The organism is Actinomycetota bacterium (genome assembly GCA_019347575.1).
In the GTDB taxonomy this organism is placed as follows: Bacteria; Actinomycetota; Nitriliruptoria; order Nitriliruptorales; family Nitriliruptoraceae; genus JAHWKY01.
Genome location: JAHWKY010000005.1, coordinates 1 through 115343 on the forward strand (window position 1 = coordinate 1; position 115343 = coordinate 115343).

At 70.8% G+C, this 115343-nt stretch carries 104 protein-coding genes (1 of these 104 running past the window's edge); 63 read left to right on the forward strand and 41 right to left on the reverse strand.

Features of this window, described 5'->3' with window-relative positions:
• Window positions 1–311, reverse strand: a 311-nt coding sequence (locus KY469_04195; GenBank protein MBW3662280.1) for a cytochrome P450, incomplete at its 3' end; no start/stop codon positions are given.
• 81 nt (window positions 312–392) lie between these two features.
• Here KY469_04195 and KY469_04200 point away from each other — a divergent pair.
• From KY469_04200 to KY469_04215, 4 genes are all read left to right on the forward strand, one after another.
• Window positions 393–1055 carry an HAD family phosphatase gene (locus KY469_04200; protein ID MBW3662281.1) on the forward strand — a complete coding sequence of 221 codons (663 nt, stop codon included), beginning with the start codon at window positions 393–395 and terminating at the stop codon, window positions 1053–1055.
• The gene (locus tag KY469_04205) at window positions 1052–2215 is read left to right on the forward strand and encodes a hypothetical protein (protein ID MBW3662282.1); all 1164 of its coding nucleotides are present in this window, start codon (window positions 1052–1054) and stop codon (window positions 2213–2215) included. The genes KY469_04200 and KY469_04205 overlap by 4 nt, the downstream gene beginning before the upstream one ends.
• Before the next feature lie 133 nt (window positions 2216–2348).
• On the forward strand, window positions 2349–2759 hold the full coding sequence (locus KY469_04210) for an OB-fold domain-containing protein (GenBank protein ID MBW3662283.1): 411 nt from the start codon (window positions 2349–2351) through the stop codon (window positions 2757–2759).
• Window positions 2756–3787: a hypothetical protein gene (locus KY469_04215; protein ID MBW3662284.1), complete on the forward strand. Its 1032-nt coding sequence runs from the start codon at window positions 2756–2758 to the stop codon at window positions 3785–3787. The genes KY469_04210 and KY469_04215 overlap by 4 nt, the downstream gene beginning before the upstream one ends.
• A gap of 190 nt (window positions 3788–3977) precedes the next feature.
• Here the strand turns inward: KY469_04215 and KY469_04220 are convergent, their stop codons facing one another.
• Window positions 3978–5168 (reverse strand): acyl-CoA dehydrogenase family protein, encoded by a 1191-nt coding sequence (locus tag KY469_04220; protein ID MBW3662285.1) that lies wholly within the window; start codon window positions 5166–5168, stop codon window positions 3978–3980.
• Window positions 5169–5268: 100 nt separating this feature from the next.
• On the opposite strand from KY469_04220, the gene KY469_04225 reads away from it, so the two are divergent.
• From KY469_04225 to KY469_04235, 3 genes are read left to right on the forward strand one after another with little or no spacing between them, the layout of a single operon-like run.
• Window positions 5269–6921, forward strand: coding sequence for an AMP-binding protein (locus KY469_04225; protein MBW3662286.1), 1653 nt, complete (start codon window positions 5269–5271; stop codon window positions 6919–6921).
• 9 nt (window positions 6922–6930) lie between these two features.
• The gene (locus KY469_04230; protein ID MBW3662287.1) at window positions 6931–8010 is read left to right on the forward strand and encodes an acyl-CoA/acyl-ACP dehydrogenase; all 1080 of its coding nucleotides are present in this window, start codon (window positions 6931–6933) and stop codon (window positions 8008–8010) included.
• A gap of 10 nt (window positions 8011–8020) precedes the next feature.
• Window positions 8021–9247 carry an acyl-CoA dehydrogenase family protein gene (locus tag KY469_04235; GenBank protein ID MBW3662288.1) on the forward strand — a complete coding sequence of 409 codons (1227 nt, stop codon included), beginning with the start codon at window positions 8021–8023 and terminating at the stop codon, window positions 9245–9247.
• Between the two features lie 61 nt (window positions 9248–9308).
• Here the strand turns inward: KY469_04235 and KY469_04240 are convergent, their stop codons facing one another.
• On the reverse strand, window positions 9309–10763 hold the full coding sequence (locus KY469_04240) for an acyl--CoA ligase (protein MBW3662289.1): 1455 nt from the start codon (window positions 10761–10763) through the stop codon (window positions 9309–9311).
• Window positions 10764–10873: 110 nt separating this feature from the next.
• Here KY469_04240 and KY469_04245 point away from each other — a divergent pair, with 110 nt between their 5' ends.
• From KY469_04245 to KY469_04255, 3 genes are read left to right on the forward strand one after another with little or no spacing between them, the layout of a single operon-like run.
• A complete protein-coding gene (locus KY469_04245) occupies window positions 10874–12028 on the forward strand; it encodes an acyl-CoA dehydrogenase family protein (protein MBW3662290.1) in 1155 nt (384 codons plus the stop codon).
• 13 nt (window positions 12029–12041) lie between these two features.
• On the forward strand, window positions 12042–12842 hold the full coding sequence (locus tag KY469_04250) for an SDR family oxidoreductase (GenBank protein ID MBW3662291.1): 801 nt from the start codon (window positions 12042–12044) through the stop codon (window positions 12840–12842).
• A gap of 23 nt (window positions 12843–12865) precedes the next feature.
• Entirely contained in the window at window positions 12866–13867 is a 1002-nt protein-coding gene (locus tag KY469_04255; GenBank protein ID MBW3662292.1) for a hypothetical protein, read from the forward strand.
• Between the two features lie 102 nt (window positions 13868–13969).
• Here the strand turns inward: KY469_04255 and KY469_04260 are convergent, their stop codons facing one another.
• Together KY469_04260 and KY469_04265 are read right to left on the reverse strand one after the other, a co-directional pair.
• Window positions 13970–15565: a pyruvate, phosphate dikinase gene (locus KY469_04260; protein ID MBW3662293.1), complete on the reverse strand. Its 1596-nt coding sequence runs from the start codon at window positions 15563–15565 to the stop codon at window positions 13970–13972.
• The gene (locus KY469_04265) at window positions 15558–16208 is read right to left on the reverse strand and encodes a transcriptional regulator (protein ID MBW3662294.1); all 651 of its coding nucleotides are present in this window, start codon (window positions 16206–16208) and stop codon (window positions 15558–15560) included. The genes KY469_04260 and KY469_04265 overlap by 8 nt, the downstream gene beginning before the upstream one ends.
• Before the next feature lie 109 nt (window positions 16209–16317).
• On the opposite strand from KY469_04265, the gene KY469_04270 reads away from it, so the two are divergent.
• From KY469_04270 to KY469_04290, 5 genes are all read left to right on the forward strand, one after another.
• Window positions 16318–17067 (forward strand): SDR family oxidoreductase, encoded by a 750-nt coding sequence (locus KY469_04270; protein MBW3662295.1) that lies wholly within the window; start codon window positions 16318–16320, stop codon window positions 17065–17067.
• A 1-nt stretch (window position 17068) separates the two neighbouring features.
• Window positions 17069–18349: a cytochrome P450 gene (locus tag KY469_04275; protein MBW3662296.1), complete on the forward strand. Its 1281-nt coding sequence runs from the start codon at window positions 17069–17071 to the stop codon at window positions 18347–18349.
• Window positions 18350–18429: 80 nt separating this feature from the next.
• Window positions 18430–18660, forward strand: a complete 231-nt coding sequence (locus KY469_04280; protein MBW3662297.1) for a ribbon-helix-helix protein, CopG family — start codon at window positions 18430–18432, stop codon at window positions 18658–18660.
• A complete protein-coding gene (locus tag KY469_04285) occupies window positions 18660–19091 on the forward strand; it encodes a PIN domain-containing protein (protein ID MBW3662298.1) in 432 nt (143 codons plus the stop codon). Before KY469_04280 ends, KY469_04285 begins: the two co-directional genes overlap by 1 nt.
• 71 nt (window positions 19092–19162) lie before the next feature.
• Entirely contained in the window at window positions 19163–19594 is a 432-nt protein-coding gene (locus KY469_04290; GenBank protein ID MBW3662299.1) for a type II toxin-antitoxin system VapC family toxin, read from the forward strand.
• Window positions 19595–19679: 85 nt separating this feature from the next.
• Here KY469_04290 and KY469_04295 read toward each other — a convergent pair whose 3' ends face one another.
• The 8 genes from KY469_04295 to KY469_04330 form a co-directional block, all read right to left on the reverse strand.
• On the reverse strand, window positions 19680–20846 hold the full coding sequence (locus KY469_04295; GenBank protein MBW3662300.1) for an amidohydrolase: 1167 nt from the start codon (window positions 20844–20846) through the stop codon (window positions 19680–19682).
• Between the two features lie 17 nt (window positions 20847–20863).
• A complete protein-coding gene (locus tag KY469_04300) occupies window positions 20864–22168 on the reverse strand; it encodes a MaoC family dehydratase N-terminal domain-containing protein (GenBank protein ID MBW3662301.1) in 1305 nt (434 codons plus the stop codon).
• A gap of 91 nt (window positions 22169–22259) precedes the next feature.
• Window positions 22260–23102, reverse strand: coding sequence for an SDR family oxidoreductase (locus KY469_04305; protein MBW3662302.1), 843 nt, complete (start codon window positions 23100–23102; stop codon window positions 22260–22262).
• A 58-nt stretch (window positions 23103–23160) separates the two neighbouring features.
• The gene (locus tag KY469_04310) at window positions 23161–23943 is read right to left on the reverse strand and encodes an enoyl-CoA hydratase/isomerase family protein (protein ID MBW3662303.1); all 783 of its coding nucleotides are present in this window, start codon (window positions 23941–23943) and stop codon (window positions 23161–23163) included.
• 5 nt (window positions 23944–23948) lie between these two features.
• Window positions 23949–25157, reverse strand: coding sequence for an acyl-CoA dehydrogenase family protein (locus KY469_04315; GenBank protein MBW3662304.1), 1209 nt, complete (start codon window positions 25155–25157; stop codon window positions 23949–23951).
• A complete protein-coding gene (locus KY469_04320; protein MBW3662305.1) occupies window positions 25157–26278 on the reverse strand; it encodes an ABC transporter substrate-binding protein in 1122 nt (373 codons plus the stop codon). Before KY469_04320 ends, KY469_04315 begins: the two co-directional genes overlap by 1 nt.
• Window positions 26279–26321: 43 nt before the next feature.
• The gene (locus KY469_04325) at window positions 26322–27092 is read right to left on the reverse strand and encodes an enoyl-CoA hydratase/isomerase family protein (GenBank protein ID MBW3662306.1); all 771 of its coding nucleotides are present in this window, start codon (window positions 27090–27092) and stop codon (window positions 26322–26324) included.
• 1 nt (window position 27093) lies between these two features.
• Window positions 27094–28581 carry an aldehyde dehydrogenase family protein gene (locus tag KY469_04330; GenBank protein MBW3662307.1) on the reverse strand — a complete coding sequence of 496 codons (1488 nt, stop codon included), beginning with the start codon at window positions 28579–28581 and terminating at the stop codon, window positions 27094–27096.
• 257 nt (window positions 28582–28838) lie between these two features.
• Between KY469_04330 and KY469_04335 the strand changes: the two genes are divergently transcribed.
• From KY469_04335 to KY469_04345, 3 genes are all read left to right on the forward strand, one after another.
• Entirely contained in the window at window positions 28839–29333 is a 495-nt protein-coding gene (locus tag KY469_04335; GenBank protein ID MBW3662308.1) for a hypothetical protein, read from the forward strand.
• 136 nt (window positions 29334–29469) lie between these two features.
• The gene (locus KY469_04340; protein ID MBW3662309.1) at window positions 29470–31092 is read left to right on the forward strand and encodes an AMP-binding protein; all 1623 of its coding nucleotides are present in this window, start codon (window positions 29470–29472) and stop codon (window positions 31090–31092) included.
• Window positions 31093–31108: 16 nt separating this feature from the next.
• Window positions 31109–32074, forward strand: a complete 966-nt coding sequence (locus KY469_04345; protein MBW3662310.1) for a hypothetical protein — start codon at window positions 31109–31111, stop codon at window positions 32072–32074.
• 119 nt (window positions 32075–32193) lie between these two features.
• Here KY469_04345 and KY469_04350 read toward each other — a convergent pair whose 3' ends face one another.
• Window positions 32194–32946, reverse strand: a complete 753-nt coding sequence (locus KY469_04350; protein MBW3662311.1) for an FCD domain-containing protein — start codon at window positions 32944–32946, stop codon at window positions 32194–32196.
• A gap of 14 nt (window positions 32947–32960) precedes the next feature.
• Complete coding sequence (locus KY469_04355; protein ID MBW3662312.1) at window positions 32961–34118, reverse strand: acyl-CoA/acyl-ACP dehydrogenase; 1158 nt, start codon at window positions 34116–34118, stop codon at window positions 32961–32963.
• A gap of 84 nt (window positions 34119–34202) precedes the next feature.
• On the opposite strand from KY469_04355, the gene KY469_04360 reads away from it, so the two are divergent.
• From KY469_04360 to KY469_04415, 12 genes are all read left to right on the forward strand, one after another.
• Window positions 34203–35237, forward strand: a complete 1035-nt coding sequence (locus KY469_04360) for a hypothetical protein (protein ID MBW3662313.1) — start codon at window positions 34203–34205, stop codon at window positions 35235–35237.
• Between the two features lie 79 nt (window positions 35238–35316).
• Window positions 35317–36789 (forward strand): ABC transporter substrate-binding protein, encoded by a 1473-nt coding sequence (locus KY469_04365; protein ID MBW3662314.1) that lies wholly within the window; start codon window positions 35317–35319, stop codon window positions 36787–36789.
• 16 nt (window positions 36790–36805) lie between these two features.
• Complete coding sequence (locus tag KY469_04370; protein MBW3662315.1) at window positions 36806–37225, forward strand: hypothetical protein; 420 nt, start codon at window positions 36806–36808, stop codon at window positions 37223–37225.
• A complete protein-coding gene (locus KY469_04375; protein MBW3662316.1) occupies window positions 37222–38553 on the forward strand; it encodes a hypothetical protein in 1332 nt (443 codons plus the stop codon). The genes KY469_04370 and KY469_04375 overlap by 4 nt, the downstream gene beginning before the upstream one ends.
• Window positions 38553–40415 carry an ABC transporter permease gene (locus tag KY469_04380; protein MBW3662317.1) on the forward strand — a complete coding sequence of 621 codons (1863 nt, stop codon included), beginning with the start codon at window positions 38553–38555 and terminating at the stop codon, window positions 40413–40415. The genes KY469_04375 and KY469_04380 overlap by 1 nt, the downstream gene beginning before the upstream one ends.
• Window positions 40412–41212 carry an ABC transporter ATP-binding protein gene (locus tag KY469_04385; GenBank protein MBW3662318.1) on the forward strand — a complete coding sequence of 267 codons (801 nt, stop codon included), beginning with the start codon at window positions 40412–40414 and terminating at the stop codon, window positions 41210–41212. Before KY469_04380 ends, KY469_04385 begins: the two co-directional genes overlap by 4 nt.
• 31 nt (window positions 41213–41243) lie before the next feature.
• Complete coding sequence (locus tag KY469_04390) at window positions 41244–41954, forward strand: ABC transporter ATP-binding protein (GenBank protein MBW3662319.1); 711 nt, start codon at window positions 41244–41246, stop codon at window positions 41952–41954.
• Window positions 41951–43363, forward strand: coding sequence for an OB-fold domain-containing protein (locus tag KY469_04395; protein MBW3662320.1), 1413 nt, complete (start codon window positions 41951–41953; stop codon window positions 43361–43363). The genes KY469_04390 and KY469_04395 overlap by 4 nt, the downstream gene beginning before the upstream one ends.
• Entirely contained in the window at window positions 43363–44553 is a 1191-nt protein-coding gene (locus KY469_04400) for an acetyl-CoA acetyltransferase (GenBank protein MBW3662321.1), read from the forward strand. Before KY469_04395 ends, KY469_04400 begins: the two co-directional genes overlap by 1 nt.
• A gap of 20 nt (window positions 44554–44573) precedes the next feature.
• Window positions 44574–45419 carry a MaoC family dehydratase N-terminal domain-containing protein gene (locus KY469_04405; GenBank protein MBW3662322.1) on the forward strand — a complete coding sequence of 282 codons (846 nt, stop codon included), beginning with the start codon at window positions 44574–44576 and terminating at the stop codon, window positions 45417–45419.
• Window positions 45420–45537: 118 nt separating this feature from the next.
• Complete coding sequence (locus KY469_04410; GenBank protein ID MBW3662323.1) at window positions 45538–45735, forward strand: hypothetical protein; 198 nt, start codon at window positions 45538–45540, stop codon at window positions 45733–45735.
• Complete coding sequence (locus KY469_04415) at window positions 45719–46057, forward strand: type II toxin-antitoxin system PemK/MazF family toxin (protein MBW3662324.1); 339 nt, start codon at window positions 45719–45721, stop codon at window positions 46055–46057. The genes KY469_04410 and KY469_04415 overlap by 17 nt, the downstream gene beginning before the upstream one ends.
• A 180-nt stretch (window positions 46058–46237) precedes the next feature.
• Here KY469_04415 and KY469_04420 read toward each other — a convergent pair whose 3' ends face one another.
• Window positions 46238–48277, reverse strand: coding sequence for a S8 family serine peptidase (locus KY469_04420; GenBank protein MBW3662325.1), 2040 nt, complete (start codon window positions 48275–48277; stop codon window positions 46238–46240).
• 481 nt (window positions 48278–48758) lie between these two features.
• On the opposite strand from KY469_04420, the gene KY469_04425 reads away from it, so the two are divergent.
• From KY469_04425 to KY469_04435, 3 genes are all read left to right on the forward strand, one after another.
• Complete coding sequence (locus KY469_04425) at window positions 48759–49991, forward strand: hypothetical protein (protein MBW3662326.1); 1233 nt, start codon at window positions 48759–48761, stop codon at window positions 49989–49991.
• Window positions 49988–50143, forward strand: coding sequence for a hypothetical protein (locus KY469_04430; GenBank protein MBW3662327.1), 156 nt, complete (start codon window positions 49988–49990; stop codon window positions 50141–50143). Before KY469_04425 ends, KY469_04430 begins: the two co-directional genes overlap by 4 nt.
• Window positions 50144–50240: 97 nt before the next feature.
• On the forward strand, window positions 50241–53054 hold the full coding sequence (locus tag KY469_04435; protein ID MBW3662328.1) for an AAA family ATPase: 2814 nt from the start codon (window positions 50241–50243) through the stop codon (window positions 53052–53054).
• Window positions 53055–53179: 125 nt separating this feature from the next.
• Here KY469_04435 and KY469_04440 read toward each other — a convergent pair whose 3' ends face one another.
• The gene (locus KY469_04440) at window positions 53180–53983 is read right to left on the reverse strand and encodes a hypothetical protein (protein MBW3662329.1); all 804 of its coding nucleotides are present in this window, start codon (window positions 53981–53983) and stop codon (window positions 53180–53182) included.
• Between the two features lie 72 nt (window positions 53984–54055).
• Here KY469_04440 and KY469_04445 point away from each other — a divergent pair, with 72 nt between their 5' ends.
• From KY469_04445 to KY469_04460, 4 genes are read left to right on the forward strand one after another with little or no spacing between them, the layout of a single operon-like run.
• Window positions 54056–54883, forward strand: coding sequence for an alpha/beta hydrolase (locus KY469_04445; protein ID MBW3662330.1), 828 nt, complete (start codon window positions 54056–54058; stop codon window positions 54881–54883).
• Between the two features lie 27 nt (window positions 54884–54910).
• Window positions 54911–56503, forward strand: a complete 1593-nt coding sequence (locus KY469_04450; GenBank protein MBW3662331.1) for an FAD-binding oxidoreductase — start codon at window positions 54911–54913, stop codon at window positions 56501–56503.
• A 49-nt stretch (window positions 56504–56552) separates the two neighbouring features.
• Window positions 56553–57299: an SDR family NAD(P)-dependent oxidoreductase gene (locus KY469_04455; protein ID MBW3662332.1), complete on the forward strand. Its 747-nt coding sequence runs from the start codon at window positions 56553–56555 to the stop codon at window positions 57297–57299.
• On the forward strand, window positions 57299–58438 hold the full coding sequence (locus tag KY469_04460) for a CoA transferase (GenBank protein MBW3662333.1): 1140 nt from the start codon (window positions 57299–57301) through the stop codon (window positions 58436–58438). The genes KY469_04455 and KY469_04460 overlap by 1 nt, the downstream gene beginning before the upstream one ends.
• Before the next feature lie 4 nt (window positions 58439–58442).
• Here KY469_04460 and KY469_04465 read toward each other — a convergent pair whose 3' ends face one another.
• Window positions 58443–60758, reverse strand: coding sequence for a penicillin-binding protein (locus KY469_04465; protein MBW3662334.1), 2316 nt, complete (start codon window positions 60756–60758; stop codon window positions 58443–58445).
• Window positions 60759–60978: 220 nt separating this feature from the next.
• Between KY469_04465 and KY469_04470 the strand changes: the two genes are divergently transcribed.
• The 5 genes from KY469_04470 to KY469_04490 are packed head-to-tail and all read left to right on the forward strand — an operon-like array spanning window position 60979 to window position 65674.
• Complete coding sequence (locus KY469_04470) at window positions 60979–61695, forward strand: hypothetical protein (GenBank protein ID MBW3662335.1); 717 nt, start codon at window positions 60979–60981, stop codon at window positions 61693–61695.
• Window positions 61696–61754: 59 nt separating this feature from the next.
• Window positions 61755–63071 carry a hemolysin family protein gene (locus tag KY469_04475; protein ID MBW3662336.1) on the forward strand — a complete coding sequence of 439 codons (1317 nt, stop codon included), beginning with the start codon at window positions 61755–61757 and terminating at the stop codon, window positions 63069–63071.
• On the forward strand, window positions 63068–64417 hold the full coding sequence (locus KY469_04480; GenBank protein MBW3662337.1) for a hemolysin family protein: 1350 nt from the start codon (window positions 63068–63070) through the stop codon (window positions 64415–64417). Before KY469_04475 ends, KY469_04480 begins: the two co-directional genes overlap by 4 nt.
• A 29-nt stretch (window positions 64418–64446) precedes the next feature.
• The gene (locus tag KY469_04485) at window positions 64447–65067 is read left to right on the forward strand and encodes a PaaI family thioesterase (GenBank protein ID MBW3662338.1); all 621 of its coding nucleotides are present in this window, start codon (window positions 64447–64449) and stop codon (window positions 65065–65067) included.
• Between the two features lie 37 nt (window positions 65068–65104).
• Window positions 65105–65674 (forward strand): mismatch-specific DNA-glycosylase, encoded by a 570-nt coding sequence (locus KY469_04490; GenBank protein MBW3662339.1) that lies wholly within the window; start codon window positions 65105–65107, stop codon window positions 65672–65674.
• Between the two features lie 43 nt (window positions 65675–65717).
• Here the strand turns inward: KY469_04490 and KY469_04495 are convergent, their stop codons facing one another.
• From KY469_04495 to KY469_04520, 6 genes are all read right to left on the reverse strand, one after another.
• Complete coding sequence (locus KY469_04495) at window positions 65718–66179, reverse strand: hypothetical protein (protein ID MBW3662340.1); 462 nt, start codon at window positions 66177–66179, stop codon at window positions 65718–65720.
• A complete protein-coding gene (ilvD, locus tag KY469_04500; protein MBW3662341.1) occupies window positions 66179–67864 on the reverse strand; it encodes a dihydroxy-acid dehydratase in 1686 nt (561 codons plus the stop codon). The genes KY469_04495 and ilvD overlap by 1 nt, the downstream gene beginning before the upstream one ends.
• A 70-nt stretch (window positions 67865–67934) precedes the next feature.
• Window positions 67935–69968, reverse strand: coding sequence for a S8 family serine peptidase (locus tag KY469_04505; protein MBW3662342.1), 2034 nt, complete (start codon window positions 69966–69968; stop codon window positions 67935–67937).
• 188 nt (window positions 69969–70156) lie between these two features.
• A complete protein-coding gene (locus tag KY469_04510) occupies window positions 70157–71389 on the reverse strand; it encodes an RNA polymerase sigma factor (GenBank protein ID MBW3662343.1) in 1233 nt (410 codons plus the stop codon).
• Window positions 71390–71394: 5 nt separating this feature from the next.
• Window positions 71395–71751 carry a hypothetical protein gene (locus tag KY469_04515; protein MBW3662344.1) on the reverse strand — a complete coding sequence of 119 codons (357 nt, stop codon included), beginning with the start codon at window positions 71749–71751 and terminating at the stop codon, window positions 71395–71397.
• Between the two features lie 162 nt (window positions 71752–71913).
• Window positions 71914–72378 (reverse strand): SRPBCC domain-containing protein, encoded by a 465-nt coding sequence (locus tag KY469_04520; GenBank protein ID MBW3662345.1) that lies wholly within the window; start codon window positions 72376–72378, stop codon window positions 71914–71916.
• A gap of 135 nt (window positions 72379–72513) precedes the next feature.
• On the opposite strand from KY469_04520, the gene KY469_04525 reads away from it, so the two are divergent.
• On the forward strand, window positions 72514–72861 hold the full coding sequence (locus tag KY469_04525; GenBank protein MBW3662346.1) for a hypothetical protein: 348 nt from the start codon (window positions 72514–72516) through the stop codon (window positions 72859–72861).
• Window positions 72862–72934: 73 nt separating this feature from the next.
• Here KY469_04525 and KY469_04530 read toward each other — a convergent pair whose 3' ends face one another.
• Together KY469_04530 and KY469_04535 are read right to left on the reverse strand one after the other, a co-directional pair.
• Entirely contained in the window at window positions 72935–73153 is a 219-nt protein-coding gene (locus KY469_04530) for a hypothetical protein (GenBank protein MBW3662347.1), read from the reverse strand.
• Window positions 73154–73246: 93 nt separating this feature from the next.
• Complete coding sequence (locus KY469_04535) at window positions 73247–73453, reverse strand: PLDc N-terminal domain-containing protein (protein ID MBW3662348.1); 207 nt, start codon at window positions 73451–73453, stop codon at window positions 73247–73249.
• Between the two features lie 52 nt (window positions 73454–73505).
• On the opposite strand from KY469_04535, the gene KY469_04540 reads away from it, so the two are divergent.
• The 3 genes from KY469_04540 to KY469_04550 all read left to right on the forward strand — a co-directional run bounded on the left by KY469_04540 (window position 73506) and on the right by KY469_04550 (window position 74497).
• Window positions 73506–73847 carry a hypothetical protein gene (locus KY469_04540; GenBank protein MBW3662349.1) on the forward strand — a complete coding sequence of 114 codons (342 nt, stop codon included), beginning with the start codon at window positions 73506–73508 and terminating at the stop codon, window positions 73845–73847.
• 93 nt (window positions 73848–73940) lie between these two features.
• Window positions 73941–74105, forward strand: coding sequence for a hypothetical protein (locus KY469_04545; GenBank protein ID MBW3662350.1), 165 nt, complete (start codon window positions 73941–73943; stop codon window positions 74103–74105).
• A complete protein-coding gene (locus tag KY469_04550) occupies window positions 74102–74497 on the forward strand; it encodes a hypothetical protein (GenBank protein MBW3662351.1) in 396 nt (131 codons plus the stop codon). Before KY469_04545 ends, KY469_04550 begins: the two co-directional genes overlap by 4 nt.
• A gap of 58 nt (window positions 74498–74555) precedes the next feature.
• Here KY469_04550 and KY469_04555 read toward each other — a convergent pair whose 3' ends face one another.
• A complete protein-coding gene (locus KY469_04555; protein ID MBW3662352.1) occupies window positions 74556–74732 on the reverse strand; it encodes a hypothetical protein in 177 nt (58 codons plus the stop codon).
• Window positions 74733–75043: 311 nt separating this feature from the next.
• Between KY469_04555 and KY469_04560 the strand changes: the two genes are divergently transcribed.
• Complete coding sequence (locus tag KY469_04560) at window positions 75044–75475, forward strand: PaaI family thioesterase (protein ID MBW3662353.1); 432 nt, start codon at window positions 75044–75046, stop codon at window positions 75473–75475.
• 19 nt (window positions 75476–75494) lie between these two features.
• On the opposite strand, the gene KY469_04565 is transcribed toward KY469_04560, so the two are convergent.
• A complete protein-coding gene (locus KY469_04565; GenBank protein MBW3662354.1) occupies window positions 75495–75710 on the reverse strand; it encodes an amphi-Trp domain-containing protein in 216 nt (71 codons plus the stop codon).
• A gap of 148 nt (window positions 75711–75858) precedes the next feature.
• Between KY469_04565 and KY469_04570 the strand changes: the two genes are divergently transcribed.
• Window positions 75859–76872, forward strand: coding sequence for an LLM class F420-dependent oxidoreductase (locus tag KY469_04570; GenBank protein MBW3662355.1), 1014 nt, complete (start codon window positions 75859–75861; stop codon window positions 76870–76872).
• A gap of 8 nt (window positions 76873–76880) precedes the next feature.
• Here KY469_04570 and KY469_04575 read toward each other — a convergent pair whose 3' ends face one another.
• Genes KY469_04575 through pruA form a run of 3 tightly spaced genes read right to left on the reverse strand, consistent with a single transcriptional unit; the run spans window position 76881 to window position 80000 of the window.
• A complete protein-coding gene (locus KY469_04575) occupies window positions 76881–77351 on the reverse strand; it encodes a hypothetical protein (protein MBW3662356.1) in 471 nt (156 codons plus the stop codon).
• Window positions 77314–78168, reverse strand: a complete 855-nt coding sequence (locus KY469_04580; protein ID MBW3662357.1) for a hypothetical protein — start codon at window positions 78166–78168, stop codon at window positions 77314–77316. Before KY469_04580 ends, KY469_04575 begins: the two co-directional genes overlap by 38 nt.
• A 5-nt stretch (window positions 78169–78173) precedes the next feature.
• Window positions 78174–80000, reverse strand: coding sequence for an L-glutamate gamma-semialdehyde dehydrogenase (gene pruA / locus KY469_04585; protein ID MBW3662358.1), 1827 nt, complete (start codon window positions 79998–80000; stop codon window positions 78174–78176).
• On the opposite strand from pruA, the gene KY469_04590 reads away from it, so the two are divergent.
• Together KY469_04590 and KY469_04595 are read left to right on the forward strand one after the other, a co-directional pair.
• Complete coding sequence (locus KY469_04590; protein ID MBW3662359.1) at window positions 79905–80888, forward strand: ROK family protein; 984 nt, start codon at window positions 79905–79907, stop codon at window positions 80886–80888. The two genes, pruA and KY469_04590, sit on opposite strands and share 96 nt — an antisense overlap.
• Before the next feature lie 83 nt (window positions 80889–80971).
• Window positions 80972–82570 (forward strand): acyl-CoA dehydrogenase family protein, encoded by a 1599-nt coding sequence (locus KY469_04595; protein MBW3662360.1) that lies wholly within the window; start codon window positions 80972–80974, stop codon window positions 82568–82570.
• Here the strand turns inward: KY469_04595 and KY469_04600 are convergent.
• Window positions 82567–85770 carry a hypothetical protein gene (locus KY469_04600; GenBank protein ID MBW3662361.1) on the reverse strand — a complete coding sequence of 1068 codons (3204 nt, stop codon included), beginning with the start codon at window positions 85768–85770 and terminating at the stop codon, window positions 82567–82569. The genes KY469_04595 and KY469_04600 overlap by 4 nt on opposite strands.
• A 219-nt stretch (window positions 85771–85989) precedes the next feature.
• Between KY469_04600 and KY469_04605 the strand changes: the two genes are divergently transcribed.
• Complete coding sequence (locus KY469_04605; protein MBW3662362.1) at window positions 85990–88221, forward strand: MMPL family transporter; 2232 nt, start codon at window positions 85990–85992, stop codon at window positions 88219–88221.
• Window positions 88218–88850, forward strand: coding sequence for a TetR/AcrR family transcriptional regulator (locus KY469_04610; protein ID MBW3662363.1), 633 nt, complete (start codon window positions 88218–88220; stop codon window positions 88848–88850). The genes KY469_04605 and KY469_04610 overlap by 4 nt, the downstream gene beginning before the upstream one ends.
• Before the next feature lie 12 nt (window positions 88851–88862).
• On the opposite strand, the gene KY469_04615 is transcribed toward KY469_04610, so the two are convergent.
• Window positions 88863–89645 carry an enoyl-CoA hydratase/isomerase family protein gene (locus KY469_04615; protein MBW3662364.1) on the reverse strand — a complete coding sequence of 261 codons (783 nt, stop codon included), beginning with the start codon at window positions 89643–89645 and terminating at the stop codon, window positions 88863–88865.
• Between the two features lie 159 nt (window positions 89646–89804).
• Between KY469_04615 and KY469_04620 the strand changes: the two genes are divergently transcribed.
• On the forward strand, window positions 89805–91508 hold the full coding sequence (locus tag KY469_04620) for a DUF2723 domain-containing protein (protein ID MBW3662365.1): 1704 nt from the start codon (window positions 89805–89807) through the stop codon (window positions 91506–91508).
• Here the strand turns inward: KY469_04620 and KY469_04625 are convergent.
• Together KY469_04625 and KY469_04630 are read right to left on the reverse strand one after the other, a co-directional pair.
• A complete protein-coding gene (locus tag KY469_04625; protein MBW3662366.1) occupies window positions 91438–92748 on the reverse strand; it encodes a DUF4185 domain-containing protein in 1311 nt (436 codons plus the stop codon). The two genes, KY469_04620 and KY469_04625, sit on opposite strands and share 71 nt — an antisense overlap.
• Before the next feature lie 99 nt (window positions 92749–92847).
• A complete protein-coding gene (locus KY469_04630) occupies window positions 92848–94632 on the reverse strand; it encodes a GMC family oxidoreductase (protein MBW3662367.1) in 1785 nt (594 codons plus the stop codon).
• A gap of 119 nt (window positions 94633–94751) precedes the next feature.
• Between KY469_04630 and KY469_04635 the strand changes: the two genes are divergently transcribed.
• Window positions 94752–99389, forward strand: coding sequence for a glutamate synthase subunit alpha (locus KY469_04635; GenBank protein MBW3662368.1), 4638 nt, complete (start codon window positions 94752–94754; stop codon window positions 99387–99389).
• A 66-nt stretch (window positions 99390–99455) separates the two neighbouring features.
• Here the strand turns inward: KY469_04635 and KY469_04640 are convergent, their stop codons facing one another.
• Entirely contained in the window at window positions 99456–99650 is a 195-nt protein-coding gene (locus KY469_04640; protein MBW3662369.1) for a hypothetical protein, read from the reverse strand.
• 333 nt (window positions 99651–99983) lie between these two features.
• Between KY469_04640 and KY469_04645 the strand changes: the two genes are divergently transcribed.
• Complete coding sequence (locus tag KY469_04645) at window positions 99984–101111, forward strand: exo-alpha-sialidase (protein MBW3662370.1); 1128 nt, start codon at window positions 99984–99986, stop codon at window positions 101109–101111.
• Between the two features lie 8 nt (window positions 101112–101119).
• Complete coding sequence (locus tag KY469_04650) at window positions 101120–101416, forward strand: MoaD/ThiS family protein (protein ID MBW3662371.1); 297 nt, start codon at window positions 101120–101122, stop codon at window positions 101414–101416.
• 25 nt (window positions 101417–101441) lie between these two features.
• Here KY469_04650 and KY469_04655 read toward each other — a convergent pair whose 3' ends face one another.
• The gene (locus tag KY469_04655) at window positions 101442–101828 is read right to left on the reverse strand and encodes a CBS domain-containing protein (protein ID MBW3662372.1); all 387 of its coding nucleotides are present in this window, start codon (window positions 101826–101828) and stop codon (window positions 101442–101444) included.
• Window positions 101829–101921: 93 nt separating this feature from the next.
• Here KY469_04655 and KY469_04660 point away from each other — a divergent pair, with 93 nt between their 5' ends.
• Window positions 101922–103022, forward strand: a complete 1101-nt coding sequence (locus KY469_04660) for a peptidoglycan DD-metalloendopeptidase family protein (protein ID MBW3662373.1) — start codon at window positions 101922–101924, stop codon at window positions 103020–103022.
• A gap of 6 nt (window positions 103023–103028) precedes the next feature.
• A complete protein-coding gene (locus KY469_04665; GenBank protein MBW3662374.1) occupies window positions 103029–103769 on the forward strand; it encodes a sirohydrochlorin chelatase in 741 nt (246 codons plus the stop codon).
• Between the two features lie 6 nt (window positions 103770–103775).
• Here the strand turns inward: KY469_04665 and KY469_04670 are convergent, their stop codons facing one another.
• A complete protein-coding gene (locus KY469_04670; protein ID MBW3662375.1) occupies window positions 103776–104723 on the reverse strand; it encodes a 3-phosphoglycerate dehydrogenase in 948 nt (315 codons plus the stop codon).
• A gap of 122 nt (window positions 104724–104845) precedes the next feature.
• Between KY469_04670 and KY469_04675 the strand changes: the two genes are divergently transcribed.
• The 4 genes from KY469_04675 to KY469_04690 all read left to right on the forward strand — a co-directional run bounded on the left by KY469_04675 (window position 104846) and on the right by KY469_04690 (window position 110002).
• Window positions 104846–106753, forward strand: coding sequence for a 2-oxoacid:acceptor oxidoreductase subunit alpha (locus KY469_04675; protein ID MBW3662376.1), 1908 nt, complete (start codon window positions 104846–104848; stop codon window positions 106751–106753).
• A gap of 90 nt (window positions 106754–106843) precedes the next feature.
• Entirely contained in the window at window positions 106844–107863 is a 1020-nt protein-coding gene (locus tag KY469_04680) for a 2-oxoacid:ferredoxin oxidoreductase subunit beta (protein MBW3662377.1), read from the forward strand.
• Window positions 107864–107880: 17 nt separating this feature from the next.
• On the forward strand, window positions 107881–109020 hold the full coding sequence (locus KY469_04685; protein MBW3662378.1) for a DUF1214 domain-containing protein: 1140 nt from the start codon (window positions 107881–107883) through the stop codon (window positions 109018–109020).
• Window position 109021: 1 nt separating this feature from the next.
• Complete coding sequence (locus KY469_04690; protein MBW3662379.1) at window positions 109022–110002, forward strand: sulfotransferase; 981 nt, start codon at window positions 109022–109024, stop codon at window positions 110000–110002.
• A 141-nt stretch (window positions 110003–110143) separates the two neighbouring features.
• Here the strand turns inward: KY469_04690 and KY469_04695 are convergent, their stop codons facing one another.
• From KY469_04695 to KY469_04705, 3 genes are all read right to left on the reverse strand, one after another.
• Window positions 110144–111514 (reverse strand): MFS transporter, encoded by a 1371-nt coding sequence (locus tag KY469_04695; GenBank protein ID MBW3662380.1) that lies wholly within the window; start codon window positions 111512–111514, stop codon window positions 110144–110146.
• A gap of 215 nt (window positions 111515–111729) precedes the next feature.
• Window positions 111730–112737: a biotin synthase BioB gene (gene bioB, locus KY469_04700; protein ID MBW3662381.1), complete on the reverse strand. Its 1008-nt coding sequence runs from the start codon at window positions 112735–112737 to the stop codon at window positions 111730–111732.
• Between the two features lie 119 nt (window positions 112738–112856).
• Complete coding sequence (locus KY469_04705; GenBank protein MBW3662382.1) at window positions 112857–114743, reverse strand: hypothetical protein; 1887 nt, start codon at window positions 114741–114743, stop codon at window positions 112857–112859.
• Between the two features lie 240 nt (window positions 114744–114983).
• Here KY469_04705 and KY469_04710 point away from each other — a divergent pair, with 240 nt between their 5' ends.
• Window positions 114984–115343: the beginning of a cell wall-binding repeat-containing protein gene (locus KY469_04710; GenBank protein ID MBW3662383.1), read on the forward strand. 4338 nt of this gene lie beyond the right edge of the window; only the first 360 of its 4698 coding nucleotides appear in the window; it begins with the start codon at window positions 114984–114986; the stop codon falls past the right edge of the window.

Here is a 115343-nt window from a genome sequence, read left to right on the forward strand (position 1 = left end):
ATCAACTCCTCGGCGATCGCACGGACGGTGCCTTGGGTGCCGTGCATCGCACGGGGGGCGAAGCCACGGCCGATGAGACGCCGGACGCGGCGGTGCTCGTCGCCGTCCATGTGCAGCAGCGAGTCCGAGGGCGCTCCGCTCATCGAGCGGCTGCTGAAACACGACGCCTCCGCGAAGCCCTGCTGCACCAAGGCGTGGGGGGCGACGAACCAGAAGCGATCGTCGACCTGCTCGACCCCGCCCCGCTCGCGCAGTGCATGCTGTGGGGGGAAGGGGTCCGGCGTCGGAGTGAAGAGGCCGACCCGGTCCATCGATCCATCTTCCACTAGGGTGCCCTAAGCTCTAACTTGGTTAACTGTTTCGGGTCTATCCTAACATCGAGACGGCGCAGCATGGCGGACGGCTTGGCCCACGACGCTCGGGACATCCGCGCGGTGGCGTTCGACCTGCACGGGGTGCTGACCACCGATCCGTTCGGTGGCATCCGCGACTTCGAGCGCGAGCTCGGGCTCGAGCCCGACTCGCTCGTCGCGTTCTTCCGTGGCAACGAGATCTCCGCGAAGATGGAGCGCGACGAGATCGACACGCGGGCGTTCTGGTACCACGTCCGCGATGAGGTGCGGTCGCGCAGCGGCGTCGAGATCGACCTGCGCGAGATGGTCCGTCGGATGGAGGGCGGCTACGGGCCGACCCCGGGGATGGCCGAGCTCATCGACGAGCTGTCGGGGCGTTACCGCACGGCCCTGGTCACCAACGTGGGACGTCGCTCCGGGCCGGGGAAGGGCATGGCGCCCCTGGAGCGGTTCGACGTGGTGATCGAGTCGGCGGTCGAGGGCATGCGCAAGCCCGAGCCGGCTATCTACCGGCTCGTGGCGGAGCGGCTGCAGGTCGCACCGGAGCACCTCGTGTTCGTCGACGACTTCGAGGAGAACTTGCCGCCCGCCGAGGTGCTCGGCATGGCGACGATCCTGTTCCGCTCCGAGGCCCAGTGCCGCGACGACCTGCGGGCGCTGGGGGTCGAGGTGTCGCCCTCGGCGATCGAGGCGACCGGGTGATCGCCGACCGTGTCGCGCTCGTCGGCTCCGCCTGGACCGAGATCTCCCGCGATGCGGGCCGGGGGGAGGGCGACCTGGCGCTCGATGCGTGCTTGGCCGCGATCCGCGACGCCGGCCTTGAGCCGAGCGACGTCGATGGCATCGCCACCTACCCCGGCGGCATGGTCGCCTCGGTGTCGTCGACGTACGTGCTGCAGGGTCTGGGGATGCAGAACGTGCGCTGGTACGTCGACGCGAACGGCAACGGCCCCGCGGCGATGACGGCCGTCATCGAGGCTGCGCTCGCGGTGGCTGCCGGGGCGTGCGAGACGGCGGTCGCGTTCCGCGCGTACGCCCGGCCACGCCACCACGTCGCCGGCGGCGCGCTGCCGGACGTGCGCATGCCACCCGACATCACCTTCAAGCTGCCCTACGGCAACGCGGCAGCGACCCAGTGGATCGCGATGTGGGCGACGCGGCACATGCACGACTTCGGCACGCGTCCCGAACACCTCGGCCGGATCGCGGTCTCGACCCGCGCGTGGGCGACGACCAACCCGCGTGCCATCGCTCGCGACCCCATCACCCTGGACGACTACCTCGCATCGCCCTACATCTCCGAGCCGTTCCGCAAGCTCGACTGCGACTTTCCGGTGGACGCCGCCGTGGCGGTCGTGCTGACCACGCCGGAACGCGCGCGCGACCTCCCGCACCGCCCCGTCCACCTCCGCAACGCCTCGGTCGCACCGGGCCCACGCCCCGACTGGGACCAGGCCCCCTCGTACCGCGAGATGTCGGCGGCCTACGCGGCCCGCGACCTGTGGTCGGGCGCCGGCGGGCTGACCCCTGACGACGTCGACGTGGCGCTGCTGTACGACGGCTTCACGTTCCTGACGCTGAGCTGGCTCGAGGCGCTGGGGTTCTGCGCGCTGGGGGAGGGCGGGGCGTTCATTGAGGACGTCGGCATCGGCCCCGGCGGCGACCTGCCGGTCAACACCCACGGCGGCAACCTCAGCGAGGGACGCACGCACGGAATGGGCCAGATCGCCGAGGCGGTCCGTCAGCTGCAGGGTCGGGGCGCGGACAACCAGGTGGCGGACGCGTCGGTCGCGGTGGTGTCCGCGGGAGGCGGCCCGCTCGCGGGGGCGCTGCTGCTGCACAACCAGGAGCCGGGGGCGTGAGTGGCGACGCTGATCGACCTCACCCCTCAGGCCGGCAACGCCGGCCCCTCCCCCCTCAAGGGGGAAGGATGAACCTGATCGACCTCACCCCTCAGGCCGGCAACGCCGGCCCCTCCCCCCTCAAGGGGGAAGGATGAACTTCCCGCGCCCGGTCGAGGACGAGTTCGCCGGCTCGTACTGGCAGGGCGCCCGCGATCATCGTCTGCTGATCGAGCGTTGCCGCGTGTGCGGCTTCTGGATCCACTACCCGCGACCGCGCTGCCCGGTGTGCCTCGACGACGACGTCGCCCCGAAGCCCGTCAGCGGCCGCGGCCGCATCGAGAGCTACACCCTCACCCACGCGCCGCCGCTCGGCGAGCGCACCAACGCCCCGACCGTGCACGTGCTCGTCGAACTCGACGAGCAGGCTGGCTTGCGCGTCGCCGCCACGCTCGAGGACGGCGATGGCCCGCCCCGCATCGGGGCGCGGGTCGAGGTGACCTACGACGACCGTGCTGGCTACACGCTGCCGCGTTTCCGCCTCGAGAAGGAGCACGACAAGTGAGCGATCCGACCGATCTCACCCCCCAGACCGACCACCCTCGCTTCGGCGACTTCGGCTTCCAGACCGTGGTCGACACGTTCCAGCCGCGCATGGCCGACATGCTCCCGTCGCAGACGCGGTTCGGGCTGCACCAGCAGGTGCAGTACCTCTACGGCGGGTTCCGGGATGCCGATGGCGTGTTCTACGCCATCGAGCGTAAGTTCGTGGGGCCGATGACGGGCGGGGCGTGGATCATGTCCGACGAGTCCGGCCACCTCGCGTTGCACCCGCGCGCGCTCAGCAGCGCGCGGGGCGAGTCGATCCGCGAGTTCACCCCCGACGGGCGGCGCTGGACCAACCACCTCATGCAGGAGATGGGGCAGAAGGTCGGGGCGGGCGGCGACGACCAGCCGCTCGAGCTGGTCATGACCGACGACGACATCACCTACTCCGAGGGCGAGCTGCTCGAGCTCACCGGGCCATGCCTCGGACCCGGCTTCCAGTACTACATGCCGATGCGCGACGAGCCGCTGTTCTACACCACCCACGCCTACTGGGTCCACGGCACGTTCCTGGGCAGGGAGGTCGACGGCTTCCTCGGCTTCGACCACGGCTACTGGGCGGCCGGGGCGGAGTGGAAGGAGTACCGCGTGTTCGAGGACCTCGAGCTGACCTGGGAGGTCTTCGGCAACCGCTTCGGCGAGACCATCGAGTGGGGCGTCATCGTCAAGGGCCGCCACGGCCTGGCCGCGGCGATCACGTTCGAGGACGGCGACGTCGTCGCCAAGGCCGACACGATGCCGACCAGCGTTGTGCTCGACGACGAGGACTACATCGCCAGCGTGACCTACGACATCGGGGGCGTCGGCTACGAGTTCACCGCCGAGGAGAAGGGCAAGATGCGCGAGTTCTCCGACGCAAGGTGGGGTGGGTACAAGTCGGTCTCGGGCATCACCCGCCGTGTCGGCGACGACCGTGAGCTCGACAACTGCTTCAGCTGGATCGAGTTCTTCCCCGACCGCATCCGTGAGGACGGCCTCGCCAAGTAGCCCAGCGTGTGCATCTGGACCCGGTAGCCGGGTCCATCTGCACCCACTGAAGTGGTGGCGATCCCAGCGTGTGCATCTGGACCCGGTAGCCGGGTCCACCTGCACCCACTGAAGTGGTGGCGATCCCAGCGTGTGCATCTGGACCCGGTAGCCGGGTCCACCTGCACCCACTGGGGTGGGTGGGGCGGGGTCAGCGGGAGCGAGGGAGGCCGAGGACGCGCTCGGCTAGCAGGTCGAGCAGGATCTCGTCGGTGCCGCCGGCGATGCGGGAGGCGGGGACACCGAGGAGGTAGGGGGCCCAGCCGAACGTGCCCCACGACCCGACGTCCGCCGCCAGCGCCGGCCCCGCAACACGTTGCGCGAGGTCCGCGACCGCGCGTTGGTTGCGTGCCAGCAGCAGCTTCGCCAGCGATAGCTCGGGGCCCGGGGCGTCACCGGCGGTGATCGCCTCCGACCCACGCGCCACGAGCAGTTCCATCGCCCGCACGCCCCGCGCCAGCGCCCCGAGCGACCTGAGGACGTGGTCGTCTCCTGCGTCGCCGAGTGCGGCCACCATCCGGGCGAGGTGCTCGACCGGAACCTGCCCGCTCGGTCCCGCCCCGAGCGTGGCCCGCTCGTTGGACAGCGTGGTGACCGCGACACGCCAGCCCTCGCCCGCCTCGCCCACGCGGTGGTCGTCGTCGACCGCCACCTCCTCGAGGAACACCTCGTTGAACGACGACCCGCCGGTCATCTGCCGCAGCGGCCGCACCTCGACGCCGGGCGCGCGCACGTCGATCAGCAACATCGTGAGCCCGGCGTGCTTGGGAGCATCGGGATCGCTGCGCGCCAGCACCAGCCCGATGTCCGCGAGGTGCGCCCCGGAGCTCCACACCTTCTGGCCGGTGAGCCGCCAGCTCGCCCCGTCGCGCGTCGCACGGGTGCGGACCGCCGCGAGGTCGGAGCCGGCGTCCGGTTCGGAGAACAGCTGGCACGCGATGACGTCACCCTGGTGCAGCGCGGTGAGGTAGCGGTCGCGGGCGAGGTCGGAGCCGTGGGCGAGGATGGTCGGGGCGATCATGCCCAACCCCACGACCAGCGGGCGCATGTCGGGCACCTCGAACCCCCGCTCGAGCTCCGCGAACGCGTGCTCGTACGCGAAGGGAAGCCCACGTCCGCCGTACTCCTCGGGGCCGCTGATCCACGCGTAGCCCGCCTCGAACCTGGTCCGCTGCCACGCTCGTGCCGCGGCGACGACGGTCTCCTCGTCATCCGGCTCGTACTCGTCGATGATGGTGACGCGGTCGTCGCCGATCCCCCACGCGTCCCGCCCATCCCGTCGCGGAGTCAGGTGCTCGGCGAGGAACCGGCGCGCCTCGGTGAGGAACGTGTCGAGGTCCAGGGATGGCTCCCAGGTCGCAAGTGATGGGCCGGACGCGAAGCAGGCGGCCCCGCGTCACAATCGTATAACTTATACAGCGGTTAGCGTGAGGGAGGGTCGAGTGGGGGAGTGGCGCCGCGCCGGCGACCGGCGGACCCTCGGCGACGTCGTCGTCGAGTCCGCGGAGCGCTGGGGCGACCGGCTCGCGTACGTCGTCGACGACGTCGGCATCACCTACGCCGATTCCGCGGTTCGGTCCGCCGCCGTCGCGAACGCGCTCCGCCAGCTCGGTGTCGGCCGGGGCGACCGCGTCGCCCTGCTGGTCGAGAACTGCGTCGAACTCGTCGACCTGTTCCTGGCGTGTGGTCGGCTCGGTGCCATCGAGGTCGCGATCAACACCGCCAACCGGGGCGAGTTCCTGCGCCACGTGCTGCAGAACTGCGACCCGACCGTCCTCGTCATCGACGACACCTACCGCGACCGGCTCCTGCCCGACCTCGTGCTGCCCAACCTGCGCGCCATCGTCGTCCACCCGACCGCTGGGCCCGCCACCGACGGTCCCGATCTGGGCTGCGAGGTGCACGCGACGCAGGCCCTGTACCACGGCCTCGGCGAGCCGTTCACCACCGACGACCCACCCGACTACCGCGATCCGCTGATGATCGTCTACACGTCCGGGACGACCGGGCCGTCCAAGGGTGTCGTCGCGCCTCACCGCTACGTCATCAACGCCGCGGGCGGCTCGTTCCTCCGCCGGGGCGGCGAGGAGGGCGACGTGGTCTACAGCCCCCTGCCGCTGTACCACCTCAACGCCCACGTCATCACGATCCTGGGCCCGTACCTGCACGGAGGCACTGGGGTGCTCGACCGCCACTTCAGCGTGTCGCGGTTCTGGGAGCGGGTCGACACCTACGGGGCGAACCACATCGCGATCCTCGGGGCGCAGCTGCAGCTGGTCTGGGACCTGCCTCCCGATCCACGCGATGGTCAGCGCGGTCTGAAGGTCCTCATCGGGGCGCCCATCACCGCCGAGATGGCGCCGCAGTGGCAGCAGCGCTACGGACTGAAGACCTCTCAGGGCTACGCCCTCACCGAAGCGGTACCAGTCACCAGCGCCCCGGCCGCCGAGGCACCTCCCGGGTCGTCGGGACGGCCGCTGGACGAGTTCGAGGTGCGCCTGTTCGACGACACCGACGAGGACGTCCCCAACGGTCACGTCGGGGAGATCTGCATCCGCCCACGCGAGCCGTTCATCATGTTCTCCGGCTACTGGCGCGATCCGCAGGCGACCGTCGACGTGTGGCGCAACAGCTGGTTCCACACCGGCGACCTCGGCCGCTTCGACACCGACGGCTACCTCTACTTCGTGGATCGCAAGAAGGACTACCTCCGGCGTGGTGGCGAGAACGTCTCCTCGTTCGAGGTCGAGCGCGCCCTGTCGGCACATCCGGACGTCTCGCAGGTCGCCGCCTTCGGCGTCCCCAGCGAGCTCGGCGAGGAGGACTGCATGGTCGTCGTCGTCCCGGCGTCCGGCCGCCACGCCGACCCCTGGAACCTCGTGAGCTTCTGCATCGACAACATGCCGTTCTACGCCGTGCCCCGGTACATCCGGATCGTCGACGAGCTGCCTCACACCCCGACCGGCAAGGTCGAGAAGTACCGCCTGCGGGAGCAGGCCGTCGTCACCGGCACCTTCGACCTGCACGCCGAGGGCTACCGCGTCAGCCGCAGGGGCCTGGTCCCGCTCGACGCGCCCCGCGCGAGCAGAGGCTGAGAGGCCACCGTGGAGTTCCAGCTGACCGAGGAGCAGCGCCAGATCGCGGCGACCGTCCGGTCCGCGGTCGAGGGCGGGGCGCGGTCGCGACCGGCGTTCGAGAGCGATGGCGCGGCATCGGGCGGCGACGTCGACGCGTGGAAGATGCTCGCCACCAGCGGCCTGTTGGGCCTGGGGATCGCCGAGGAGCTCGGCGGGTCCGGCGGCTCGCTGATCGACCAGACCCTTGTCGCGCACGAACTCGGGCGTGTCGTCAGCCCCGCCCCGTTCGTCTCCTCGGCGATGGTGGCCGGGGCAGTGGCGCAGCACCTGGGTGACGCGGCGCTCGGTACCGCCGTGACCAGCGGACGCGTCGTCGCGGTCGCGTTCGACCGTCCCGGCGACCGCCACCTCGACACGACCGGGGAGCGCGCGACCGTGTCGGGGCGCGCCCCCCTGGTGCTGGACGGTGCGGTCGCCGACGATCTGGTGCTGTCCGTGGGTGACGGCGACGCGGTCGCGCTCGTGCTCGTGGAAGCTGCCGTCGCGGAGGTGGCATCGCAGGCATCGCTGGACCGGGGCCGCGCCTTCGCGACCGTCGATCTCGATGCCACCCCGGTGCGCGTGCTCGCCTCCGGGGCGCCGGCACGGACAGCCATCGCCCGAGCGACCGACCTCGCCTGCGTCGGCTTCGCCTCCGAGGCTGCCGGCGTCGCCGAGCGCTGCCTCGAGCTGGCCACTCAGCACGCGAGCACACGGCGTCAGTTCGGGGAGGTCATCGGGATGTTCCAGGCGATCAAGCACAAGCTCGCCGATGGCCTCGTCCTGGTCGAGAACGCCAGGTCCGCGGTGCTGCTCGGGGCCTGGGCCGTAACCGACGACAGCCCCGATCGGGCGCTGGCGGTGGCTGCTGCCAAGGCCACGGCCACCGACAACGCGGTGCGCGTCGTCGCCGACGCGATGCAGGTCCACGGCGGCATCGCGATCACGTGGGAGCACGACCTGCACCTGTACCTGCGTCGCGCCAAGACGCTGCAGAGGGTCTGGGGCGAGCCCACCGACCACCGCGACCGCATCGCCGCCGCCCTGCTGGCCGGCGCCCGCGGCTGAGGAGACACCTGTGCAGGCAGTGCTGGACCAGCGCGCGGCGGAGTTGGCCGCCGAGCTGTCGAGGTGGCTGGCGCAACGCCTCCCGGAGGGGTGGCGTCTGCCGCGCGCCCCGTCGGAGCGCATCGCGTGGCTCCGCGACTGGCAACGGCAGATGGCTGAAGCGCGCTGGGTCGCGATCCACTGGCCCGAGGAGCACGGGGGTCGGGGCGCGACCCTCGAGGAACAGGTCGCCTACCACGCGACCCTCGCGCGCCACCGCGCCCCGGGCCTGATCGGCAACACCGGGTTGAGCCTGTGCGGACCGACCATCCTCGTCCACGGCTCCGACGAGCAGCGCGAGCGCTTCCTGCCCCCGATGCTGCGGGGTGACGAGATCTGGTGCGAGGGGTTCTCCGAACCCGATGCCGGCTCCGACCTCGCGGGCCTGCGCACGCGAGGTGTAGTGGATGGCGACGAGCTGGTTGTCACCGGGCAGAAGATCTGGACCTCGCAGGCGACCATCGCCGACTGGATGTTCGCCCTCGTCCGCACCGACCCGGCCACCGCCCCCGGCGCCCACCCGGCGCCAGGCGCCCGGAAGCGCGAGGGCATCTCGTTCGTGCTCATACCGATGGACGCGACTGGGCTCGACGTCCGACCCATCCTCCAGATCAGCGGAGACGCGGAGTTCTGCGAGGTGTTCCTCGACGAGGTCCGCATCCCGCTGACCCACGTCGTCGGCGCCCTGAACGAGGGCTGGCAGGTCGCGCGGACGACGCTGTCGCACGAGCGCTCGACCATCTTCGTCGCCGGGCAGATGCGCATGGCGCGTCAGATCGAGCGCATCGCCGCGCTGCTCGCCGCCTCGGTCGACCCGCTCACCGACGAGGCGCGTGCCGACCGCCACGAGCTACGGCAGCGCCTGGCCCAGGCCTGGATCGACGCGCAGCTCGCGATGGTCCACGGGGCGCGCACCTTCGGCCAGGTGGCGGCGGGGCGTGAGCCCGGGCCCGAGGCGGCGGTCCTCAAGCTCTTCGGGCAGGAGTCCGAGCAGCGGCTCTACGAGCTCGCGCTCGACATCCCCGGCGCCGCCGGGTTGCTCGACCATGGCGCCGACGACGCACCGGGCAACGGCCGCTGGGTCCTGGGCTACCTGCGAACACGCGCGTCCACGATCGGCGGCGGGACCAGCGAGATCCAGCGCAACATCCTCGCCGAGCGTGTCCTCGGCCTGCCACGCGACCCCTGGAACCCCTGACATCCCGTCCATGTACCGGTCTGCTCGGTCATGTGACCGACAGGACCGGGACACCGACGCGTCAGGCGGAGGTGGCGATCGCCAGCACGGAGGGGCGGTGGACCTTGCCGGTATCGGTGAGGGGCACCTCGTCGACCCGTATGAAGCGACGCGGGCACTCGTAGGGCTCGAGCCGATCGCGGCACCACGCCTCGAACTCGGCGTCGGCGACGTCCTCGTCGAGCTGGACGACCGCGACCGGGATCTCGCCCAGGCGTTCGTCGGGCACAGCGGTGACGGCGGCGCGAGCCACGGCGGCGTGGCTCTCGAGCGTCTCCTCGAGCAGCGCCGGCGCGATCTTGAAGCCGCCGCAGAGGATGAGGTCGTCGACCCGTCCCTCGATCCACACGAACCCGTCGGCGTCGATGCGGGCGAGGTCACCGGTGGCGAGCCAGCCGTCGCTGCCCTGCACGCCCCGCAGCCACAGCTCCCCCGGCTCGCCCGGAGGCAGCCCGCCGTCGTCGGGGTCGGCGCCTTCGCCGACGACCACCGCCTCGATCCCGGGGCGAGGCCGCCCCGCCGCCCCCGTCTTCGCGCTGAGGTGGTCACGCATGTCGGCGGGACTCCAGCCGATGACCTCGCCGCCGGCCTCGGTCTGGCCGTAGGACTGGATGACCGGCACGCGGTAGCGCTCCTGGAACTGCTGCGCGAGGCGGACCGGGAGCGGAGCCGTGCCCGAGCGCACGTACCGCAGGCCCGCGAGCTGATCGCGGGGCACATCGGCGTCCAGGAGCATCCGGATCGTCGTCGGGGTCAGGCCCAGGGACGAGATGTCGTACTGCGCGACGAGCTCGGCCACCCTCAGGGCATCGAACTTCTCGAGGAGCGCGATGCGGCGCCCCGTGGCCAGCGTGAGCAGCATCGGGAACAGTCCCGACAGGTGGTACAGCGGGAAACAGATCACGTTGACGTCGTCACGTCGTTGCGGTGGCCCGTCGGACGACCGCAGGGCTCGGATGCCACGGGCGAAGGTCGCGTGCAGGATGGGCACCGGCTTGGGGTCGCCCGACGTCCCCGACGTCATGAGCGTCGCCGCGAGCTCGGGGTGGGGTTCGAGCGCGGCGTCGCCCGAGAGCACCGTGAGCGGTCCGTTCCAGGTCGGGATCGACGCACCACCGGGTAGCGCCGCGGGGCGACCGCTGGCGATCACGCGGCCGTGGCGCAGCAGATCAGCCCCGGTCCGATCGAACAGGCGGGGGGAGATCGGGGTCGCGCAGCGGCCGCTGAGCAGCGCGGCCAGGATCGCGACGATCGTGGTGGGGTGGTTGGTGGCGCGGATGATGACGCGGTCGCCCGGCTGGCTCGTCTCGCTGAGCACGCGGGCGGTCGCGGTCAGCGCCCCGCGCAGCTCGGCACCGGTGGTCCAGGCGTCGTCGAAGAGCAGGAGCGGGTGCTCATCGGCCTGCTCGAGGACCGCATCGATGTGCCCGAGGTACGTCGGGCGAGGCGTCGCGCGGTCACGCGTGGTGGTGCCCAACCCGGCCTCCTGTCCAAACCGGCACCGCTGGATCCCCCGGCGCCAACCGTCTTAATCCATTATATGATATAGACGTTCGCGCTGTGACGGCAGGTGGAGGTTGAGAGACGGTGACGCGCCACCCGATCTTCACCGACGTGCACGACGCGCTCCGGCACACGGTCCGACGCTGGGTCGAGGACGAGCTCGCCCCGAACGTGGACGCGTGGGAGGACGCCAGCTACTTCCCCGACGAGGTTTTCCACCAGGCCGGCAAGCTCGGCTTGCTGGGCCTGCACTACGACGAGCGGTGGGGTGGCGGAGGCGGCGACCTGGCCTCCTCGGTGGTCTTCGTCGAGGAGGTCGCCAAGTGCGGGGCTGCCGCGCTGGCGATGGCGCTGTCGGTCCAGTCCGACATGGCGACACCCGCCCTAGCCGAGTACGGGACCGACGAGCAGCGCGACCGCTACCTGCGCCCGGCGATCGCTGGCGAGAAGATCGCCGCGATCGCGATCAGCGAGCCCGATGCCGGCTCCGACGTGGCGGGTATCCGCACGCGGGCGGTGCGTGACGGCGACGACTACGTCATCAACGGCACCAAGCTCTACATCACCAACGGTGCCCGGGCCGACTTCCTGACGCTGGTCGCCAAGACCGATCCGGACGCCGGGACCGGTGGCGTCAGCCTCTTCCTTGTGGACACCGACCTCCCGGGTCTGCGGGTCTCACGGCGACTCCGCAAGCTGGGCATGCACTCGAGCGACACCGCGGAGATCGCCCTCGAGGACGTGCGCGTCCCCGCCGACCGGCTCATCGGGCTCGAGCCGGGGCTCGGGTTCCGTCAACTGATGCGACAGCTGCAGTACGAACGCATCGCGGGAGCCGCCGCGTGCATCGGGCACGCGGAGTGGATCCTCGCCGAGACCATCGCGTTCGCACGCACGCGGACGACGTTCGGCCGTGCCCTCAACCAGCACCAGGTGATCGCGCACAAGCTGGCGGATGCCGCCACCGAGCTCGAGGCGGCTCGCGCCCTCACGTACGACACGGTGTGGCGACTGCAGGGCGGCGACTACCCGGTCGCGGGCATCTCGATGGCGAAGAAGTTCGCCGCCCAGGTCCAGAACCGGCTCGTGGACGCGTGCCTGCAGATCCACGGCGGGGCGGGCTACATGCACGAGTACCCGGTGAGTCGCGCCTTCCGCGACGCGCGTCTTCAGCGCATCGGTGGCGGCAGCGACGAGGTGATGAACGAGATCATCGTCGAGTGGGGCGGCATCCGCTGAGGGAGGCACGACGATGGATCTGAGGATGCACGACACGGTCGCGCTGGTCACCGGTGCGAGTGCCGGGATGGGACGTGCGTCGGTGCTCGCCCTCGCAGCCGAAGGTGCTCGCGTCGCCGTGGTGTCGCGGACCCCGGAGAAGCTCGCAGAGACCGCGCAGGAGGCGCGGTGGGCCGGGGCTCCGCAGGTGCACACGGTGGTCGCCGACCTCACCGACGCCGATGCGGCTGCCGCCGTCGTCGACGAGACGGTCGAGACGTTCGGCCGCATCGACGTGCTCGTGAACACGGTCGGGCTGTGCGAGGTCGAGCGGGGCGGGATCCTGGCTCAGGACGACGGCTACTGGCAACGGGCGTTCGAGTCCGTGCTCCTCGTCGACGTGCGACTGTGCCGCCTCGTCGTCCCTCACCTGCGCGAGCAGGGAGGCGGCGCGATCGTGAACATCTCCGCGATGTCAGCCCGTCACTACCTGCCGGTCATGGCGCACTACTCGGCCATGAAGGCTGCGCTCGCGCACTTCACCAAGAACCTCGCCCGCGAGTTCGCTGCCGACCACATCCGCGCCAACGCGGTCATGCCCGGCATGATCGAGTCGGAGTCGGTGGCCGCAGCTCACGAGCAGCGCAAGGAGGAGCGCGGCTGGACCGATGAGGAGGTCTTCCGTGACGCGATCGAGCGTTACCCCCTGGTGACGTTCGCGGACCGCTTCGGCCGACCCGACGAGGTGGGCGACCTCGTCGCGTTCCTCGCCTCGCCCCGCGCGAGCTACATCAACGGTGCCCTCGTCAACATCGACGGGGGCTCGATCTTCTGATGCGATGAGACGGAGGTACGACGGTGCACAAGGGACCCGGTGACTACGGCTTCACCCCGCTCCTCGACGAGTACCAGCCGCGGTTGTCCGAGCTGCGCCCTTGGGACGAGCGGCTGGGACTCAAGCAACAGGTCGTCTACCTCTACGGGGGCTTCCGCACGGCCGAGGGGGTCCAGTACGCCGTCGAGCGCAAGTTCATCGGACCCATGACGGCGGGGTTGTGGATCATGAACGACGCCGAGGGGGGCCAGCGGCTGCTGCCCGGCTCCGTGCGCAGCACCCGCGGGGAGGTCCGACGCCACTTCGACGACGACGGGGTGAGCTACGCGGATCAGCTCATGGCCCGCCTCGGCGAGGAGCTCGCCCCCGTCGGCGAGCAGAGTCTGGATCTTCGCATCGACGACGGCTCTCTCGACTGGAGCGAGGGCGAGCTGCTCGGCCTCACCGGCCCGCTCGTCGGTCCCGGCCTACAGATCCACACCCCGATGCAGGATGAGGCGTTCTTCTACGTCAGCCAGCTCTACCGCGTCGAGGGCACCGCGATGGGGGAGGAGGTCGTCGGGTTCGTGTGGCTCGATCACGGCTACTGGCCGCACGGGCGGGACTGGAAGGAGTTCCGCATCTTCAAGGACCTGCAGATCGGCTGGGAGGTGTTCGCCAACGAACACGACGGCACGATCGAGTGGGGCCACCTGTGCCACGGTCGTCAGGGGTTCACGTTCGGGGCGATCCTGACCAAGGATGGCCTCGTCAGCCACAGCACCGATGTGGACGTCGCCATGGACCTCGACGACGAGCACTTCGTCCCCCGCGCGACGTTCGTCTTCGGCGACGACACCTGGGAGTGGGAGGCCGATCCCAAGGGTCCGCTGCGCCAGTTCTCGACCGCGCGCTGGGGTGGCTACCGCGCCCAGGTGGGGCACACGCGACGGCGGGGCGACGACCGCGCCGTGGCCCACGACTTCACCTGGCTGGAGTGCTTCGCCGACCGCATCCGCGAGGACGAGGTCCCCCCGGTCGGCTGAGGGGAGCGCCGTGAACTTCGTCACCCGTTCCGATTGGATATCCGACCGGATCGGGGGATGAAGTCGCATGGGTTCCGCGGGGGCGCCCCATCGTGCTGAGGCTCAGTGGGGCTCGAGGGCCCGGTGCGCGGCGCGGAGGCGTTGGCGCGGGGTCCCGTCGGGCACCGCCTCGTCGCCGGCCACCTCGTCGGCCCACGCGAGCAGCGTCGTCAGGTGCTGACTGCGACCCGGGACGACGAGGCGGGGCGCGCCCTCGACGACCTCGCCGGTGCCGCCGTCGATCGTCAGCACGGTGCCTTCGGGGAACTCCTCGTCGGCGATGCGCACCACCCTCGCGGCCTCGTCCGGCACCACCTGCGTCGCCCCGACCACCGCCGGCTTGCCGAGGTCGCGGGCAACGACCGCCGCGTGGCTCACGAGTCCGCCCCGCGCCGTGAGGATCCCCGCGGCGGCCGCCATGCCATGCACGTCGCGCGGGGAGGTCTCGGGGCGGACCAGGATCACGTCCTCGACCTCGGACGCGACCCCATCAGAGCTGAGGCAGACCCGCCCCGTGGCGACGCCCGGTGACGCGGCCAGGCCGGTCGTCAGTACGCGGTAGCTGGCGGTCGGGTCGAGGTAGGGCCGGTCGAGCCTCTCGAGGTCGCGTGCGCGGATGCGCCGGACCGCTTCGGCACGGTCGATCAGGCCCTCCTCGACCATCTCGACCGCGATCCGCACCGCAGCCACGGCTGCGCGCTTGCCGCGCCGGATCTGCAGGAGGTACAGCCGCCCCGACTCGACCGTGAACTCGATGTCGCACAGGTCGCCGACACGCTGCTCGAGCCGCTGCATCACGTCGCGCAGCTCGGCCGCGACGGTGGGCAGCCGGTCGTCGAGCGCCGCGAGTGGCAGGGTCTCGAAGCGCCCCGAGACGACGTCCTCGCCCTGCGCCCCGAACAGCACGTCCCCGTAGGGGACGCGCTCGCCGGTGTTGGGGTCGCGCGTGAACGCGACGCCGGTCGCGCTGTCGTCGTCGTGGTTGCCGAACACCATCGCCTGCACGACCACGGCCGTGCCGAGATCGTCGTCGATGCCCTCGAGGCCGCGGTACGCCTTCGCGCGGGGGCTGTCCCAGGACGCGATGACCGCGCTGATGGCCTGGCGGAGCTGCTCGTGTGGGTCCTCTGGCACCGGCTCGCCCGCGAGTTCGGCGATCGCGGTTCGGAGCGCGATGGGGTCCGCGAGCGCCGGCAGGCGACCCTCGAGGCCGAGCACGATGCCGCCGTACGCCTCGAGGAAACGACGGTGGGCATCCCGTGCGAAGTCCGCTCCGGACGCGGTCGCGAGCGCGGCCTCGATGTCGTCGTTCATGCCGAGGTTCAGGACCGTGTCCATCATGCCCGGCATCGACTCGGGCGCACCGCTGCGCACCGCCACCAGCAGCGGCTGCTGTGGGTCGCCGAAGCGGCGACCGACGTGGTGCTCGATCGTGGTGAGCAGCGTCCGCACGTCGTCGAAGACCTCGGGCGGGAGCTCGCCGGTGCCGCGGACGTCGCGGCACACCGCGGTCGTGATGATGAGCCCCGGAGGAACCGGCAACCCCTCGGCGTGCATCTCGACCAAGCCGGCGCCCTTGCCCCCGAGGAGGTCGCGTGGCAGCGACCGTCCGGAGTCGAAGGTGACGACCCGGGGCGCCGCCGTGGCGAGGTCAGGCACCGGTGCCCGCCTCCTCCTCCCGCGAGATGCCGAGCGTCGCGAGCAGATCCTCGTGGAGCTGGAACCACACGGTGTGGTAGGAATCGCAACGAACGCTGGTCAGCCACTGCTGCTCGTCGTCACGGAGCTTCGCCAGCGCCGCCTCGAACCGTGAGGCGTAGGCGCCGAAGCGGGGGAGCGCGGCCTCGAGGTCGGCCAGGACCGGGCTGACCCCACGGTGCAGCGCCTCCAGCCGGTCCACGATCGCAGCGTCGTAGTCAGCGTCGGTGTGGTCGTTGGGGACCTGCTCGCCGTCCTCCTCGCGGACCTGCCACGCGGAGCAGATCGCCAGCAGCGGCTCGTTGAGGACGAGGAAGCGGCGGTAGGCGTCCGCGACCGCGTCGCGCCCACCGGCGGCGTCGAGCTGGTCCGCGAGGAGTGCCTCGTGGTGAGAGCGGCCCTCGGGCGTGAGCATCCACCCGGCGATCGCCCCCTCGCGCTCGACGACCGATCCGGCGGCAGCGAGCGCGCGGAGGCGCTCGCCGATGGCGGACTCGTCAGCCTCCGCGAACTCGGCGACGCGCTCGAGCGGAGCGAGGCCGGTGCAGCGCAGGGCGTGCAGGGACAGCAGATCGAGGTCGGGGCGTTCGGTGGTGTCGGTCACGAGCGGTCCTCCAGGCCCCTGAGCGTAGGCTGCGACGCGGTCTCCAGGATAAGCTAACTTAGTTGTACGATTCTAGCTGACGCGGTCGGACGAGAGCGGGGTCGAAGTCGTGGATCACAGCGGACACGTCGCGGTCGTCACCGGCGCCGCGCAGGGCATCGGCCGCGAGTACGCGCGGGCGCTCGCCGAGGACGGGGCGCAGGTCGTCGTCGCCGACATCAACCGCGACGGTGCGTCCGAGACGGCGGAGCTGATAGACAAGGACGGCGGGACCGCTCTGGCCATCGCGGTGGACGTCAGCGACCGCGACAGCACCCTCGCGCTCGCCGAGCAGGTCCGCGACGCGTTCGGGGCGACCCACATCGTCGTCAACAACGCCGCCATCTACCACTCGATGCGGCTCGACCCGGTGCTCGAGGTCGACATCGACTACTGGCGGCGGATCTTCTCGGTCAACCTCGACGGGGCGCTGCTGGTCACCCAGGCGTTCGCCCCCCTCCTCATCGACGCCGGCTGGGGCCGGGTCGTCAACCAGACCTCGGTCGCCGCGTACGGACCGGCGGGCGCCTACAGCGCCAGCAAGCTCGCGCTGATCAACCTGACCATCTCGCAGGCGGCGGAGCTCGGCCCGCGCGGGGTGACCGTCAACGCCATCGCGCCGGGACCCATCTTCACCGAGGCGACCGAGGTTACGGTCCCCTCGGAGCGGCTCGAGCGCATGCTCGCCTCCGCCCCGATCAACAAGCGCGCCGAACCGCGCGACCTGGTCGGGGCGCTACGGTTCCTGTGCAGCGACGACGCGGCCTGGATCACCGGTCAGACCATCCTGGTCGACGGCGGCATCACGCGGCGGATCTGACGTGCCCACCACCGAGGCGATCACCGGGCCGGTGCTACGCCAGTGGATCCGCGCCGCAGAGGACGAGCCACTCGACGACATCCTGCGCACCGCCGACCCACGGCTGCAGATCGAGGACCCCTACGGGCCCCTCGGCGAGGCCCGTCGCGCGGCGGCCGTGCACCCCGTGAGCCAGTACGAGATCGTCGGGTTGGGCGACCATCGCGAGATGTCGCAGTTCCGCGACCGCCCCATCTTCTCGGTGCTCCGGTTCGACACGGTCCACGAGATGCTGCGCGATCCCACGCGCTTCTCGAGCCGCATCCGCGAGGAGACCATCGGCCAGGTGTGGGGCCACACGATCCTGGGCATGGACGGCGACGAGCATCGTCGCCACCGGGGACTGGTGTCGCAGGCGTTCGGACGCAAGGCCATCGCGACGTGGAAGGAGGAGGTCGTCGAGCCCATCGTCCACGGGCTCATCGATCGGTTCGAGACGGACGGCGAGGCGGATCTGGTCGCCGCTTTCACCATGCCGTTCCCGATCCACGTCATCACCGCGCTGCTCGGTCTGCCCGCCGAGGACGTGGCGCGCTTCCACACATGGGCCAACGAGACCATCACCATCTTCTACAACCGCGAGCGCGGCCTGGCCGCGTCACGGGCGCTGTTCGACTACCTCGGTCCGATCGTGGAGGCACGCCGTGACGCGCCCCGCACCGACGACCTGGTCAGCCTGCTCGTGCACGCCGAGCTCGAGGGTGAGCAGTTGACGACCGAGGCGATCGTGTCCTTCCTGCGGTTGCTGCTTCCGGCCGGTGGCGAGACCACGTTCCGCTCCACGGGGAGCTTGCTGTTCAGCCTCCTCAACGCCCCGGAGCAGCTCGACGCCGTCCGCGCCGACCGCGACCTGCTGCCCGCGGCCATCGAGGAGGGGCTGCGCTGGAACCCCCCGCTGACCAACGCGGTGCGCATCGCCGAGGTCGACACCGAGCTGGCCGGCGTCCGCATCCCCGCCGACTCCGTGGTCGAAGGGGGGCTCGGGGCGGCCAACCGCGACGAGTCGCGGTGGGATCGGCCGGACGAGTACGACCTGTGGCGCGAGCCGCAAGCGCACCTCGCGTTCGCGTGGGGCCCACACGTGTGCCTCGGCGCTCACCTCGCGAGGCTCGAGACCCAGGTGGCGGTCGGGGCGCTGCTCGACCGGCTGCCCGACCTGCGCCTCGACCCCGATGCCGAACCGGGTGTCATCCGCGGCATCGGCTTCCGCTCGCCCGATCGCCTCCCCACCCGCTGGGGCTGACCGGCTCGACGGTGGGGCTATGGTCGTCGCGTCGGCACGGATATGTATCTAACGACGCATCAACGTGCTAGGATACCCTCATGCGTACGACCGTCGAGTTCGACGACGACACCGCCGCTGCGGTCGAGGCGCTCCGGCGAGACCAGGGCCTCGGCCTGAGCGAGGCGGTGAACGAGCTCATCCGCCGCAGCATGCTGCCGCGGCCGCCGGGGGAGCCTTTCCGTCAGCAGACGCGACGGCTCGGAGTGCGGATCGACGTGTCCAACGTCGCCGAGGCGCTCGAGACCCTCGAGGGTCCGCAGGCGCGTTGATGCTCGTCGACGCCAACATCCTGCTCTACGCGGTCGACGAGGCGAGCCCGTTCCACGACGGCGCACGCGCGTGGCTGGAGGGTGCGCTCAACGGACCGCGACGGGTCGGCATCGCGTGGCCGTCGCTCTGGGCGTTCGTGCGGATCGCGACGCACGCGCGCGCACTCGAACGGCCCCTCGATCCGCCCGACGCGTGGTCGCTCGTGGACAGGTGGCTCGACGCACCCACGGTCTGGGTGCCGGTGCCTGGAAGGGGGCACCGGACCATCCTGGGGCGTCTGATCCGTGATCTCGATCTGCGCGGCAACCTCGTGGCTGACGCCGCGCTGGCCGCACTGTGCATCGAACATGGCCTCGACATCGTGAGCGCGGACTCGGACTTCGCCCGGTTCCCCGAGGTCACGTGGATCAACCCGGTCGCGCCTGCCTGACGCTCGTGGCCGCGTCGTGATGCAGGTGATGCGTTAGCTCGGCGTCATGCGCACCACCGCGAACGTCTCCGGTGATGCTGCTGGACGTCAACGTCCTGCTCGCCGCCCACCGCGACGACCACCCACACCACGACATCGTGCGGCCGTGGTTCGATCGGATGCTCGCTGGACACGAGCCCTTCGCCGTCCCCGACATCGTGTGGTCGAGCTTCATCCGCATCGCCACCAACCGGCGCACCTTCGAGGTGCCGACACCGCTCGGCGACGCCTTCGGCTTCCTCCGTGCCACCCGGGCTCAGCCGCACCACGTGGCGGTCGAGCCGGGTGAGCGCCACCTCGCGATCTTCGAGGAGCTGTGCCGGACCGCCGACGCGACCGGTGACCTGTCGGTCGACGCCTACCTCGCGGCGATCGCCGTGGAGCAGGGCTGCACGCTGGTGTCGCTCGATCGCGACTTCGCCCGCTTCGACGCCCTCGACTGGCGACGGCCTGTCGCCCGATGAGTGCCGGTCTCAAGTAGCCCGGAGGGCGGTAGACCAGCCGAGCCGGTCTCAAGTAGCCCGGAGGGCGGTAGACCGACCGAGCCAGTCACGCATCGCTGCGAGGGAACGTGAACAGCTCGCGGGCGTTCCACTCGACCATCCGGTGCACCTCGTCGTCAGGCACGTCGGCGAGCACCTCGGCCGCGCGGGTGCGGCTGTCAGGGAAGTTGGAGTCGGAGTGGGGGTAGTCGCACTCCCAGGTGATGCGGTCGACGCCGATCTCGTGGCGGTGGCGGATGCCCGCCTCGTCGTCGATGAAGCAGCCCCAGATGTGACGCTTGAACAGCTCAGACGGGGGCGTGGTCTGCTCGATGTCCTGGTAGTGGCGGTGGCGGTTCCACACGTAGTCGGCACGCTCGAGCAGGTAGGGGATCCAGCCGATGCCGCCCTCCGACAACGCCACCTTGAGGTCGGGGTGGCGGTGGAAGACGGGGGAGAACAGCAGGTCCGTCGCGGCGTACATCGAGTTGCACCCGAACAGCGTGATGACCACCGCGAGCGGGGCGTCGTCGGCGGTGTGAGGTGCCTTGCCGGACGAGCCGAAGTGCATGCACAGCGGCATGCCGGCCTCCTCGGCCGCCGAGAACACCGGGTCCCAGTGGTCGGTGTGGAACGACGGCAACCCGTAGGGGACGGGGTTCTCGGGGAACGTGATCGTGCGGGCTCCCTTGGCGGCGGTGCGCTCGATCTCGGCGACGGACGCGTCGACGTCCCACAGCGGCAGCATCACGACGGGGATGTAGCGGTCCGGGGCGACCGCGACCCACTCGTCGAGCTGGAAGTCGTTCCAGGCCGCGACGCACTGGCGCGCGAGCTCGGGGTCGTCACCTTCGTTCAGCACACCGGAGATGAACACGCCACCGGCGATGCGGGGGAACGACGGGAAGCACAGCTGGGCCTGGACCCCGTCGCGGTCCATGTCGGCCAGGCGCGCCTTGGGGTCGTAGCAGCCGGCCAGCATCTGGTCGTAGCGCACCGGATCGGTGCCGAACTCCTCGGGGTCCTTGCCAGCGACCGCGTTGAGGCCGATCTGCGGGTACAGGCGGCCGTTGTAGGTCCACACCTGCGCTGGGGCACCAGCGTCGCCGGGCTGCTCGACGATGCGTGGGCCCTGGTCGACCAGGTCGGCCGGGAGGCGGTCGGTCCACAGCGTCGGGGGCTCGACGAGGTGGTCGTCGGTCGAGACGAGCTGCATGTGATCCTGGAGCGGCATCGTGGTTCCTCACGATCTCAGACGGAGACGGTCGGCGGCTCGGTGCCGTCGCGCTCCAGCTCGCCGTGATGCTGGAGCATGCGGTAGGCGCTGCGGCGCAGCTCGGCCGGCGGCGTCGGCAACAGGGCAGGTCCGTGGTCGCGGCTCGGCAGCGACACGGTCGCATCGCCGATCGTGGTGTCCTCGCCCCGCTGGTTCGTCAGGCGCACCTCGACGTCGACGAGCGTCAGCCCGTCCTCGTGACGCTTGCCCGTGACCTCGCCGGAGGCCGCGTGCCAGTCGCCGTGGTAGTTGAACTTGCGGATCTCGTCGTGCTGGCGGACGACCCAGCCGTCGTCGCCGATCCAGTCGGTGAGGTAGTGGTGGAACCAGCACTCGCGCAGCACGCCGTAGTCGTAGGGCCGCGGGATGCCGACGGCCCTCGCCCAGTTGGTGTCCCAGTGCACCCGCTGGGCCACGTCGGGGATGCCCTGCTCGTTGTCGACGTAGAAGACCGGGATGCGCTGACGGTTGTCGTGATCGAGGCGGCTGGTCCACAGCCCGAAGGGGCTGAAGCCGTAGCCGCCCGCGTGGAACACGATGATGTCGCGCGTGGTCAGCGGGCCCTTGGTCAACGCCGGGAGCGCCTCGCCGACCTCGACGTCCTCCCAGTACCGCGGCTCGGCGCCCCGCCGTCGCTCCGCGGCGTAGCGCGCGTCGATCTCGGCGATGTCGTCGTCGCTGTAGCTCGGCTCGGGGATGTCGTTGTATTTGCCCTTCTTCCGCGCGGTGCCGCGCTCGGCGAAGATCACCAGCTCGCGGTAGACGCCCACGACGTCGGCGTCCTGGTTGATCTTGACGACCTTGCGGGTGCGCAGCACCGACCGCCCCGCGAACCTCGACGGCTTGGTCTCGACCGAGTCGAGCCCCTCGAAGCTGTAGAGCGTGTCGCCGGGGCGGACGGGGCGGTACCACTCCCATGTCCCGCCCGACACGAACGAGTGGATGCCTCGGTAGCTGCCACCCCGCAGCTCCCTGGCGGGACGCTCGCCGAGCAGCGGGGCGTTGAGGATGGCGGAGGCGATGGGCGGGGCGATCTGCCCGCCCCACCGGGTCGCGCGGCCGTAGTCGGGGTCGCAGTAGAGGGGGTTGTCGTCGCCGTAGCTGTTGGCGAAGTTGCGGATGTTCTCGACCGTCGCGGTGCTGAAGTACTCACGGGTCCGGCTCGCGAACATGCGCCCCAGGGCACGCCGGTCGCGCTCGATGTCCTCGTCGCTGATGCGGGCGGCCGTCGCCTCGTCGTACTCGGCGTTCGTCGCCTCCGCCGTCGTCGCCCCGCTCACGCGCCCTCCTCACCAATCAGTTAGATGATATTACTCTATCGCGTCCGCTCAGAACTTGAATACTTGGATGCACTCACGTGTGCCCAGGTATTCAGGTTCGGTCGGGGCGCGGCGCCGGTGAGGGGTGGAGCTGGTCGCGCACCGGGGTGAACTCGGGCATCACGAGGCCACGGCGGAGCCAGTTGGCGCCGTCCAACACCAGCGTGTGGCCGGTGAGGTAGGCCGCGTAGGGCGAGCACAGGTAGGTGGCGGCCCAACCGAGCTCGTGCACGCGTCCCACCCGCCCCGCCGGGACGAGCTCGGCTTGGCGGTCCAGCTCTCCGGCGACGCGCAGCGTCTCGGGCAGGTCGTGGTGGGGGAACGGCCCGGGGGCGAGGCCGTTGACGCGGATCCCGTGAGGTGCCCACTCCACCGCCAGCGACTGGGTGAGGTTGACCACGCCGGCCTTGGCCGCGGCGGAGTGGGCGGTGCCGGGCCCGCCGGTCCACGCGGTGGTGGCCGCGATGTTGAGCACCGTCCCCGGCGCCCCGGCCGCGATGCGGCGCCGGGCGAACTCGGTGCAGCACAGGAACGTCCCGTCGAGCACGATCTGCACGACGGCGCGCCAGCCCCCCGGCGACAGGTCCTCGGCAGAGGAGGGGAAGTTCCCGGCGGCGTTGTTGATCAGGATCGACACCGGACCGAGCGACGACTCGACGGCGTCGAACGCCGCGGCGACCGCCTCCGCCTCGCGCACGTCGACCTCGACGCCGGTCGCTGCCCCGCCGACCTCTTCGATCGCGGCGACCCCCGCGGCACGGTGCTCCTCGGACCGGCTGGCGACCGCGACGGCCGCCCCGGCCCGGGCGAACTCGATCGCCATGGCGCGGCCGAGCCCGGTGCCGCCACCGGTCACGAGCACGACGTCGTCCGCGAACGTGTCGGGGGGCAGCATCGGCGCCCCGATGGGTGGCGGCTCCGGCAGACCACGCAGCTGCACGACGTGCGACCTCCTAGCGTCCGCGGAAGTGCGGGGCGCGGCCCTCGCTCAGCGCACGTTTGGCTTCCTGGTGGTCCTCGGAGGCGAACAGCGCAGTCTGCGCTGCGAGCTCGTCGCGCAGCGCCTCGGCCGCCGACCGCCCACGGCTGGCGTCGACGAGATGCTTGGCGAACCCGAGCGCCAGCGGCGGTCCGGCGGCCAACCCGCGCGCGAACGCCAGCGCCTCCGCATCGAGTTCCGCATGCGGAACCACACGGTCGACCAGTCCCCAGTCCAGCGCGGTACCGGCGTCGACCGGCTCGCCGGTCATGATCATCCGCTTCGCGCGCGACCGCCCGACGAGCGGAGGCAGCAGCCACGACGCACCGGTGTCCGGCAGCAGCCCGAACCCCACCTCCGGCAGCGCGAACGATGCGTCGTCGGCGACGATACGGAAGTCCGCCGCCAGCGCGATCTCGCACGCCCCGCCGATGCAGTGACCCTGCACGGCCGCAACGACCGGCTTGGGAGCCTCGATCAGCCGGAGCGTCGCCTCCTGCGCACGCCGAACGAAGGTGTGGTCGGACTCGCCCGCTGCGCGCATGCCGAAGTCGTCGCGGTCGCGCCCCGACGAGAACGAGGGACCCTCACCGCGCAGCAGGATGCAGCGCACGCCCTCGTCGTCCGCGGCCTCGGCGATCAGCGGCCACCACACCCCGATGAGCGCGTCGCTGAGGGCGTTGTGCCGGTCGGGGCGGTTGAACGAGATGACCGCGACGCCGTCCTCGTCGCGACGGAGCACCGGCCCCTCGGTCAGCTCGCTCACGTCGGCCTCGGTTCGCGGGGCAGGCCGAGCACGCGCTCGGCGATGATGTCGAGCTGGATCTCGTCGGTGCCGCCCGCGATGCGGGTGCCCGGTACGCCGAGCAGGTACCCGGCCCACGCGTATCCGCCGAGGGCGCCACCGTCCGCCGCCACGTCGGGCCCCACCAACGACGCTGCCAGCGCACCGGCTGCCTGGTGCGCCCGCGTGAGCAGCAGCTTGCCGGCCGACAGCTCGGGTCCGGGGCGGTCCCCGGCCACCAGCCCCTCGTTGGTCCGACGCACGATCAGGTCGTGGATCCTCGCCTGCCGCGCGACCCGGCCGAGGTCGATGCTCGCCCCGACCTCGTCCTGACGTCCGGCTGCGACCAGCGCCCGAGCGAGCAGCCCGACCGGCACGTCGGCACCACCGGCCGAGATGGTGGCGCGCTCGCTCGTCAGCGTCGTGATGGCTGCTCGCCAGCCGTCGCCGACCTCGCCGATGCGGTGGTCGTCGGGCACGGCGACACCGTCCAGGAACACCTCCGAGAAGCCCGCCCCGCCGGTCATCTGCCGTAGCGGGCGCACGTCGACGCCGATCGCGGTCATGTCGATCAGGAACATCGTCAGCCCGCGGTGGCGAGTCGCTTGCGGGTCGGAGCGGGCCAGTGTCAGTCCGACGTCGGCGCTGGCTGACCACGAGGTCCACACCTTCTGTCCGGTGAGGCGCCACGAGCCCGACGTGTCGTCCCGCTCGGCGCGGGTCGCCACGCCGGCGAGGTCCGAGCCGGCCTCGGGCTCCGAGAAGAGCTGGCACGCGAACACGTCACCACGGTGCAGGTCTCGGAGGTAGCGATCCTGAACGACCGGCGTCCCGTGCGCGAGCAGCGTGGGCGCGACCATCCCGAGGCTGACGAGCAGCGGCGTGCGGTCGGGGGCCGCGTACTCGCGTTCCAACGCGGTGAACACGACCTCGTGCGCCAGCGGCAACTCACGCCCCCCGTAGCGCGACGGACCGGTCAGCCAGCCGTACCCGGCATCGAACTTCGTGCGCTGCCAGGCACAGGCGCGGCCGACGTGGGCGCGTTCCTCCTGTGGCCCGAACTCCTCGACGATGGCGATGTGCTCTGGCGCCGGGGTGGTCGGATCGGTCGGGTCCGGCCGCCGCTCGAGGTGCGCCTCCAGGAACGCACGCGCCTCCGCCGCGAACCCCTCGAGCGGGACTCCCATCAGGTGTGCCGCCAGGGCACCACGGGGGCGGTGCCGACGAGCTCGGTGGTGCCGCCGGTGGCGCGGCGCAGCACCAGGAAGTCCGCGCCCTTGAAGCCGCGGTGGTCCTCGGGTCCGAAGGTGATGACGGTGCCGGGCCCACCCGTGCAAGCGGGGAGCCGCCGCACGGTCTCGAGGGCGTCACGCAGACCCGTCGGCGTCGCGAGGCGCATGCGCCCGAGCCCGACCGCGAAGGCGTGGCCGAGGTCGTAGCCGGTCGACGCGGCCGAGTTGGCGGGGCGGTAGCCGAAGCGCGTCTCGAAGCGGTCGAGCACCGCGGCGAACACCTCGTTGCCCTCGTGGTACTGCTCGACCCCGACCCAGCCCTCGAGCAGCTCGGCGCGCTCGCGGTTGTAGGCCGCCGACACGAACGCCGTCGTCTGGATGCGGGGCGGGTCCCAGCCGATCTCCTCGAGCGCCTTGCGGAACACCTGGTTGAGCCCGCCGAAGCCGAGGTACACCAGCGCGTCGGGGTCGGCCGCGCGGGCGCTCTCGAGCGCCGCGACCAGCCCCTCGTGGCTCATCACGGTGTAGGCAGGGACCTGGGCCGCGATCTCCAGACCGCTCTGCTGCACGGCGTGCAGGAAGTGGCTGAGGTACTCCTGGCCGATCTGGGTCGTCTCCGCCAGGACGGCGACGCGCTGGTGAGCCTGGCTCGCCAGCCACGCCGCGATCACGTACGGCTCGTCGCCGAGGCCGCCGTTGCTGAGGTTGAACGCGTAGGGGCCCACGAACAGCTGGCTGCCGCAGATCGTGCCGGTGGGCACCTGTGCTCGAGCGATCTCGGGCAGCAGTGGCAGGCAGTTGTCGGAGGTCATGGGGCCGATCACGCCCAGTACGCGGTCCTCGTCGACGAGTTGGCGGTACGCGTCGACGACGGGGCGCGCGTCCGTCCACGGCTGCGCGCGGACCTCGCGGTGGACCACCTCGACATCACGTTCGACGATGCCACGCTCGGTCGCTTCCTCGAACGCGAGGCGGATCGCGTCCGGGAACGCGTCCGACAGGCCGGGGTAGTCGGGGAGGTCGACGAGCACGCCGACGCGGTACGGCTCGAGGGTGCGACCGTGGTAGCGGCGCACGTCGCCGCTGCCCGCCCGTCGTTCCTCGCTCACTCGTCCCTCCTCACCGCAGGCGCCACTCGGGGCGCTCGAACGTGGTGCGATCGACCTCGGTTAGCGGGTTGCCGATCTGGGTGTAGCTCAAGCCGTGCCGCTGCGCCACGGTGCGTGCGAGGTCGAGCGATTCCCACACCGCCCGGACCGTGCCCTGCACGGCGGCGGGAGGCTTGGCCGCGATGGCGGCGGCGAGCGCGTGGGCTCGCGGCCATAGCTCCTCGCGCGTCGTCACCTCGGTCACCAGGCCGATCTGCAGCGCTCGGTCGGCTGACATCCGCTCGTCGAGTCCGAGCAGGGCAATCCGCAGCGCGTCGCCGAGGTTGATGCGCCGGGCCAGCCCGATCGGTTCCAACGCCGCGGTCAGCCCGTAGGACACGTGCGGGTCGAAGAAGGTGGCGTCGTCGGAGCCGAGGATGATGTCGGCCTCGTTGAGCCAGTAGAACGCCCCGCCCGCGACCATCCCGTGCGCCGCCACGACGACCGGCTTCCACACGTCGTTGGCGCGGGGGCCGAGCCACGCCCCCGGGTCCTGCTGGCTCCAGGGGTTGTCGGGGAGGAAGAACCCCTCCTCGACGTCGACGCCGGTGCAGAAGGCGCGGTCGCCGTTGGCACGCAGCACGACGGCGTGGATGGCGTCGTCGAGACGCACGCGTCGCCATACCTCGACGAACTCGTCGCACATCGTCTGGTTGAAGGCGTTGAGCCTGTCGGGTCGGTCGAGCGTCACGGTCGCGACGTGGTCGGCCACCTCCCACGCGATGGTGTCGAATTTGTCCACCTCAGCCCGCGTGGAACGAGATCGCCTTGACCTCGGTGTAGGCGTCGAGGCCCTCCTCACCGAACTCGCGCCCGATGCCGGAGCGCTTGTAGCCACCGAACGGCGCCGCCGGGTTGAAGCTGCCGGAGCCGCCGTTGATCGAGATGCGCCCGGCCCGGATGCCAAGCGCCATCTCGTACGCGGTGCCGGCGTCGGCAGACCACAGTCCGGCGGCGAGGCCGTAGCGGGAGTCGTTGGCGATGGACACCGCCTCGTCGTCGTTGTCGAAGGGGATCACGACGCCGACCGGACCGAAGATCTCGTCCTGCGCGATGCTCATCGGCGACTCGACGTCGTAGAGCAGCGTCGGCTCGTAGAAGAAGCCGCGCTCCAGGTGGGCGGGGCGCTGCCCACCCACGGCGATCCGCGCGCCCGCCTCCCGACCCTCCGCCACGTAGCGCTCGACCCGGTCGCGCTGGCTGGCGCGGATGAGCGGCCCCATCATCACCTCGGGGTCCGCGGCGTCGCCGACCTTGATCGCGGCGGCCGCCTTGGACGCGCGGTCGAGGTAGTCGTCGTACACCGAACGGTGGACGATGTGGCGCGTCAACAGGGCACAGCCCTGCCCCGCTTGGGTCGTGATCTGGCCGACGCCCGCCCGGGCGGCGAGGTCGAGGTCGGCGTCGGCGCGCACGATCATCGGGGACTTACCACCGAGCTCGAGCAGTACACCTTTGAGCGTCGGGGCAGCGTTGGCCATGACCGCCGCCCCGACGAGGTCGGAACCGGTGAAGGTGACGAGGTCGACGCGTTCGTCGGAGGTGAGCTGCTCGCCGACGTCGACGTCGCCGGTCACGACGTTGAGCACACCGGGCGGCAGTCCCACCTCGTCGGCGAGGTCACCGAGCAGTAGCGCTTGCAGCGGCGTCAGCGGCGACGGCTTGAGCACCATCGTGCAGCCGACCGCCAGCGCCGGGCCGACCTTGGCGATGTTGAGGAAGAAGGGGAAGTTGAACGGCGTGATCGCGCTGACGACGCCAGCGGGGTCGCGCACCTTGACCGACGTGCCGAGCACCTTGGCTCCGCTGCGATCGCGGGTGACGGTGGGGGGCAGTGGCAGGACGCGCTCGCGCTTGCGCGCGGCATCGATGCAGAAGCGCAGGATCTCGAGCGGCGTGTCCACGTGCAGGCGCCCCGCGAGCGGCTGCGCCGCCCCGATCTCGGCGACCACCAGCGCGATCAGCTCGTCGCGACGCTCAGAGATGCGGTCGTGCAACGCCTGGAGCAGGTCGCAGCGCTCATCGGGCGACATCCGCGGCCACGGGCCGTCGTCGAACGCCCGGCGAGCCGCGGCGATGGCGTGGTCGACGTCGCCCTTGTCGGCGACCGCTACCGTGGCGATCGCCTCCTCGGTGGACGGGTTGATCACCACCTCGGTCCGCCCCGCGGTGGGCGAGACCCACTGGCCATCGACGTAGATGGCGGTGTGATCGCGGAGGAACGGCTGCACGTCGGCTCCGGTCGCTGCGAGACGCCAATCGTTATACCTAGTTATAGCATGGCGTCGGTGCTGGCACAGGTTCTCACGCACAGCGGGTGCTCGCTCTCGAACCGCGGCCACCGCCTCGTCCGGTCGTCGGTACCGGACCCGACCAACGCCCCTGGTCGTGCCCCGTGGACCTCCGGAGACTCGGACGTGGAGGACACCGTGCACGTGCCACCGTGCAGGTGCCGAGGACACCCTGGCACGGGAGAGGAGTAGGCCCGATGGAGCGCAACGTCGAGACGAGTCGGCCGATCCTGGTCGACGATCCCTGGCCCGTGGTCGAGCGCTTCCTCGACGAGCCGGCGTCGTGGCTGCCGGGTCCGGCCCACGAGCTCGCTGGCGGGCGGTTCCGGAGCACGATCCGTCTCGGACGGGTGACGCACGCCGTCGTCGCTGACGTCGGTGACGCCCGCTCGCTCGCAGAGGGGTGGGTCCGCGAGGTGGGCTGGACGCCCGCGTCGGGCAGGGGGACGCACGTGCGACAGACGCGCTACCTGCCCGGGTTCGACGGCGAGGTCGTGCTGCGCAACCCCGACCCCGACACGCTCGAACTCGAGATCGTCGGTCACTACCAGCCGCCGTTCGGCGTGGTCGGGGCGCTGGTGGACGTGATCGGCATGCACCGGGCCGCGGAGGTGACCGTCGACGAGCTCGCCGAGGACATCGTCGCCCGGCTCGAAGCGCTCAGCCGGGCACGCGTTCCCGCGTCGAGGTAGGTACATCGCATCGCGGGAGGAGGATGCGATGTACCAGGATGGATGGGTCACCCGTCGCCCACCGCCCCTGGAGCCGAGCCCTGCTACGCTGAATCGTTATACCTAGTTAGAGCAATTGCGCTCGGGAGCGGACGGCTTGGGCGGGTGGAGCGTCGCGGAGCAGGGGACGGCGACGCGCGCCTTCGCCGCCGCGGTCCAGGACCATGCCGAGCGCACCTTCCTCGACCTCGGGGGGGAGCGTCACACCTACCGCGACGTGGACGCGCGCACGCTGGGTCTGGCTCACGGACTCGCCGAGGAGGCGGTGACGGCGGGCGACACCGTGGCGACGATGTTCGACAACCACGTGGACGCGGTCGCGGCGTGGCTGGCGCTCAACCGCCTCGGGGCGGTCAACGTGCCGGTCAACACCGCGCTGAAGGGCGGGTTCCTCCGTCACGTCCTCGCTGACGCCGGCGCGCGCGTGGTGCTGTGCGACGCCGCGTACGCGCCCCGCGTCGCGGCGGTCGCGGCTGAGGTCCCCGCCCTCGAGGTTGTCGTCGTGCGTGGAGGGGTGCCGGCGCCGGACGGCCTCGGCAGCGCGCGCCTCGTCACGCGAGCCCTCGACGAACTCATCACCGACGAGCGCGCCCCGCTGCCCGACCGCAACCGCCCCGCGGACCTCACCTGCCTCATCTACACCGCTGGGACGACCGGTCCGTCCAAGGGCTGCATGATCAGCCACAACTACGCCTGCAACCTGGCCCGCCACTCGCTGCGCGGTACGGGGCGGCAGGCGGACGAGGTCGCGTGGACGCCGCTGCCGCTGTTCCACCTCAACGCCACCGCGGCCAGTGTCCTCGCCACGATGCTCCTCGGCGGCACCGTCGCGATCGCCGACCGCTTCTCGGTGTCGCGGTTCTGGCCCGAGATCGAGCGCAGCGGGGCGCGGCTGGCGATGCTGCTCGGCGCGATGATCCCCCTGATCGCGCGGGCTCCCGACAGCCCCGAGTCACAGGCGTGCCACGGGCAGCTTCGGCACGTGTCCGGGGCGCCGTTCCCGGCTGAGCTGCAGCAGGTGTTCCAGCAGCGCTTCGGCGTACGCACCTGCGGCTCCAACGTCTACGGGCTCAGCGAGGCCGCCCCCGTCACGAGCCTTCCGTACGGCGCCCCGCACCCGCCGGGGTCGTCGGGGCGGCGCAACGACGACTTCGACGTGCGCATCGTCGACGACGAGGACCACGAGCTGCCGCCGGGCGAGGTCGGCGAGGTCATCGTCCGACCTCTGAAGCCGCACGTGATGTTCGAGGGCTACTGGCGCCGCCCCGCCGACACGCTCGCGGTGCTGCGCAACCTGTGGCTGCACACCGGTGACTACGGCCGCTTCGACGACGACGGCTTCTTCTGGTTCGAGGACCGCAAGAAGGACTACCTGCGTCGGCGCGGCGAGAACATCTCCAGCCGCGAGGTCGAGGCCGCGTTCCTCCGCCACCCCGACGTCGAGGAGGTCGCGGCGCACGCGGTGCCCTCCGATCTCGGCGAAGACGACCTCAAGATCACTCTCGTCGTGGGCGCCGGCAGCGACCTCACCGAGGAAGCACTGTGCCGGTGGTGCATCGACGAGGTGCCGTACTACGCCGTCCCCCGCTACATCGAGTTCCGCGACGAACTGCCGAAGAACGCGATGGGGCGGGTCCTGAAGTACCAGCTCCGCGACGAGGGCGTCACCCCCTCCACCTGGGACCGCGAGACGTCCCGGGTCGAGGTGCCCCGCCGCTGACCCCAGGGAGGACCACGTGACCGCCAACCCGACGCGCCCCGCGGGGCGCTGGGGCTACCAGATCGTCGGCAGCTTCACCGACCTGAACCCCGCCGACCGCTTCCGTCCCATCCACGGCGTGCCGCCCGCGATGCAGTACCTGTACGGGTCGCTGTACACCGAGGACGGGCGCTACTTCTGGCCGATCCACGGCTTCTACCAGGAGCGCGGCCGGTTCCTGCACCTGTCGGAGTCGGTGCGGGGCGAGGACTTCGTCTACGCCCCCGAGGGCGACACGGTCTACAACGGCCCGATGAATCGCGGCGAGCGGGGCGGCTGGTGGGGCTACCGCCACCCCGAGACCGGGATGCCGGTCTACGAGACCGACGGCGACACGGTGCGCTGGACCGAGGAGCACGAGCTGCTCACCGTCACGGGCGAGGCGTTCGGTCGCGCGCTGCAGTTCTTCGTGCCTGACGAGGAGGATCCGCTGATCTACACCTCCCAGGCTCTGCGCATCACCGAGGGACACGTCAAGGGGTCGAAAGCCACGGGCTGGTTCTTCCACGACACGATGCACATGAAGGAGGGGAGCAACTACATCGTCTCGCCCTACCTGAAGCGCATCCAAGGCGCCTGGGTCGCGTTCGTCACCGAGTTCGAGGACGGCAACGTCCACATGGGTCATCTGGTGTGGGGCGTCGAGGGCTTCCAGCTCGCCATCATCGACCGCACGGACGGGCCCAGCATCGTGCACCGCGAGGTCGACGTCGCGGTCCGCCTCGACGACACCGGCTACCCCGACCACGTGACCTACACGACCACCCGCGGGGAGGAATGGATCTGGGAGGCCGCCCGGGGCGGACGCACCCCGATCCGCACCGACATCTCGCCCGACCACCGCTGGCGCGAGGGCGTCGTCCGCCGCCAGGGCGACGACCGCCCCGTCGCCGTCGCCGAGGCCCTCATGGAGGTCTACAACGATCGTGTCCCGCTCACCTGACGAGCAGGACGCGGTGACAGAAACGCGCGTGGAGGCGGGTTGCCGTCAGGCCGAGGGGCCTTGGTCGCGTTGGCGGTGACGGAAACGCGCGTGGAGGCGTGTTCCCGTCAGGCCGAGGTTCAGGCGAACAGGTCGATGAGGGTCTTAGAACCGCGGCCGTTGAGCATGTGGTGGCCGATGGCCTCCATGTGCTCGCGCCAGTGGCTCTCGGCACCGTCCGCGTCGTTGCCCGTCACCAACTCGAGCAGCCGCTCGTGGGAGCGGTGCGCGCGGCGCATCTCCTTGGTGCCCTCGGCGCTGTCGCTCGCCTCCGACATCACGACCTGGGTGTGCCGGTCGATGATCTCGGCGAGGATCTCGGCGAACACCGCGAGGGTCTGGTTGCCGGCGAGCTCGATGACCTGCTCGTGGAACCGTGCCGACGCGTGCGCGAACGCGACGCTGTCGCCGATCGCGTCCTGCTCCTGATGCAGCACGTCTCCGAGCTGGCCGATCTGCTTCGCGCGGGCGGCCTTGGCGAGCATGCCCGCGGCCGCGGGCTCGATGAGCAGGCGTGCCTCGTAGACGTCGCTGATCTTGGTCCCTCGTACCTGCAGCACGAGGCCGGCGAGCTTGGCGGCGACCTCGGAGCTGGGGGTCAGGATGCGCGCCCCGCCACGGGAGCCCCGGCGGATGGCGATGAGACCCTCGGACTCCAGCACGCGGAAGGCCTCGCGGAGGGTGGGCCGCGACACGCCGAACTGCTCCATGAGTTCGGCTTCCGGCGGCAACGAGTCGTCCTCGAGCAGCTCGCCGCGCACGATCCTGCGACGGATGTTGTCCGCGACCAGCTCCGCGGTCTTCGGTACACGGACCTTCGAGGTCGCGGCCACGGCAACTCCTCGTGTTACCAACGGTGAACTAGGTTAGCCGATTGCGGTTGGGACTCATCGGAACCTCGCGCTCGTCCGACCAGGGCGGAGCCGAGCGCGCGGTCGTGGTGATCGGGGTGTCCGAACAGCACGAGGGAGGACATCGCCCGCCGGTAGTACAGGTGGGCAGGGTGCTCCCAGGTGAAGCCGATGCCGCCGTGGACGTGGATGGTCTCGGTGGCGATCCACGCGGCGCCTTCTGCCGCCGCCGACTTGGCCGTCGCCGCAGCGAGGGGGAGCGCGGCCGGATCCCGATCGGCGCACCAGAGCCCGTACGCGGTCGCGGCTCGCGCGGCCTCGACGCGGATCAGCATCTCGGCGCAGCGGTGCTTGATCGCCTGGAAGCTGCCGATCGGGCGACCGAACTGGTGTCGCTCCGTGGCGTACGCGACCGACATCTCCAGGCATCGGGACGCGACGCCGACCAGCTCCGCGGCCAGGCTCACCGCTGCGACATTGCGCATCTCGAGCAGGAGCGCCCCGGCGTCCGCGACCAGCAGCTGCGCTGGCGTCGATCCGAACGCGACCGCTGCCTGCTTGCGGGTGAGGTCGAGCGTCTCGGTGGCCTCGCGGTCCAGCCCGTCCGCGTCGGCATCGACGAGGAAGAGTTCCACCCGCCCGTCCGGCGAGCGCGCGAAGACCAGCAGCGCATCCGCTGCGATGGCATCGAGCACGGGCCCGGCGTCACCGTCGAGCGCCCACCCGTCCTCGTCCCTCGCGGTCACGCGGACGTCCTCCGCGTCGTCGCCCAGCGGGAGCACGACGGTCGCGAGGCCGTCGCCGGCCGCGACCCGTCGCAGCGCGTCGCTCGCCACCTCGGTCGCGTCGGCGGCGGTCAGGCATCTGACGGCGAGCGCGGCGGTCGTCAGCAGTGAGGGAGCAGCCAGTGTCGCCCCGGCCGCCCCGAGCACCACTCCGAGCGTCCGCAGATCCTGGCCCCCGCCGCCGAGATGCGCAGGGACCACCAGACCGAACGCGCCGACGTCCACCAGGTGCCGTCGCAACTCGGCATCGAGCTCGGAGTCCGAGTCCGCCGTCGCCCGGACCGCAGCTTCGGTGGCGTGGCGCGCGAACAGCTCGCGGACGACGGCGTCGAGCTCGCGTTGCTCGTGCGTCGGCAGCAGCGTCGGCACCGGTCCTCCCGCTCTACGGCGATACGTACAACGTAGTGCTATCGTATAGATGAATGTTCGGAACCGGGAAACTGGAGGGATCGCGTGACGCAGAACCAGGTAGGCGACTACTCGTTCCAGGCCCTGATCGGCAGCTTCGAGCCGCGGCTCGACGAGCTGCGACCGTGGCTGCCCAAGATGGGCCTGTCACAGCAGACCGTCTACTTCTACGGCGGCTTCACCGACGCCGACGGCAACCGCTACGCGGTCGAGCGCAAGTTCACCGGTCCGATGACCGCCGGCGTCTGGCTCATGTCCGACCGCAGCGGCGAGCAGCTGCTCGATCCCGGCACGGTCCGCAGCACCCGAGGCGAGGTGCGTCGCACCTTCGAACCGGGCCGGCTCCAGTACGCCGATCAGCTCATGGCTCGACTGGGGGAGGAGCTGGCTCCCATCGGGGAGCAGGGACTCGACCTGCTCGTCACCGACGACGACCTGTCGTGGACGGAGGGGGAGCTGTTCAGCGTCCGCGGCGACCGGCTCGGGCCCGGTGTCCAGATCGCGGCACCCATGGCCGAGGAGACCTTCCTCTACACGAGCCAGATCTACCCCGTCACGGGGACCGTCCTCGGCGCCGAGGTCCGGGGCTTCGTCTTCCTCGACCACGGCTACTGGCCCCACGGTCGCGACTGGAAGGAGTCGCGCATCTTCACCGACATCCAGGTCGGGTGGGGGGTCTTCGCGAACGAGTACACGGACGGAACCATCGAGTGGGGCCACCTGTGCCGGGGGACCGACGGTAACTTCACCTTCGGCATCGCGCACGATCAGGACGGGTTGATCGCCCGCGGTACCGACGTCGAGGTGCGGATGGATCTCGACGACGCGTCGTACGTTCCACGCGCCACGTTCGGTCTCGGAGGCGAGGTGTGGGAGTGGCGGGGTCACGAGAAGGGCCAGCTCAAGCAGTTCAACAACGCCAGGTGGGGCGGCTACCGCGCCCAGCTCGGTGACACGCGTCGGCGCGGTGACGAGCGCGAACTCGCGCACGGCTTCTCGTGGCTGGAGTGCTTCGCTGACCGCATCCGCTCTGACGAGATCGAGCCCGTGGACGAACCCGTCGCTGCTGGGGTAGGCTGAAACATCTAAAGAGGTTAGATGTATTTGACGAGTCGATGCACTCATCGAGGTTGGGTGTCCCGGCCATGACGAGGCGGGTATGACGGCGACCCTCCGACGCACGGCGCTACTCACGCTCGCGTGCGTGGTGGCGGTTGCCTGCGGAGGGACCTACCACCCCGAGACACCCGACCAGGCGATCCTGGTCGATGCCGGCGAGGTGGTCGCGGGCGGGCAGGACGATGGGGGGACCGGCGACGACACGAGCACCGCCGGCGGTGAGCCGTCCGTGGTCAGCCCCACGGGTCCCACGGGCACCACCTCGGGCACGACGGGCGCGGGGTCGACGACCGGAGATACCACCGGCGGCGCAACGGGTGGGTCGACCGGAGCGTCCTCCACGACCAGCGGCACGACCTCGACGACGGGCTCGAGCACGACCGGGTCGGCCAGCACCGGCGAGGAGGTACGGCCGCAGCGCAGCGAGATCCGCCTCGGGCTCGTGGCCCCGCTGTCCGGACCCATCGGCCCGATTGGCCGAGCTTGGGCCGAGGCCGCGCAGGCGATCGTCGGTCAGGCCAACGAGCAGGGTGGGATCGACGGCGTCCCCATCCGGCTGTTCGTCGAGGACGACAAGTTCGACCCGCAGCGAGGACGTCGCCTCATCCAGCAGCTGATCGACGAGCAGCAGGTGTTCGGCTTCGTGGGGATCCTCGCCCCGGCGACGCTCGAGCAGTCGATCCCCGACATCGAGGCGGCGGGCACGCCGGTGCTGCCCAGCGACGGCTCGGCGAACTCGTTCGGGAGCCGCTGGCTGTTCCCCAGTTTCCCCATCTGTGACCGCAACTTCGGCGGGGCGATGGATCACGCCATCGACGCGCGCGGGACCAAGGACGTGGCGCTGCTGATGGTCACGGTAGGGGCTGCAGATCAGTGCGGTGACCACGTCCAGGCCATAGCCGAGGCCCGTGGCGCGACCGTGGTGTACCGAGGCAGCGTGTCGCCGGGGGGTTCCGACTGCCAGCCGCAGGTGATCAACGCGCGGAGTCGCGGAGCCGACACGGTCCTGATCCTGGCGGACAACCTCGGCATCGTGAAGTGCGTGCGCTTCATGAAGCAGCAGGGCTGGGACCCTCACGTCGGCGTGTCCACCAACATCGTCGACGACCCAGGCCTCTTCGAGGGCCTAGGCGAGGACGCCGAGGGGATCTTCAGCACGACCCCGTTCGAGACGGTCAACTCGCCCGAGTTCGAGGCGTTGTGCGGACAAGCGCTGCGCCGCTACTTCCCGGACTCTCCGCTGCAGTTCTTCTCGATCACCCAGTGCATCGGCGCGCACCTCTTCATCGACACGCTCCGAGCGATCGGCCCGGATGCGACCGGAGAGGAGTTCGTCGAGTACCTCGAGTCGGCACCGCCGTGGGATCCCGGTGGCCTCGGTCCGGCCTTCGACTACCGCCCCGAACCCAACGAGTACGTCGTGCACCTGCCCTTCGACCTCACGCGCGCGGCGGAGGTCAGGGACGGCGAGTGGGTGATCATCTCCGAGCTGTTCCAACCGACCATCCCGTGAGCCACGGGAGGACACCATGCTGAACCGCTTCCGCCGTCCCATCGTCGACCTCGTCGGTGCCGGGCTGATGGTCGTGGGCCTGCTGTTCGTGCTGGCCGGCTACCTCGGGGTCCGTGACCAGCAGTCGGTCGTCGAGCAGATCCCCTACCTCGCCAGCGGTGGCATCGGTGGGTTGGCCTTCCTGGCCGCTGGCGCATCGCTGTTGCACCTGACGCGTCAGGCGCGGATCGAGGAGCACATCGAGGAGCTCGCGATCCGGCAGGAGGCGATGGAGGAGGCGCTCGAGCACTTCATCCTCGCCGTCAGCGAGTCCACCGACCTGCAGGTCCCGCTCGACGAGCTGCTCGACCGCCGCCGCCGCGACCGCAACGGTCACGTCAGGGAGCAGATGCCCCAACTGCGGTCGTCCGCCGTGGCCAGCGACGAGGACGCGTGAAGGTGCGCCGCGCCGGTCTGCTGATCGCCGCCGCCGTGGTCGGCGTGGCGGGACTGCTGCCCGTGGCAGGCACCGCCCAGACCCCCAAGCTGGCCAGCGGTGTGGCGACGGCGAGCGGTGTCTACGCGCGCTACGCCGACCAGGAGACCTTCTTCCCTGGCGCGACGACCCCGCCTCCCGACGGCAACTCCATCTTCGCATCGGCGGGTGTGGACCGCACCGGCATCGCGGTTGCGACGGCCGCGATGTCCTACAGCGGGTACATGGAGCTGCTCGGAGCGATCAACGGTGTCGCCCCGCCGGGCTTCCCCGCGTTGCCTGCCGACACGATCGCTGACAGCGTCCGTGCTCGGGTCGAGGGCGTGCCGCCGAAGGAGCAGGACGCGTCCGTGGCCGCACAGGAGGGCATCGAAGGTGGCCGGGCGACCGCTCGCCTCGAGGAGGGGCCGATCGCGTCGGCTGTCGCCGTGGGCACAGGCGTCGCCGGCCTGCCCGACGTGTCGTTCGACCAGGGTCGCGGCCGAGCTGACGTCGCGGACAGCGGCACCGCGGCGACGAGCGAGTCGCTGGTGGAGCTCCGCGATGTGGCCATCGGCGGCGCGCTCCACATCGACTCGGTGGTGCTGACGGGAAGCGCGTCCGCCGACGGTGCCCACGGTCAGGCCGACGGGTCGGTCGTGGTCGACCGCGCCACCGTGGGCGAGACGCCCGTCCTCATCGACGAGACCGGGATCCACGCCGCTGGACAGGACGCCCCACTCGGGGCCGACCCCGTGTCTGGCGCGCTCGCCGCGGCGGGGATCACCTTCCTGGGGGCGGGGACGGTGACGGAGGAGCCAGGACCCGAGCGTTCGGTCGTCGAGGCGCAGGGTCCCGCGTTCCGCGTCACCTCGCCCGATGGACACACGGTCGACTACGTCCTCGGCAAGCTGCAGGCCGTCTCCACCTACGTCGCGGCCGAGACCGGTCCGCAGCCGGCGCCACCGCCAGTGCTCACCGAGCCCGGACCGTCCCCGACCGCCGGACCGGCGGTCGTCACGCCGACGGTCCCACCACCGGCTCGCGGCACGGCGCGGACGCCGACGACTTCCGGCGTGGCGGCTCCGCCCGCGACGCCCGAGGTCGCGCCTGACGCGAGCGCGCCGCGGTCACCGACCGGTCAGGCGCTCGCGTGGGACATCGAACCGCTGATCCTGTCCCGCGCGGCAGCCGACGACGAGCCAGCGCGCGTGGACACGCTGTACCTGATCCTGCTGATGGCCGCGGTCCCGCTCGTCCTCGTTGGCGTCGTGCGACCCTGGCGTGGCTGGCGCTCGGGAGCGGGCTGATGCTGCAGCTCGCGGTCAGCGGGCTTCCGCTCGGAGGGATGTACGCCCTCGCGGCGCTCGGCATCGTGCTGATCTACCGCACCACCGGGACGCTGACGCTCGCTCAGGGCGGCATCGCCACCGCGGCCGCGTTCACGTTCGACGCGCTGTGGACCGACGTGGGCCTGCCGTTCCCGATCGCGGCGCTCGGGGCGCTTGCGGTCGCGGCGATCATCGGCTGGGTCCTCGAGCGGATCATGCGGGTCATCGGGCAGGGCCAGGTTCTGGCCCAGGTGATCGCCACGTTGGGTGTCTCGGGGATCCTGCTCTACGTGGTCGGGCAGCTCTTCGGGGCGGAGACGCGCTTCGTGGACTCGTTCTTCCCCGCGGGAACGGTCACGGTCGTCGGTGTCGCCCTGAACTGGACCCAGATCGCGGTCATCGTCATCGCTGGCCTGCTCGCGGGTGCGCTGGCGCTCGGACTCGCGCGCACGCGCCTCGGCACCGCGGCGCGTGCCGTCAGCCAGAACCGGCTGGCCGCCCAGCTCGCCGGGATCGACGTGGTACGCGTCGAGACCGCCTCGTGGGTCACCGGCTCGCTGCTCGCCGGCGTCGCCGGGATCCTGCTCGCTCCGCTGCTCTTCCTCGACACCGTCCAGCTCGCGCTGTTCTTCGTCGTCAAGCCGTTCGCGGCAGCCGTCGTCGGGGGACTCACCGGTCTCGGGCTGGCGTTCGCGGGTGGGGTCACGCTCGGCGTCATCGAGGGCATCGTCAGCCAGTACAGCGTCATCCCCGGGATCACCGAGACGGTTCCGTTCGTCATGATCATCGTCGCGCTGCTGGTGCGCCAACGCATCTCGGCGGACACGACCAAGCCCCTGGTCCGCGAGCCCACGGTCCGTCCCGGCAGCGGTTCGCTGTGGCCGGGGTTCGCGCTGCTCGCGGTCGCACTGGTAGCCGTGCCGTTGCTGGGGGCCGCTGACGTGACGACCCTCAAAACCGCGGCCATCTTCGCGCTGGTGGCCCTGTCCCTCGTCGTCCTCACCGGGTGGGTGGGACAGGTCTCGCTGGCGCAGATGGCACTCGTCGGGATCGGCGGGTTCGTGGCGGCGGCTCTCGCGACCCGGATCGGTCTGCCGTTCCCCGTGGTGGTCGTCGCCGCACCGCTCCTGGTCGTGCCGTTCGCGCTGGCGATCGGCATCCCGGCGCTGCGGTTCCGAGGCCTGCTGCTCGCAGTCGTGACGCTCGCGTTCGGTTCGCTCGCGTTCTACAGCCTGTTCCAGTGGGACGCCTTCACGGGCGGGACGGATGGCCGGCGGCTCCCGCCGCCGGAGGCGTTCGGCATCGAACTCGGCGTCGGCGACCGCTACGCGTACCTCGTGATCGTGGTAACAGCCGTCGTCTTCCTGGCGGTCCGCAACCTGGCCCGGTACCGCATCGGCGGGGCGTTGCTCAGCATCCGCGAGTCCGAGGACGGCGCCGCGTCGCTCGCGATCGGCGTGATGTCGCGCAAGCTGCTGGCGTTCGCGCTGTCCGGTGCGATCGCGGGTCTGGCAGGTGTGCTGCTCGCCTACGACGTGCAGACGGTGTCGTTCGAGCAGTACAGCCCGTTCGCGTCGTTCAGCGTGTTCGCGCTCGCCGTCTTCGCGGGGATCGAGTCGCTCGCGGGCGCACTCCTGGCGGGAGTGCTGTTCGCTGCCGCCCCGGTGCTGCTGGAGTTCCTACCGCTGCAGGTGGACGACCAGATCGTCTCGTCCGTGGGGGTCGTGCTCACGCTGATGCTGCTGCCGGGTGGCTTGGTCCAGCTCGGGCGCAGGCTGCGGACGTCCGCGCTCCGACCGGCACTCGCACAGGTCGCGGGGCTGCTGAGGTGGTCGAGGTGATCAGCCCGCCGCTGCTCGACGCACGTGACGTGACCGTCCGGTACGGGGGGGTCACCGCGGTCGACCGCGCGAGCGTCCAGGTCGACGGCGGGGAGATCGTCGCGTTGATCGGGCCCAACGGCGCCGGCAAGACCTCGATGTTCAACGCGCTGACCGGTGTCGTCCGTCCGGCATCGGGCACCATCCGGCTGGGCGGGCTGCGCGTCGACGACTACGCGCCGCACGAGCGCGCCCGACTCGGCATGGGACGCACGTTCCAGCACGCCGAGCTGTTCCAGCGCTTCAGCCTGCGCGAGAACCTTGTGCTGGCGCACTACGGGGCAGGCCGCAGCGGTCTGATCGCCGGCCTCCTTGGCTTCGCTACCGCCCGCCGCGATCGTGTCGTGGCCGAGCAACGCGCCGAGGAGTTGCTCGTCGCCACCGACCTGCTCGAGCACGCCCAGACGCCGTGCGCCGACCTGCCCTACGGCCTCCAGCGCATCGCCACGGTCGCGCGCGCCCTCGTCGTCCCCCCACGGATCCTGCTGCTCGACGAGCCGAGCGCCGGCCTGGGCCCGTCGGAGTCGGAAGAGCTCGCGGCGACCATCACCCGGATCCGCGACCTGCTCCACATCCCGGTGCTGCTGATCGAGCACAACATGGAGCTGGTCATGGGCGTCGCCGACTACGTGTACGTGCTCGACTTCGGGGTCCCGCTCGCGGAGGGGCGCCCCGATGAGGTCCAGAACGACCCGACGGTGATCCGCGCCTACCTCGGGGCAGACGACGAGGCGGAGGATGACGCCCTTGTCGGCTGACGCGGTCACCGAGGTCCTCCCCGAGGCCCCGATGCTGTCGGTGCGCGGGCTGTCGGTGAGCTACGGGCGCACGCGAGCGGTCGTGGACCTCGACCTCGACATCGCCCCGGGCGAGACCGTCGCGCTGCTGGGCGCCAACGGCGCGGGGAAGTCGTCGACCCTGCTGGCGCTGTCCGGTGTCGTGCCGTCGAGCGGGGAGGTCGTCTTCGACGGCGATCGCATCGACGGCCGCCACCCCCACGAGATCGTGCGTGCCGGCGTGATCCAGGTTCCCGAGCAGCGCGCCGTCTTCCCCGACCTGACCGTCGCCGAGAACCTCGAGATCGGCGGCTTCGCCCACCCCGCGGGTGCCGACCTCGGGGCCGACCTGGCCATGGTCCACGAGGCGCTGCCACGGCTGAAGGATCTGGCACGGCAGCGTGCCGGCACGCTGTCCGGCGGCGAGCAGCAGATGCTCGTCCTCGCCAAGGCGCTCGTCGGTGGTCCACGACTGCTGATGATCGACGAGCTGTCCCTCGGGCTCGCGCCGATCGTCGTTCGTGACCTGTACCGGGTCCTGAGCCAGATCCGTGAGCGTGGCGTGTCGATCCTGCTGGTCGAGCAGTTCGTTCCCCTCGCCCTGCGGCTGGCCGATCGGGCGCTCGTGCTGCAGAAGGGTGAGGTCGTCTTCAGCGGCACGGCTGCGGAACTTCGGTCGCGACGTGACATCCTTGAGGTCAGCTACCTCGGGGAGCGGACGTGACCGACGCACGAGGCATCATCGGCTACGGCGTCCACCTGCCGATCCACCGGCTCGATCGCGGCGACATCGGACGCGCGCTGGGCCGCCCCGTCGGGCACGGCAGCCGTACGGTCGCATCGTTCGACGAGGACGCGGTCACGATGGCGACGACCGCCGGCCTGCGCGCGCTGTCCGCCATCCCCGGCATCGCCGTCGATCGGTTGTTGTTCGCGACGACCTCGCCGCCACTCGCCGACCGCACGAACGCCACCGATATCCACGCGGCACTCGGGCTCGACGAGAGCGCTGCGGCGTTCGACCTGGTCGGCTCCGTCCGCTCCGGTGTCGCTGCGGTGCGCGCTGCCCTCGACGCCGACGGCACCGTAGTGGTGACCACGGGTGACGTCCGCACCGGGCGCCCGCAGAGCGCGGACGAGGCCGAGGGCGGCGACGCCGCGGCTGCTCTCGTCATCGGCAGCGGTGAGGGCGTGGTCGCGGAGCTGCTCGCGGACGCGACCGTGACCGTCCCGGTCCGCTACCGCTGGCGCCGGCCGGGCGAGTCCACGGCCTCGACGTGGGAGGAGCGCTTCGGAGAGCACGCGCTCGTCGAACCCACGGTCCGTGCGATCGCGGCGGCGCTCAAGCAGGCCCAGCTCGAACTCGCCGGTGTCGACCACCTCATCGTCACCGGTACGCACGCCCGGGCGGCACGCCGTGTGGCTTCGGCCGTCGGAGCCGACGACGCGCTGGTGGACGACCTATCGGCGTCGGTCGGCAACGCCGGCACCGCCCACCCGTGGCTGCTGCTGGGGAACGTGCTGGATCGGGCCGAGCCCGGCGCGGTGGTGGCGCTCGTGACCGTCACCGAGGGCGCCGACGTGCAGATCTGGCGCGCCACTCCAGCGTTGGCAGACGGGCGCGCCGCCCCGACCGTGGCCGCTCAGCTCGTACGTGGTCGGCCGGTCGACTACCTCACCTACCTCACCTGGCGCGGGTTCCTCGCCCGCCAGCCGCCCCGACGCCCCGACCCGGTCCCACCGGCGCCACCGCCGAGCCTGCGCCACGCTGACTGGAAGTTCGGGTTCGTCGCGGGGCGCTGCTCCTCGTGCGGCGAGCGCAACGTGCCTCCTCAGGAGGTGTGCTTCGCCTGCGGGGCGGTCGGCGCGATGACCGACGAGCGTCTCGCGAGCGAACGTGGCACGATCACAACGTTCTCGATCGACCGCCTGGCGTACTCGCTGCACCCGCCGGTCGTGACGGCGGTCGTCGACCTCGACGGAGGTGGGCGCACCGACCTCGAGATCACCGATGCGGTCCCGGAGGACATCGCGGTCGGCGACCGGGTGTCGTTCGCGTTCCGCATCAAGCACCAGGCCGACGGTGTGCCCAACTACTTCTGGAAGGCGATCCCCGAGCGGGAGGCAGACTGATGGCGAGCAACGGCATCCGCGACCGCGTGGCCATCGTCGGGATGGGCTGCACGCCGTTCGGTGAGCACTGGGATCGCGACCCGGGCGACCTGCTCGTCGAGGCGTCGCAGGCGGCGTTCGCGTCGGCGGGCGTGACCCGCGACGACGTCGATGCGTACTGGGTCGGCACCCTCGGTTCGGGCGAGAGCGGCCTCACCCTCAGCCAGCCGCTCAAGATCGCGAACAAGCCGGTCACGCGGGTCGAGAACTACTGCGCCACCGGCTCGGAGTCGCTGCGGATGGCCTGCTACGCGGTGGCCTCGGGGGCCTACGACGTCGCGATGGCCACGGGGGTCGAGAAGCTCAAGGACTCCGGCTTCTCGGGGCTGACGATGTCGCCACGTCCGTCCGACGGCACCGCGACCGAGACCACCGCGCCTGCGGGGTTCAGCCGCATCGTCCCCGCCTACGCGGCCAAGTACGGCGTCGATCCCGACGAGCTGAAGGATGCCATCACCCACATCGCCTGGAAGAACCACCGCAACGGCAGCCTCAACCCGCTGGCTCACTTCCGGCGCGAGGTGAGCAAGGACGCCATCGCGTGCTCACCGCTGGTCGCCGGGGCGCTGGGGATCATGGACTGCTCCGGGGTGAGCGACGGCGCCGCCGCGGCCATCGTCGTCCACGCCGAGGACGCCGAGCGCTACACCGACCGCCCGATCTACGTCAAGGGACTCGCGCTCGCAGCGGGTAGCGGGACCGGCGCGATGGACCGCAGCTACGACCACACGACCTTCCCCGAGGTCGTGGCCTCCGCCGCCGACGCCTACCAGCAGGCAGGCCTCGACGATCCTCGCGCTGACCTCATGCTCGCCGAGGTCCACGATTGCTTCACCCCCACCGAGATGGTCCTGATGGAGGACCTGGGCTTCGCCGAACGCGGGCACGCCTGGAAGGAGGTGCTCGCCGGCACCTTCGACCTCGACGGCGTGCTGCCGGTCAACCCCGACGGTGGCCTCAAGAGCTTCGGCCACCCCATCGGTGCGTCCGGTCTGCGGATGCTGTACGAGTGCTGGCTGCAGCTGCGCGGTGAGGCCGGGGAGCGGCAGATCAGCAACGGGCGCACGATGGCGCTGACCCAGAACCTCGGCGGTGGCCCCGGACACGCGGTGTCGTTCGTCTCGGTCGTGGGCAGCCAGCCGAGCGCGTGACCGCGCCGACGACGCCGACGATCGATCCCGCACGGGCCGTCGGGGCCGAGCTGACGGCGCCCGACGGTTCCTGGACCGACCGCGACGTCATGCTCTACCACCTCGCGGTCGGTGCTGGCGCGGACCCGCTCGACCGGCAGGAGCTGTCGCTGACCTACGAGCGCGACCTGCGCGTGCTCCCCACCTTCGGGGTCATCGCGGGCAGCATCCCGCTCGAGCAGGTCCTCGCCGTCGAGGGCCTCGACTTCGATCCCCGGATGCTGCTGCACGGGGAGCAGGAACTCGAGGTCCACGCCGCACTCCCCGTGGCCGCGACCGTGCGCACGCGCGGTTCGATCGCTGGCATCTACGACAAGGGCCGCGACGCGGTGGTAGTCATCGAGTCGACCACCTCCGACGCCGAGGATCGACCGCTCGTGACCAACCGGTACACGCTGTTCCTCCGCGGTGCGGGCGGCTTCGGGGGCGAGTCGTCCGCCCCGCCGGCCCCCGATGCCCCCGACCGGCTGGCGGACCTCGTCGTCGAGACACCGACGCTGCCCCAACAGGCGCTGCTGTACCGGCTCTGCGGCGACCGCAACCCGCTGCACATCGACCCGGAGGTCGCCCGCGCTGCCGGGTTCGAGCGGCCCATCCTGCACGGGCTGTGTACGTACGGGATGGTCCTCCGATCGGTGGTCGGGGCGGCGCTCGACGGCGACTCGGACGCGGTGCGTTCCTACCGCGCACGCTTCTCAGGCGTCGTCTTCCCCGGTGAGACCCTCGTGACCGAGGTGTGGCGTGAGGGCGCGGTGCTGCACCTGCGGGCCAGCACGGTGGAACGCGGGGCGCCGGTCCTCACCCGCGCCGCGATCGAGGTGCACTGACCTCCCTCGCGCGCCCTCGCAGCGACGATCACGCGGTCGGCAGCATCGACGCCCGGTCCTTCATCCGAGGTGTCCGGCCCTGTTTACGATATCGTTGACATATCTGTACACTGAGGTCGTGGCTACCACGAAGATGCTTCGCGTGTCGGCGCGCACCCACGAGGGGTTCAAGCGCGAGGCCGAACGCCGCGGCGAGACCATCGACAGTGTCGCGGCAGCCGCACTGCGGGCGTTGCGCCAGAAGGAGATGGGGCGGCAGTTGGCCGAGCCGCTGCGTGAGGACGAGCAGGCCTGGCTCGATGCTGACCTCGGGTGAAGTCCTCGCGGCCGACCTCGGCGAGCCGGTCGGACGCGAGGCCGGCTTCCCCCGCCCGGTCGTGGTCGTCACCGCCCAGGTGGTGCTGGCCCAGGGCCCGAACGTCGTCCACATCGTCCCGGTGACCTCCACCCGCCGCGGGTTCCGGTCCGAGGTCGATCTCGACCCCGACGACGACAACGGGCTGGGCGAACCGTCAACCGCCCAGTGCCAGCACCTGCGAGCCGTGTCGGTCGATCGGCTCGGGGAGTCACTCGGCTACGTCGGACCAGCCGCACTGCTGCAGATCCGCGAGACGATCGCCGACCTCCTCGACCTCTAGTCGAACTCGAGTTCGACGTCGAGCGGCTGTGGGTCGAGCCCGTCGATGCAGCCCTGTGCCGCCCCGCGCCGGAGACGAACTCGGGCGGGCCGTCCGAGGTGTCGATCGAGATCGGTACCGACACCGCGCGGTCGTCAGGGCCGAGCGGAACCTCGCTCTGGTCCGGCGAGATGAGCCGCTTCATGACGTCCCCCCGACCGCTCCCCCTCGAAGGCAGGGTCCATCTCGATGCACGAAGTCCACGACTGGCGCGAAGCTCAGCGGCTCTACGGTTGCGTACGCGAAACGTAGACTCACCTGTTCCCGTACGTCCCCTCCTTCGGGGCGGATAACGAACGTCACGGTATCTGCGTCGGGATCGATGTAGCTCCCGTCTAAGCTGACGTTCCCCGCGAAGGCAGTGAAGCTGTCCCCGGCCACCGAACGGTTGAGGTCGACCTCGAAATAGTCGCCGTCGATGTGTCCCGAGACGGTCGTGCGCATGGCCGCCGTCTCCGTCGCCGGAATATTCACTAACGTCACCACCGCCGCGAACGCGCCGGGAAATTCGCTCAGGCTCCCCGTCAACCCCACTACGTCGTAGCCGGATAGCTCGAGGGGCGACGGGACACTCCCGGCGTGATGGACATCCCCTGTGGGATCGGCGATGCTGAAACTCTCAGCCGACAGACATGGAGCTGGGGCCCGTCCACTCCCTCGCCCGAGTGCAAGGCTCAGGGCGCCGACGGCATCGACCAGACCGTGACCGGCATCGAACGAGGTGGTGTGATCGGCGTTGCCGGCTCGGTTCCCGTCGGGGTCTTCATACACGTCGGGCTCGAAGTGCTCCGTGGGGAGAAACTGGTAGGCGGAGTCTTCGAGGATGTCCTCGACCGCGCCGGGCGTAAGGTCCTCGTCGGCCTGGGCCAACTGGGCGACCAGGCCCGACACGTAGGGAGCCGCGCCCGAGGTCCCATCGACGAACGCGTACGCCCCATCGGCGGCGCGGCCGGTGCAGATATCCGTCTGGGGAGGACAGGCGACCAGGAGGTCGACCCCCGGCGCGGCGATATCCGGATAGGTGGAGGGATCACCCTTGAGTCCCCGAGAGCTGAAGTCGGCCACCCGGAGATCACGATCGCCGGCGTTGCCGTCGTCATAGGCTCCCACGCCGAGGACCCCCGGGGCGGGGTTCTGGGCGAGGAAGCTGGTCCGGCTGCTGCTGCCATCCCCCCCGTCGTTCCCGGCGGCGAACACGGCCACGACCCCTTCTTCCACCAGCGCGGTGGTCACGCGGCTGAAGGGATCGTCGGGGTCGAACCGCGGATCAGCGGTCAGATCTGCGGCCGGGCCGTAGGAGTTGTTGACCACCGCGATGGGCGTGCACGATCCGTCGCCGCAGGGGTCCTCATGGTTCTCCAGCACCCAGTTGAGCGCGCTCACCGCGTTGGAGTAGTAGGCATGGACCCCGATCGACAGACCCACGAGCCGCGCTTCGGGAGCAACGCCGCTCACTTCTGCCCCGCTCGGCGTCGTGCGTGGATAGCCGGCCGCCACCGCGGCCACGATCGTTCCGTGATCGGGTTCGCCGTCGCGCACCCCGGGCGGCACCGGTACCCAGACATCGCAGCCGGGGATGGGCTCGGAGTGCGTGCCGGTCGCCCAGTGGACATCGTCGGGCGGCAAGGGGCAGCCCTGGCGCAGGTGGAGGTCGAACTTCGACTCCCCGTCCTTCATGAACTGTTCGTGCGTGGGGTCGAACCCGCCGTCGATCACCGCGATCGAGACCCCTGATCCGTCGTACGGCAAGCCCTTGCCGTGGTGGTGGCGGCGAAGTGGCTCCAGCTCCGGATAGGCGTCGCTGTCGCGCAGCGCCGCGATCCCTGTCGCCCGGTGGGCGCTCGAGTCCAGGAACTGAAGGGGTAGGTTCGGATCGACACGTATCACTCCAGGCTCGGCATGAACCGCCACCACCGCGTGGGGCGGCCCGACGGCTGCGACGACGGACAGTCGCTCGAACACCTCCACGGGAGCAAGCCCGATCGCCTCGACCGCCGCGCGGGTGGTGGCCGTGCTGTTGCCGGACACCAGCACCAGCAGAGGCTCGTCCGTCGATGCCGAGTCAAGCTGCGCGGCCAGTGCCGGGTGCAGTGGAATCGCCGCCCGCGGCTCATCACCCGCGGCCGCCTGGGCTCCCAGGAGGAGGAGAACTGCCGTTAGGAAGGAGATCCCCCGCTTCACGATCTGCCTTTCGCATCCGCCCTTGGGAAGGCGATCCCTGCCCCACCCTCACGACCGATCCGAATCTCCAACCTCCGCCACCTGGTTGATGTTTCGAGGGACCCAGCGATCAGGTTGCGAGGATCCGTGGGGTTGATCACGATCGCCGGCTCGTTCTCAACGCGCAGCGACCTGCGTTGGATGGGCATCCGTGTCTCCTTCCGCCCGCGTCCCATGGAGACGGTCCCAAGGAGGGCGACGAACCGGCCGTCCTCCCTCGGAGACACCATGGCCTGGACGGGCCCCGCGGAACATCCGTAGGCCTACGGATTCCCCGCGGAGCGCCCCCGGGTGGCCATCGATGACGGCACCGGCACGGCTCCCACATCTCGGTAGCGCTACCGATGATTCCGACGCCTCCTGCGTGCCATCGTGTCCACACGCGAACGAGAGAGGGGATGTCCCCATGAGGTACAGGACCCGACACCGACAGGTGTGGCTGGTGACGACCGCCTTCGTCGCCGCGACCCTGGCCGCCGCCCCAGGCGGGGCGGGAGCGGCCGGCGCGACGCAACCGGCGGGTGAGGACTACGTCGTCACGATGGGAGCGGTCGATCCGGCGTTGGGGCCGGAGGCGGTCGCGGATCCGGAAGCCCCCACGGAGGCCAGCCGCACCGACCGGTTCGAGTTCCTGGCCTTCTACCCCGACGAGCTGCGCATCCACCGTGGCGACACGGTTCGCTTCCGTCGCGACGGGTTCCACACCGTCGAGTTCGCACGGAGCGAGGACGAGGTCCACCGCTTCCTCCGGCGCGACGAACTCGTGGGTGTGACCGCCACGCAGAGTTCGGTGCCGTCTGACCCCTCGTGCGTCGGGGCGGACGACAAGCCCTCGGCACCGATCGCTCAGCCGTGCGTCATCAGCGGGACGAACCCGACGTTCCAGAGCGGCTGGCGGTCCGCACGCCTGACCTTCGACCTTCCCCCCGGGACCTACCAGTACTTCTGCCAGATACACGACGGGATGGCCGGGACCATCCAGATCGTGGACGACGACGAGGACATCCCCACTCCTGCCGAGATCGAAGCAGACCGCGTCGAGACCGTCCATGCCGACACGATCGACGGTGCCGCGGTCATCGAGGCGGGCCAGACGCCGAAGGTGGAGGTCGTGGGCGAGAACCGCGTCTGGACCGTCAAGGTCGGGGACTTCACGGCGGACGGGCGCGTGGCGGTGCTGCGCTTCCTGCCTTCGAGCCTGACGATCGAGCCGGATGACGAGGTCGTGTTCGAGGTCCCCGACTCCCCCAGTGGGCACGAGATCCACACCGCATCGTTCCCCGCCGACGCGTACCCGTTGGGGTTCCTGACCTACCTCCACCCCACGTGCGATCCCGACGAGCTGGACGGTGGAGCTCCGAACGTGCCGCTCCAGTGGCAGGCCCTGATCGTGGGCTGCCCTGCCCCGGCGACCCTCGAGTTCCAGGTCCAACCGTGGGCCTGGCAACTGCCCGCCCGGGCCCCGGGGGACGTGGTCGCGACGCCGGTGACCGTCCACGACAGCGGGTTCATGGTCCCCCCCGGAACTCCCTGCCGCAGCGCGTGCGACCCCTGGACGGGGCAACGGCGGCCGTCGAGCAGCCGTGCCGGGTTCCCCGGGGCCGGCACCTTCGCCTACGTGTGCAACGTCCACCCGGAGTGGGGCATGACCGGCTCGGTCACGGTCGAAGGGTGAGTGAGGTGATCATCGAGTTCGACGCAGCGCAGCCGCCGGCGGGGCGTGTCATCACCCCCGTCGGCGAACTGTCGTTCGAGGGTTGGCTGTCGCTGCTCAGCCTGCTCGAGCACGTCGCCTCCGAGCTGGGACCCGACCAGACCGCGGGTTGAGTCGGCTGTACGTGCCACCGACTCACCCAACGAGCCGCGGGGCCAGCGACGACGGGCGCGGCCTAGGATGTGACACGACTCGTCGAGGTGGATGAGGGTGCAGCGGCCGCGCACGTTGGTGGGACGCGACGAGGTGATCGGGCGCATCCGTCGACGTCTCGACCGTGTGCTGGGCGTGACCGGCCAGGCCATCGTGATCGAGGGTCCGGCCGGGATCGGCAAGACCGCAGTGGCCGATCGCCTCATCGATGCTGCCGCCGAGCGAGGGTTCGCGGTCCAGCGCGGGACGGCACGGCAGCTCGAGACCGACCTGCCGTTCGCGCCCCTGGCGGAGGCGCTCGCACTCGATCCCCGTAGCGATGACGAGCGAAGGGCCCGGCTCGGCCAGCTGCTGCGCGGCGATGGTGGCGCGGGTCTTGGGGGGCATCAGCGTCGCTGGCGGATCATCGACGACATCGTCGACCTGCTCGACAAGCGAGCACGCGACGCGGCCCTGCTGCTGCTGATCGAGGACGTTCACTGGGCCGACGTGGATACCGCCACCGTGCTCGCGCGGGTGGCGCGCTCGCTGGATGATCTGCCCATCGCCCTGATCGTTACGTCCCGCCCCGAACCCCGCCCCGACCACATCGGCGCGCTGCTGAGCGTCTTCGACGCCGTCGGGGCGCTCGATGTCAAGCTCGGGCCGCTCACGCCGACGGAGGTCGCCGAGCTGACCGCGACCGTCGTCGGGGCGCCTCCCACGGCGACCCTTGCTGCGATCCTCGACCGCGCCGGCGGCAACCCGCTGTACGTGCTCGAGCTGCTGGAAGCGCTCGACGACGAAGGGGCCTTGGAGTCGACCCCAAGCGGCACCGATGCGCGCGCGACCACGCTGCCGCCGTCGCTGCGGCTCACCGTGATCCGCCGCATCGGGTTCCTGCCCGAGGCGACCGTCGCGGTGCTGCGCGCCGCATCGGTGCTGGGCGAGTCGGCGCGGCTCGACCGGCTCGCTGCCTTGACGAGGCGAACGACCACCGAACTGGCGGAGGTGCTCGCACCCGCGTACCGCAGCGGCCTCCTGGATAGCGGCCCGGACGCCGTCACGTTCCGGCACGCGCTGATCCGTGACGCGCTGTACGAGGATCTGCCCGGGCCGGCCCGGGTCGCGATGCACGCCGATGCCGCCCAGGTCCTACTCGATGCGGCAGCGCTTCCGGGCGAGATCGCGACCCACCTGGCCCACGCGCTCGCCCCTGGTGACGTGGCGACCGCCATCCGGCTGCTCGACGCCGCCGACGAGTTGCTCGAGACCAACCCGGACGTCGCCGAGGACCACGCCCAGCGGGTCCTCGACGCGTTGCCCACCGCGCACCCAGCACGTCTGCGGGCGCGCATCCTGTTGGCCCAGGCGGCGGCGCGTACCGGGCGGCCCGCCGAGGCCGAGGCGCTGGCACACGAGCTCGACAACGACGGTCTGGACGTCACCGCACGGCTGGAGCTGTGGCGCGCGGTGATCCTCGCGCGGCACATGCGTGGCGAGGCGTCGATCGCGGCACTGGACGCCTACGAGCAGGTCGTCCGCGAGGCGGCGTTGCCGGCGGCCAGGCGCAGCGGCCACCTGGCGCTGCTCGCGTTCGCGCTGCGGTGGGAGCAGCCCGCCCGGGCCGACAAGCTCGCCGGTGAGGCACTGGCACCCAACCCCGACCCGACCACCCAGATCCTGGCCCTGACCGCCCGCTTCCCCCCGGCGCTGATGCACGGGGCCATCGAGGAGGCCTACGGGATGACGGCGCGGGCGGTCGAGCTGGTCCGCACGGCAGGGCTGGAGATCTCGTGGGTCGGCGTCGAGGCGCTGGCCGCCTTCGCCTTCCTGCGCTCGAACGACCCCGCCGACGACCACGAACACCCGGGGGTCACCGCTCTCACCGAGGCGCTAGTGGCTGCTGAGGCGCACGGCCTGGCCTACGCGGTCGCGACGCTGCACGATGAGCTCGCCCGGACCTACTGGTTCCAGGGTGACTTCGACGCCGCCGTCGCGAGCGCGGAGACCGCGCTCCGTGCGGTCGCCGACACCGGCTACGGCGAGAACAGCGTCGGCGGACGATCGATCCGGGCCGGCATCGCACTGACGCGGGGCGACTACGACACAGCCGCGATCCACCGCGACGCCGTCCCGGAAGCAGCCATCTCGTATTGGCGTGGGTGGCCGTTGCTGGAGGCCGCGGATCGCCTGCGTCGCGGCGACGTCGAGCGAGCCTGGGAGCTGGTACGTCCGGCGTTGCGCTGGATGGAGGAGGACGATCCGATCGCTTACATGTCCCTGATCTGGTCGTTGCCGGTCGTCGAAGCCGCGCTCGCGGTGGGCGAGACCGCGACCGCGGCCGCCTGGGCCGACTACGTCGAGCGGTGGGCAGCCATCGGCGGGGAGCACCCCATCACGGCCGTGGCAGCAGCTACCCGTGCGGCGGTCGAGCGCACCCCCGCGAGGGCCAGGGCCGCCATCGCCGCGGCCCGCGCTTCGGCCGTGTACCCCTTCCGCCTCTCGGGCTACCACCTGGCCGGCGCGATCCTCGCCGAGAACGACGTGACCGGCGAGGCCGTCGCCATCCTCCGCGAGGGCCGTGACCTCGCCGCAGCGGCCAACGCCACCGTCATCGTCGCCTGGTACGACGCGCTGCTGCGGGACCTGGGGGTACGGCGGGGCGCGGTCGGAGATCGCGGCCGGCCCGACACCGGCTGGGAGGCGCTGACCGAGGCGGAGCTGCGGGTGGTCGAGCTGGTCGCGCACGATCTCACCTACCGCGAGATCGGCGAGCGGCTGTTCATCTCCCGACGGACCGTCGAGACCCACGTTGCCAACGCCCGCCGCAAGCTCGACTGCGCCAACCGCGCCGAGCTCGCCCGCGCCCACCTGGACCGCCGCACCTGACGCGGGATCGTTGGGCGCTCGGGGCGTCGATGATGACCGGTGACCTAGGAGGCCTGTGCGCAACTGTGGCGCACGTCTGGACGGCCCAGATCGTCCAGCCGCACACCACGTTACGCACAGCCCTCCTAGTCGAACTCGAGCTCGACGTCGAGGGGCTGCGGGTCGAGCCCGTCGATGCAGCCCTGTTGCGCCCCGAGCGCGGCGAGCCCACCCAGGTCCCCCGCTCCCCATTCGACCGGCCCGAAGGTGACCTGCTCGAACATCAGCTCACGCGGATCCGCGACGTGGTCGAGGCCGACGAGGTGACCCAGCTCGTGCAGGATCGCGGCTCCCCACGAGGCGTGGCGGTCGTCGAAACCTGGAGCTAGCGGCCGTTCCGCGTTGAAGACGACCTGGCCGGAGACGAACTCGGGCGGGCCGTCGGAGGTGTCGATCGAGATCGGTACCGACACCGCGCGGTCGTCAGAGCCGAGCGGAACCTCGCTCTGGTCCGGCGAGGTCCAGGCGACGAGCACGGGAGCCCAGCGATCGCCGTAGCGGTCGGGCTGGTAGATGGCGCGGTCGCGGCTGGGGACCTCGTCGACCTCGCCCTCGTAGGTGAAGGTGAGTCCGGTGACCTCCGCGATGCGTTCGAACCCCTGCTCCAGGTCGTCTACCGCGCCGTCGGGCGCCCCGCCGTCGGACAGCACCCAGGCGATCGGCTCGCACGGGTCCCACCGCGCCGGGATCCCGTCCTGGTCCACGACCCAGAACTCGAACGTGCCTCCCGAGGAGCTCGCGGCGGGTGCGGAGACGTCGGGCGCCCGCTGCTCGCGGATGACGACGGTGACCGCCACGATCACGAGGACGATGCCGAGCGCCCCGATCGCGGCGGCGATCCACGCGCCCGATGACCCGGACCGGTCCGGGGTGGGGGCGGGGTCGCTCATCGAGCGGTCACGAGCGTCATCGGCGGAACGGTACCGGGCGTGCACTACCGTCCCGCGCCGACAGGAGGCGTCTTGGCGGTCGACCGCGAGGTGCACTGGCACGAGCTCGATGACGGGGCGCGGCTGCCGTGGCTCGAGTTCGGTCCCCGAGACGGGGTGGCACTCGTCGCGATGCCGGGCCTCACCGACGGGCTGGCCCCGATCTCGGAGTCAGCCGCCGCGCTGTCGGTGCTGCAGCCCCCAACGGACTTCCGCGCCTACCGCGTCATCGCGCTGTCGTTCCGACACCCGATCCGTCACGGTGCCTCGACCCGCGACCTGGCCGGCGACCTGTCGGCGTTCCTCGAGGCCGAGGTCGGCCGGCCCGCGATCGTCTCGGGGCACTCGATGGGCGGGATGGTCGCCCAGCACGTCGCGGCCGACCGACCCGACCTGGTCGCGGGGCTGATCCTGTCCGCCACCGCGGCCTACGCCGACGAAGCGCTCGAGCGCGGCCTGCAGCGGTGGGAAGCGCTGCTGCGTGCCGGCGACTGGCGCGGCTTCTTCCGCGACGCCGTCGACACGTCATACACGGGAGGGGCGCGGTTGCGACGGAGGCTGATGCAGCGGCTCACCCCCGCCCCCGCGGTGCCCGAGCTGCTCGAGCGCCACCTCGCCCTGTCGGCAGCGGCTCGCGCTCACGATGCGCGCCCCAGCCTCGCCCGCGTCCACGCCCCCGCGATCGTCATGGCCGGCGAGCACGATCCGCTCGTGCGGGCGCAGCGGTCGCGCGAGCTCGCGGAGATGCTGCCGGCGGCGGAGTTCCGGCTGTTCTCAGGGCTGGCCCACGGGTTCCCCGAGCAGGCACGCGAGCGCTATAGCGACCAGGTCGTCGCGTTCGTCAAGCGGGTCGCGTTGTAGGGTCCCACGCCGGCAGCGAGGAGGGTCGTGGGTCGGGAACGGTCGTGGTGGGGCTGGGGGTACGAGGACGAGCACCTGACGGGTGAGGCTCTCGAGGGCCTGGGCGCCGAGGTCGCTCGTCGCCTCGACACCGAGGTCGCCGTCCGCGCCCCTGCCGACATCGGTGATCTCGATCTGCCATCCTCGCGCGTCAACGTCCCCGACGCGCTGGCGGCGATCGCCGACGCGACCCCACGGGGCCGAGCCGTCCACGCCCACGGCAACAGCTTCCGCGACGTCGTCGGTGCGTTCGAGGGGACGCTCGAGCACTACCCCGATGTCGTCGTCCGTCCGCGCACCGCCGAGGAGGTCGTCGCCACGCTCGAATGGTGCTCGGAGGCGCAGATCGCGTGCGTCCCCTTCGGAGGCGGCACGTCGGTGGTCGGCGGGGTGACGCCGACCGGAGACCTCGACGCGGTCGTCTCGCTCGACCTCGGGGCGCTGGACCGCGTCGTCGAGGTGGACACGGTGTCGCGGGCAGCACGCATCCAGGCCGGGGCACTCGGGCCCGTCATCGAGAACCAGCTGCGGCCGCACGACCTCACGCTGCGGCACTTCCCCCAATCGTGGGAGTTCTCCACCCTCGGTGGCTGGCTGGCGACGCGGGCCGGCGGCCACTTCGCAACGCTCGCGACACACATCGACGACCTGGTCGAGTCCATCACCGCCATCACACCATCGGGCGAGTGGGTGTCGCGCCGTCTGCCCGGATCCGGCGCCGGCCCGTCGCCCGACCGCCTGCTGCTAGGCAGCGAGGGCACCCTGGGTGTCATCACCGAGGCGTGGATGCGGGTGCAGCCCCGTCCGACGTTCCGGTCGCAGGCGAGCGTGCAGTTCCCCGACTTCGCCTCCGGCGCCGACGCCGTCCGTGACCTCGCGCAGTCGGGGCTGTACCCCGCCAACTGCCGGCTCCTCGACCCCACGGAGGCGGCCCTGTCCGGCGCCGGTGACGGAGCGGTGGCGGTGCTGGTCCTGGGCTTCGAGTCGGACGACCACCCGCTGCACGCCTGGATCGACCGTGCCGTCGAGCTGTGTCGCGATCGCGGCGGGACGGTCTCGGGCGAGGTCCGCCACCGCGAGGGTGACACCACCGGCACGAGCGAAGGGAGCGCGGGATCCTGGCGCGGGACCTTCCTTCGCGCCCCGTACCTCCGTGACGCGCTGGTCGCGCTCGGTGTGGTCGTCGAGACCGTCGAGACCGCGATCACCTGGGATCGCTTCCACCGCTTCGTCGCCGAGGTGGACGACGCGGTCCGTCGAGCCGCCACCGAGGTGTGCGGCGCCGCCGTGATCTCGTGCCGCCTCACCCACGCCTACCCCGACGGCGCCGCGCCCTACTTCACGGTCATCGCCCCGGGCGAGAGCGGGGCCCGCGTGGCCCAGTGGGACACCATCAAGGAGGCGGCGTCCGAGGCGATCCTCGCCCAGGGCGGCACCATCACCCACCACCACGCCGTCGGCCGCGACCACGTCCCCTGGTACGTCCGTCAGCGCCCCGACCCCTTCGGCGCGGCTCTGGCCGCGGCGAAACGCGCGGTCGATCCCGCCGCGATCCTCAACCCTGGCGTCCTGGGTCTGTGAGGGGATCGCGACCTGGAGCCCTACGCTCCGCGGTATGAGTGGATCACTGGTGTTCGTCTCGGGTGCCTCGCGCGGCATCGGCCTCGCCCTCGCCCGGACCGTGCCGTGGGCGGGTGCACACGTCATCGATCTGAGCCGGCACGGGCCCGGCGAGGACGCCCCTTCGGTCGAGCACGTGCCATGTGACCTCGCCGACCCGGCCTCCTGGCGTGACGTCGCGCGGCTGTTCCGCGAACGCATCGGAGCGTTCGAGGGCGACCGCGTCGTCTTCGTGCACTGCGCGGGCACGCTGACGCCGATCGGCTTCGCCGGCGAGATCGACGGTGACGCCTACACCACCAACGTCGTGCTCAACAGCGCCGCCCCGCAGGTGCTCGGTCACCGCTTCCTCGGGGCGCTGCGCGACCGACCCGAGCTCACGTCACACCTGTGGCTCATCAGCTCCGGAGCTGCCTCGAGCGTCTACGAGGGCTGGTCGTCCTACGGTGCCGGCAAGGCGGCGGTCGAGCACTGGGTACGGGCCGTGGGCAAGGAGCAACAACGGCGGGGCGGCTGTCAGGTGCTCGCGGTCGCACCCGGGGTCGTCGCCACGGCCATGCAGGAGCAGATCAGAGCGACCGACGAGCGCGACTTCCCGACCAAGGACAAGTTCGTACAGCTCCACGAACAGCAGCAGCTGCGGGACCCGGAAGTGGTCGCCGAGCAGCTGTGGTCGCTCGCCGCCCGCTCCGACCTCGCGAGTGGCAGCGTGATCGACCTGCGCGACCTGGCTCCCGCGGACCAGCCGGACGCGTGATGGGACCACTCGCCGGCACGACCGTCCTCGAGTTCGCCGCGATCGGCCCCGCGCCGTTCGGCGTCATGCTGCTGGCGGACCTCGGCGCCGACATCATCCGGATCGACCGGGTCGCGGCCGCCAAGGGCAGCGCCGGCGTCGAGGCGACCATGCGTGGGCTCTCGCGCGGACGGCGCTCCATCGGGCTCGATATCAAGTCCGAGGAAGGCGTCGAGGTTGCCCTGCGTCTCGCCGCGTCCGCCGACGTCCTGGTCGAGGGATGGCGGCCGGGCGTGGCCGAGCGTCTCGGCGTCGGCCCGGATGCGTGCCTCGCGCGCAACCCGGGGCTGGTCTACGCACGCATGACCGGCTGGGGCCAGGACGGACCGTTGGCGCAGGCCGCTGGCCACGACATCGACTATGCGGCGGTCGCTGGTGCCCTGTACCCGATCGGCCGCGCTGGCAGCCCGCCACCCCCGCCGCTGAACTTCCTCTCCGACTTCGCCGGGGGAGGTTGCTACCTCGTCATCGGGATCCTCGCCGCGCTCGTCCACCGCGACCGCACCGGCGAGGGCCAGGTCGTCGACGCGGCCATGATCGACGGGACCGCATCGCTGACCACCTTCTTCCACGGACTGCGCCAGATGGGTGCGTGGCGCGACGAGCGGGAGGCGAACCTGCTCGATGGTGGTGCCCCCTACTACGACAGCTACGCGTGCGCCGATGGCCGGTACCTCGCCGTCGGTGCCATCGAACCGCAGTTCTACGCCGCGTTGCTCGACGGTCTGGGCCTCGATCCCAGGGATCATCCTCAAGGCGATCCGGCGAGGTGGCCCGAGCAGAAGCAGGTCTTCGCGGAGGTCATCGCGTCGAAGACGCAGGCGGAGTGGGTCGCGGTCTTCGAGGGGACCGATGCGTGTGTCGCGCCCATCCTGCCGTTGCACGAGGCTCCCGATCACCCGCACAACGTCGCGCGCGAGGTGTTCGTGGAGGTCGGTGGGGCGGTCCAGCCCGCTCCGGCGCCCCGCCTGAGCGCGACCCCGCTCGAGATCCCCGATCCGGTGCCCGACTACGGCCAGCACACCGACGAGGTACTGGCGGAGATGGGCTACGACGCGGACACCATCACCGCACTCCGCGCGGACGATGTCGTGGCGTGAGGCCCTAACCGCTCCCGTCGGTCGTCGTTTCCGTCGGTGACGGCGACGGTGATGGCGAGGGTGACGGCGACGGCGACGGTGAGGGCTCCTCCGTGGGATCGTCCTGGGTCGAGCTGCTCGACGTCTCGGTCGAAGCGTCCGTGGGTGACGGGGACGGCGACGGCGACGGCGACGGCGACTCCTGGCTGCCCGTCTCCGCCGGCGATGGCTCGTCGGTCGCTGTCGGTACCTCGGTCGGCAGGTCGGTGGTGGTGGTCTCGGTCGGGCTCGGGATGGGGCACGGCGTCGCGGCCTCCGGATCGGCGGGGGAGCCGTCCTCGCACACGATGGGGCCCTTGCTCACCGTGGGGCTCGGGGAGGGCGACGGCGCTGGCGGAGGCAGGTTCTCGGCCGACTTGCCGCTCAGGTCGGGCGGGGGGAAGTCCTCCACCGGCTCATCCTCGAGTGCTCCCGCCATGTACTCCTGCCACATCGCGGCGGGCGCGCTGCCGCCGGTCACGTCCTCCATCGGCGTGTTGTCCAGGTTGCCGACCCACACGCTGGTGACGAGCTGGGGCACGTAGCCCACGAACCAGGCGTCGACGTAGTCGTCGGTGGTACCGGTCTTGCCGGCGGCGGGGCGGCCGATGTCGGCAGCGGTCCCCGTGCCCCCTGTGATGACGCCACGCAGGAGATCGGTGACGATCCAGGCGTCGTTCTCGTCGATCGCCTCGGACTGCACCACGTCGGCCTCGTGGAGCACCTCGCCGTCCTCGGTCTCGACCCGGGTGATCAGACGCGGTTCGATGCTCAGGCCGCCGTTCGCGAACGGCGAGTACGCGGTGGCCATCTCGAGCGGCGTCACCGATCCCGTCCCGAGGGCGATCGAGGGCTCGGCTGGTAGCTCGACGTCGTCGGGGATGCCGAGCCGGTGCGCGAGCTCGACCACGCGCTCCGGGCCGGTCTCCATGACCATCTGCATGAAGACGGTGTTGACCGACGAGGCCGTCGCCTCGCGTACGGACAGCTCGCCGAAGCCGGTGCGGCTGTAGTTGAAGACCTCGGCGGTACCGTCCCCGCCCGACGGGACCTCGATCGACGCCGGAGCCGGGAAGCGGCTCTCGGGCGACTTGCCGTCCGCGATGTAGGCCGCGAGCGTGAACGGCTTGAACGCCGAACCCGCCTGCCGGCCGGGCGTGTTGGGAGAGCGGACAGCGACGTTCAGCTCCTGCTCCGAGAAGTCGGGCCCGCCCACGAGCGCGCGGACACCACCGTCGCGGGGATCGATCGAGACCAGCGCCCCGCTGTAGGCCTGTCCCTGCGTGTGGGTGGCCACCATTCGCTGGGCCAGCTCCTGCAGCGCCGGATCGATCTCGAGGGTCACCCGCAGGCCGCGGTACATCTCGGCATCATCACCGAGCAGGGTCGACAGCTCCCTGCGGACCGCGTCCATGTAGTACGCGTTGGGGCCGAGGTCGGCGGTCTTGCGGAGGGTCGTCTCGGGCAGTCCCTCGGCCACCGTCGCGTCGTAGGTGGGCTCGTCGATCCAACCCGCCTCCAGCATCCCGGTGAGGACGACCTCGCGTCGCGCGTCCGCCGCCTCGGGGTTGTCGACCGGATCGAGCGCTTCGGGGGCGCGGATGATGCCCGCCAGCGTCGCGGCCTGGTTGAGGTCGAGGTCGGACGACGCGGTTCCGTAGTAGGTCTGCGCAGCCGCCTCCACCCCGAACGCCCCGCGACCCCAGTAGATCGTGTTGAGGTACATCTCGAGGATGCGGTCCTTGTCGAACCGCTGTTCCATCTTGATGGCGAGCGCAGCCTCCTTGGCCTTGCGAAGGAACGTGCGGTCGTTGCCGACGAGCGCGTTCTTCACGTACTGCTGGGTGATGGTCGAGCCGCCCTGCTCTATCCCGCCGGCCTTCACGTTCTCGAACAGCGCCCGGACGATGCCGGTCGGGGACAGGCCTGAGTGCCCGTAGAAACCCGCGTCCTCAGCCGCCATGACGGCTTGCGGCACGTGCTCGGGAAGTGAGGCCAGATCCACGTCCTCCCTCGCTACCTCCGCGTTGAGCGTTCCGATCTCGTTGCCCTCGCGATCCACGAGCACGGTGGCGCGCGCCCCGACGTCTTCGGGGAGCGGTACCGACGCGAACACGAGGAAGAACGCGAGCAGGCCGACGAGCAGGAGCGCAGCTGCGGGCAGAACCAGCAGCCACGCCCACCAACGTCGGTACCAGCGCCGCTTGGGCTCCTGCGCGTCGACGTCCCGCTCGACCTCGCTCGCGTCGAGTTCGGTGGTCGTCTCGGATGGGGGCGGTGGAGGGGCGTGGGTCTTGGACATGTGGGCATCCTCGGTTGGCCTGGCATCGCGAGGTGCGCGCCCACTACCGGCGATGGGGCAGAACCACCGGGTGGGGCCGTGAGGCCACCGTCCAGCCGCCGGGTGGCAGCTTGACCACGGCCGGGTCGCGTCAGGTCCGCCGAACGAGAGGGCTTCCTCGGTACTCTCCGACCGAGAGCGCCCCTCGGCCGAGGAGCGCGCCGTCACCGCCGGGGGTCCCGTGCCTCGACGCCAGATCCGCAGCCGCACCGCCGCACTGCTCGTCGTGGGGATGCTCGCCGCGGCGTGCGGTGGCTCCGACCCCGATGCCACCGAGGTCATGGGTATCCAGGTGGACCGGACACCCGAGGCGACGGCAACGAGCGAAACGCCGTCGCCCGAGGCGTCGCCGACGCCGACGGCGAGCGAGGCGCCAGCCGCCGTCGAGGCGACCCCAGCCTCCACGCCGTCCGCGACCGAGCCGCCACCTCCTCCTCCTCCTCCCCCTCCTCCGCCGCCTCCGCCCGCGTACGAGTTGACCAACGGCGACGGCGATGCCCCGCTCGTGTGGACGCCGGCGATGGACGAGGACTCGTGCTGCTGGATCGAGACCTCCTCCGCACGGGTCGAGCGTGACGATCCCGAGCACCAGGCCGTCTCGGGGCGGCTGTTCGATGCTGTCCCCCCTGGCCCCGACGAGGAACCGGTCGAACGCCAGCGACGGTGGGCGACCTGCGAACCGTCGCTGGTCGCTCCGGATGACCAGCCGATGCGGGTCAACGGGACGCTGACGACCGCCGTGCTGCAGGGGGACACGATCGTCGCGGCTACCGAACATCGCATCGACGACACGCTCGCGGCGGGGCAGCGGGTCGCCTACCCGCGCGTCGAGCCGGTCCTCGTGGACGCCGCCGACGGTCAGGCGGTCCACTGCTCGGTACGGTTCGACGCCGCCTAACCTCGCCTAACCTCGCCTAGCCTCGTGTCGGTGAGCCAACCGATCCCCGCCCGACCTCGGTGAGCCCGACCCTCGGACTCGTCCTCGTCGCGGTGCTCATCGCCGCCAACGGCTTCTTCGTCGCTGCCGAGTTCGCGTTCGTCGCGGTACGCAGGGAGTCGGTCGAGGCCCTCGCCGCCGAGGGGTCGCGTCGTGCTCGCACCGCTCTCGAGGTGCTCAAGAACCTCTCGTTCGTGCTCTCCGGCGCCCAGTTCGGCATCACCGCGACCTCGCTGCTCGTCGGGTTCCTCGCCGAGGACTCGGTCGGCGCGGTGCTGCGCCCGATCGCCGACGGCGTGGGACTGCCCGAGACGACCGCTCTCGCGGTCTCGCTGACCGGGGCGTTCTTCGTCTCCACCGTGGTGCAGATGATCCTCGGTGAGCTGGCGCCCAAGAACCTCGCGATCGCGCGCCCCGAGACCGTCGCGTTGGCGGTCGCCCGTCTCATGCGGTTCTACGGGATCGTCTTCGGTCCCCTGATCCGGATCTTCGACGGCGCCGCCCAGGGGGTGTCGCGGCGTCTGGGCGTCGAGCCGCAGGACGAGCTGCTCGGCGGCGCCTCGCTCGCCGAGCTGTCACGGATCATCGCGGTGTCCGGTGAGGAGGGCTCGCTCAGCGAGGATCAGGCGCGGCTGTTGTCGCGTGCGGTCGAGCTGGGCAACCGGCGCGCGCACGAGATCATGATCCCACGCCCCGATGTCGTCTGGCTCGACCGTCACGACAGCGTGACCGAGCTGCGTGTGGCATCACGTCGCAGCGGACACTCGCGGTTCCCGGTCAAGGACGTCAGCGAGGACGAGGTCGTCGGCTCGGTACACATCAAGGACCTCCTGACCCTGCCACCCGATCGGCGCGCGACGGCCACCGTCGAGGACCTGGTCGCCCCGGTGCTGTTCGTGCCCGAGTCGGAACCGCTGCGGCGACTCCTCGGTGCGTTCCGACGCGCGTCTCGGACCTTCGCGATCGTCGTCGACGAGTACGGCGGGACCGCCGGGATCGTCACCATCGAGGATCTGATCGAGGAGCTCGTCGGTGACATCGAGGACGAGTTCGACCGTGACGTGGCCGCGCTCCGGCGGATCGGGGCGGGGCGTTACGTCGTCAGTGGGATGTTCCGGGCGGACCGGCTCCAGACCGATCTCGGCATCGACGTCCCCGACGGAGACTTCGAGACCGTCGCGGGCTTCTGCCTGGAGTGGCTCGGACGCATCCCCGAACCGGGTGAGGCGTTCGAGCACGACGGCTGGCGCTTCACCATCGCCGCGCGCGAAGGGCAGCGGATCAGCCAGATCCGCCTGGACCGACAGACCCTTCCGACCTGGGAGGGCCCGTCGTGAGCGTGCTCGCGACCGAGGCCGGTCACCAGGCTGCGGCGTCGCCGTGGGCCCTGCTGCTGGGCGTGGTGCTGCTCGGTCTGAACGCCTTCTTCGTGGCCGCCGAGATCGCTCTGCTCGCCGCTCGACGCGTCCGCATCGAGGAGCTGGCGGACGCCGGCGACTCGCGGGCCAAGGTGGCGCTCGCCGCCCTGCAGGAGCTGTCGGTGACGTTCTCCGGCGCGCAGCTCGGCATCACCATGGCGTCGCTGGGCCTCGGGGCGGTGGCTGAGCCAGCGGTCGCGGGCTACCTCGAGCGGGTCCTCGATCTGGCTCCGCTGTCGGCCGGGGCCCGGACCGCGATCGGCTTCGCGGTGGCGCTGTCGATCGTGGTGTTCCTCCACATGGTCGTCGGGGAGATGGTCCCCAAGAACATCGCGCTGGCACGCGCCGAGGCGGTGTCGCTGCGCCTCGCCCGCAGCTTCCGCTGGTACGTCCGCGTGTTCCGGTGGCTCATCGTGCTCCTGAACGGCGCGGCCAACCTCACCGTCAGGATGGTCGGCGTGCAGCCCCGCGACGAGATCGGGCTGGTCCACACCCCCGACGAACTGCTGCTGCTCGTCCGCGAGTCCCGCCGTCACGGGACCGTGCCCGCGCAGGATGCGCGCGTCCTCACGGCTGCGCTGAGGCTCAACGAGATCGACGCCGAGGACGCCATGACGTCCCGTGTCGACCTGCGCGCCGTCGCGGACGACGCCCTGCTCGGCGAGGTGCTCGACCTCGCAGCGGAGACCGGTTTCACGCGCTTCCCCGTCTACCACAGGGATCTCGATGACGTCGTCGGACTGGTGCACGTCAAGGACGTGCTGGTCCTCGACGACCACGAGGCCCACGGCCGCCGCGTCGCCGACCTGCTGCGACCCATCGCGGCCGTTCCCGAGAGCCGCGACCTCGAGAACCTCCTCAAGGACATGCGCCGTGACCGCTCGCACGCGGCTCTGGTCATCGACGAGTACGGCGGAACCGGGGGCATGGTGTCGCTTGAGGACGTGATCGAGGAGCTCGTCGGCGACATCGAGGACGAGTTCGATCCTCGCTCCGCAGACGTGCAACGGATCGGGCCACGACGCTGGCTCGTCCCGGGGGCGCTGCGCCGGGACGAGCTGCGGTTGACCACTGGCCTGTCCCTGCCCGAGGGTGAGGCCGAGACCGTATCCGGGCACATCACCGAGGTGCTCGGCCGCTTCCCCGAGGTGGGCGACGCGGTCGAGCACGGTGGCTGGCGACTCACCGTGACACGCGCCGAGTCCCACCGCGCCGACCGGGTCGAGGTCTCGGGGCCCCGAGGGCAGGTGCGCGGCGAGGGTTAGGCTCGACCTCCCCAGACCCCAGGACCCCCGTGCGCCCCGATGATCCTCGTGCGCTCGCCGCAGCGGCCATGCGTCGCCTCGGTCACGCGCTCGTCGCCCACGAGGTCGACGCGGACCTCCTCCTCCGCGTTGCCACGGCTGCCGACCGCGTCTCCGACGAGCTCGCGGAGCAGCCGCCACGAGAGCGCGACCTCGTGGCGCTCAAGAAGCGCATGTTCGAGGACCCCTTCGAGCACGGTGACCGTGTCAGCCACTTCGACGAGTGCTTCGTGTCGGGATCGTGGAACCCGATGGGTCCCGCCATCGAGGTGCATCGTGACGGCGACGAGATCGTCGCCGAGGTTGTCCTCGGTGCCGCCTTCGAAGGGGCGCCGGGGAGGGCTCACGGTGGGATCGTGGCGGCGATCTTCGACGACGTCATGGGTTACGTGCTGACGCTCGAGCGGCAACCCGCGTTCACCGGCGAGATGAGTATCCGCTACGAGGCGGCCACGCCGATGGGGTCGCTGTTGGAGTTCCGTGCCCGGTTGGAGCAACGGGCGGGGCGCAAGCTCGTGGTCACGTCGGAGGCGACGGACCGCGACGGCAACCGCGTGGCGAGCGCGCGCGCCACGTTCATCGCCGTCGACCTCGAGCGCATCCGCGCCTGACCATGTCATGCTACCGCTTCCGCTGCTTGAGCACTTGATGGGTTTCACCCGCGCCGAGCTGGAGTCGTTCCAGGGCGCGACCGTGCCCGACCTCGTCGGTGACGACGTGCGGCTGGTGTTCGTCGGCATCAACCCCGGGCTGTGGACCGCCGCGACCGCGACCCACTTCGCCCACCCCGGGAACCGCTTCTACCCCGCGCTGTTCGAAGCGGGCATCACCGATCGGCTCATCGACGCGTCGGACGGTTGGTCGGACGAGGACCGACGACACCTACTCGACCGTGGCATCGCCATCACCAACCTCTGCCGTCGCGCGACCGCCCGCGCCGACGAGCTGTCCCCCTCCGAGCTGCGCGACGGCGCGCTGGAGGTCGAGTCCAAGATCGAGGCGTTGAGCCCCCGCGCCGTCGCGGTCGTCGGCCTGACCGCGTACCGCACCGCCTTCGGACGACCCCGGGCACCGGCGGGACGCCAGGACGAGTACCTCGGCGGGGCGCCGCTGTGGGTGCTGCCCAACCCCAGCGGCCTGAACGCGCACGAGACGGTCGCGTCACTCGCACGCGCCTACCGCGAGCCCGCCGAGCACGCCGGCCTCCTCCGAACATGAATACTCGGGTACAGCTGAGTGCCCCCACGTATTCAAGTTCCGCTCACAGCAGAGGGAGGCCGCCGCCGTCGGCGTCGGGCGGAGTCTCGGCTGGCAGCGCATCGACGGCGCGCTGGAGCGGATGCAGGAACGGGAAGGCGTGCGGGTCGAGTTCCTCGGGAGGTTCGAACTCGGTCAGGCCGTCACCGACGAACAGCGCGGCCGTGATCATCGGGGCGTGCCGTCGCGCCCCGTAGACGATGACCGCGACGGCGGCGCCCTCGGCCACCTCACCCTCCGACACGAACCCCCAAGCGGGGGTTCCGCGGGCGGTTAGCTGTTCATCGGCGAGATGCGCCATCGCCTCGAGCCGTGCCTCGTCGTCGTCCGGTAAGCCGGTCAGCAGCAGCACCTGCGTCGACTGCTCACGCGGGAGGACGAGCGCCGGTGGGAGCGGGCGGCCCTCCTTCGAGAGCAGGTCGCGGGCGGCCTCCTGGCAGACCTGACGCAGCTCCTCGATGTGCATCAGATGCTCGTGGTCGCACCCTCGGAGGCGGACCCAACGGTGCGGGCGTACTTGGCGAGGACGCCCCGCGTGTAGCGCGGCTCCATCGGTGTGAAGCGATCGCGTCGCTGCGCCAGCTCGTCATCGGCGACGTCGAGGTCGATGCGGCGCTCCGGCACGTCGATGATGATGCGGTCGCCATCCTCGACGAGACCGATCGGTCCGCCGTCGGGGGCCTCCGGGGCGATGTGGCCGATGCAGAGGCCGGTGGTCCCACCCGAGAAGCGCCCGTCGGTGATCAGGAGCACGTCTTTACCCAGACCGGCACCCTTGATTGCCGCGGTTATCTGCAGCATCTCGCGCATACCCGGCCCGCCCTTGGGGCCCTCCCAGCGGATGACGACGACACTTCCGGGTTCGATGGCGCCGGTGAGGACCGCCTGGAGCGCGTCCTGCTCGCCATCGAACACCCGGGCGGTGCCCTCGAACCGGTGCGCGTGGGGTGGGATGCCGGCGATCTTGACGACCGCCCCGTCCGGCGCGAGCGACCCACGCAGGATGGCCAGCCCGCCGTCGGGGTGGATGGGGTTGGACAGAGGTCGTACGACGTCGCCGTCCGGTCCAGGCAGGTCGTCGAACGCGTCGAGGTTCTCCGCGACGGTCGCGCCGGTCACCGTCATGGCGTCACCGTGCAGCAGACCCGCGTCAAGCAGCTCCCTCATGACGACCGGCAGCGCGTCGACGCGGTCGAGATCGTTCATGAGGTAGCGCCCGCCGGGCTTGGTGTCCGCGATGTGCGGCACGCGGCGGCCGATGGCGTCGAAGTCGTCGATCGACAGCTCCACCTCGGCCTCGCGGGCGATAGCGAGCAGGTGCAGGACCGCGTTGGTCGACCCGCCCACCGCCATGACGACCGCGATCGCGTTCTCGAGCGCGGGACGCGTGACGATGTCCCGGGCGGTGATGCCAGCGTTCAGCAGCTCCACGACCGCCGCCCCGCTGCGCCGCGCGAACTCGTCGCGACGGGGGTCGGGTGCCGGGGGAGTGGACGAGCCCGGCAGCGCCATGCCGAGGGCCTCGATCGCCGACGCCATCGTGTTGGCCGTGAACATCCCGCTGCAAGCGCCCTCACCCGGGCACGCGTTGCGTTCGATCTCGAGCAGCTCCTCATCGGTCATCTGACCGCTGCCACGCGCCCCTACCGCTTCGAACACGTCCTGGATCTGGATGTCGCGGCCGTGCAGCTGGCCGGGGAGGATCGACCCGCCGTAGAGGAACACGCTCGGCACGTTGAGGCGCACGGCCGCCATGACCATGCCGGGCAGGGACTTGTCACACCCGGCGAACGTCACCATGCCGTCGAACCGTTCGGCGTGCATGACGGTCTCGACCGAGTCGGCGATGACCTCGCGCGAGACGAGGGAGGCGCGCATGCCCTCGTGGCCCATCGCGATGCCGTCGCTGATGGCGATGGTCATGAACTCGAGTGGGAACCCGCCGGCTTCACGGATGCCGAGCTTGGCCTGCTTGGCGAGACGGTCGAGCGGCAGGTTGCACGGCGTGACCTCGTTCCACGACGACGCGACGCCGATCTGGGGCTTGCCGAAGTCCTCCTCGGTCATCCCGACCGCGCGGAGCATCGCGCGCGCCGGGGCGCGTTCGAAGCCCTCGGTGACGTCACGGCTCCGGTGGCGTGGATCGGCCATGGGTGGCTCCTGGTTCGTTCCGGGGGCCAGTCAACCCGACCACCCGCCTGAGGGCACAGTCGCCGCCGTCCTACGCCGGGAGGCAGCCTCCGGCCGCGTGCGTCTCGTCGTTCGATCCGAAGGGCGGCCCGTCGGCCGCGAGAGCCAGCCGCAGGCTGGCTCGTTCCACGATAGGACCGGACAGGCTGCGGATGACGAAGCGCACCATGCCGGCGTCGTAGTCGGCGAAGCTGTGCTCTTCTTCGACCTCGACCTCGCCCACGAAAACGCTGAAGCTGTCGCCAGCCGCGGAGCGGTTGAACTCGACCTCGCCGTAGCGACGGTCGAGCGCCACGGCGACCGCGAGGAACCCGCTCGTTTCCGTCTCCGGTAGATCGGCGAGGGTCACGTCGACGGTAAGGGCGCCGGGTACCGTCGTCAGATCCGCGCTCACCCGGGTGATGTCGTGGCGGGAGGTGTCGAAAGGTGCGGGGACGGTGATGATCGTGGCATCGCCGACGGGGTCGCTGAAGGCGAGCTCGGAGCGATCGGTGCAAAGGTCGGGTGCCGTCCAGCCGGCGTGCTGGTCCACCAGGACCAGGCTGAGCGCCGCTACGGCATCCACGAGCCCGTGCCCCGCATCGAACGAGGTCGCGTGGTCGTCGTTACCGGCGGGGCTGCCATCGGGGGCGGTGTACACGTCCGGCTCGAAGTGCTCGTCCGGCAGGAACCGGTACGCGCTGTCCTCGAGGGTGTCCTCGACCTCGGCCGGCGTCAGTGACGGGTCGGCTTGGAGGAGCTGCGCGACGAGTCCCGAGATGTACGGCGCCGCAAGGGAGGTGCCGTCGGCGAGGACGTACGGCCCGTCCTGCACGCGCAGACGACACTGGTGTGCCGTGGGGGGGCAAGCGGCGAGGATGCTGGCGCCTGGCGCCACGATGTCGGGGTAGGTGGCGGGGTCGCCGGCGAGGCCGCGTGAGCTGCCGGTGGATCCCGAGTACGGGCTATCCCACACGGACAACCGGCGGTCGCCCGCGTTGCCATCGTCGTACGCCCCGACGCCGAGGACGCCCGGCACGGGGTGCTGCGCCAGCGGGCTCGTGCGGATGGCGGTGCCATCGCCGGCCCAGTTCCCGGCCGCGAAGACCACGACGACACCCTGCTCGACGAGCGCGGTGCTAGCGCGCCCGAGGGGCTCGTCGGGGTCGAAGCGCGGATCGGCGATGGTGTCGGGGTGGGGGGCGAAGGAGGCGTTCACGACCCGGATAGGCGGGCACGACCCGTTGCCGCACGGGTCCTGGTGGTTCTCGAGCACCCAGTTGAAGGCGCTGAGGGCGTTGGAGTAGTACAGCGACAAGCCGATGGACAGTCCGACCAGCCGTGCGCCGGGGGCGACGCCGCTCACCTCTGCACCGCTCGGCGTGTCCCTGGGGTAGCCCGCGGCGGCAGACGCGACCAACGTTCCGTGGTCTGGCTCGCCGTCGCGCACGCCCGGTGGGATCGGCTCCCACGCACTACAAGCCGGCACGTCGGGGTAGGTCCCCAGCGCCCAGAAGACATCGTCCGGTGGTAGCGGGCACAGCTGACGCAGGTGGACGTCGAACTTCGTCTCACCGGCCTCGACGAACTGCTCGTGTATCGGGTCGAACCCGCCATCGACGACCGCGATCGAGACACCGGAGCCGTCGTACGGAACGGGCCCGTCGTCGCCGTGGTGCCGCAGCGGAGCGAGCCCGGGGTGGGTCTCGACGTCGCGCAGCGGACCCACACCGGTGGCGCGGTGCGCCGTGGCGTCCACCAGAACGAGTGGGAGGTCAGCATCCACGCGCCGAACTCCGGGCTGCAGGTGCAGGGCCCGCACCGCCTCGGGGACGCCGACGGCGGTTACAACCGAGAGCCGTTCGAGCACCTCGATCTGGCGCATGCCGACCGCCTCGAGGGCGGCCCTGATCGCGGTGGTATCACCGCTCACGAGCACGACCACCGGCGTCTCCGGCGGTGCGTCGGCGAGCCGTTCGGCGAGCTGCGGCCTCATCGTCAGCGCCTGAACCGGCGTCGCGGTCCGCGGCGTCTCGGTCGCGGACGTGGCGGCGACCAGTTGCAGCGCCACGAGCGGCCAGATCACGTGTTCGCGTGCCCAGGAACGCGACCGGCGACGACTCCCCATGGGCGCGTCTCCCCCCTCGCACCTCACGAGTGGCATCATCCCATCACTCAGGAGGCCTGTCCAGACCGCGGACCGAGCTCGGGCGCTGCGGTTCGGGTCCTTCGCCACGTCTCCCCACGGACGCCCTGACGGTAGCGACGGCGCCGTCATCGCCTCGACCTCAGCGCCTCGGCTCTTCGGATCTTCAGGTAGTGAAGCTCGGCGTCGTTCGTCGCGAGGTCGGCCGCTGCGGTCCACGCCTCGGCCGCCTCCGACGTCCGACCGAGCCGTTCGAGCAGATCCGCTCGAGCCGCGTGGAACAGGTGGTAGCCGCCCAGCTCGAGGTCCTCGAGCGCGTCGAGGCCTGCCGCCGCCCCGTGGACCTCGGCCACGACGATCGCGCGGTTCATGGCGACCACCGGTGTCGGTTGCAGCGCGAGCAGCTGGTCGTACAGCTGCAGGTTCCTGGCCCAGTCCGTGTCGGCCACCGTGGCGGCAGCGCTGTGGACGGCCGCGATCGCCGCTTGCACCTGGTACGGCCCGGGAGCACCGCGGCGCGCGCAGATCCGCACGAGTTCGTGGCCCTCGTCGATCAGCGTCAGGTCCCAGCGGCTGCGGTCCTGGTCGGCGAGCCGCACGAACGTCCCGTCCGGTGTGGTCCGTGCCGGCCGGCGGGACTCGGTCAGCAGCATCAGCGCGAGCAGCCCGGTGACCTCGGGCTCGTCCGGCATCAGCTCGCGCAGCACGCGCGTGAGGCGGATGGCCTCGGCCGACAGGTCCGGACGCGCGAGGTCGTCGCCACCGGTCGCGGTGTGTCCCTCGTTGAACACGAGGTACAGCACGGCCAGGACGGAGCGCAGGCGGTCGGGCAGCACCGCGGCGTCGGGCACGCGGTAGGGGATGTTCGCCGCCTTGATCTTGCGCTTGGCTCGCAGGAGCCGTTGGGCCATCGTCGCCTCGGGCACCAGGAATGCGCGAGCGACCTCCGCCGTCTGCAGCCCTCCGAGCAGCCGTAGGGTCAGCGCCACCTGCGCGTGGCGGGCCAGCGCGGGGTGGCAGCAGGTGAAGATCAGGCGCAGTCGGTCGTCGTACACGGGTCCCACGTCCTCGGCGGGCTCGGGCGGCGGAGTGATCCAGCCGGCTTGTCGTTCCTTGTCTCCTCGCCGGCCCTCGCGGCGGAGCCGGTCGAGTGCCCGGCGACGGGCGGTCGTGGTGATCCACCCGCCGGGGTTGGCGGGTACCCCTTCCCGCGGCCACCGCTCCACCGCCACGGCGAAGGCCTCCTGGACCGCGTCCTCGGCGACGTCGATGTCGCCGAACGCGCGGATGAGGGTGGCGACGACCCGGCCGGACTCCTCGCGGAAGATCCGGCCGAAGTCGTCGGCGTCGGTCGGTGCCAGCCCGGTCAGTCCTGGGGCTCCTCTTGGAACGGACGGACCTCGACCGGGAGCCGGCACGCGCGCGTCGCCTTCTCCGCCCACCCGAGGGCCTCGTCGAGGTCGGTCGCCTTGATGACCCAGAAGCCTCCGATGTACTCCTTCGACTCGGCGAACGGCCCATCGGTAGTGAGCACCTCGTCGTCGACGACGCGCACGACGGTCGCCGTGCTGGGCTCGTGCAGGCCGCCGGCGAAGATCTCGACGCCTGCGCCCTGCATCTCGCCGTTCAGCGTGTCCACGTCGTGGAAGATCTGCTCCATCTGGTCAGGACTCGGCGGAGGGTCGCCCTCGGTGTGGTTGACGGTCAGCAGGTACTGCTTCATCGCTCGTCTCCTGTCGATGTCGGGCTGGTCCCGACCTCACCCTTACCACGAACGGCCGCCGCACCGATCGACAGACGACCCGTCGTGCGTGCGTTGACCGCGCAGAGCATCCGCAGACCGACTGGATCGCGGCCGGCACGCCGCCACGCCGCTGACCGGGCACTAGGCCGCCTGTTCAACGAGCGCGGTGAGCTTGTCGAGGGACATGTTCCACCCCAGATCGTTGTCGGCGGGCGAGAGGCCGCGAGGCAGGTTCTCGTGAACCGCTACGAGGACCGTCCCGCCATCGTCAGCGTCGGCGAGGGTGAACGTGATGGTCATCTCGCCTGCCATAGTCGGATCGTTGGTCTCGAACTCGACGACCTGGACAACCATCGTGTCGGGGATGAGACGCACGAACAGGCCGTGGTAGGTGTCGGTCTGAGCTGTCGTCTTGCCCGTCGTGGTCGGTAGGTCGTAGGTGAGCGAGATCCGGAACCGGCCACCCTCGCGAGCTTCGAAGCGGTGAACCTCGCTCGTCATCCCCTCGGGGACCATCCACACCTGGACCGACCCAGGATCGAGGAGCGCCTGGTACACCCGCGAGGGCGGCGCGCCGATGATCCGCTCGAGCCGCGTGGTTGTCATCCTTTCACTCTAGGACGAGGCCTCCTGAAGCCTGCAGACGAGTCCGGTGACGAACTAGGCCAAGGCGTCGATGGAGCCGGAGGGTTCGAGCCGGGCGCCGACCGCCCGTGAACCCTCGCGTCAGAGAGGAGCGAAGTGGATCGCTACCTCAGCAGCCGCCCGGTGCGGATCGGGTTGGTCATCCTGTCGGTTGTCGCCGCGGCGTCGATCGGCGGCGGCTTCGTCGCTGGAGTCCTGCTCGTTCCACTTCTGTTCGCGACCGTTCGTCACGGCTCGGTCGGTGCGGCCTTCGGCCTCGTCCTGCTCGCGACCATCCTGGTGATCGAGATGGCGTGGGCCGCCACGTACCTGCTCGTCGGTGAACAACGCCCGCTTATCTGGGCGGTCCCTCTCTTGGCGTCCATCATGGCGTTGGCGATCGGTGCACGATCCGTGCGGCAGACAGCGCGAGGACCTTCGCTCTCCGACGACGCCAGCACCTGACACGTCCGGGGCATACTCGGCCACGACTCGTGCCAGGACCGGTGAAGTTGGAGCAAGCCGTCGGGACGTCAGGTCAGCGACCGTCGCTCGGCGTGCGGGCTCTCGCCTGGATCGACGTCGCCGCCTGGTGCGTCGTCCTGACGATGTGGCTGTTCGGATCCTCGAGTCTGGCAACGTTCATCGGGCTCGCCGTCGCGGTGTTGCTCCACGTAGCGACCATCCCCGCGATCGTGATGAACAGCGGACCAGAGGCCTGGTGGTGGACCGTCGTCTTGGCGTGTGGTGGCCCCATCCCTGTTCTCCTCTGGGTCACCGCGGCGACGACCGGACGGTTGCCTGATCAACCTTGGCGAGTCGAAGCATCGAACCGTCGACCTCGGGACGGCTAGGGCCGCGCCGCGGCACGGCGCAGCCTGGGGCGAGCAACGAACCAGTAGCCCGCCATGCCGACGACCGGCAGCACGACCATGGCGGTCAACCAGAGGAGCCGGTTCTCGCGTGCTCTCGCCCAGGTCGCCTCGGGACGCCGCATCACATCGGCGATCACGATCGTGACCACCACGACGTGGGCGATGAGCAGCGCGAGTGGCATCAGCGTTCTCCGACGATCCGAACGCGAGAGTAACCCGGTGTAAGGTCGAGACATGCTGGGCACCATGCGCCACACCGAGGCGAGCGTCTCCGACTACCTCTGGGCGGTACTCGCCGTCGTCGCCGGGATCGCGGCCGGGATGTCGGTGGTTATGGTCCTCAACAGCGTGGCGTCGCTGGGATCGAGCGATCTCTCCGTCTGGGGCCGTATCGCACCGGTCGGGGTCGCGCTGGGCTACCTCGCCGCCCTGAGTTGGGTGACCGCGGGAGCTTGGCGCCGCACCGTATGGGGATGCCGGCTCTCGAACACCGAGAAGGACTGTCCTCGTCACGGTTCTCGCTGTGCGGCCAGCCTGGGCGCTCGAGGTGGAGGTCCTTCCCGTCTCGATGGTTGATCACGTGGTCGTTCGTCACGCGGCATGGGATACTGCGACACCGATCCGAGAGGCATCGTCGTGGTATCTCCGCTCGACGCGATCGTGAGGGGGATGAGCGAACTCCGGCGGCGGGCCGGGGGCGGTGACATGATCGCCATCATGGAACAGCTCGCGAAGCGCGTCGACGAAGCGCAGGGTCGCGCAGAACTCGAGGCGCGCATCCGCGAGGTTCGACGCCGGCTCGCATCGGACGACTCAGCGGAGGTCGCGACATGACCCACGAGCGAGCAGCGGAGATCGCCGAGCAGACGGATGTCGACGGTCTCTGGCGCGAGCTGCGACAGGCCAAGCAGGTCGGTGACGTGCAGCTCGTTCGGGTCATCGAGAACCGGATGCGTGCACTGTCCCAGGAGCGTCGGTTCGCTCACCTCAGCGACGACGAGCTGCGCGCCCGGATCGAGGCCGTGTCCGGCAACCGCGAACCGCAGGACCTGCTGGCCTACAGCCCGGGCGGAGACGAGGGCGCCTGGTCAGGCACAGACGACACGGCCGCGCTGAACCGCGCCATCACTGCCAACCAGCACGACGGGATCGAAGCCACCCTCGGCGCGCTACTCGACGAGCTGCAGAGACGCACCGACGTCAACGACGGTGACGGATCGGGCTGACGGCCACCCCGGATGGGTTACCCGCCTCCACCACAACGTGATGGTCGACGCGCTGACGTCAGTCGGAGCGGTCCTTCCAGACGGCGAACCCCCCACCCAGGAGGCCAGCCAGGATCATGAGGCTGCCCGCACTCTCGTATCCCGACCCGATCGTGGCGAGTGCTCCCGCCCCGATGAGCACGCTGCCACCCACGATCAACGCCGCCGCGATGATCGTCAACGATGGATAACGCATCGGTGGTCCCTTGCTCACCGGGATGGCAGCGACCGCCTCGAGCGTAGCGCCGTCGCTTCGTCCCCCGATCCGATCGGATATGCGATCGATTCGGGTGATGAAGTTGCGGGCGCCGCGGGGCGGTGACGAGAACGGGCGCCGATGCGTGTTCCCGTCAGGCCGAGGGGCCATGGTCGCTTTGGTGGTGACGGGAACGCGCGTGGAGACGCGCTCCGGTCGTGCTCCCGAGTACACGCCGACGCACGGGGCAGCGAGGTCGGGTGACGGACAGCGGCGCGGGTAGCGTGCGCCCCGCACACAGGAGGGAGCGCGTGACCGACGTCAACTGGGCCGAGGCGGCCGATCCGGGCGACTACTTCGTCGGCCACATCGGCCTGGTGATCGACGAGGCGACCTCCGGTCGCGTCACCGGCCACCTCGACGTCGCCCCGCACCACCACCAGCCCTACGGCATCGTCCACGGCGGCGTGTACTGCTCGATCATAGAGACCCTGGCCAGTTACGGCGCTGCGGTCACCGCCCACGAGCGCACCGGAAACGCCAACGTCGTCGGTGTCAGCAACGCCACCGATTTCATCCGGGCGCACCGCGAGGGCCGTCTGAACGCAGTGGCAGAGCCGGTGCACGCGGGGCGGACCCAGCACATCTGGCAGGTGGTCATCACCCGCGACAGCGACGGCAAGGTCGTGGCGCGCGGGCAGGTGCGCCTCGTCGGCGTCCAGCCGGAGTCGATCGGCGGCTGACTGCGCGTCACGACGACGCTCACCAGGTCAGCTCGATCTCGACCTCCGACTCCTCGTCGTCGATCTCGACCTCGAACTTGAAGTTCACCTCGTCCGGAACTTGGACGGTGAACCGTCGACCTTCGCGCTCGAACGACACCTCGTTCTGTCGGGACAGCTCATCGGCGATCTGGTGCAGACGGTCGGCTGCCGCCTCGCGGCGGAGACGCTCCTCGGACGAGTACTCGAGTTCCATGCTGGCTCCGGTGGTCGGGGGCGGCGGATGGTAGGGGCCGGCGTTGCCGGATCCTGACTGTTCGGGCTGGCGAGCGTCGACGCCGTGGAGGGCCTCGTTCCGGGACACGAGCGTTAGGGTGGGCCGGTCCCCGAGTCGAAGGTCCGTCGTGAAGATCGACTACATCACCCTCGGCACCGACCGCGACACGACCATCAGCCAGGCTCGCCGGGCCGAGGAGGTCGGCTACGACGGGTGGTTCACCGGGGAGACCGGGCACGACCCGTTCCTGATGTGCGGCTACGCGGCGGACGCGACCGAGCGCGTGCATATCGGGACGGCGATCGCGGTGGCGTTCGCGCGCAACCCGATGATCACCGCCTACAGCGCCAACGACCTGCACTTGAACTCGGGAGGCCGTTTCGTGCTCGGCCTGGGGTCGCAGATCAAGGCGCACATCGAGCGCCGGTTCCACATGCCGTGGAGCTCACCGGCCGCGCGAATGCGTGAGTTCATCAACGCGATGCGCGCGATCTGGCGGACCTGGAACGAGGGCGACAAGCTCGACTTCCGTGGGGACTTCTACGAGCACACGCTCATGACCCCCTTCTTCAGCCCCCAACCCAACCCCCACGGGACCCCACCGATCTACCTGGCGGCGGTCGGTCCGCTGATGACCGAGGTGGCGGGGGAGGTGTGCGACGGCGTCATCGCGCACTCGTTCACGACCGAGCGCTACCTGCGTGAGCACACCCTGCCCGCGCTGGCACGAGGGCGTGAACGAGCCGACACCGATCGCGACGCCGCCGTGAGCCTCGGGGTGTTCACGATCACCGGTCGCGACGAGCAGGAGGTGGCGAACAACGAGGCCTTCGTGAAGGGGCAGATCGCCTTCTACGGGTCGACCCCCGCTTACCGCGCCGTGCTCGAGACCCACGGCTGGGAGGATCTGCAGTCCGAGCTCAACACGCTGTCGAAGCAGGGCAAGTGGGCCGAGATGAGCGAGCTGATCACCGACGACATCGTCGACGCGTTCGCGGTGCGGGGCGCCCCGACCGAGGTCGGCAGCCTGATCGCTGACCGCTTCGGTGACGTCGTCGACCGCATCAGCCTCTACACCGCGTTCCAGTACGAGAAGGATGAGTTCGAGGACTTCGCCGCGGGGCTCCGCGGAGAGGCGTGACCGCCCGGTCAGGACACTCGGGCGCGGCCTCGTACGGACAGGATCAGCGTCGCGACGGCGGCTCCGAGCAGTGCCGCGGCCAGCATCGCCAGCCACACCGGGATCCCTCCGTCCTCGTCGAGATCCGGATCGGCGGCCACGCCATCCGCGCGTTCGGTGTCCGGCAGCTCCTCGAGCTGTTCGAGGTCACCCGCCGCGGGGCCGTCCCACACCGAGATCTCGGTCACGGCCTCGAGTCCCCCTCGAACGGTGATGGTGTCGGTCGTGACGCCGTCGAAGGGGACGGCCGCGAACACGTCCGTGAGCTGGATCGGCGCGGTGTCGCCGACGTCGAGGGCGCAGTGCTCGCACCCCCGTACGACGACCAGCTCGACCGTGCGCGCCGAACCGAGCTGTACCTCGAGCCCCGTGACGTGAGGGCACGGCTCCTGCGCCTCGGTGTCACACTCGATCCGAGCGTCGACCGCCTCCGTGAGCACGCCGTCGGTCGCGCGGCACGGTGCGAGCGGAACCCGGCTGCCACCGGAAGCGGTCGCCGCGCAGTCGGCGCCCCGCGACGCCGGGGCGCCGAGCGCGCGAGCGGAAGGCGAGGCTGGGGGAGCGGAGCGCGACCTCGCGCAGCCCCTCGGGAGCGTTCACCGGGATCCGACCGACACCAGCGACCGCGCCCTGCGCGTCCTCGAGCACGCGCGAGTCGACGGTCGCGCCCTCCGGGGTGCCAACCTGGGACCAGATGGTCGCGGCGTTGCCGGTCTGGAACAGCGCGTCGTAGCGGTCGGGCACGCCGAACGTCGCCGTCGGAGGTGCCCAGCTGATCGTGCCCTGCCCGCTGAGGCTCAGCGTCGGTTCCCACAGCTCGAGGCTCGGCAGGACGGTGTTCTCGTTGCGGACGACGAACGTCGCGCGGACGCCGGCAGCGGCGACGGCACCGCTGCGAGCCTCGTCGGCGAACGACAGCAGCACGTCCACCTCCTCACCGAAGGTTCCCTGCAAGTCGCTGCCGCGGAGGTCGAAGCGGTAGCTGCCGTCATCCCCGGCCGTCGTCTGGTGGTCGGCACCACAGAGGTCCGTGAGGCACGCGGTGCCGAGCGTCGCGAGGATGAACGGCGTCCAGAACAGCACGCCCGGGCCCGGGTCGACCGTCAGACCCACCCGTGTCCCGGCCAACGGCGCGCCACCGCTGTCGGCGGCGACGCCCGTGATCGAGACCTCGGCGTCGGGATCGACCTGGCTAGCCGTGCACGCCGCGAGCGCCACGACGACACCGACCAGCGCAGCGGTGAACCGTGATGGCACCGCCGTCAACCCATGTGCGGGTAGCGATGATCGGTCGGGGGAACGAAGTTCTCCTTGATCGAGCGCGGGCTGATCCAGCGCTGCAGGTTCAGGGCGGAACCCGCCTTGTCGTTGGTCCCGCTCGCGCGCGCCCCACCGAAGGGCTGCTGTCCGACGACCGCCCCAGTGGGCTTGTCGTTGATGTAGAAGTTGCCCGCCGCGTGGCGCAGTCGCTCCATGGCCTCCTGCACCGCCCCGCGGTCGTCCGCGAACACCGCACCGGTCAGCGCGTAGGGCGAGGTGGTGTCGACCAGTTCGAGCGCGCGCTCCCAGTCATCGTCGTCGTAGACGAACACCGGCAGGATCGGGCCGAACAGCTCGCGCTGCATGAGGTCGTGTCGCGGATCGTCGGTCACGACGACGGTGGGCTCGACGAACCATCCCTCGCTGTCGTCGGTGCCACCGCCGACGATGACCCTCGTGGCGCTGCCATCGTTCGCCTGTGCGATCGCGTCGCGGTGCCGGATGAATGCCCGCTCCTCGATGACTGCGCCCATGAAGTTCGACAGGTCCGCGACGTCGCCCATCGGCAAGCCTGCGGTCGTCTCGATGAGCGGTTCCTCGAGCCGGTCCCACACGCTGCGGGCGATGTAGGCCCGCGAGGCCGCCGAGCACTTCTGCCCCTGGTACTCGAACGCGCCTCGGACCAGCGCGGTGCACAGCTGTTCGACGCTGGCGGAAGGGTGGGCGATGACGAAGTCCTTCCCGCCGGTCTCGCCCACGATCCGTGGGTAGCTGCGGTAGTGGTCGAGCCCCTCTCCGATGCGTCGCCACAGGGCGCGGAAGACGGTGGTGGAGCCGGTGAAGTGCAGGCCGGCGAAGTCCGGGTGTTCGAAGCAGGCGTGACTGACGAGCGCCCCGTCGCCATGCACGAGGTTGATCACGCCGTCGGGCAGCCCGGCGGTCTGGAGGAGCTCCATGAGGTACTGGGCGGACAGGGCCTGCTTCTCGGATGGCTTCCACACCACCGTGTTCCCGCAGAGGGCCGGGGCGGTGGGGAGGTTGCCGGCGATCGAGGTGAAGTTGAAGGGGGTCAGCGCCAGCACGAACCCCTCCAGTGCTCGGTGGTCCGTGCGGTCCCAGATGCCGGGTGCGGACTGCGGTTGCTCGCCGAGGATCTGGCTGTAGAAGTGGACGTTGAAGCGCCAGAAGTCGATCAGCTCGGCAGCAGCGTCGATCTCGGCCTGGACGACGGTCTTGGACTGGCCCAGCATCGTCGAGGCGTTGAGGGTGTCCCGCCACGGTCCCGCGAGCAGGTCAGCGGCACGGAGGAAGACCGCGGCACGCTGCTCCCATGGCAACGACGCCCAGTCCGAACGTGCCTCGAGGCCCGCCTCGATGGCCGCCGCGACCGTGTCGGCCGAGGCGGCGTGGACCGTCGCCAGATGCAGATCGTGGCGGTGCGGGGCGCGCACCTCGAAGGTCTGCCCGGTGGTGACCTCCTCGCCCGCGATGACGCAAGGCGCCTCACGCGTCTCCTTCTCCATGGTCGCCAGCCGCTGCTCCAGCGAAGCTCGCTGAGCGCGACCGGGCGCGTAGCTCTCGACCGGTTCGTTCGTCGGCGGCGGTGGGACAGCGCGAGCGGTCGTCACGGGAGTGCCTCTCCTCGGAGCGTTCGCAGCGATCGTAGGTCGCGGTGACGGGGGAGGCGGAGCCGTGAATCGGTACGCTCGGTCGAGCGACGAGGAGCGCGTCCGGTGTTGACGGTCGGTGTCGATATCGGCGGCTCGTCCATCCACGCGCTCGTCCTCGACGACGCCGGTGACGGTGACGAGGTTGTGGGCCGCGTCCATCTGCGAACCCCGATGACCGGCGATCGCACCGACGTGCTCGACGTGATGTGGGCCGCGGTGCAGGAGTCGATCGAGGCCGGGGACGCCTCCATCGACGACATCCCAGCGGTGGGTATCGCCAGCCCGGGGATCGTCATCGAGGGCACCGTCGGCGGGGCGTTCAACGTGCCCGGGTGGTACGAGCGGTTCTCGATCCAGAGGCTGTTCGAGGAGCGCGTCGAGCGACCCTGCCGCGTGATCAACGATGCGACCGCTGCTGCCGTGGGTGAGCATCGTCTCGGTGCGGGGCGCGGCCACGACAACCTCCTCTACGTGACCATCGGCACGGGGGTCGGCGGCGGCCTGATCCTCGGAGGAAAGCCGTACGAGGGTCGCCTCGGAGGCGCCGGCGAGCTCGGTCACATGATCGTGCAGCGCGGGGGAGCCGTGTGCCCGTGTGGCCGGCGCGGCTGCGTCGAGGCGTACGCGGGGCGCCGGGCGATGGCGCAGGCGGCCGAGCGCGAGATGGCCGCGGGGCGCCACACCATCCTGTTCGACCTCAAGGACGAGCAGGGCAAGCGGCGGCTGACATCGGGTGTGTTCCGGGCGGCGCTCGACGCGGGCGATCCCTTCGTCGGCGACCTGCTCGATGATGCGATCTCGGCGCTCGGCGCGGGCATCGCCTCGACCGTCAACCTCCTCGACGTCGAGCTGGTCCTGATAGGGGGAGGGTTCGCCGACAAGTTCGCGCCCTTCTTCGTCTACCGAGTGGAGGCCGCGGCCCGCCCCAGCCTCTTCCTGCAACCGCCCCACGTCCGCTTCGGTACGGCCGACCTGGGAGGTGACGCCAGCGCCCTGGGCGCCGCCATGGTGGCGCGTGACGACGTCATCGACGACGGGGACGGCTAGGAGGCTGGCGTTACGCTGGCCTCTCGCCCTCGGCTGCCGTCAGCAGGAGCGCCCCCGTGACCCACCTCGACGACGCGCGCACCATCGTCACGTTCCTGCGCGCTGCGGTCGACCACGCCGTGACCCGCCTCGCCGAGCAGACCAGCAAGGACGGGCGCATCTCCGTGTCGGCGCTCGACGAGCACCAGACCGTGGCCTACGACATCGCCGCGCTCGCGTCCCGGGTCGCCGCCGCCGAGCGGTTGCTCACTTACGGCGAGCACGGCGGACGGGAGGCCGCGCTCGCGCTCGCGTTCGCTGCGGAGACGGCAGCTGACCTCGCCGGACGCGTCACGGGTCGCCTCGATCGCTACGGGCTCGACGCTGCCTGGCTCGCGGGAGATATCGGGGCGGCGGTGGAAGCTGGCCGCTCGAGCGACTTCCTGACAGCGCTCGGCGCCGCGGTGATCGACGGGGACGGCGAAGCAGGGCCGCGCCACCTCGGCGAGGAGCGCGAGATGGTGCGCGACACCTTCCGTCGGTTCGCCGAGGAGCGCGTGAAGCCGGTCGCTGAGGAGATCCACCGTGAGGATCGTGACATCCCCGACGAGATCATCCAGGGTCTCGCCGAGCTCGGCTGCTTCGCCCTGTCGATCCCCGATACCTACGGGGGTTACGCCGAGGGTGGCGAGGACGACCTGCTCAACATGGTGCTCGTCACCGAGGAGCTCTCACGCGGCTCGCTGGGCGTCGCGGGCTCGCTCATCACGCGCCCCGAGATCATCTCCACGGCCATCCTGCGGGGCGGCACCGAGGAGCAGAAGCAACGCTGGCTGCCGGCGATCGCGTCGGGTGAGAAGATGTGCGCCGTCGCGGTCACCGAGCCCGACTTCGGGTCGGACGTCGCCGGGGTCAAGACCATGGCGACCCGCACTGGCGACGAGTGGGTGATCGACGGCGTCAAGACGTGGTGCACCTTCGCGGGCAAGGCGGAGCTGCTGCTGCTGCTCGCGCGCACCGATCCGGACCGGTCGAAGGGCCACCGTGGTCTGTCGCTGTTCGTGGTTCCCAAGCCGCGCAACGAGGGTCATTCGTTCGAGGTCACCCAGGACGGTGGCGGGCGGATGACCGGTCGCGCCATCTCCACCCTCGGCTACCGCGGGATGCATAGCTTCGAGGTCGTGTTCGAGAACTGGCGGGTGGCGCACACCGACCTCATCGGCGAGGACGACGGCGTCGGGCAGGGCTTCTACCTGCAGATGCAGGCGTTCGCCGCGGGTCGGCTGCAGACCGCCGCGCGGGCGCAGGGGCTGATGCAGGCCGCGCTCGACGCCGCGGTCACCTACACCGGGCAGCGGCACGTGTTCGGCGAGCCGCTCGCGAGCTACGAGCTGACCCGGACCAAGATCGCCCGCATGGCCGCGGAGCTGGTCGCGTCGCGCAACTTCTCGTTCGAGGTGGCGCGGATGCTCGCCGGGGGGGAGGGTCAGCTCGAGGCGAGCGAGGTCAAGCAGTTCAGCTGCCTGGCGGCCGAGTGGATCACCCGCGAGGCGCAGCAGCTGCACGGTGGGTACGGCTACGCCGAGGAGTACGCCGTCAGCCGCTACTTCGTCGACGCGCGCGTGCTGTCGATCTTCGAGGGCGCTGACGAGGTGCTGGCCCTACGGGTGATCGCGCGCACCCTGCTCCAGGACGCGCTCTAGTTCCCGTGGTCACCGTCGCGAGCCCCGACGAGCGCACGGTCACGCCCGTTCGCGATGGCGACCGCGATGGCACGGTTGCCGGCGCGGCGCTGGAGGCCGGTCAGGTCGGGCCCGGGGAGGGACGTGCCGGCGGCGCGTGAACGCTGTACCGCTGGTTGTGGTGGCGCGGTGGCCGCGGGTACCGGGTTCGCGGTCGCCCCGTTCCCTCCGACCCCCGCACCGCTACCGCTGGAGCTGCTGCTCGAGGTCGCGCTAGGGCCGAAGGTGTGCTTGCTTCCGGCCCGGAAGATCACCGTCGACCGGGTGTGATCCACGCCGGCTTCGATCGCGGCGCCGCCCTGGCCCTTGCCGCCGGTACCGGAGACCTTCACGGAGTAGCGGTCGAGGTCGAAGACCTTGGCGACCATGGACGTCTCGAGCGTCACACCTTCGACGAGGCGTTCCACCACGGCGATGACCCCGCTGCGGGTCGCACTGGAACCCGCTCCCTCCAGGTACTGGCGGACCTCGGTGACCATGTTCACCAGGATCTGCTCGGCTCCGGTCACGGTCGTGCCGACACTCACCTCGACACCGAACATGCCGCCCACGCCGGCCTGTACCTCGTCCAGACGCCGCCGCAGCTGGGCGACGACGGAGCCGGGAAGGATGGCCGCGAGCACCTGGAAGATCCCCGTGGACGCAGCCGCCGTGACCTTCGTCTCCATCTTGAGCTCGCTGGCATCGAGTGCCATCGTGGCGTAGTGGAGTTTGAGCATCAGCGAGGTCGTGTGCTGTCCCGAGAAGCCACCCTGGACCAGTCGGGCCACACCGGGCAGACCCGCCTTGCCCTCCACGCCGACGGAGGCCGACATGCCGACGGTCACCGACTGCGTCGCTCCACCGCCCTGTTGGTTCAGAGCCAGTTCGGTCTCGGCGAACCGCTCGGCGAGCGCCGTCCCCTTCAGGTCGACGGTCCCGAGCGCACTCGCCTCGCCCTCTGCCTCGACGTAGTCGGCGACGCGGAACCGCAACGAGGTGGCGCGGTCGGCGAACGACGCGACGGTGCCGGCGTGAGCCATCGCGTTGAAGGGGGCAGGTAGCACGCCGGCGGCGCCGAGCCCGCCGAGGAAGGTGACCATGCCGCCGAGGCCGTCGCAGGTGTCGTCGTCGCCGCCCTTGTTGAACTCGAAGGTGCCCGTGAGCGTGCCTCGGTAACCGCCCTCGACGCGGCCCTTCGCGGACGCGAGGTCGACGCTCTCGCCCGAGAGCGCCTTGAACGCGTCGACGAGGTCTGATGAGTTCGATGAGCCCGCCGGCACGTTGACCTCGACGCCCACGCCGCCGCCCTGGCTGGTGTTGGCCTGCACGTTGAGACCGAGCGTCCCCTGACCCGTCAGGGTCACCGTGAACTTGTCACCTACCCGTTTGATCGCGATCTCCGAGCCACCACCGAGCCGCACGTTGACGACCCGCACGGGGATGTCGACGTTGCCCTTCACGAAGAACTTGAGCTCGTTCTCGCTGTCGGGTCCGAGGTTGGGGAGCATGTCGTCGACGCACGGGCCTATCGCCTGGCCGAGCGGGGCGCAGACCTCGCCGAGCAGCTCGCGCTCCCGTTGGGCGCGACCACGTTGGACCTTGGCGCGGGTCGAGGCGACCAGGCGTGAGGCACGCGCTCGCAGGCTCCGGCCGGTGCCACGCAGACCGTTCACGGCGGCGTTCTTCAGCTGTCGGACGCGGTCGACGCCACGTTGGATCGCCTGCTTGGCGCCGTCCCAGATCTCCCGTGCCTTCTGCTGCAGGAGCTCGATGCCACGGCGCATCCGCGCCTTCAAGCTGTCCCACGCTCGCTGGAACCCCTGCGCCAGCTGCTGCGCCTTCTCCCGGACGCGCTGGACGAACTGTCGGATACGCGACGTCACGGCCGTGATCGCGGTCTTGATGGGACCGGGCACGAGTGACCAGACGGTGGACAGCAGCCCGCGGACACGGTCGGCAGTGCCTCCCGCGCGACCGCGGATGGCACCGACGAGCCGGTCGAACGCACGGCGCGCACCGTTCACGAGCCCGTCCCACGCGCGCTTCGCAGCGTTGCCGATCCGACCGATCGTCGCGCGGATCCCGCTGACGAGTCGGTCGATGCCGGCGCGCAGCCGTTGGGCGAGGCCGGCCAGCGTCTGGGCGACGCGATCGACGACGCGGGCGACCGCCGCGCTGGCTCGCTCGATCCCGTTCGCGACGGCGTCGGCGACGTCAGCGCCGCGCTGGAGCACCCACCCCCCAACGTCGCCGGCGAACTGCCGCAGCTGGGCCAGGCGCTCCCGGACGGTCCGCTGGACGCCGCGCTTGACGCGCGTGTACAGGCTCTCCGCGCCCCGTCCGATGCCCTCGAGGACGGCTGCACCGTCGCAGTCGAGATCCGGCAGGGCGGTCTCTCCCGACCGGCTCGCCGACTCGAGGCGCTGCCGGGTCCCTCCTGCCTCGCGACCACCGCCAGCCGCGGCACCGCCTGCAGTTCGGGCACCGGGAACGACGACCGCAGGGATCACCCCAGCCATCGATGCGAACCCGCCCACCTCGCGCTGTGCCTCCTGGGCAGCCCGTTCCCCTTGACGTGATGGACCTCGAGACTCCGAGGCCGTCCGGCGTTCGAGGTCCTGCGCGTCCGTCTCTCCCCGGCTCCGTTCCCGACGGACATCGGTGTCGGCCTGCTCCCCACGCTGCTCGCCTGCACGTGTAGCCCGGCCCTCCTCCCGATCGGCCTCACCCTCGCCACCGCTGAAGATCCCGCTCAGGCCGCTGAGGAGGCCGCGGGCCCGATCGAGCAGGCCGAACGGGATGTCGAGCCGCTGCACCGTCGTGTCGGCACTGCGCTGCAGCGATGTCCCCCCCGCCAGGATGTCGGATCCGTGGGGGAGGAGGTCGGCTTCGAACACGAACCAGTCCCTCGGGGTCGCGTGGGCAGGTCCGACGAGTGGTTCGGGCGGGGCGTGGCGCGGGGTGAGGAGGGCCGCGGTCGCCCGGTTGCCGATGGTGCGCTGGAGCGCGAGCAACCGGTCCGAGCCGATGCCTGGTGCCTGCGGGTCCTCGTGGAGGCAGCCGACGAGTTGCCCGCACGACTGGAGCGACTCCGGCGCCGTGTCCTCGTGCTGCGCCTCGCGAGCGGCCGGCTCGAGATCACGGGCGTGCTCGCCCGTCCGGATGGTCGCCGCGTCCACCTGGGCCTCTCCGTCACCTCACGTCCCGCGCATGGTTCCACCCAGCCCCGCTGGGGGGGACCACTTCGGGCCAGGTGGGTAGGAACACCTCGCTGCCCGACCGGGCACGGCAGGGGGACCGTTCGGGCTGGACGGCCGTGCGGGACTTGACGAGCACCCGTTGCAGGGCGAACATTAGCGCTGTTAACTTAACGCTGTTCAGTCCATGAGGAGCGCTCGATGTTCGCTCGCATCGCCGCCATGCTCGTCCATCGCCGCCGCGCGGTGCTGATCGCGGCGCTCCTCGGCTTCATCGCCGCCGGGGCGATGGGCGGTGACGTCCAGGAGCACCTCTCCGTCGGGGGCTTCGACGATCCCGAGTCGGAGTCGACCCGGGCCGCCGAGGTGCTGGAGGAGCACTTCGCCCAGGGCATCCCCAACCTGGTGCTGCTCGTCGAGTCGCGTGCCGGCTCGGTGGACGACGTCGCCGCCGAGGGCCAGTCGCTGACCGAGCGGGTGGCCGACGCCGAGCACGTGGCCGAGGCAGCCTCCTACTGGTCGCTCGGCAACCCACCGCCGCTGCGCAGCGGGGACGGGTCGAAGGCCCTCGTGCTCGCGCGGATCGAGGGCACGCAGAGCGAGCAGCTCGAGCGGGCAGGCGAGCTGCGCGAGGAGTTCACCTACGAGGACGACACGTTCAGCGTGAGCGTCGGAGGGTTCGCCGCCACCTTCGACGAGATCAACCAGATCGTTGAGGAGGACCTCGTCAAGGCGGAGCTCATCGTCTTCCCGTTGACCTTCGTGCTCCTCATCATCGTGTTCGGAGGCGTCGTCGCCGCGTTGCTGCCGCTCGGTGTCGGCGGCTTCGCGATCGTCGGGACGTTCTTCGTGCTCAAGCTCATCGCGCAGGGCACAGAGGTCTCGATCTTCGCCCTGAACTTCACCACCGCGATGGGCCTGGGCCTCGCCATCGACTACGCGTTGCTCGTGGTGTCCCGCTTCCGTGAGGAGCTCGCAGCGGGGTACGACACGGCGACGGCGGTCAGCCGGACCGTCCAGACCGCTGGCCGGACCGTGCTCTTCAGCGGGCTCACCGTCGCGGCAGCCCTGGCGGCGCTGCTCGTGTTTCGCTTCGCCTTCCTGCGCTCGTTCGCCTACGCGGGCATGGCGGTGGTTGGTCTCGCCGTCGTGGGGGCGGTCGTCGTGCTCCCGGCGGGTCTCGCCGTGCTCGGGCCCCGCGTCAACAAGTGGCAGGTGCGCAAGCGTGCCGCCCGACCGGAGCACGAGGAGGGCACCTGGCACCGTATCGCCATGGCGGTGATGCGCCGGCCGATCCCCATCGCGACCGTGGTGATGGTCTTCCTCACGTTCCTCGGACTGCCTTTCCTCGGCGTCGAGCTCGGCTTCCCCGACGACCGGGTGCTTCCGCCGGGAGCGGAGACGCGCGAGGTCGGGGACACGATCAGGGCGGAGTTCAACTCCAACGAGGCGGTCCCCGTCCAGGTGGTGGTCCCCGGCGTGGACGCTCGGGATCGCGGCGAGGACGTCGACGCCTACGCCACCGCGCTGTCGCAGGTGGATGGGGTCGCCCGCGTTGACGCTGCCACCGGCAGCTACCTCGCCGGCTTCCAGGTGTTCGAGGGTGGGCCCCTCAGCGAGCGCTTCGTCGCCGCTGACGCGACCTACCTGTCGGTCGTGCTGTCCGAGGAACCGATCTCGCTCGAGGGCGAGGAGATCGTCCGCGACGTCCGTGCGGTCGACGCCCCGTTCGAGCAGGTCCTCGTCGGTGGGGGATCGGCCGAGCTCGTCGATGGCAAGGCGGGCCTGCTCGGGCAGATGCCTCTGGCGCTCGCGCTGATCGCCGCGATCACGTTCATCGTGCTGTTCCTGATGTTCGGATCGATCCTGGTGCCCTTCAAGGCCATCGCGCTGAACCTGTTCAGTCTCACGGCGACGTTCGGGGCGATGGTGTGGGTGTTCCAGGACGGCAACCTCAGCGGACTGCTGGGCTTCACGGCGACGGGGACGCTGGTCACCACGATGCCGGTGCTCATGTTCTGCGTGGCGTTCGGCCTGAGCATGGACTACGAGGTGTTCATGCTGTCGCGCATCAAGGAGGAGTACGACCGCAGCGGCGACAACGTCGGCTCCGTCGCCTCCGGCCTCGAGCACACCGGCCGCATCGTGACCGCGGCCGCGGTGCTGATCGCGGTGGTGTTCGCGGCGTTCTCGACCGGACGGGTGTCGTTCATCAAACTGTTCGGCATCGGCATGGCCCTGGCCGTCCTCGTCGACGCCTTCCTCATCCGGGCCACGCTGGTCCCGGCCTTCATGCGCCTGGCGGGGCGGGCGAACTGGTGGGCGCCCGGTCCGCTCCGTCGGCTGCACGAGCGCATCGGCCTGTCGGAGAGCGTCGACCTCGACGACACCCCGCCCACCTCCGAGGCCTCCCAGGTCGGGGTCTCGGCGTGACCCCGGCCGAACGCGCTCGCGCGCCCCGCGGACAGGGTGATCGGCTGCGCGAAGAGCTGCTCGACGCTGCCGAGCAACTGCTCGTCGAACGGGGCAGCGTCGATGCGGTCTCGGTGCGCCAGATCGTCGAGCACGTCGGTTGCACGCCGCCGGCGATGTACCTGCACTTCGAGGACAAGGACGGGCTGTTCCGGGAGGTCTGTGGGCGGAGGTTCGAGGAGTTCGGGGCCGCTCTCGAGGAGGCTGCCGCCGACGCCACCGACCCACTCGATGAGCTGCAGCGACGGGGCATGGCGTACGTGCGCTACGGCCTCGAGCACCCGGAGGCCTACCGCGTGCTGTTCCTCGCCCGCAGCGACGAGCGCAACTGGGAGATGACCGAGGACGACCCCGGGATGCGTGCGCTCAGCGCCCTGGTGGCGGCGGTCCAGCGCGCCATAGACGCTGGAGCCCTCGTCGCGGACGACGCACCGACCGTCGCGGTGGCGCTGTGGGCCGCGGTGCACGGGACGACGGCGCTGCTGCTCAACCAGCCGTCGGGTGAGGATGGTCCCCTGGTGATGCCGGGTGTGGAGGCGTTGACCGACCGCGTCCTGCAGATGTGCATCGACGGCCTCCGCCCACGCTGACCGTCACCTCGGTCAGAAGGCGGGAGGGCGCTTCTCGCGGATCGCGGCCAGTCCCTCGGCGAGGTCGACCGTGCCGTAGTTGGTCGACTGGGCCGCGGCCTCGACGTCGAGCTGTTCCTCGAGCGTGTTGTCCCACGTCACGGTGAGGGAGCGCTTGAGCTGTCGGACCACGACCGGTGAGGCGGCGGCGATCCGACGCGCACGGTCGAGGGCGTGATCGAGCACCCCGTCGGCGGGGAGCACGCCGAGGGCGAGTTCGATGTCGCCCGCTTCCTGGCCGCTGATCAGTCGGCCCGTGTACAGCAGCTCCGCTGCGCGCTGGCGACCCACGAGCCGGGGGAGCAGCCACGACGCCGCCATCCCTGGATGCAGCCCGAGCTGCGCGAAGTTGAGTCCGACCTTCGCCTCCTCCGCGACGATCAGCAGGTCACACGCCATCGCGACGCACAGACCCGCCCCGATCGCGTGGCCGTTCACAGCCGCGATCACCGGCACTGGCAGCTCGCGCACCGACAGGAACAGCCCGTAGAAGCGGCGCATGTCCGCGGTCGCGTCGTAGCCCTCGTCGCGGGTGCGGCGGGCGTGCTCCTCGAGCATCCCGAGATCCCCTCCGGCACAGAACGCCGGCGGCGTCCCGGTCAGCACGGCCGACCGGAGATCCTCATCACGAGCCAGGTCGGCGAAGGCGCCGTGGAGCGCCTCTCCCATCGCGACTGACATCGCGTTGCGGCGGTCGGGATCGTTGAGCGTGATGGTGGCCACTCCGCCGTCACGGGCCACCTCGACCAGTGCCATGCGCGCCCTCCCGGTCCGTGACGAGACTAACGCCCGGTGTGGTCGGGCCGACCGGGTCGGCGAGGTCGGGGCTCCGGTCCGGTGTCCGAACGGCAGGTGAAGGCAGGGACGGGCGGTCACGGCCGACGGCACGTTGCCGCATCCGTTCCGGAGGAGCCCTTGCGCCGCAGCGACCTGGTCAGCGCACGTCTGGACCGCGTGATCCCGGCGGCGCTGTTCACCGCGTTCCTGGCGCTGCGCCTGCCCTTGCGGAGCGGCTTCCTCGTCAACTGGGACGCGGTCAACTACGCGCTGGGCCTCGAGGTGATCGACCTCGAGCACCACCAGCCTCACCCCCCGGGCTACCTCGGCTTCATCCTGCTCGGGCGCGCGGCGCGGCTGGTCACCGGCGACGCCAACGCAGCCTTGACCGTGGTCAGTGTGATCGCGGGCGCCGCCATCCCGGCGCTGTTCTACCTGCTCGCCCGCCGCGTGCTGCGTCGTCCGTTCGCCGTCGGAGGCGCGATCCTGCTCGGGAGCTCGCCGGTCGTCTGGTACTACAGCGTCGTCGCGCTGAGCTACGCCGTGGGCGGCGCGCTGGTGCTGGCCGTGGTCTACGCCGCCCACCGCGCGCGGACCGACGCGTCACGCGGTTGGCTCATCGGCGCCGCCGTCGCGCTTTCGGCACTCGGCGCGGTTCGCCAGATCGACATGGCGTTGCTGCTCCCCGTGGTGATCTGGGCGGCGGTGCCCTTCGAGCACCGCACACGCATCCGGGGCGCCGTCGCCCTCGTGCTGACCTCGCTGCTGTGGGGCATCCCGCTGCTGCTCCTCGCGGGTGGCATCGGTGCCTACCTCGACTACGCGACCGGACTGGCCACGTTCGCGGGAGGACGCACGTGGCTGGGATCGTTCGACCCGGTGGGGATGGCACAGAACTTCGGGCTCGTCGCACTCGGGCTCGTCGTCGGGCTCAACGTGCTGCTCCTGCCGTGGGCAGCGTCGACCCTCGGAGGCCAGCGTCCGTTCCGACGTCTGGACGCGGCGACACGCCAGCTCGTGCTCCTGTGGACGGTCCCGGCGCTGCTGGTCTTCCTCCTCGTGCACACCGGACAGGTCGGCTACGTCCTCGTCATCCTGCCCGCCGGCGTGCTCGTCGCCACGGCGGCGGCGCAGGCCCTGGTCGACGAGCGCGCGACCGAGACGCTGCTGCGTCGCGCGTTCCCGCGGCGTCGCACCACGGTCGTGGCAGGGGCCCTGGCGGTCAACCTCATCGGGTTCTTCGTGCTCCCACCCGTCGGGCACACGGTCCTGTCCGCTCGCGACACGCAGGCCACCGACACCGATCCGCAAGCGACCTTCATCCAGGATCGGACGCGCCAGTTCGACCTGCGCCGCAACGACGAGCACTGGGCGGACCTCATCGCGACGGTCGAGCGTTTCGATCCCGACAAGGCGGTCGTCCTCGGGGTGCCGACGAGCGGGGGCAGCTTCCGGCACCTGACCTACTACGCCCCGGACCATCTCGTTCTCGGTCTGGGGTTCGATCGTGGCGGACGGTTCGGCGCTCTCGCGACCGCTCGGGACCGCACCAGCGACTACAGCATCGACTCGATCGGGGCCGCGCGACCCGAGATCAGCCTGCCAGCGGGGACCAGGTACGTGCTCGTGCCCGACCGCGAGGTGGCGGTCGGTCTGCGCTGGGAGGCGCTCCGCCCCGTCAAGGTCCACGATCGGATCGTGCTGTACGCGCTCGCGGTGCCGGACGGGGTGCGGCTCGTGTTCCACCAGGCGCGTGAGTGGTCGCCGCCGTTCATCGAGCTCGTGCGCCCCGGAGCGGAGCGGTTCGACCGCCGTACGCCGGTCCCAGTCGGGCACGCATGAGGTAGACGTTGTAGTCATCGAAGCGCGAGAGGGTGAAGTACACCTCCGGTTCCGCCAGCGTCCCGGGGACCAGGTAGGGGGCGTACAGGGTCGGCACGTCGACGGCGGACACCAGCATGCGGGGCGCCGACCACGGCCCCGTCAACCGCTCCGCCGTCCGGATCTCGACCGCGCCGACGTCGTCGTTGAGGTACAGCATCAGCCACCGGCCAAGGCCCAGGCTCCACGCCACCGACAACTCCCCGACCGGCCCGGGCACGACCGGCGCCGCGGTATCCGGATCGGCCGACCAACCACCGCCGTCCCAGTACCGCCACGCGCGGACGTCGAGCAGGTCGCGCAGCGGCACACGCGCCAGGTGTGCCGCGCCGTCCCTCCCGGCCGGGATGCCCAGGACGTGCACATCGTCGCCCTGCTCGCCCCCGGTCACGAACGCGACCTGCGCGAAGTTGCTCGCCGCTGACCACCGTGCGCCCCGCAGGCGCTGCCAGGTGACACCGTCGTCGTCCGAGACCGCCAGGCCGGAGTGGTTGACGACCCAGCTACCTGGTGGTCCCCAACAGCGCACGGACATGTAGTGCAGCACCATCCTGTCGCCGAGGGAGATCCCGTTGGTGGGGATCACCGTCTCCTCCCACCCGCGCAGCTTCAGCGATCCGAGTAGCTCGCGTGCTCGTCCGCTTCCGTCCTCGACCATGCCGGTGAAGATCAGGCCATCCTCGAGCGGTCCAGGATCCGTCCACGCGAGCACGTTGCTGCGCCACCCCGACCGGTCCGGTCCCGCGAACGTGTCGCCGAACACGACCGCGAGACGGTCCCGGTGCTCGAACATGTGACCGAGGTCGGTCCCCGCGACCTCCCAGCGGGTGAACGTGCGGTTCACCGATCCGGGGCCCGTGATCTTCGCGACCGGCGCCACCCCGTGGACCGCGACCGGCGGCCGGTGTCGGTCGGGTTCACGATCGCGCTTGAGCTGCGCGAGCTCGGCCCCTTCGGGATCGGCCGTCCCTTCCGACGGCTTCGGCTTCTCGAGGCAACGTGGAGGCAGCCCCAGGCCCAGCTCGGACGCCACGTCCGGGACGAGGCCCGCCGTCGTCAGCAACGCCCCGCAGGCGAGCAGCGCGACGCTGCTGGATCGTTCGACCGTGCGGAACCAGCACGGTCGTCTGGATCGCGCACGGAGGAGGAACAGGACCCCGACGAGCAGCGCTACGCCTCCAGCGGCGACCAGCTGTAGCAAGATCCGTTCCGACGTCCGACATCCACTGACGCTACGCCTGTCGGCCGCCATGGCCCGGACCGAAGTAGGGGTCCGAGGACCTCGGCCGGAAGTCCGCGGTCAGCTGACCAGGGGGAGGCGCAGCGCGGCCGGAGCGTGCTCGGGGACGGAAGGCTGGCGGGGCGGCACCGGCGCGACCCGCCGGTAGGGCTGACCCAGCGGCGGCCGGGGATCCTCCTCGCCGCGGTTGGGCCACAGCGCCATGGCCCGCTCGGTCATCGCCGTGATCGTCAGCGACGGGTTGACGCCGAGGTTCGCCGTGATGGCGGCTCCGTCGCAGATGTGCAGCCCGGGGCAGCCGTACACGCGGTGGTAGGGATCGATCACACCTGACGCGGGCGAGTCCCCGATGGGCGCTCCGCCGATGAAGTGCGCGGTCGTAGGCACGTTGAGCACCGCCTCGGCCCACGACCCGCCCGGGTAGCCGTCGATGCGGTCGGCGACCCTGCGGGTGAACTCGTTGCCGACCGGTATCCAGCGGGGGTTCGGGGCGCCGTGGCCCTGCCGCGTGGACAGCTTCCAACCGAACAGCCCACGCTTGCGGAACACCTGGAGCGAGTTGTCCAGGCTCTGCATCACGAGCACGATGATCGTGCGCTCCGACCACCTCCGCACCGACAGCGACCGCAGGAAGACGATCGGGTGGCGCAGGATCTCGAGGAGGAAGCGCAGGAACCGGGGCACGTTGCCCCCACCGTCGACCATCAGCGTCGCGAGCATGCCCATCACGTTGCTGCCGCGGCCGTATCGGACCGGTTCGATGTGGGTGTTCTCGTCGGGGTGGACCGACGACGTGATCGCGATGCCGCGCGAGTAGTCGGTCTTGGCGGTCCGGGCCTGCGCCCCGAGGATGGCCTCGGAGTTCGTGCGCGACAGCGCCCCGAGCCGGTCAGAGATCGCGGGCAACGAGCCCTCCGCCTTCAGGCGGTGCAGCAGCTTCTGGGTGCCGAGCGCCGAGGCAGCCAGCACGACCTGCTCCGCGTACCACTCACGCCGACCTCTGCGTCCCGACGCCCCCGGTGGCTGGGTGACCACGAGGTACCCGCCCTCGGCGCGCGGCCGTACGTCGCGGACCTCGTGCTCGGGGTGGACGACCGCCCCGAGCTTCTCCGCGAGGTAGAGGTAGTTCGCCGTGAGGTCGTTCTTGGCCCCGTGGCGGCAGCCGGTCATGCACTCGCCACACCGGATGCAGCCCACACGGTCGGGACCCTCCCCGCCGAAGTAGGGGTCGGGCACCCGTTGACCGGGAACGCCGAAGTACACCCCCACAGGGGTCGGATGGTAGGTCTCGCCGAACCCCATCTCGTCCGCGACGTCCTTGATGACGCGGTCGGCCTCGGTCTCGAACGGTGTCTCGGTGACGCCGAGCATGCGCTTGGCCTGGTCGTAGTGGGGCGCCAGTTCGCTGCGCCAGTCCGTGATGTGGGCCCACTGGGGGTCGTCGTAGAACGGTTGGAGCGGTTCGTAAAGGGTGTTGGCGTACACGAGCGACCCGCCGCCGACGCCGGCGCCGCTGACGACCATCACATCCTTGAGCAGCGACACACGCTGGATCCCCTTCAGACCCAACTTCGGCGCCCAGAGGAAGTTGCGCACGTCCCACGACGTCGTCGGCAGCGTGTCGGCGTCGAAGCGGCGGCCGGCTTCCATGACCCCGACGCGGTAGCCCTTCTCGGTCAGGCGTAACGCGCTGACGCTGCCCCCGAACCCGCTTCCGACGACGATGACGTCGTAACCGTGGTCGCGCTCGCGGGTCGGATCGTGCTCGGACACGGTGACCTCCGTGGGGGGCGCGGCAGGGTACGTCGCCGAGCCTTGGGGACGACGCTGGCGGCCGGGTAGCATGTCTCACGAGCAACGGCGCTCCGCACGCGGGGCGCCGTTCGTCGTTTCCCGATGGTCCTACCCGATCGGTCGTTCGCGACGACGGCGTGCCCTCCACCCTTGACCTCCCGGAGGCTGCCATGCCACGTCGTTCCACCCTGCGCCCGTCCGAGGCACGCCTCGTCGGTCCCGTGAGCCTCGTCGCCCGCGGGGCGCCGAAGGACGCCTGCGGCATCGGGTTCGTGGCGCATGTCGACGGTCGCCCTCGCCGCGAGCTCGTCGAGATGGGCCTCGAGGGCCTGCGGGGCGTGAAGCATCGGGGCGCCGTGGCTGCCGATGCGCGGTCCGGGGACGGTGCCGGACTGATCACGCAGATCCCGCGCGCGCTCGTGGCTGCGTGGGCCCGCGAACTCGGCGGACGGGGCACCGATCCGCAGTGCCTCGGACTGGCGTTCCTCTTCGTCGATGCCCGTGACGACGCGGACGGCGAGACGGCGCGGGCGACCGCACGCTCCGCGGTGGAACAGGCGTGCGAGGCGGAGGACATCCGCGTCATCGGCTGGCGCGACGTGCCCTTCGATCCCGACGCGATCGGCGAGATCGCCGAGGCCGCGCGGCCCGGTGTCGTGCAGGCCGTGATCGAGCGGCCCGACGGGTGGAGCGACGACGCCGCCGAACGCGCCGCCTACCGTGCGCGGCGCCGAGCCATCAAGGCGACCGCTGGTGTGCGGTTCTACACCGCGTCGTGGTCGTTCCTCACCGTGACCTACAAGGCGATGTGCGCCTCCGACCAGCTCGGAGCGTTCTACGCCGACCTCCGAAACGAGCGCTTCACCTCTGGCTTCGCGATCTTCCACTCGCGGTTCTCGACCAACACCGCCCCGACCTGGGAGCGGGCGCAGCCGTTCCGCACGCTGTGCCACAACGGGGAGATCAACACCATCCAGGGCAACGCCAACCTGATGCGCGCTCGGGAGGGTGACCTCGGTGCTGACTGGATCGACCTGGAGCTCGTGACCCCCGTGGTCGACGAGGACCAGTCCGACTCGGCGATGCTCGACAACGCCCTCGAGCTGCTGGTGCGCGGCGGGCGCGACATCCGCCACGGGCTGTCCATGCTGGTCCCCGCCGTGTGGGAGGGACAGCGTGACATCGACCCCAGCGTCCGCGATTTCCACCGCTACCACTCGTGCCTGGTCGAACCGTGGGACGGACCCGCGGGCTTGGTCTTCACCGACGGCCGTCGCGTCGGCGCCGCGCTCGACCGCAACGGCCTGCGTCCCCTGCGCTACCACGTGTGCGAGGACGGCATCGTCGTAGCGGCGTCCGAGGTCGGAGCCGTCCGGACCAGCTTCCCGGAGGATGACCCTCGCTACCACGGCCAGGTGCGACGCGAGCGGCTCGGCCCGGGCCAGATGCTGTGCATCGATCCGGACGCGGGAGGGCTGCAGGAGGACGCCGAGATCAAGATCAACCTGAGCCAGCGCCAGCCCTACGGCGACTGGCTCCGGGCGCACCTCGTCAAGGCCAGGGCCGGCCAGCCGGTGGAGATGGCGCCCGACGACGTGACCACCCGCCAGCTCGCGTACGGCTTCACCAAGGAGGAGGTGATCTCGATCCTGCGTCCGATGGCGACGCAGGGCAAGGAGACCACCTCCTCGATGGGTGACGACACACCCATGCCGGCGGTCGCCCATTGGCGCCGGCCGGTGAGCCACTACCTCAAGCAGCGTTTCGCCCAGGTGACCAACCCGCCCATCGACCACCTGCGCGAGCACGAGGTGATGAGCCTGCGGACGCTCCTCGGGCCGCGCGTCCCGATCCTGACCGAGCGTCCCGAGGCCGCCCACCTCGTCGAGCTCGAGTCGTTCGTGCTCTACCCCCACGGGCTGCGCCGCATCGTCATCGATCCCGATCTGCCGTTCCCGGTCCAGGCGGTCGACGCCACGTTCGCGCTCGAGGACGGCGGCCTCGCGGAAGCGCTGGAGCGCATCGGTGACGAGGCGGTCGGGTTCGTCCGTGAGGGTGCTGGAATCGTCGTGGTCAGCGACGGTGGCGCCGACGGCGAGCGCTGCCGCATCCCGATCCTGCTCGCGATCGGGGCCGTGCACCACAGGCTCCTGCGCGAGGGCTTGCGCACCCGGACCAGCCTCGTCGCCGAGACCGACGAAGCCCGCGAGACGCACGACATGGCCGCGCTCCTCGGCTTCGGCGCCGATGCCATCGTTCCGCGGCTGGTCATGCAGACCATCGCGGAGCTCGCCGACGCGGGGCGCATCGGGGGCGACAACCCCTCCGCGTCGGAGGCGCAGGAGCGCTACCGCACCGCCATCGAGGACGGCGTGCTCAAGATCATGTCCAAGATGGGCATCTCGACGCTCGACAGCTACCGCGCCGCGCAGATCTTCGAGGCGGTCGGGCTCGGACCGGACGTGATCGAGCAGTGCTTCGCCGGCACGCCGAGCGTCCTGGGCGGTGTGACCCTCGACGATCTCGAGGAGGAGCTGCGCGAGCAGCACGCGCTCGCGTTCGCCACCGACGATGAGGACGACGATCGCGACCTGCCCAGTCCCGGCGTCATCAAGTCCAAGAAAGGTGGCGAGTACCACGCCATGAACCAGGACGTCGTGGGGGCGCTGCACGATGTGCTCGGGTTGGGTCGCAAGCCCAAGACCGATCCGTTCCGGGTGGAGGCGGACGACCTCGACCTGTTCGCCGCCGACGAGCGCGCCGCCCACGTCCTCAACCGTGCGACGGCCGAGGGCCGCTTCGATCTGTACGCGAGGTTCTCGCAGCTCGTCAACGACCGACCCTACCTGGCGCCTCGCGACCTCATGGCGTTCGCCGACGTCGAGCCCATCCCGCTCGAGGAGGTCGAGGACGCCCTGTCGATCGCACGGCGGTTCTCCGGCGGGGCGATGTCACACGGGGCGCTCAGCGCAGAGGCACACGAGACGGTCGCGGCGGCGTTCAACCTGATCGGTGGCAAGGCCAACAGCGGCGAGGGCGGCGAGGCCCCCGAACGCTTCCGGACACGCGGGGACGTGCACGACACCGACTGCCGCATCAAGCAAGTCGCGTCGGGGCGCTTCGGCGTGACGCCCGAGTACCTCGCCTTCGCCGAGGAGCTGCAGATCAAGATGGCGCAGGGCTCCAAGCCAGGCGAGGGGGGACAGCTCCCGGGACACAAAGTCAGCGAGGAGATCGCGCGACTGCGCCACACGACCCCCGGCGTGACCTTGATCAGTCCACCCCCGCACCACGACATCTACTCCATCGAGGATCTCGCCCAGCTCATCTACGACCTCAAGCAGGTCAACCCCGACGCGCAGGTCAACGTCAAGCTCGTGGCCGAGTCGGGGGTCGGGCAGATCGCGGCCGGGTGCGTGAAGGCCCTGGCGGACTCCGTCCACATCTCGGGCTACGACGGAGGTACCGGCGCGTCGCCGCTGTCCTCGATCCAGCACGCCGGCATGCCGTGGGAGATCGGCCTCGCCGAGACCCAGCAGACGCTGCGCCACAACGATCTGCGTGGCCGCATCAAGCTACGCGTGGACGGTGGGTTCAAGACTGGCCGCGACGTGCTCGTCGCGGCACTGCTCGGTGCGGACGAGTACTCGTTCGGGACCGCCGCCCTGATCGCGGAGGGTTGCATCCTCGCCCGCGCCTGCCACCGTGATACCTGTCCGGTGGGCGTCGCGACGCAGCGGCGTGAGCTGCGCGACAAGTTCGAGGGACGCCCCGAGCAGGTCGCGGCGTACCTGCTGTTCGTCGCGGAGGAGGTGCGCCGCGGACTCGCCCAGCTCGGGCTGCCGTCGATGGCCGAGGCGATCGGTCGCGTCGACCTGCTGCGTCCCCGCGCGATCACCGAGGACGAGCGACTCGACCGCTACGCGGCGCGGCTCGACGTCACCCCGCTGCTCGCCGATGTGGGGGAGGGCGCGAGGTCGTTCGAGGCCCACGTCCCTCGGCAGCGTCCGCGCAGCGCGCTCGGGCAACAGGTGTTCGAGGATGCGCTCGAGACCATCTTCCTCGGTGGGATCGTCGAGTACGTCTACGACATCCGTAACGCCGACCGCACCGTCGGGGCGCAGGTGGGCGGGGCGGTGGGCCTCGAGTTCGGCCAGAAGCCACCCGCGGGGACCGCCCGGCTGCGCTTCACCGGGGAGGCCGGTCAGTCGTTCGGGGCGTTCCTGTCCGACGGGGTCGAACTCGTGCTCACGGGCGAGGCCAACGACTACGTCGGCAAGGGTCTCGGTGGTGGGCTGATCGTCATCCGACCGCGCGACGACGACGCCGGCGACCCCGTCCTGATCGGCAACACGGTGCTGTACGGGGCGACCGGCGGCGAGCTGTTCGTCGCGGGGCGGGCGGGCGAGCGCTTCGCGGTGCGCAACTCCGGTGCCACAGCCGTCGTCGAGGGGACCGGCGACCATGCGTGCGAGTACATGACGGGCGGAACCGTGGCGATCATCGGCCGCACCGGCAACAACCTCGGGGCCGGCATGTCCGGCGGCGAGTGCTACGTCTACGATCCCAGCTCCGAGGTGCTCGCACGCGTCAACCGACAGCTCGTCGAGGCCCACCGCCCCGACGGCTACCAGCTCGAGGACCTGCGCGAGCTGATCCAACGCCACACGACCCTCACGGGGTCGGGGCGTGGCCAGCACGTCCTCGACACCTGGGACCTCTCCAGCGACTACTTCTGGCGCATCGCCCCCAAGTCCGAGATGGAGCGCGTCTCCGCCGTGGGTGGCGCCACGACCAAGGCCGACTGACGCGGGGCACAGCCTGGCCGGTCAGCTGCGTGATCGTGCCGTTGAACTGCCACCGCCGGCGCCCCGTCACGGGGCGCCGGCGAGGCGTTCACCGAAGCGGACAAGCCGCTGGCCTGCGGCGACGCGGGCGCGGCGGGCGAGACGGCTCGAACGGCTGCGGTGAGCCGCCCGTGCGACCGCTTCGTGCTGCGCACGTGCCGACGCCTGGCGCATCTCACGCTCGCGCATGAGCGCGAGCTCATCGAAGAGGTTGGGGCCCATCGTGGTTCCTCCTGGGATGGTTGGGGTGGTGCGATTCCCGCCGTTCCCCTGGAGAAACGAGAGAGACGGCGGGGACGCCGCCGTCTCGGTAACGATGCGGTGCAGACCTACCGATCCGGTGGCAGCGAGACGGCGCACGGCGCGACGAGGTACGTCGCCCAGCCGAGCGTCGCGGTCATCGTCTTCGCCATGTCGTCACCTCCCTGCGTGGATCGGTGGTACCGGTGCGTCCCAGCACCGTACGCAAGGCTCCGGCGTCTGTGAAGCGCGCCGACGATATCGGGCGCGTATCGCACGGTGAGTAGGCTCCGACGAGACCGCGGGAGGCTGCGTGTGAGTTCGGTACGGGTGCTGGTGGGCACGGCCAAGGGTGCGTTCGTCCTGACCGCGGACGGCACCCGTGATCGGTGGCAGGTGGACGGGCCCCACTTCGGTGGCTGGGAGCTGTACCACCTCAAGGGCTCGCCGGTGGATGCCGGCCGCATCTACGCCGCGCAGGCGACCTCGTGGTTCGGCCAGGTCATCCAGCGATCCGACGACGGAGGTGCGGTCTGGGAGGCGGTCGGCAACGACTTCTCCTACGCCACCGTGCCCGGCACCCACCAGTGGTACGACGGGACGCCTCACCCGTGGGAGTTCGCCCGGGTGTGGCACCTCGAACCCTCGCTCACCGATCCTGACACGGTGTTCGCGGGCGTCGAAGATGCCGCGCTGTTCCGATCCAGCGATGGCGGCGGGACGTGGACCGAACTGTCCGGCCTGCGCGAGCACGGCACCGGATCGAAGTGGCAGCCCGGGGCGGGTGGCCTGTGTCTGCACACCATCGTGCAGCACCCGACCGATCCGGACCGGATGCTCGTCGCGATCTCCGCCGCGGGATGCTTCCGTACGGATGACGGTGGGCAGACGTGGCACGCCGCCAACACCGGGCTGTCATCGGACGAGATCCCCGATCCGGAGGACGATGTCGGCCACTGCGTCCACAAGGTCGCGCTGCACCCGGACCGCCCCGAGGTGCTGTTCATGCAGAAGCACTGGGATGTGATGCGCAGCGACGACTTCGGCGGGTCCTGGCGCGAGATCAGCGGCGACCTACCCACGGACTTCGGCTTCGCCATCGACGTGCACGCGCACGAGCCCGACACGGTCTACGTCGTCCCGATCACCAGCGACTCCGAGCACTACCCGCCGGACGGGGCCCTCCGCGTCTTCCGCAGCCGCACCGGCGGCGACGAGTGGGAGCCGCTCACGGACGGACTGCCCCAGAGCAACTGCTACCTCAACGTGCTCCGCGACTGCCTCGCGGTCGACCGCCTGGATCCCTGCGGCGTCTACTTCGGGACGACGGGAGGCGACGTGTGGGCGTCGGCCGATGCCGGCGACCGTTGGACCCCGATCGTGCGCGGGCTCCCACGCATCCTGTCGGTCGAGGTGCAGACCCTCGATCCCGCCGCAGGGTGAGCGGGGCCGTGGTCGTCGTGCGGCTGCCGGCGCACCTGCGCAACCTCGCCAAGATCACCGACGAGGTCCACCTCGAGGTCGCAGCTCCGGTGACCCAGCAGGCGCTGCTCGACGCGCTCGAGGCGACCTACCCGGTCCTGCGCGGCACCGTGCGGGAGCACGGCACGCAGCGGCGGCGCGCGTTCGTGCGCTTCTACGCCGGCCAGCAGGACCTGTCGCACGAGGAGCCCGACGCCCCGCTGCCCGCTGCGGTCGCGGCGGGCGAGGAGCCGTTCACGATCATCGGAGCGATGGCCGGCGGGTAGGCGAGGTCGGGGTGGAGCGGGCCCTTCAACCCATGCGCTCGCGCTGCAGTTCGGCCGAGAGCCGCCGCATCGAGACGACACCCAGCAGGCCCCCCTCGCCGATCACGGGCAGGTGACGGAACCCGCGGTCGATCATGACCTGCAGCGCGGCAGCCGCCTCGTCGTCCGCGTTGGCGGTGATCGGCTCCTCCGTCATCCAGTTGCCGACGGTGGAGGCGTGGGTATCCACACCCGCCGCGCACGCGCGGAGCAGGTCGCGCTCGGTGAAGATGCCGGTGAGTCGGTCGGCTTCGTCGAGCACGCACACCGAGCCGATGTGGTTCTCGTACATCCGCTTTGCGGCGCGAGCGAGCGGTTCGTGGCGCTCGACCGTGGCGGCATCACCGTCGAGGAGCTCACCGAGCTTCGGCAACGGGCAGCCTCTCCGTCGGGTGCAGGCACGGTAGCAGTGGGCTCCGGTAGCCTGCTGTGCGTTCACCGAACGCCGACGCGGAGCGTGTGCACGTTGCGGCAGCGCCAGCGCAGGGGCTCGACCGGCCGGTTCGGCGCTCACCACACCCGAAGCGTCGTGGTGCTCGCCGCGCTGGCCCTCAGCGCTGCCCTCGTACCCGCCGGGGCGTTCAGCGCCGACACCCAAGCCGAACTCGATCGCGCCCGAGCCGAACGCCACGCGGTCCAGCAGCGGCTCGATGAGGCCGCCGTGCGTCTCGCGGAACTCGAGGCCCAGACGGCCGTCGTCGAGGACGAGATCAGCGCCCTCCGAGCCGAGCAGGAGCGGTTGGAGCAGCAGATCGCGGTCGCGGGCGAGCGCATCGCCGATCGGGTCCGGGACCTGTACAAGCGCGGCCAGGCCAACGACCCGGTCGTGCTGTTCCTGGCCGGCGAGGAGCCGACGGCCGCGCTCGAGGGCGCGGCCATGATCCGCCATCTGATCTCCGGCGACGAGGTCGTGTCGGAGGTCGCGCGATCCGACCGCACCCAGCTCGCCGCGGTCCAGGCTCAGGTCGAGCAGCGCTCCGCAGAACTCCTGGGGCTCCGCGACGAGCAGGCCGCCGCCCTCGAGCGGCTCAACGCCGACCTCGAGGCCGCGCAGGCCTTGGAGTCACGGCTCGAGTCGCAGCGCGCAGCCGAGATCGCCGAGGCACAGCGTCGTGCTGAGGAGGAGGCGCGTCGTCGCGCTGCTGAGGCCGAAGCCGCGGTCCGGGCGAACGGTGGCTACGCGTGTCCGCTGGCACGACCGCACTCGTTCACCGACACATGGGGCGCGCCCCGCTCCGGGGGCCGCGGCCACAAGGGCGTGGACATGCTCGCGCCCCGTGGCACGCCCGTTCTCGCCATCGTCGGCGGCACCGCCGACATCCGCAGCTACAGCGGCCTCGCCGGCAACTGGATCATCCTGCACGGCGTCGACGGCGACAGCTACTACTACATCCACCTCGACGGCTACGCCGTGGGCGACGGGGCGCGGGTCTCCGCTGGTCAGGTCATCGGGTACAACGGCGACACCGGCAACGCGCGAGGTACCCCCCACCTGCACTTCGAACACCACCCCGGTGGTGGTGGCGCCGTCAACCCGTACCCGCTGGTCAAGCGGCTCTGCGGCTGACGTGACGTGCCCTCACCCGCCCGCTCTTCCCGCGCACTGCTGGTCGTCGGCCACGGCAGCCGCGTGCCCGACGTCGTCCCCGAGATGGAGACGCTCGTAGGGCACCTGCGCTCCCGGGTCGAAGCGACCGTCGCCGCCGGCTGGCTCGACCTCGTCGATCCGGCGGCGCTGGACGTCGGTCGTCAGCTGATCGCGGACGGCATCGCGCGGATCGTGCTCGCGCCGTTGCTGCTGTTCGAGGCGTTCCACGCCCGGGTCGATCTGCCGTCGCTCGCCGAGGCCCTGCGTGGCGTCGATCCGCGCGCGAGGATCAGCCTCGCGCGCCACCTCGGGCTCGACGCTCGGCTCATCCGTCTCGCGGTCGGACGGATCGAGTCGGTCGCGGATCCGGCCGACGCGCTGCTCGTCGTGTCGTCAGGGTCCAGCGACCCCGACGCACAGGCGAGCGCCGCGACGGCGGCACGGATGATCGCCGAACGCACCGGTCACGCGCACGTGCAGCACGCCTTCGCCTCGTCCGCCGACCCCACGGTCCCGGACGCGGCCGCGGCACTCGCGGCAGCCGGTGTCCCCCGCGTCGCGTTGTTCTCCTGGAGCCTCCTGGCCGGCCAGCTGGTGGAGGCATCGCGTCGGGCCGCAGCAGCGGCGCTGGATCCACACGGCGTGGCGCTGGTGGACGCGGGACGGCTCGGACCTGACCCGGTGGTCGCGGACGTGCTCTCGGATCGCTACCACGACGCGGCCTGACGTCCGTCACGCCTCGACGAGTCCCACTGGCTCGCCACCATCGAGGACGGCGCGGACGTTGCTGAAGCAGCGGTCGAGGATGCGTCCCACCGACTCGGCCGTGGCCCCAGCCACGTGGGGCGTGAACGTGGTGCGGGGCGCGTCGAGGAGCGGGTGATCCTCGGGCGGGGGCTCGACGGAGTAGACGTCGACGGCCGCGCCGTGGAGGTGCTTGTCGTAGAGCGCGCGCGTCAGGGCCTGCTCGTCGACGATGCCACCCCGCGCGGCGTTGACCACCACGGCGGACGGCTTCATCGACGCCAGCCGGTCGCCGTCCAGCAGGCTGCGGGTGTCGGGCGTGAGCGCGATGACGAGGACGAGGACGTCGGCACCGGCGATGAGCTCGTCCAGGGCCAGGTAGCGCATGCCCAGCTCTGCCTCGAGTTCCTCGGGGCGTCGGTGGCGGGACCAGTACGTCACGTCGGTCTCGAACGCGCGGAAGCGCGGCACCGCGGCCCGTCCGATGTCGCCCATCCCGACGATGCCCACGGTCTTACCCGCCAGCTCGTAGCGGACGTGCCCGAGCTGCTCGAAGCGTCCCTCGCGCAGAGCACGGTCGCCGGCGGTGAGGTCCCGCAGGGCGGCGATGGCTCCGTACACGCACCACTCGGCTACCGCCGTCGCGTTCAGGCCGCCGCAGGCAGCGACCGGGATCCCCGCGTCGGCACACGCCGCGACGTCGACGCTGTCCACGCCAGCAGCGGGTACCTGCACGAGGTCGCACGTTCCGGTCAGGGCGTCCACGATCTCGCCCTCGATCCGGTGCGTCCCGGTCCAATCAGCGAGACAGATGCGTGCGCCGCGCGCGGCTTCGACGGGGTCGACGCCATCGGCGACCGCGATGACGTCGGCGCTGGGGAAGGTTGACTCGAGCGCCGCGGCGGGCAGCGGTGCCAGCACCGCGATCCGCTCCAAGGCCGAACCTCCCGGTCTGACGGGTCAGCGGTTCGCAACCGCGCTCCGTGGGTGGCACGCTACCGGCGCAACGACGCCGCGGGGGAACGCGGCCGACGACGCGCGAGAGGCGGACGCAACCCATGGTCCCACGCCCGACATCGACCTCGACCGACGACGCCCCGAAGTCCACCGAGGTGTTGTCGTCGGTCGTCGTGCGGTTCGCCGGCGATTCCGGTGACGGCATGCAGCTCACCGGCGACCGGTTCACCGCCGAGAGCGCCGCTGCTGGCAACGACCTGGCGACGCTGCCCGACTTCCCGGCCGAGATCCGCGCTCCCGCCGGCACCCTCGCGGGCGTGTCGTCGTTCCAGCTGCACTTCAGCGACCACGACATCCACACGCCGGGCGACCGTCCCGATGTGCTGGTCGCGATGAACCCGGCCGCGCTGCAGAAGAACCTCGGTGACCTCGACCGGGGCGCCACCATCATCGTGAACAAGGATGGGTTCTCGGCCGGCAACCTCAAGAAGGCCGGCTACGACACCGACCCCCTCGAGGACGGAACGCTCGACGGTTACCACGTGCACATCGTCGCGATCACCGACCTGACGACGCGTGCGCTGGAGGACTTCATAGAGCAGGGCGCGTTGACCAACAAGGAGGCACAGCGCGCCAAGAACATGTTCGCGCTCGGGCTCGTCTCCTGGATGTTCTCCCGCGACATCGACCTGACCGTCGCGTGGCTCGAGAAGAAGTTCGCGGCCAACGCCTCGGTCGCCCAGGCCAACGTGACCGCGCTCAAGACCGGTTACCACTACGGCGAGACCGCCGAGGTGTTCACCCACCGCTACAGCGTGGGGCCGGCCACGCTCCCGCCGGGGCGCTACCGCAACATCACCGGCAACCAGGCGTTGGCGTACGGCTTGGTCGCGGCGAGTCTGCGATCCAACCTGTCGCTGTTCTACGGCAGCTACCCGATCACGCCAGCCAGCGACATCCTCCACGAGCTGTCCAAGCTCAAGCACTACGACGTGCGCACGTTCCAGGCCGAGGACGAGATCGCCGCGGTGGGCTCGACCCTCGGGGCGGCGTTCGGTGGGGCGCTGGCGGTCACGGCCTCGTCGGGTCCCGGCATCGCACTCAAGGCCGAGACGATGGGTCTGGGTGTCGTGGTCGAGCTGCCCATGGTCGTGGTCAACGTGCAGCGGGGTGGTCCCTCCACGGGGCTGCCGACCAAGACCGAGCAGGCTGATCTGCTCCAGGTGCTGTACGGCCGCAACGGCGAGTCACCGCTGCCGGTCGTGGCCGCGCAGAGCCCGTCGGACTGCTTCTTCGCCGCGATCGAGGCAGCGCGCATCGCGCTCAAGTACCGCACCCCGGTCGTGCTCCTCTCCGACGGCTACCTCGCCAACTCCGCCGAGCCGTGGATGCTGCCTGACGTGACCGCGTTGCCCGACATCTCGGTCGAGTTCGCCACCGAACCCAACGGGCCCGATGGCGAGTTCCTGCCCTTCCTGCGGGACGAGGACACGCTCGCCCGTCCATGGGCCATCCCCGGAACGCCCGGTCTGGCGCACCGGATCGGCGGCCTCGAGAAGCAGGACGTGACCGGCAACATCAGCTACGACCCCGCCAACCACCACCGCATGACCGAGCTGCGGCAGGCCAAGATCGAGGGGATCGCCGCCGACGTCCCGCCGCTCGAGATCGAGGGCGACGAGGACGCCGAGCTGCTGGTGCTGGGTTGGGGTTCGAGCTACGGCCCCATCCGCGCCGCCGTCCAGCGTGTCCGTGAGGCCGGCCACAAGGTGGCACGAGCCCACCTGCGCCACCTCAACCCGATGCCGCTGAACCTGGGGGAGGTGCTCGAGCGGTTCCCGAAGGTGCTGCTGCCCGAGCTGAACATGGGGCAGTTGCGGTTGCTGCTGCGGGCGCGTTACCTCAAGGACGTGCGGGGCTACAACCGGGTGACCGGGTTGCCGTTCCGCGCCGCGGAGCTCGAAGCCGAGATCCTGCGCTACCTGGGTGCTCAAGCAGCGAAGCGGTAGCACGACAAGGGTGCTCAAGCAGCGAAGCGGTAGCACGACAAGGGTGCTCAAGCAGCGAAGCGGTAGCACGACAAGGGAAGAGGGTGCAGCGTGACCGAAGCGACGAAGCTGACCAAGAAGGACTTCACCTCCGATCAGGAGGTGCGGTGGTGCCCGGGCTGCGGGGACTACGCCATCCTCGCGACGGTGCAGTCGCTGCTGCCCGACCTCGGGGTCACGCCGGAGAACACGGTGTTCATCTCCGGCATCGGCTGCTCGAGCCGGTTCCCCTACTACATGAACACCTACGGCTTCCACTCGATCCACGGCCGCGCCCCGGCCATCGCATCCGGCCTCAGCATCACCCGCCCCGACCTCGATGTGTGGGTCATCACGGGGGACGGCGACGGCCTGTCGATCGGCGGGAACCACCTGATCCACGCCCTGCGCCGCAACGTCAACCTCAAGATCCTGCTGTTCAACAACGAGATCTACGGTCTCACCAAGGGCCAGTACTCGCCGACGTCCCGCGTCGGGATGGTGGCGAAGTCGACGCCGATGGGCTCGATCGACCACCCGCTGAACCCGATCAGCCTCGCCCTGGGTGCGGAGGCGGGCTTCGTCGCCCGGACCATCGACATCGACCGCAAGCACCTGACCGAGGTACTCCACGCGGCGCACGAGCACCACGGCGCGGCGTTCATCGAGATCTACCAGAACTGCATCGTGTTCAACGACGACGCCTTCACGCTGGTCACGGATCGTGAGACGAAGGTGTTCAACCAGATCCGGCTCGCGCACGGCGAGCCGATCACGTTCGGTCCGGATGGGCAGAAGGCGGTGGTGCGACGCGAAGACGGGTCGCTCGAGATCGCCGACACCGCCGGCGCCGGCGACCACATCGTCCGCCACGACGCCCACGCCGAGGATCCGACACTGGCGTTCGCCCTGAGCCGACTCAGCCACAACCCGGACCGGCCGACGCCGTTCGGCATCTTCCGCCAGGTCGAGCGCCCCACCTACGAGGACCAGCTCCACCAGCAGATCGACCACGCCCAGCAGCAGCGCGGCAGCGTCGACCTGCGACGCTTGCTCGAATCCGGCAACGTGTGGGAGGTCGGGGCGAGCTGATCGGGACAGGCGCCGCGGTGGACGCCGAGGACAGCGGCTGGGCCGACCTCCTCGCCGCCATCGGCGAGCTGCCGCGGTTGCTGGCGGACGTTCCCGATCACGAGCGCCCCGAGGGGATGCGCTACCTGCTGCGCTTCCTCGCCGCCGGGATCCGGATCTGCATCGAAGCCGACGACGCTGATGCCCCGATGCTCACGCGTAGCATCGAGCACCGCATGTCGTGGGGTCTGGACAACCCCGATACGACCTACCTGTACACGCGTCTCGATCCTGGTGGCCGCTACCGGCTGCGCGGCACCCGGGGTAGCGCACGTCACCTCGAGATCCAGGTCAACACCGGCCACCAGGGCGATGGCGACTTCGCGGGGTGGCAAGCGACGTGGTGGCGCTCGGGGGACGATCTCGACGATCCCATCGACATCGAGATCCCGCCCACCGAGGACGCATCGTTCCTCCTCGTGCGCCAGTACTTCTCCGACTGGATGACGGAGGAGCCGGCGACCTTGGACATCGGCCGCGTCGACACGACCCTGCCCCCGGCACCACTCGACGCGCTCACGCTCGCCGCGCGGCTGGACCTGTTGCGTCAGTGGCTGCGCACCGGCGGAGCGTGCTGGGACCAGCTCGCCCGCGGGCTGCTCGGATCGCTCCCGGAGGAGTCATCGGTCTGGGAGGTGCAGCCGTTCCTGCCTCCTGAGGGTGCGTCGGGGCTCAAGGGCCAGGCGTACGGCATGGGGCCGTGGACGTGCGCTCCGGACGAGGCCGTGATCGTCGAGCTCGAACCGCCACACTCGCGGTACTGGAGCGTGTCGTTGTGCGACCGCTTCTGGCAGTCGATCGACTTCGCCCAGCGCCAGTCGTCGCTCAACGACAGCCAGGCGGAGCCAGGCGCCGACGGCCGCTACGTCTTCGTGATCTCGCACGGGGATCCCCGCGTCGCCAACTGGCTCGATCCGGGCAACCGAACGGCGGGGACGATCGCGGTCCGCTACCTCTTCCCGGAGGGCGATCGGGTCCCGCCCGTCCGGCTGCGACGTCTCCCGCGGCAGGCGCTCGAGGAGCACCTGTCCGCGGATGAGCCGCGGGTGGACACCGACGAACGCCAGCGACGGCTGCGCGAGCGGCAGGCCGCGGTCGCCGCGCGGTTGAGGTGGTGACGTGACGACCGCACGGTTCGTGGTGGGGACGGGGCGGTGCGGCTCGACGCTGCTGTCGCGGATGCTCGACGAGCACCGCCACGTGGTCAGCATCCACGAGTTCTTCACAGGGCTGGACTGGAACACGCGGTTCGCCGAGGGGGACGTCACCGGTGACGGCTTCGCGCAGCTCCTCGCGTACGAGCAGGTTGTCAACAGCCACCTGCTGCGACTGGGCTACCGCGCCCCCGAGATCGTCTACCCCTTCGACCGCCCCGGCGTGCGCTGGCAGCCGGGCGATCCGATGCCGTGGCTGGCGAACTCGATGCTGCCGCGACTCAGCGACGATCCCGATGCGCTCTACGACCGCATGCTGGCGTGGGCTCACGATGCCCCTCCTCGTCCCCTGACGGAGCACTACCCGGCCCTGTTCGGATGGCTGGCCGAGCAGGCCGGTGGCTCGGTCTGGGTCGAGCGCTCCGGAGCGTCGATCGAGTACCTCGGCGAGCTCGCACGCGTCTTCCCCGGGGCGCGCTTCGTGCACCTGCACCGCGACGGGCTCGAGGCCGCCCTGTCCATGCGGGCCCACCCGTTCTTCCGCACGGGGATGGCGCTGATGTTCCAGCAGGTCCCGGCGGAGGTCGCTGATACGGGCGACGTGGGCGCCATCCTCACGTACGCGGCCGAGCACGTGCCGTCCTACGCGACGGCGGGGCGCTACTGGTCCGACCAGGTCCTGCGCGGCTACGCCGCGCTGCCAGCCATCGATGCCGACCGTTGGCTCGACGTGCGTTTCGAGGATCTGCTCGGGTCGCCCGAGAGGGAACTCGAACTCATCGCGACGTTCCTCGAGCTCCCGCCCGACGACGGCTTCGCGCTACGTGCTGCCGCCCTGCTCGACGCCCCGCCGGAGCTGCGCGCCCCGGGCCTGTCCGACGGCGACCGCACCGAGCTCGCCACCGCGTGCCGCCCCGGCCAGATCCTCCTCGGCCGCGCGACGTGAACGAGCCCAGGGCGCCAGCGGCGGTGACGGAAACACGCGTGGATGCGCGTTTCTGTCGGGCCGCGGCGCCTTGGTCGCGTTGGCGGTGACGGAAACACGCGTGGATGCGCGTTTCCGTCAGGGCGGCCCTCGCTACCGGGGTCAGTCGCGCCCCGTGGGCCAGGGCAGCTCCACCGAGGAGAACGGCACCGAGCCCTCCGGCATCCCGGCCGCGTTCTCGTCGTGCTCGAGGCATGGTTCCGATGGGGACACGAGCGCGGCGACGTAGACGACCTGGGCCCCCAACGCGGCCAGACCAGCGGTCACGAGCCCGACGTCGGCGGGAAGCGGCAGGCTGGTGGGGATCACCGCCCCGACGACCCACGCCAGTTGGAACCACGTCTCGGTCCGGGTGAACGCGAGCCCGCGGTCGGCGGGGCGCACCGCGGACTGCAGCAGCCCGTCGAAGGCGAACTTGGCGGTGCCCCAGCTGAGTCCAGCCATGGCCGCGAGCCCCGCCGCCGCCCCGAGCCCGAACCACTGAGCCGCGATGAACGCTGCCGCAGCTTCGAGCGCCAGGCCGGCGAGGACCATCGGCTCCTCCCGCAGGGTGCGTTCGAGGAACGGCGAGATCAGCGAGGCGAGACCGAAGCCCAGTCCCCCCGCGGCGAGCAGAGCACCGAACTCGGCGGCCGCTGCGTCGGCGTCGCGGAACGCGAACGCCAGAAGCAGCAGCAGGAAGCCGTTGAGAAGGCGCACTCCCGCGGTCGCGAACTGCGCGAGCCGTACGCTGCGCGGCAGGTCGAGGTCCCGGAAGATGCCTCCCGTCAAGGCGGGGTCGTCGACCGCGATGTCACCGGGTTCAGGTGAGGGCAGCCGCCGCCCGGCGAGCGCGGCTACCGAGAACGCCACGGCGGCCAACACGAGCGCCCCTCCGGGGCCGATGAGCATCAACGCCAAGACCCCCAGGGGGACCACGACCGCGCCGGCGAGTACGCCGATCTGTGCCATCCGGGCGTTGGCCGCGACGAGGGCCGTGGGTTCGCCGAGCGCGACGGGGAGGAGCGCGTTGCGGCTGATCCCGTGGGCGCGCGACAGTACGAGCAGGCCGAACGCCAGAGGGAACAGCCACAGCCCGTCCGTCCTCGGGATCATCAGGACGGCGAGGGCCGTGCGGATGGCAGCCGACCAGACGAGGCTCAGCCGGTAGGCGGTCGGCCGTCGCGTCAGGAGCAGTCCCAGGAAGGGTCCGATGATGGCGAACGGTGCGACCGTCAGGACGAGGTACAACGCGACGTTGCCGCGCGCCTCGCTGCTGGGAACCGAGAAGAACAGCGTGCCCGCCAGAGCCAGAGCCACGAGCGTGTCGCCGGCGGTGCTCGCCGCGTGGGCGACACCGAGGTCGCGGAACGCCGGCCCGCCGGTGGCGAACAGCGACGACACGTACCGGTTGATCGCGCGCCCCGTCGCCCGTCCCATGCGCGCGGCGAGGCCGGCATCCTCAGGTGGTCCAGGAGGCGTCGGGTGGGTCACGCTCCGACGCTACCAGCGGCGGGGTGGACGCCATCACAGCGTCGGCATGTCGCGCGGTAGCTGGTCGGGAAGACCTGCACATCGAGGCGCCGACCGCAGCGGCCACAGAAGCGCGGAGGATCGAGGCTGGCCTCGTCGAGGCAGTCCTCGTGGGTCTCACCGCCCGCGCGTCGCCCCCCTCCACAGACGGTGCAGAACCGGCCCTCGTCCACGACTCAGACGAGACCCTGTAACGCGCGGACCGGCACGTCGAGATCGGCGAGCATCTGCACGTCCTGCTGTGGTGTCCGACCCAGCGTGGTGAGGTAGTTGCCGATGATCATCCCGTTGACGCCACCGAGGATGCCGGCACCCTGCAGTTCGCGCAGGGTGATCTCGCGCCCTCCCGCGTACCGCAGCAGCGTCCACGGGAGCACCAACCGGAACAGCGCGATGGTGTGCAGCGCCGCGCGTGCGCTCAGCGGGGTGCGGTCGGCGAGGGGGGTTCCGGGTCGGGGGTTGAGGAAGTTCAGCGGGGTCTCGGTGGGCCGGAACTCCGCGAGTTCGAGCGCTAGCTCGGCCCGCTGCGCGGCGGTCTCTCCCATGCCGACGATGCCACCGGAGCAGACCTCCATCCCGTTCGCGCGGACCCGCTGCAGCGTTGCCCAGCGCTCCTCCCAGGGGTGGCTCGTCACGACGTTGGGGTAGAAGCTGCGAGCGGCCTCGAGGTTGTGGTTGTACTTGTGGACCCCGGCGCTGGCCAGCGTCGCCGCCTGGGTGTCCGTGAGGATGCCGGCGCTGACGGCGACATCCATCGAGGTTTGTTCGTGCACCGCGGCCACGAGCTGGCAGATGTTGGCCATGAGTCGCTCGTCGGGCCCCCGGACCGCGTAGACGATGCAGAACTCGGTCGCCCCGCTCGCCTGCGCCTCGCGCGCAGCCGGGATGATCTCGTCCACCCTCAGCAGTGGCTGGGGCTTCACGAGCGTCGGGAACACCGACGACTGTGAGCAGAAGGCGCAGTCCTCGGGGCACCCGCCGGTCTTGCCCGACACGATCGACTCGAGCGAGACCTGATCTCCGGTCCACGCCACGCGGACGCGGTGGGCCAGCTCGAGCAGCGCGTCCAGGGTCGTTCCGGCGCCGTACGGGGCGTCGATGTCCAGCGCAGCCACGGCGTGTGCGAGGTCCTCGCCGATGGTGTCGCGTTGCGTCAGCAGACGGCGTTCGAGCTCGTTCAACAGCGCGGCGGTGTCCAGCGAGTCCTCCCGGACCGAAGGTGACGTGCCGGAGCGTAGGTCAGGCGCGGACGAGCCCGAAGCTCCGTGGTCGCGAACGTCACCGGAGTTCCGTCAGCGAGGACTCAGCGGCGGTACTGGAACTCCCCCGGCTGGGCCGATCCCGGCACCACCAGGAACCGTGCGGTGGGTTCCAGCGTCCGATCCTCCTCCGGGAGTGCCTCGTTCGCGGGCAGCCTCGCCTGGACCAGCCGTGGGCCGTGCACGTCGTTGCGCATCACGTGCAACGGGGCGCGGAAACGTCCGTCGGGCCCGGTCGTCAGCTGGAAGGTCCCCAGGCCGGGCTCCCAACCCAGGATGACCTCGGCGTTCGCGGGGAACCCGTCTCCCTGGACGAACGTGACGAACCCGGGTGGGCCCAGCGGCGGGAACAGCTCGATCGCCGGGATGACGCGGATCGTGGCGACCGCCTCGCGTTCGGTCGCGGTGTTGCAGCGCTGACACGCCCTGACCTCGTACTCGCCCGCGGGCAGGCTCGGGGTCAGGAAGGCCTGCTGCATCGCCGTCGTGCCCTGGAAGGAAGGCGAGTCAGGGGCGAGCACCGCGACCTCGACGTCGCCCACGAACAGGTTGAGCTGCACGTCGTGGTCCCAACCCGTACCCCGCGCCACGGTCTCGGCCCCGGGCTGGTTCAGTGCTGGCGCGACCTGCAACGACGGTAGGACGGTGAAGATGACCTCCGCCGACACCTCGTTGGGGGTGCCGCACTGCTGACAGGCTCGGATGGCGTAGGGATCGGCCACCACATCGGGGATGTTGATGTCGACGTCGAACGCCCCCGTGGAACTGATCGTGGTGTTGGCATCGATCACGACCACCGTGTCGCCGTCGAAGTCGATCTGGAGGTCTTCGTTGCGGTTCCACCCCGCCCCGCTGACCGTCGTCGTCGTACCCCCGACACCGCTCGTGGGGTCGGCGAAGATCGAGACGGGCGCTACCGTGAACGTCGCCGCGGCGATGATCCGGTTGGTGTTGCAGTTCGTCGCGTTGGGCGGTGTGCGCTGACACGCGACCACGCGGTAGCGGCCCGGTGGCCGTGTCGGCACGTCGAAGGCCAGCTCCCAGGTGGTGTTGGTGGTCCACGGGGCCGCGCCGGCATCCGCGGGGAACGCGCCCACCACGTCACCGTCGAACAGCAGGAGCACGCCCTCCTGTTCGCCAGGGTTCGGGTTCAGTGCCTCGGGGCGGTCGAAGCCGGTAGCGGACGCTGTGACCTGCAAGCCCGTGGGACCTGCTCCCGGGTCGAGCTCAAGCGTCGCGAGGACCTCCAGGGGAACCTGCTGGATGAGCTCGCGGCGGAACTGGCTCGCCTCGATGAGGTACTCGGCGGCCGGCAGGGCCGGGATCACGAAGTCGGCGCTGAAGCCGCTGCGGCCGACCTTCCGCAACGCTCCCTGCGGCGTGAGGTTCTTGACGGCATCGTACGGGGCGGGGAGGGCCCCGCCGTTCGCGAGTCGGATCTCGAACGCGAACCGCGCGTCCAGGTCCCAGCCGGTGCCGGAGAGCGTGAACCGGTCCGCTGCCGCGCCTCGGCTAGGGGCGATGTCGAGCGTGGGGATGATCAAGAAGTCGGCTTCGGCATTGAGCTGGCCGAACTGGCTCGCCTCGACCTTGTAGCCGCTGACGCTGGGGTCGGCGGGGAGGTCGGGGACGTCGAACGTGCCGGTGAACGCGTCGTCACCGAGCCAGCGCAGGTTCTCGACCAGTAGCGGCTCGCCCTCCCTCTCGCTCGGGTGACGGAAGCGGAAGGTCACCTGATCCGTGTTCCGCTCGTGCGCCTCCCGGCTGAAGCCTCGGCCGTCGATGGTGATGGTCGAGCCGACCGTGTCGCTGTCGGGCGTGAGGGTGATCGATACATGCGAGGTGCTCAGCGCAGGCACCGCGAGCGGCCACAGCAGCAGCAGCGCCCACGGCAGGACGAGCAGACGTGCGCGTCGTCCGCCTGTCAGCATGCGCGTTCCCCCAGCGACCGGAACCGCCTCCGCCCCGTTGTCGACGGTCAGGTTAGCGCTGTCTGCCGGGTCGATGGCCGACTCTGCCCCCCGGGGCCAGTCCGGTTGCGCAGATGGGCAGTCCGTTGTGTCCGGACGCAGGAAAAGGCAGCGGAAACGGGATCGGGTCGGCACACTATGGTCCGCGTCGGTACGCCGACGGGCGCGTGCGTCCGACGGGACGCGGGGAGAAGGTCGTCGATGAGTGCTGGGGGTCGTTGGGGGGCCACACGGCTCTTGCTCGTGCTGGCCCTTGCTGCGGGCGCCCTCACGACGTCGCCGCCACCGGCCACTGCGGCGCCCTACGTGCTCATCGATTCGTTCGAGGACGGCCCCGACGGCGATCCGGGCGACGGGATCTGCGACACGCCCGAGCCGGGTCTTCGCTGTTCGATGCGTGCCGCTCTCATGGAGATCACGGCTCGCGCTGCACTCGGCCTGCCTTACCCCCGCGAGTTGTTTCCGCTCCCAGGGATCTACGTTCTGGACAGGCATCCCGACGATCACGGCGAACCTGGCGAGGAGCGCGATGGCTCCGACGGCGATCTCGACGCCAAGGGC

Excerpts from the sequence above, each read along its gene's own strand:
- KY469_04200 (MBW3662281.1), top strand. The coding sequence starts at position 393 with ATGGCGGACGGCTTGGCCCACGACGCTCGGGACATCCGCGCGGTGGCG.
- KY469_04210 (MBW3662283.1), top strand. The coding sequence starts at position 2,349 with ATGAACTTCCCGCGCCCGGTCGAGGACGAGTTCGCCGGCTCGTACTGG.
- KY469_04250 (MBW3662291.1), top strand. The coding sequence starts at position 12,042 with ATGGATCTGAGGATGCACGACACGGTCGCGCTGGTCACCGGTGCGAGT.
- KY469_04280 (MBW3662297.1), top strand. The coding sequence starts at position 18,430 with ATGCGTACGACCGTCGAGTTCGACGACGACACCGCCGCTGCGGTCGAG.
- KY469_04285 (MBW3662298.1), top strand. The coding sequence starts at position 18,660 with ATGCTCGTCGACGCCAACATCCTGCTCTACGCGGTCGACGAGGCGAGC.
- KY469_04295 (MBW3662300.1), bottom strand. The coding sequence starts at position 20,846 with ATGCCGCTCCAGGATCACATGCAGCTCGTCTCGACCGACGACCACCTC.
- KY469_04305 (MBW3662302.1), bottom strand. The coding sequence starts at position 23,102 with ATGCTGCCCCCCGACACGTTCGCGGACGACGTCGTGCTCGTGACCGGT.
- KY469_04315 (MBW3662304.1), bottom strand. The coding sequence starts at position 25,157 with ATGGGAGTCCCGCTCGAGGGGTTCGCGGCGGAGGCGCGTGCGTTCCTG.
- KY469_04335 (MBW3662308.1), top strand. The coding sequence starts at position 28,839 with ATGGAGCGCAACGTCGAGACGAGTCGGCCGATCCTGGTCGACGATCCC.
- KY469_04365 (MBW3662314.1), top strand. The coding sequence starts at position 35,317 with ATGACGGCGACCCTCCGACGCACGGCGCTACTCACGCTCGCGTGCGTG.
- KY469_04370 (MBW3662315.1), top strand. The coding sequence starts at position 36,806 with ATGCTGAACCGCTTCCGCCGTCCCATCGTCGACCTCGTCGGTGCCGGG.
- KY469_04380 (MBW3662317.1), top strand. The coding sequence starts at position 38,553 with ATGCTGCAGCTCGCGGTCAGCGGGCTTCCGCTCGGAGGGATGTACGCC.
- KY469_04390 (MBW3662319.1), top strand. The coding sequence starts at position 41,244 with ATGCTGTCGGTGCGCGGGCTGTCGGTGAGCTACGGGCGCACGCGAGCG.
- KY469_04400 (MBW3662321.1), top strand. The coding sequence starts at position 43,363 with ATGGCGAGCAACGGCATCCGCGACCGCGTGGCCATCGTCGGGATGGGC.
- KY469_04415 (MBW3662324.1), top strand. The coding sequence starts at position 45,719 with ATGCTGACCTCGGGTGAAGTCCTCGCGGCCGACCTCGGCGAGCCGGTC.
- KY469_04440 (MBW3662329.1), bottom strand. The coding sequence starts at position 53,983 with ATGAGCGACCCCGCCCCCACCCCGGACCGGTCCGGGTCATCGGGCGCG.
- KY469_04460 (MBW3662333.1), top strand. The coding sequence starts at position 57,299 with ATGGGACCACTCGCCGGCACGACCGTCCTCGAGTTCGCCGCGATCGGC.
- KY469_04465 (MBW3662334.1), bottom strand. The coding sequence starts at position 60,758 with ATGTCCAAGACCCACGCCCCTCCACCGCCCCCATCCGAGACGACCACC.
- KY469_04490 (MBW3662339.1), top strand. The coding sequence starts at position 65,105 with ATGGGTTTCACCCGCGCCGAGCTGGAGTCGTTCCAGGGCGCGACCGTG.
- KY469_04495 (MBW3662340.1), bottom strand. The coding sequence starts at position 66,179 with ATGCACATCGAGGAGCTGCGTCAGGTCTGCCAGGAGGCCGCCCGCGAC.
- ilvD (MBW3662341.1), bottom strand. The coding sequence starts at position 67,864 with ATGGCCGATCCACGCCACCGGAGCCGTGACGTCACCGAGGGCTTCGAA.
- KY469_04515 (MBW3662344.1), bottom strand. The coding sequence starts at position 71,751 with ATGAAGCAGTACCTGCTGACCGTCAACCACACCGAGGGCGACCCTCCG.
- KY469_04520 (MBW3662345.1), bottom strand. The coding sequence starts at position 72,378 with ATGACAACCACGCGGCTCGAGCGGATCATCGGCGCGCCGCCCTCGCGG.
- KY469_04530 (MBW3662347.1), bottom strand. The coding sequence starts at position 73,153 with ATGGGGCCACCACACGCCAAGACGACGGTCCACCACCAGGCCTCTGGT.
- KY469_04535 (MBW3662348.1), bottom strand. The coding sequence starts at position 73,453 with ATGCCACTCGCGCTGCTCATCGCCCACGTCGTGGTGGTCACGATCGTG.
- KY469_04540 (MBW3662349.1), top strand. The coding sequence starts at position 73,506 with ATGCTGGGCACCATGCGCCACACCGAGGCGAGCGTCTCCGACTACCTC.
- KY469_04545 (MBW3662350.1), top strand. The coding sequence starts at position 73,941 with ATGAGCGAACTCCGGCGGCGGGCCGGGGGCGGTGACATGATCGCCATC.
- KY469_04550 (MBW3662351.1), top strand. The coding sequence starts at position 74,102 with ATGACCCACGAGCGAGCAGCGGAGATCGCCGAGCAGACGGATGTCGAC.
- KY469_04555 (MBW3662352.1), bottom strand. The coding sequence starts at position 74,732 with ATGCGTTATCCATCGTTGACGATCATCGCGGCGGCGTTGATCGTGGGT.
- KY469_04565 (MBW3662354.1), bottom strand. The coding sequence starts at position 75,710 with ATGGAACTCGAGTACTCGTCCGAGGAGCGTCTCCGCCGCGAGGCGGCA.
- pruA (MBW3662358.1), bottom strand. The coding sequence starts at position 80,000 with ATGGACGCGGCCCACAACCTCGTCACCGTCACCGGCGTCGTCGAGGAC.
- KY469_04605 (MBW3662362.1), top strand. The coding sequence starts at position 85,990 with ATGTTCGCTCGCATCGCCGCCATGCTCGTCCATCGCCGCCGCGCGGTG.
- KY469_04615 (MBW3662364.1), bottom strand. The coding sequence starts at position 89,645 with ATGGCACTGGTCGAGGTGGCCCGTGACGGCGGAGTGGCCACCATCACG.
- KY469_04630 (MBW3662367.1), bottom strand. The coding sequence starts at position 94,632 with ATGCTACCCGGCCGCCAGCGTCGTCCCCAAGGCTCGGCGACGTACCCT.
- KY469_04635 (MBW3662368.1), top strand. The coding sequence starts at position 94,752 with ATGCCACGTCGTTCCACCCTGCGCCCGTCCGAGGCACGCCTCGTCGGT.
- KY469_04640 (MBW3662369.1), bottom strand. The coding sequence starts at position 99,650 with ATGGGCCCCAACCTCTTCGATGAGCTCGCGCTCATGCGCGAGCGTGAG.
- KY469_04675 (MBW3662376.1), top strand. The coding sequence starts at position 104,846 with ATGGTCCCACGCCCGACATCGACCTCGACCGACGACGCCCCGAAGTCC.
- KY469_04705 (MBW3662382.1), bottom strand. The coding sequence starts at position 114,743 with ATGCTGACAGGCGGACGACGCGCACGTCTGCTCGTCCTGCCGTGGGCG.